Annotated in this window: 144 protein-coding genes, 1 tRNA gene, 5 pseudogenes and 1 riboswitch (2 of these 151 only partly in view); of the genes and pseudogenes, 59 read left to right on the top strand and 91 right to left on the bottom strand. The window is 64.5% G+C overall.

The genetic code is table 11. The features are described from left to right. The 4 genes and pseudogenes from HAP54_RS42540 to HAP54_RS42525 form a co-directional block, all read left to right on the top strand. Positions 1-62: pseudogene (locus HAP54_RS42540) on the top strand (flagellar hook-length control protein FliK) (it extends 1,530 nt beyond the left edge of the window). Continuing rightward, positions 59-322, top strand: coding sequence for an EscU/YscU/HrcU family type III secretion system export apparatus switch protein (locus tag HAP54_RS42535; protein WP_166297322.1), 264 nt, complete (start codon positions 59-61; stop codon positions 320-322). Before HAP54_RS42540 ends, HAP54_RS42535 begins: the two are co-directional and overlap by 4 nt. 127 nt (positions 323-449) lie before the next feature. Continuing rightward, positions 450-1,262 carry a class D beta-lactamase gene (gene blaOXA / locus HAP54_RS42530; RefSeq protein ID WP_166297320.1) on the top strand — a complete coding sequence of 271 codons (813 nt, stop codon included), beginning with the start codon at positions 450-452 and terminating at the stop codon, positions 1,260-1,262. An 86-nt stretch (positions 1,263-1,348) separates the two neighbouring features. Next, complete coding sequence (locus HAP54_RS42525; protein ID WP_166297318.1) at positions 1,349-2,005, top strand: carboxymuconolactone decarboxylase family protein; 657 nt, start codon at positions 1,349-1,351, stop codon at positions 2,003-2,005. A gap of 202 nt (positions 2,006-2,207) precedes the next feature. On the opposite strand, the pseudogene HAP54_RS42520 reads toward HAP54_RS42525, so the two are convergent. Continuing rightward, positions 2,208-3,562 (bottom strand): annotated as a pseudogene (locus HAP54_RS42520) (PLP-dependent aminotransferase family protein). A gap of 612 nt (positions 3,563-4,174) precedes the next feature. Then, positions 4,175-5,518 (bottom strand): IS1380-like element ISBdi2 family transposase, encoded by a 1,344-nt coding sequence (locus HAP54_RS42515; protein ID WP_166296351.1) that lies wholly within the window; start codon positions 5,516-5,518, stop codon positions 4,175-4,177. A 112-nt stretch (positions 5,519-5,630) separates the two neighbouring features. Here HAP54_RS42515 and HAP54_RS42510 point away from each other — a divergent pair. Next, positions 5,631-6,737 (top strand): annotated as a pseudogene (locus HAP54_RS42510) (IS4 family transposase); the annotation flags it as partial. Positions 6,738-6,782: 45 nt separating this feature from the next. Here HAP54_RS42510 and HAP54_RS42505 read toward each other — a convergent pair. Then, complete coding sequence (locus tag HAP54_RS42505; protein WP_166297316.1) at positions 6,783-8,117, bottom strand: IS1182 family transposase; 1,335 nt, start codon at positions 8,115-8,117, stop codon at positions 6,783-6,785. 205 nt (positions 8,118-8,322) lie between these two features. On the opposite strand from HAP54_RS42505, the gene HAP54_RS42500 reads away from it, so the two are divergent. Beyond that, the gene (locus HAP54_RS42500; protein ID WP_166297314.1) at positions 8,323-9,186 is read left to right on the top strand and encodes a DMT family transporter; all 864 of its coding nucleotides are present in this window, start codon (positions 8,323-8,325) and stop codon (positions 9,184-9,186) included. A gap of 15 nt (positions 9,187-9,201) precedes the next feature. Here HAP54_RS42500 and HAP54_RS42495 read toward each other — a convergent pair whose 3' ends face one another. Next, complete coding sequence (locus HAP54_RS42495; RefSeq protein ID WP_166297312.1) at positions 9,202-10,203, bottom strand: dienelactone hydrolase family protein; 1,002 nt, start codon at positions 10,201-10,203, stop codon at positions 9,202-9,204. Positions 10,204-10,526: 323 nt separating this feature from the next. Further along, on the bottom strand, positions 10,527-10,928 hold the full coding sequence (locus tag HAP54_RS42490) for a DUF4260 domain-containing protein (RefSeq protein ID WP_166297310.1): 402 nt from the start codon (positions 10,926-10,928) through the stop codon (positions 10,527-10,529). Between the two features lie 162 nt (positions 10,929-11,090). On the opposite strand from HAP54_RS42490, the gene HAP54_RS42485 reads away from it, so the two are divergent. From HAP54_RS42485 to HAP54_RS42475, 3 genes are all read left to right on the top strand, one after another. Further along, on the top strand, positions 11,091-12,623 hold the full coding sequence (locus HAP54_RS42485) for an acyl-CoA carboxylase subunit beta (protein WP_166297308.1): 1,533 nt from the start codon (positions 11,091-11,093) through the stop codon (positions 12,621-12,623). A 104-nt stretch (positions 12,624-12,727) separates the two neighbouring features. Then, complete coding sequence (locus tag HAP54_RS42480; protein WP_166297306.1) at positions 12,728-13,075, top strand: hypothetical protein; 348 nt, start codon at positions 12,728-12,730, stop codon at positions 13,073-13,075. A 125-nt stretch (positions 13,076-13,200) separates the two neighbouring features. Further along, complete coding sequence (locus HAP54_RS42475) at positions 13,201-13,644, top strand: hypothetical protein (protein ID WP_166297304.1); 444 nt, start codon at positions 13,201-13,203, stop codon at positions 13,642-13,644. Between the two features lie 101 nt (positions 13,645-13,745). Here HAP54_RS42475 and HAP54_RS42470 read toward each other — a convergent pair whose 3' ends face one another. Beyond that, positions 13,746-14,096 carry a cupin domain-containing protein gene (locus HAP54_RS42470; RefSeq protein WP_166297302.1) on the bottom strand — a complete coding sequence of 117 codons (351 nt, stop codon included), beginning with the start codon at positions 14,094-14,096 and terminating at the stop codon, positions 13,746-13,748. Positions 14,097-14,320: 224 nt separating this feature from the next. Between HAP54_RS42470 and HAP54_RS42465 the strand changes: the two genes are divergently transcribed. Both HAP54_RS42465 and HAP54_RS42460 read left to right on the top strand, forming a co-directional pair. Next, complete coding sequence (locus tag HAP54_RS42465; protein ID WP_166297300.1) at positions 14,321-14,635, top strand: hypothetical protein; 315 nt, start codon at positions 14,321-14,323, stop codon at positions 14,633-14,635. A 147-nt stretch (positions 14,636-14,782) separates the two neighbouring features. Next, positions 14,783-15,085, top strand: a complete 303-nt coding sequence (locus tag HAP54_RS42460) for a twin-arginine translocation signal domain-containing protein (protein WP_166297298.1) — start codon at positions 14,783-14,785, stop codon at positions 15,083-15,085. Positions 15,086-15,151: 66 nt separating this feature from the next. Here the strand turns inward: HAP54_RS42460 and HAP54_RS42455 are convergent, their stop codons facing one another. Together HAP54_RS42455 and HAP54_RS42450 are read right to left on the bottom strand one after the other, a co-directional pair. Further along, on the bottom strand, positions 15,152-15,418 hold the full coding sequence (locus tag HAP54_RS42455; RefSeq protein ID WP_166297296.1) for a GCG_CRPN prefix-to-repeats domain-containing protein: 267 nt from the start codon (positions 15,416-15,418) through the stop codon (positions 15,152-15,154). A gap of 276 nt (positions 15,419-15,694) precedes the next feature. Further along, positions 15,695-16,390 carry an ArsR/SmtB family transcription factor gene (locus HAP54_RS42450; RefSeq protein WP_050402286.1) on the bottom strand — a complete coding sequence of 232 codons (696 nt, stop codon included), beginning with the start codon at positions 16,388-16,390 and terminating at the stop codon, positions 15,695-15,697. Between the two features lie 105 nt (positions 16,391-16,495). On the opposite strand from HAP54_RS42450, the gene HAP54_RS42445 reads away from it, so the two are divergent. After that, on the top strand, positions 16,496-16,804 hold the full coding sequence (locus tag HAP54_RS42445) for an NIPSNAP family protein (RefSeq protein ID WP_166297294.1): 309 nt from the start codon (positions 16,496-16,498) through the stop codon (positions 16,802-16,804). Between the two features lie 82 nt (positions 16,805-16,886). Further along, positions 16,887-17,705, top strand: a complete 819-nt coding sequence (locus HAP54_RS42440) for an isocitrate lyase/PEP mutase family protein (protein ID WP_166297292.1) — start codon at positions 16,887-16,889, stop codon at positions 17,703-17,705. A gap of 64 nt (positions 17,706-17,769) precedes the next feature. Here HAP54_RS42440 and HAP54_RS42435 read toward each other — a convergent pair whose 3' ends face one another. Then, complete coding sequence (locus HAP54_RS42435; protein ID WP_166297290.1) at positions 17,770-18,207, bottom strand: hypothetical protein; 438 nt, start codon at positions 18,205-18,207, stop codon at positions 17,770-17,772. Between the two features lie 169 nt (positions 18,208-18,376). Between HAP54_RS42435 and HAP54_RS42430 the strand changes: the two are divergent. Beyond that, positions 18,377-19,017 (top strand): annotated as a pseudogene (locus HAP54_RS42430) (trimeric intracellular cation channel family protein). Positions 19,018-19,156: 139 nt separating this feature from the next. Here HAP54_RS42430 and HAP54_RS42425 read toward each other — a convergent pair. Next, a complete protein-coding gene (locus tag HAP54_RS42425) occupies positions 19,157-20,380 on the bottom strand; it encodes a cytochrome c (protein WP_166297288.1) in 1,224 nt (407 codons plus the stop codon). Between the two features lie 234 nt (positions 20,381-20,614). Here HAP54_RS42425 and HAP54_RS42420 point away from each other — a divergent pair, with 234 nt between their 5' ends. From HAP54_RS42420 to HAP54_RS42365, 11 genes and pseudogenes are all read left to right on the top strand, one after another. Beyond that, positions 20,615-24,106 carry an indolepyruvate ferredoxin oxidoreductase family protein gene (locus tag HAP54_RS42420; RefSeq protein WP_166297286.1) on the top strand — a complete coding sequence of 1,164 codons (3,492 nt, stop codon included), beginning with the start codon at positions 20,615-20,617 and terminating at the stop codon, positions 24,104-24,106. Positions 24,107-24,383: 277 nt separating this feature from the next. Next, entirely contained in the window at positions 24,384-25,541 is a 1,158-nt protein-coding gene (locus HAP54_RS42415; protein ID WP_166297284.1) for a thiolase domain-containing protein, read from the top strand. Beyond that, the gene (locus tag HAP54_RS42410; RefSeq protein WP_092114941.1) at positions 25,541-25,930 is read left to right on the top strand and encodes a Zn-ribbon domain-containing OB-fold protein; all 390 of its coding nucleotides are present in this window, start codon (positions 25,541-25,543) and stop codon (positions 25,928-25,930) included. The genes HAP54_RS42415 and HAP54_RS42410 overlap by 1 nt, the downstream gene beginning before the upstream one ends. A 207-nt stretch (positions 25,931-26,137) precedes the next feature. After that, complete coding sequence (locus HAP54_RS42405) at positions 26,138-26,998, top strand: MaoC family dehydratase (protein ID WP_166297282.1); 861 nt, start codon at positions 26,138-26,140, stop codon at positions 26,996-26,998. 193 nt (positions 26,999-27,191) lie between these two features. Continuing rightward, a complete protein-coding gene (locus HAP54_RS42400) occupies positions 27,192-28,070 on the top strand; it encodes an SDR family oxidoreductase (protein WP_166297280.1) in 879 nt (292 codons plus the stop codon). A 108-nt stretch (positions 28,071-28,178) separates the two neighbouring features. Then, complete coding sequence (locus HAP54_RS42395) at positions 28,179-29,135, top strand: dihydrodipicolinate synthase family protein (protein ID WP_166297278.1); 957 nt, start codon at positions 28,179-28,181, stop codon at positions 29,133-29,135. A 2-nt stretch (positions 29,136-29,137) separates the two neighbouring features. Further along, positions 29,138-29,938, top strand: a complete 801-nt coding sequence (locus HAP54_RS42390) for an NUDIX hydrolase (RefSeq protein WP_166297276.1) — start codon at positions 29,138-29,140, stop codon at positions 29,936-29,938. A gap of 420 nt (positions 29,939-30,358) precedes the next feature. After that, entirely contained in the window at positions 30,359-31,270 is a 912-nt protein-coding gene (locus HAP54_RS42385; RefSeq protein WP_166297274.1) for a DMT family transporter, read from the top strand. A 139-nt stretch (positions 31,271-31,409) separates the two neighbouring features. Beyond that, a pseudogene (locus tag HAP54_RS42375) lies at positions 31,410-32,380 on the top strand (Bug family tripartite tricarboxylate transporter substrate binding protein). A gap of 151 nt (positions 32,381-32,531) precedes the next feature. After that, positions 32,532-35,219 carry a PAS domain-containing sensor histidine kinase gene (locus tag HAP54_RS42370; RefSeq protein ID WP_166297270.1) on the top strand — a complete coding sequence of 896 codons (2,688 nt, stop codon included), beginning with the start codon at positions 32,532-32,534 and terminating at the stop codon, positions 35,217-35,219. A gap of 264 nt (positions 35,220-35,483) precedes the next feature. Further along, a protein-coding gene (locus HAP54_RS42365) for an IS630 family transposase (protein ID WP_166293531.1) occupies positions 35,484-36,430 on the top strand; the annotation gives its coding sequence in 2 pieces (ribosomal slippage) (positions 35,484-35,823 and positions 35,823-36,430; 948 coding nt in all). 37 nt (positions 36,431-36,467) lie between these two features. Here the strand turns inward: HAP54_RS42365 and HAP54_RS42360 are convergent. After that, positions 36,468-36,818: a GrlR family regulatory protein gene (locus HAP54_RS42360; RefSeq protein ID WP_026192881.1), complete on the bottom strand. Its 351-nt coding sequence runs from the start codon at positions 36,816-36,818 to the stop codon at positions 36,468-36,470. A 233-nt stretch (positions 36,819-37,051) separates the two neighbouring features. Here HAP54_RS42360 and HAP54_RS42355 point away from each other — a divergent pair, with 233 nt between their 5' ends. After that, positions 37,052-37,483 (top strand): hypothetical protein, encoded by a 432-nt coding sequence (locus tag HAP54_RS42355; RefSeq protein WP_414645839.1) that lies wholly within the window; start codon positions 37,052-37,054, stop codon positions 37,481-37,483. A gap of 16 nt (positions 37,484-37,499) precedes the next feature. Here HAP54_RS42355 and HAP54_RS42350 read toward each other — a convergent pair whose 3' ends face one another. Continuing rightward, positions 37,500-37,883, bottom strand: a complete 384-nt coding sequence (locus tag HAP54_RS42350; RefSeq protein WP_166215683.1) for a VOC family protein — start codon at positions 37,881-37,883, stop codon at positions 37,500-37,502. A gap of 268 nt (positions 37,884-38,151) precedes the next feature. Here HAP54_RS42350 and HAP54_RS42345 point away from each other — a divergent pair, with 268 nt between their 5' ends. Together HAP54_RS42345 and HAP54_RS42340 are read left to right on the top strand one after the other, a co-directional pair. Further along, positions 38,152-38,775 (top strand): hypothetical protein, encoded by a 624-nt coding sequence (locus HAP54_RS42345; protein ID WP_175619306.1) that lies wholly within the window; start codon positions 38,152-38,154, stop codon positions 38,773-38,775. Positions 38,776-38,988: 213 nt separating this feature from the next. Next, complete coding sequence (locus tag HAP54_RS42340; RefSeq protein WP_175619305.1) at positions 38,989-39,516, top strand: hypothetical protein; 528 nt, start codon at positions 38,989-38,991, stop codon at positions 39,514-39,516. A 117-nt stretch (positions 39,517-39,633) separates the two neighbouring features. Here the strand turns inward: HAP54_RS42340 and HAP54_RS42335 are convergent, their stop codons facing one another. Both HAP54_RS42335 and HAP54_RS42330 read right to left on the bottom strand, forming a co-directional pair. Next, positions 39,634-40,038: a hypothetical protein gene (locus tag HAP54_RS42335; protein WP_166205860.1), complete on the bottom strand. Its 405-nt coding sequence runs from the start codon at positions 40,036-40,038 to the stop codon at positions 39,634-39,636. A gap of 147 nt (positions 40,039-40,185) precedes the next feature. Next, positions 40,186-41,391, bottom strand: coding sequence for a hypothetical protein (locus HAP54_RS42330; RefSeq protein ID WP_176422106.1), 1,206 nt, complete (start codon positions 41,389-41,391; stop codon positions 40,186-40,188). A gap of 132 nt (positions 41,392-41,523) precedes the next feature. After that, a riboswitch (ZMP/ZTP riboswitch) is annotated at positions 41,524-41,603 on the top strand. Between the two features lie 15 nt (positions 41,604-41,618). Between HAP54_RS42330 and HAP54_RS42325 the strand changes: the two genes are divergently transcribed. The 9 genes from HAP54_RS42325 to HAP54_RS42285 all read left to right on the top strand — a co-directional run bounded on the left by HAP54_RS42325 (position 41,619) and on the right by HAP54_RS42285 (position 47,068). Beyond that, positions 41,619-42,482, top strand: a complete 864-nt coding sequence (locus HAP54_RS42325; protein WP_166297266.1) for a bifunctional 5,10-methylenetetrahydrofolate dehydrogenase/5,10-methenyltetrahydrofolate cyclohydrolase — start codon at positions 41,619-41,621, stop codon at positions 42,480-42,482. 150 nt (positions 42,483-42,632) lie between these two features. Then, the gene (locus HAP54_RS42320) at positions 42,633-43,085 is read left to right on the top strand and encodes a MaoC/PaaZ C-terminal domain-containing protein (protein WP_166297264.1); all 453 of its coding nucleotides are present in this window, start codon (positions 42,633-42,635) and stop codon (positions 43,083-43,085) included. Positions 43,086-43,213: 128 nt separating this feature from the next. Further along, a complete protein-coding gene (locus HAP54_RS42315) occupies positions 43,214-43,543 on the top strand; it encodes a PadR family transcriptional regulator (protein WP_029081693.1) in 330 nt (109 codons plus the stop codon). Next, positions 43,540-44,106 (top strand): serine hydrolase, encoded by a 567-nt coding sequence (locus tag HAP54_RS42310; RefSeq protein WP_210297464.1) that lies wholly within the window; start codon positions 43,540-43,542, stop codon positions 44,104-44,106. Before HAP54_RS42315 ends, HAP54_RS42310 begins: the two co-directional genes overlap by 4 nt. After that, positions 44,016-44,591 carry a serine hydrolase domain-containing protein gene (locus HAP54_RS42305; protein ID WP_339156926.1) on the top strand — a complete coding sequence of 192 codons (576 nt, stop codon included), beginning with the start codon at positions 44,016-44,018 and terminating at the stop codon, positions 44,589-44,591. The genes HAP54_RS42310 and HAP54_RS42305 overlap by 91 nt, the downstream gene beginning before the upstream one ends. 40 nt (positions 44,592-44,631) lie before the next feature. Then, the gene (locus HAP54_RS42300) at positions 44,632-45,054 is read left to right on the top strand and encodes a zinc-ribbon domain containing protein (RefSeq protein ID WP_166297262.1); all 423 of its coding nucleotides are present in this window, start codon (positions 44,632-44,634) and stop codon (positions 45,052-45,054) included. Positions 45,055-45,283: 229 nt separating this feature from the next. After that, positions 45,284-45,577, top strand: coding sequence for a hypothetical protein (locus HAP54_RS42295; protein ID WP_166306974.1), 294 nt, complete (start codon positions 45,284-45,286; stop codon positions 45,575-45,577). A gap of 146 nt (positions 45,578-45,723) precedes the next feature. After that, the gene (locus tag HAP54_RS42290; RefSeq protein WP_166297260.1) at positions 45,724-46,095 is read left to right on the top strand and encodes a hypothetical protein; all 372 of its coding nucleotides are present in this window, start codon (positions 45,724-45,726) and stop codon (positions 46,093-46,095) included. Positions 46,096-46,291: 196 nt separating this feature from the next. Further along, positions 46,292-47,068, top strand: coding sequence for a hypothetical protein (locus HAP54_RS42285; protein ID WP_166297258.1), 777 nt, complete (start codon positions 46,292-46,294; stop codon positions 47,066-47,068). A gap of 12 nt (positions 47,069-47,080) precedes the next feature. On the opposite strand, the gene HAP54_RS42280 is transcribed toward HAP54_RS42285, so the two are convergent. Both HAP54_RS42280 and HAP54_RS42275 read right to left on the bottom strand, forming a co-directional pair. Further along, entirely contained in the window at positions 47,081-47,743 is a 663-nt protein-coding gene (locus tag HAP54_RS42280; RefSeq protein ID WP_166297256.1) for a hypothetical protein, read from the bottom strand. Between the two features lie 13 nt (positions 47,744-47,756). Then, the gene (locus HAP54_RS42275; RefSeq protein WP_166306971.1) at positions 47,757-48,083 is read right to left on the bottom strand and encodes a winged helix-turn-helix transcriptional regulator; all 327 of its coding nucleotides are present in this window, start codon (positions 48,081-48,083) and stop codon (positions 47,757-47,759) included. Positions 48,084-48,299: 216 nt separating this feature from the next. Here HAP54_RS42275 and HAP54_RS42270 point away from each other — a divergent pair, with 216 nt between their 5' ends. Next, the gene (locus HAP54_RS42270) at positions 48,300-49,421 is read left to right on the top strand and encodes an L-dopachrome tautomerase-related protein (protein WP_210297466.1); all 1,122 of its coding nucleotides are present in this window, start codon (positions 48,300-48,302) and stop codon (positions 49,419-49,421) included. A 63-nt stretch (positions 49,422-49,484) separates the two neighbouring features. On the opposite strand, the gene HAP54_RS42265 is transcribed toward HAP54_RS42270, so the two are convergent. After that, positions 49,485-50,630 (bottom strand): alkane 1-monooxygenase, encoded by a 1,146-nt coding sequence (locus HAP54_RS42265; protein ID WP_166297254.1) that lies wholly within the window; start codon positions 50,628-50,630, stop codon positions 49,485-49,487. Positions 50,631-50,780: 150 nt separating this feature from the next. Between HAP54_RS42265 and HAP54_RS42260 the strand changes: the two genes are divergently transcribed. The 4 genes from HAP54_RS42260 to HAP54_RS42245 all read left to right on the top strand — a co-directional run bounded on the left by HAP54_RS42260 (position 50,781) and on the right by HAP54_RS42245 (position 53,926). After that, positions 50,781-51,791 (top strand): helix-turn-helix domain-containing protein, encoded by a 1,011-nt coding sequence (locus HAP54_RS42260; RefSeq protein ID WP_166297252.1) that lies wholly within the window; start codon positions 50,781-50,783, stop codon positions 51,789-51,791. A gap of 182 nt (positions 51,792-51,973) precedes the next feature. After that, positions 51,974-52,792, top strand: coding sequence for a pentapeptide repeat-containing protein (locus tag HAP54_RS42255; protein WP_166297250.1), 819 nt, complete (start codon positions 51,974-51,976; stop codon positions 52,790-52,792). A 120-nt stretch (positions 52,793-52,912) separates the two neighbouring features. Beyond that, positions 52,913-53,383 carry an aminoacyl-tRNA deacylase gene (locus tag HAP54_RS42250; RefSeq protein ID WP_029081679.1) on the top strand — a complete coding sequence of 157 codons (471 nt, stop codon included), beginning with the start codon at positions 52,913-52,915 and terminating at the stop codon, positions 53,381-53,383. Between the two features lie 123 nt (positions 53,384-53,506). After that, the gene (locus HAP54_RS42245; protein ID WP_166297248.1) at positions 53,507-53,926 is read left to right on the top strand and encodes a CBS domain-containing protein; all 420 of its coding nucleotides are present in this window, start codon (positions 53,507-53,509) and stop codon (positions 53,924-53,926) included. Positions 53,927-54,634: 708 nt separating this feature from the next. Here HAP54_RS42245 and HAP54_RS42240 read toward each other — a convergent pair. Together HAP54_RS42240 and HAP54_RS42235 are read right to left on the bottom strand one after the other, a co-directional pair. Next, positions 54,635-54,790 (bottom strand): hypothetical protein, encoded by a 156-nt coding sequence (locus HAP54_RS42240; protein WP_166297246.1) that lies wholly within the window; start codon positions 54,788-54,790, stop codon positions 54,635-54,637. A gap of 39 nt (positions 54,791-54,829) precedes the next feature. Then, positions 54,830-55,024 (bottom strand): hypothetical protein, encoded by a 195-nt coding sequence (locus tag HAP54_RS42235; RefSeq protein ID WP_166297244.1) that lies wholly within the window; start codon positions 55,022-55,024, stop codon positions 54,830-54,832. Positions 55,025-55,361: 337 nt separating this feature from the next. Here HAP54_RS42235 and HAP54_RS42230 point away from each other — a divergent pair, with 337 nt between their 5' ends. Beyond that, entirely contained in the window at positions 55,362-55,646 is a 285-nt protein-coding gene (locus HAP54_RS42230) for a hypothetical protein (protein WP_166297242.1), read from the top strand. Positions 55,647-55,830: 184 nt separating this feature from the next. Here HAP54_RS42230 and HAP54_RS42225 read toward each other — a convergent pair whose 3' ends face one another. The 17 genes from HAP54_RS42225 to HAP54_RS42145 form a co-directional block, all read right to left on the bottom strand. Beyond that, positions 55,831-56,010, bottom strand: a complete 180-nt coding sequence (locus HAP54_RS42225) for a hypothetical protein (protein ID WP_166297240.1) — start codon at positions 56,008-56,010, stop codon at positions 55,831-55,833. A 171-nt stretch (positions 56,011-56,181) separates the two neighbouring features. After that, positions 56,182-56,463, bottom strand: a complete 282-nt coding sequence (locus tag HAP54_RS42220) for a hypothetical protein (protein ID WP_166297238.1) — start codon at positions 56,461-56,463, stop codon at positions 56,182-56,184. A 277-nt stretch (positions 56,464-56,740) separates the two neighbouring features. Continuing rightward, a complete protein-coding gene (locus HAP54_RS42215; RefSeq protein WP_166297236.1) occupies positions 56,741-58,072 on the bottom strand; it encodes an IS1182 family transposase in 1,332 nt (443 codons plus the stop codon). Further along, a complete protein-coding gene (locus HAP54_RS42210; RefSeq protein WP_224741547.1) occupies positions 57,969-58,670 on the bottom strand; it encodes a hypothetical protein in 702 nt (233 codons plus the stop codon). The genes HAP54_RS42215 and HAP54_RS42210 overlap by 104 nt, the downstream gene beginning before the upstream one ends. A gap of 387 nt (positions 58,671-59,057) precedes the next feature. Continuing rightward, positions 59,058-59,131 (bottom strand) — tRNA-Arg (locus tag HAP54_RS42205). Between the two features lie 58 nt (positions 59,132-59,189). Further along, on the bottom strand, positions 59,190-60,473 hold the full coding sequence (locus HAP54_RS42200; RefSeq protein ID WP_166297234.1) for a hypothetical protein: 1,284 nt from the start codon (positions 60,471-60,473) through the stop codon (positions 59,190-59,192). A 2-nt stretch (positions 60,474-60,475) separates the two neighbouring features. Beyond that, positions 60,476-60,709 (bottom strand): hypothetical protein, encoded by a 234-nt coding sequence (locus HAP54_RS42195; protein WP_166297232.1) that lies wholly within the window; start codon positions 60,707-60,709, stop codon positions 60,476-60,478. Between the two features lie 80 nt (positions 60,710-60,789). Further along, on the bottom strand, positions 60,790-61,176 hold the full coding sequence (locus tag HAP54_RS42190; protein ID WP_166293452.1) for a hypothetical protein: 387 nt from the start codon (positions 61,174-61,176) through the stop codon (positions 60,790-60,792). Positions 61,177-61,249: 73 nt separating this feature from the next. Continuing rightward, the gene (locus HAP54_RS42185; RefSeq protein ID WP_166297230.1) at positions 61,250-61,564 is read right to left on the bottom strand and encodes a hypothetical protein; all 315 of its coding nucleotides are present in this window, start codon (positions 61,562-61,564) and stop codon (positions 61,250-61,252) included. After that, positions 61,561-61,950, bottom strand: a complete 390-nt coding sequence (locus HAP54_RS42180) for a recombination protein NinB (protein WP_166297228.1) — start codon at positions 61,948-61,950, stop codon at positions 61,561-61,563. Before HAP54_RS42180 ends, HAP54_RS42185 begins: the two co-directional genes overlap by 4 nt. After that, positions 61,947-62,138, bottom strand: coding sequence for a hypothetical protein (locus HAP54_RS42175; RefSeq protein ID WP_166297226.1), 192 nt, complete (start codon positions 62,136-62,138; stop codon positions 61,947-61,949). Before HAP54_RS42175 ends, HAP54_RS42180 begins: the two co-directional genes overlap by 4 nt. A gap of 17 nt (positions 62,139-62,155) precedes the next feature. Then, positions 62,156-62,323 (bottom strand): hypothetical protein, encoded by a 168-nt coding sequence (locus tag HAP54_RS42170; RefSeq protein ID WP_166297224.1) that lies wholly within the window; start codon positions 62,321-62,323, stop codon positions 62,156-62,158. An 11-nt stretch (positions 62,324-62,334) separates the two neighbouring features. Then, positions 62,335-62,829 (bottom strand): single-stranded DNA-binding protein, encoded by a 495-nt coding sequence (locus HAP54_RS42165; protein ID WP_166297222.1) that lies wholly within the window; start codon positions 62,827-62,829, stop codon positions 62,335-62,337. A 61-nt stretch (positions 62,830-62,890) separates the two neighbouring features. Continuing rightward, the gene (locus tag HAP54_RS42160; RefSeq protein WP_166297220.1) at positions 62,891-63,865 is read right to left on the bottom strand and encodes a hypothetical protein; all 975 of its coding nucleotides are present in this window, start codon (positions 63,863-63,865) and stop codon (positions 62,891-62,893) included. Between the two features lie 222 nt (positions 63,866-64,087). Beyond that, positions 64,088-65,329, bottom strand: coding sequence for a hypothetical protein (locus tag HAP54_RS42155; RefSeq protein ID WP_166297218.1), 1,242 nt, complete (start codon positions 65,327-65,329; stop codon positions 64,088-64,090). Positions 65,330-65,376: 47 nt separating this feature from the next. Continuing rightward, positions 65,377-66,390, bottom strand: coding sequence for a YqaJ viral recombinase family protein (locus HAP54_RS42150; protein ID WP_166205802.1), 1,014 nt, complete (start codon positions 66,388-66,390; stop codon positions 65,377-65,379). Positions 66,391-66,864: 474 nt separating this feature from the next. After that, complete coding sequence (locus HAP54_RS42145) at positions 66,865-67,533, bottom strand: helix-turn-helix domain-containing protein (protein WP_166297216.1); 669 nt, start codon at positions 67,531-67,533, stop codon at positions 66,865-66,867. 210 nt (positions 67,534-67,743) lie between these two features. Here HAP54_RS42145 and HAP54_RS42140 point away from each other — a divergent pair, with 210 nt between their 5' ends. Further along, positions 67,744-68,076, top strand: a complete 333-nt coding sequence (locus tag HAP54_RS42140) for a hypothetical protein (protein WP_166297214.1) — start codon at positions 67,744-67,746, stop codon at positions 68,074-68,076. An 8-nt stretch (positions 68,077-68,084) separates the two neighbouring features. Here HAP54_RS42140 and HAP54_RS42135 read toward each other — a convergent pair whose 3' ends face one another. Further along, positions 68,085-68,348 (bottom strand): hypothetical protein, encoded by a 264-nt coding sequence (locus HAP54_RS42135; RefSeq protein WP_176422109.1) that lies wholly within the window; start codon positions 68,346-68,348, stop codon positions 68,085-68,087. A 179-nt stretch (positions 68,349-68,527) separates the two neighbouring features. On the opposite strand from HAP54_RS42135, the gene HAP54_RS42130 reads away from it, so the two are divergent. The 14 genes from HAP54_RS42130 to HAP54_RS42065 all read left to right on the top strand — a co-directional run bounded on the left by HAP54_RS42130 (position 68,528) and on the right by HAP54_RS42065 (position 77,194). After that, entirely contained in the window at positions 68,528-68,965 is a 438-nt protein-coding gene (locus HAP54_RS42130; protein ID WP_166297210.1) for a hypothetical protein, read from the top strand. A gap of 11 nt (positions 68,966-68,976) precedes the next feature. Beyond that, positions 68,977-69,537 (top strand): GcrA family cell cycle regulator, encoded by a 561-nt coding sequence (locus tag HAP54_RS42125; RefSeq protein WP_312022778.1) that lies wholly within the window; start codon positions 68,977-68,979, stop codon positions 69,535-69,537. Between the two features lie 39 nt (positions 69,538-69,576). Continuing rightward, the gene (locus HAP54_RS42120; RefSeq protein ID WP_166297206.1) at positions 69,577-70,113 is read left to right on the top strand and encodes a crossover junction endodeoxyribonuclease RuvC; all 537 of its coding nucleotides are present in this window, start codon (positions 69,577-69,579) and stop codon (positions 70,111-70,113) included. Continuing rightward, positions 70,107-70,391, top strand: a complete 285-nt coding sequence (locus tag HAP54_RS42115) for a hypothetical protein (protein ID WP_166297204.1) — start codon at positions 70,107-70,109, stop codon at positions 70,389-70,391. The genes HAP54_RS42120 and HAP54_RS42115 overlap by 7 nt, the downstream gene beginning before the upstream one ends. Next, a complete protein-coding gene (locus HAP54_RS42110) occupies positions 70,388-70,726 on the top strand; it encodes a hypothetical protein (protein ID WP_166297202.1) in 339 nt (112 codons plus the stop codon). The genes HAP54_RS42115 and HAP54_RS42110 overlap by 4 nt, the downstream gene beginning before the upstream one ends. 30 nt (positions 70,727-70,756) lie before the next feature. Next, positions 70,757-70,942 carry a hypothetical protein gene (locus HAP54_RS42105; RefSeq protein WP_166297200.1) on the top strand — a complete coding sequence of 62 codons (186 nt, stop codon included), beginning with the start codon at positions 70,757-70,759 and terminating at the stop codon, positions 70,940-70,942. 3 nt (positions 70,943-70,945) lie between these two features. Next, positions 70,946-73,276, top strand: a complete 2,331-nt coding sequence (locus HAP54_RS42100; protein ID WP_166297199.1) for an AAA family ATPase — start codon at positions 70,946-70,948, stop codon at positions 73,274-73,276. Between the two features lie 70 nt (positions 73,277-73,346). Further along, a complete protein-coding gene (locus HAP54_RS42095; RefSeq protein ID WP_166297197.1) occupies positions 73,347-73,805 on the top strand; it encodes a hypothetical protein in 459 nt (152 codons plus the stop codon). Beyond that, on the top strand, positions 73,802-74,488 hold the full coding sequence (locus HAP54_RS42090; protein ID WP_166297195.1) for a metallophosphoesterase family protein: 687 nt from the start codon (positions 73,802-73,804) through the stop codon (positions 74,486-74,488). The genes HAP54_RS42095 and HAP54_RS42090 overlap by 4 nt, the downstream gene beginning before the upstream one ends. A gap of 322 nt (positions 74,489-74,810) precedes the next feature. Continuing rightward, the gene (locus tag HAP54_RS42085; protein ID WP_210297467.1) at positions 74,811-75,164 is read left to right on the top strand and encodes a hypothetical protein; all 354 of its coding nucleotides are present in this window, start codon (positions 74,811-74,813) and stop codon (positions 75,162-75,164) included. Between the two features lie 421 nt (positions 75,165-75,585). Next, entirely contained in the window at positions 75,586-75,798 is a 213-nt protein-coding gene (locus HAP54_RS42080; RefSeq protein ID WP_166297193.1) for a hypothetical protein, read from the top strand. An 8-nt stretch (positions 75,799-75,806) separates the two neighbouring features. Continuing rightward, the gene (locus tag HAP54_RS42075) at positions 75,807-76,052 is read left to right on the top strand and encodes a hypothetical protein (protein ID WP_166297191.1); all 246 of its coding nucleotides are present in this window, start codon (positions 75,807-75,809) and stop codon (positions 76,050-76,052) included. Continuing rightward, positions 76,049-76,306: a hypothetical protein gene (locus HAP54_RS42070; RefSeq protein ID WP_166297189.1), complete on the top strand. Its 258-nt coding sequence runs from the start codon at positions 76,049-76,051 to the stop codon at positions 76,304-76,306. Before HAP54_RS42075 ends, HAP54_RS42070 begins: the two co-directional genes overlap by 4 nt. 609 nt (positions 76,307-76,915) lie before the next feature. Next, positions 76,916-77,194, top strand: coding sequence for a hypothetical protein (locus tag HAP54_RS42065; protein ID WP_166297187.1), 279 nt, complete (start codon positions 76,916-76,918; stop codon positions 77,192-77,194). Between the two features lie 47 nt (positions 77,195-77,241). On the opposite strand, the gene HAP54_RS42060 is transcribed toward HAP54_RS42065, so the two are convergent. The 54 genes from HAP54_RS42060 to HAP54_RS41795 all read right to left on the bottom strand — a co-directional run bounded on the left by HAP54_RS42060 (position 77,242) and on the right by HAP54_RS41795 (position 101,689). After that, on the bottom strand, positions 77,242-77,559 hold the full coding sequence (locus HAP54_RS42060; RefSeq protein WP_210297468.1) for a hypothetical protein: 318 nt from the start codon (positions 77,557-77,559) through the stop codon (positions 77,242-77,244). Between the two features lie 236 nt (positions 77,560-77,795). Then, on the bottom strand, positions 77,796-78,065 hold the full coding sequence (locus HAP54_RS42055; RefSeq protein ID WP_166297183.1) for a hypothetical protein: 270 nt from the start codon (positions 78,063-78,065) through the stop codon (positions 77,796-77,798). Between the two features lie 129 nt (positions 78,066-78,194). After that, complete coding sequence (locus HAP54_RS42050; protein ID WP_166205783.1) at positions 78,195-78,740, bottom strand: hypothetical protein; 546 nt, start codon at positions 78,738-78,740, stop codon at positions 78,195-78,197. A gap of 44 nt (positions 78,741-78,784) precedes the next feature. Continuing rightward, positions 78,785-79,000 carry a hypothetical protein gene (locus HAP54_RS42045; protein ID WP_166205782.1) on the bottom strand — a complete coding sequence of 72 codons (216 nt, stop codon included), beginning with the start codon at positions 78,998-79,000 and terminating at the stop codon, positions 78,785-78,787. 14 nt (positions 79,001-79,014) lie between these two features. Next, entirely contained in the window at positions 79,015-79,239 is a 225-nt protein-coding gene (locus HAP54_RS42040; RefSeq protein WP_166297181.1) for a hypothetical protein, read from the bottom strand. Further along, positions 79,236-79,409 carry a hypothetical protein gene (locus HAP54_RS42035; RefSeq protein ID WP_166297179.1) on the bottom strand — a complete coding sequence of 58 codons (174 nt, stop codon included), beginning with the start codon at positions 79,407-79,409 and terminating at the stop codon, positions 79,236-79,238. The genes HAP54_RS42040 and HAP54_RS42035 overlap by 4 nt, the downstream gene beginning before the upstream one ends. Next, positions 79,409-79,606, bottom strand: a complete 198-nt coding sequence (locus tag HAP54_RS42030; protein WP_166297177.1) for a hypothetical protein — start codon at positions 79,604-79,606, stop codon at positions 79,409-79,411. Before HAP54_RS42030 ends, HAP54_RS42035 begins: the two co-directional genes overlap by 1 nt. Further along, complete coding sequence (locus tag HAP54_RS42025) at positions 79,603-79,803, bottom strand: hypothetical protein (protein WP_166297175.1); 201 nt, start codon at positions 79,801-79,803, stop codon at positions 79,603-79,605. Before HAP54_RS42025 ends, HAP54_RS42030 begins: the two co-directional genes overlap by 4 nt. Position 79,804: 1 nt before the next feature. Continuing rightward, complete coding sequence (locus HAP54_RS42020; RefSeq protein WP_166297173.1) at positions 79,805-80,185, bottom strand: hypothetical protein; 381 nt, start codon at positions 80,183-80,185, stop codon at positions 79,805-79,807. Between the two features lie 75 nt (positions 80,186-80,260). After that, complete coding sequence (locus HAP54_RS42015) at positions 80,261-80,707, bottom strand: hypothetical protein (protein ID WP_166297172.1); 447 nt, start codon at positions 80,705-80,707, stop codon at positions 80,261-80,263. Between the two features lie 81 nt (positions 80,708-80,788). After that, the gene (locus tag HAP54_RS42010; RefSeq protein ID WP_166297170.1) at positions 80,789-81,133 is read right to left on the bottom strand and encodes a hypothetical protein; all 345 of its coding nucleotides are present in this window, start codon (positions 81,131-81,133) and stop codon (positions 80,789-80,791) included. Positions 81,134-81,204: 71 nt separating this feature from the next. Continuing rightward, positions 81,205-82,044 (bottom strand): hypothetical protein, encoded by an 840-nt coding sequence (locus HAP54_RS42005; protein WP_166297168.1) that lies wholly within the window; start codon positions 82,042-82,044, stop codon positions 81,205-81,207. A 111-nt stretch (positions 82,045-82,155) separates the two neighbouring features. After that, positions 82,156-84,117 (bottom strand): AAA family ATPase, encoded by a 1,962-nt coding sequence (locus HAP54_RS42000; protein ID WP_166297166.1) that lies wholly within the window; start codon positions 84,115-84,117, stop codon positions 82,156-82,158. A gap of 61 nt (positions 84,118-84,178) precedes the next feature. Further along, the gene (locus HAP54_RS41995) at positions 84,179-85,417 is read right to left on the bottom strand and encodes a zinc finger-like domain-containing protein (protein ID WP_166297164.1); all 1,239 of its coding nucleotides are present in this window, start codon (positions 85,415-85,417) and stop codon (positions 84,179-84,181) included. Positions 85,418-85,546: 129 nt separating this feature from the next. Further along, positions 85,547-85,927, bottom strand: coding sequence for a hypothetical protein (locus HAP54_RS41990; RefSeq protein ID WP_166297162.1), 381 nt, complete (start codon positions 85,925-85,927; stop codon positions 85,547-85,549). Further along, positions 85,879-86,517, bottom strand: a complete 639-nt coding sequence (locus HAP54_RS41985) for a hypothetical protein (RefSeq protein ID WP_166297160.1) — start codon at positions 86,515-86,517, stop codon at positions 85,879-85,881. The genes HAP54_RS41990 and HAP54_RS41985 overlap by 49 nt, the downstream gene beginning before the upstream one ends. A 42-nt stretch (positions 86,518-86,559) precedes the next feature. Continuing rightward, positions 86,560-86,805 (bottom strand): hypothetical protein, encoded by a 246-nt coding sequence (locus HAP54_RS41980; protein WP_166297158.1) that lies wholly within the window; start codon positions 86,803-86,805, stop codon positions 86,560-86,562. 3 nt (positions 86,806-86,808) lie between these two features. After that, the gene (locus HAP54_RS41975; protein ID WP_224741552.1) at positions 86,809-87,924 is read right to left on the bottom strand and encodes a class I SAM-dependent methyltransferase; all 1,116 of its coding nucleotides are present in this window, start codon (positions 87,922-87,924) and stop codon (positions 86,809-86,811) included. Continuing rightward, a complete protein-coding gene (locus HAP54_RS41970) occupies positions 87,875-88,165 on the bottom strand; it encodes a hypothetical protein (RefSeq protein WP_224741553.1) in 291 nt (96 codons plus the stop codon). Before HAP54_RS41970 ends, HAP54_RS41975 begins: the two co-directional genes overlap by 50 nt. Positions 88,166-88,224: 59 nt before the next feature. After that, positions 88,225-88,494 carry a hypothetical protein gene (locus tag HAP54_RS41965; protein ID WP_166297156.1) on the bottom strand — a complete coding sequence of 90 codons (270 nt, stop codon included), beginning with the start codon at positions 88,492-88,494 and terminating at the stop codon, positions 88,225-88,227. Positions 88,495-88,565: 71 nt separating this feature from the next. Next, positions 88,566-89,522, bottom strand: a complete 957-nt coding sequence (locus HAP54_RS41960; RefSeq protein WP_166297154.1) for a hypothetical protein — start codon at positions 89,520-89,522, stop codon at positions 88,566-88,568. Between the two features lie 78 nt (positions 89,523-89,600). Continuing rightward, positions 89,601-89,969 (bottom strand): hypothetical protein, encoded by a 369-nt coding sequence (locus HAP54_RS41955; protein ID WP_166297152.1) that lies wholly within the window; start codon positions 89,967-89,969, stop codon positions 89,601-89,603. Beyond that, a complete protein-coding gene (locus HAP54_RS41950) occupies positions 89,956-90,390 on the bottom strand; it encodes a hypothetical protein (RefSeq protein WP_166297150.1) in 435 nt (144 codons plus the stop codon). Before HAP54_RS41950 ends, HAP54_RS41955 begins: the two co-directional genes overlap by 14 nt. A gap of 3 nt (positions 90,391-90,393) precedes the next feature. Next, a complete protein-coding gene (locus HAP54_RS41945; RefSeq protein WP_166205760.1) occupies positions 90,394-90,642 on the bottom strand; it encodes a hypothetical protein in 249 nt (82 codons plus the stop codon). 14 nt (positions 90,643-90,656) lie between these two features. Continuing rightward, positions 90,657-90,809, bottom strand: coding sequence for a hypothetical protein (locus tag HAP54_RS41940; protein WP_166205759.1), 153 nt, complete (start codon positions 90,807-90,809; stop codon positions 90,657-90,659). Next, positions 90,806-91,030 carry a hypothetical protein gene (locus tag HAP54_RS41935; protein ID WP_166297148.1) on the bottom strand — a complete coding sequence of 75 codons (225 nt, stop codon included), beginning with the start codon at positions 91,028-91,030 and terminating at the stop codon, positions 90,806-90,808. The genes HAP54_RS41940 and HAP54_RS41935 overlap by 4 nt, the downstream gene beginning before the upstream one ends. Continuing rightward, positions 91,027-91,713 carry an antitoxin of toxin-antitoxin stability system gene (locus tag HAP54_RS41930; RefSeq protein WP_166297146.1) on the bottom strand — a complete coding sequence of 229 codons (687 nt, stop codon included), beginning with the start codon at positions 91,711-91,713 and terminating at the stop codon, positions 91,027-91,029. The genes HAP54_RS41935 and HAP54_RS41930 overlap by 4 nt, the downstream gene beginning before the upstream one ends. A 78-nt stretch (positions 91,714-91,791) precedes the next feature. Beyond that, a complete protein-coding gene (locus HAP54_RS41925) occupies positions 91,792-92,097 on the bottom strand; it encodes a hypothetical protein (protein WP_166297144.1) in 306 nt (101 codons plus the stop codon). Beyond that, positions 92,094-92,351, bottom strand: a complete 258-nt coding sequence (locus tag HAP54_RS41920) for a hypothetical protein (RefSeq protein ID WP_166297142.1) — start codon at positions 92,349-92,351, stop codon at positions 92,094-92,096. The genes HAP54_RS41925 and HAP54_RS41920 overlap by 4 nt, the downstream gene beginning before the upstream one ends. A gap of 133 nt (positions 92,352-92,484) precedes the next feature. Then, a complete protein-coding gene (locus HAP54_RS41915; protein ID WP_166297140.1) occupies positions 92,485-92,829 on the bottom strand; it encodes a hypothetical protein in 345 nt (114 codons plus the stop codon). Between the two features lie 42 nt (positions 92,830-92,871). After that, positions 92,872-93,111, bottom strand: a complete 240-nt coding sequence (locus tag HAP54_RS41910; RefSeq protein WP_166297138.1) for a hypothetical protein — start codon at positions 93,109-93,111, stop codon at positions 92,872-92,874. Positions 93,112-93,117: 6 nt separating this feature from the next. Next, complete coding sequence (locus HAP54_RS41905; protein WP_312022779.1) at positions 93,118-93,807, bottom strand: hypothetical protein; 690 nt, start codon at positions 93,805-93,807, stop codon at positions 93,118-93,120. Next, on the bottom strand, positions 93,804-94,466 hold the full coding sequence (locus tag HAP54_RS41900; RefSeq protein WP_166297136.1) for a hypothetical protein: 663 nt from the start codon (positions 94,464-94,466) through the stop codon (positions 93,804-93,806). The genes HAP54_RS41905 and HAP54_RS41900 overlap by 4 nt, the downstream gene beginning before the upstream one ends. Before the next feature lie 4 nt (positions 94,467-94,470). Continuing rightward, positions 94,471-94,824 carry a hypothetical protein gene (locus tag HAP54_RS41895; protein WP_166297134.1) on the bottom strand — a complete coding sequence of 118 codons (354 nt, stop codon included), beginning with the start codon at positions 94,822-94,824 and terminating at the stop codon, positions 94,471-94,473. A gap of 44 nt (positions 94,825-94,868) precedes the next feature. Next, positions 94,869-95,180 (bottom strand): hypothetical protein, encoded by a 312-nt coding sequence (locus HAP54_RS41890; RefSeq protein ID WP_166297132.1) that lies wholly within the window; start codon positions 95,178-95,180, stop codon positions 94,869-94,871. A gap of 10 nt (positions 95,181-95,190) precedes the next feature. Then, positions 95,191-95,367 carry a hypothetical protein gene (locus HAP54_RS41885; protein WP_166297130.1) on the bottom strand — a complete coding sequence of 59 codons (177 nt, stop codon included), beginning with the start codon at positions 95,365-95,367 and terminating at the stop codon, positions 95,191-95,193. A gap of 44 nt (positions 95,368-95,411) precedes the next feature. After that, on the bottom strand, positions 95,412-95,567 hold the full coding sequence (locus HAP54_RS41880) for a hypothetical protein (protein WP_166297128.1): 156 nt from the start codon (positions 95,565-95,567) through the stop codon (positions 95,412-95,414). After that, positions 95,564-96,070, bottom strand: coding sequence for a hypothetical protein (locus HAP54_RS41875; RefSeq protein ID WP_166297126.1), 507 nt, complete (start codon positions 96,068-96,070; stop codon positions 95,564-95,566). The genes HAP54_RS41880 and HAP54_RS41875 overlap by 4 nt, the downstream gene beginning before the upstream one ends. Before the next feature lie 41 nt (positions 96,071-96,111). Next, a complete protein-coding gene (locus tag HAP54_RS41870; RefSeq protein WP_166297124.1) occupies positions 96,112-96,483 on the bottom strand; it encodes a hypothetical protein in 372 nt (123 codons plus the stop codon). Positions 96,484-96,522: 39 nt separating this feature from the next. Further along, positions 96,523-96,828 carry a hypothetical protein gene (locus tag HAP54_RS41865; RefSeq protein ID WP_166297122.1) on the bottom strand — a complete coding sequence of 102 codons (306 nt, stop codon included), beginning with the start codon at positions 96,826-96,828 and terminating at the stop codon, positions 96,523-96,525. A 2-nt stretch (positions 96,829-96,830) separates the two neighbouring features. Continuing rightward, positions 96,831-97,298 (bottom strand): hypothetical protein, encoded by a 468-nt coding sequence (locus tag HAP54_RS41860; protein WP_166297120.1) that lies wholly within the window; start codon positions 97,296-97,298, stop codon positions 96,831-96,833. Positions 97,299-97,334: 36 nt separating this feature from the next. Further along, positions 97,335-97,610, bottom strand: a complete 276-nt coding sequence (locus HAP54_RS41855) for a hypothetical protein (protein WP_166297118.1) — start codon at positions 97,608-97,610, stop codon at positions 97,335-97,337. A 177-nt stretch (positions 97,611-97,787) separates the two neighbouring features. After that, positions 97,788-97,994 (bottom strand): hypothetical protein, encoded by a 207-nt coding sequence (locus tag HAP54_RS41850; RefSeq protein WP_166297116.1) that lies wholly within the window; start codon positions 97,992-97,994, stop codon positions 97,788-97,790. Between the two features lie 3 nt (positions 97,995-97,997). Next, positions 97,998-98,474: a hypothetical protein gene (locus HAP54_RS41845; RefSeq protein WP_166297114.1), complete on the bottom strand. Its 477-nt coding sequence runs from the start codon at positions 98,472-98,474 to the stop codon at positions 97,998-98,000. A 95-nt stretch (positions 98,475-98,569) separates the two neighbouring features. Beyond that, positions 98,570-99,022, bottom strand: a complete 453-nt coding sequence (locus HAP54_RS41840) for a hypothetical protein (protein ID WP_166297112.1) — start codon at positions 99,020-99,022, stop codon at positions 98,570-98,572. Positions 99,023-99,097: 75 nt separating this feature from the next. After that, positions 99,098-99,322: a hypothetical protein gene (locus HAP54_RS41835; RefSeq protein WP_166297110.1), complete on the bottom strand. Its 225-nt coding sequence runs from the start codon at positions 99,320-99,322 to the stop codon at positions 99,098-99,100. Positions 99,323-99,325: 3 nt separating this feature from the next. Beyond that, positions 99,326-99,859 carry a hypothetical protein gene (locus tag HAP54_RS41830; RefSeq protein ID WP_166297108.1) on the bottom strand — a complete coding sequence of 178 codons (534 nt, stop codon included), beginning with the start codon at positions 99,857-99,859 and terminating at the stop codon, positions 99,326-99,328. 14 nt (positions 99,860-99,873) lie between these two features. Further along, entirely contained in the window at positions 99,874-100,059 is a 186-nt protein-coding gene (locus HAP54_RS41825; protein WP_166297106.1) for a hypothetical protein, read from the bottom strand. Between the two features lie 98 nt (positions 100,060-100,157). Beyond that, entirely contained in the window at positions 100,158-100,331 is a 174-nt protein-coding gene (locus HAP54_RS41820; RefSeq protein WP_166205740.1) for a hypothetical protein, read from the bottom strand. 12 nt (positions 100,332-100,343) lie between these two features. Beyond that, positions 100,344-100,562, bottom strand: a complete 219-nt coding sequence (locus HAP54_RS41815; protein ID WP_166297104.1) for a hypothetical protein — start codon at positions 100,560-100,562, stop codon at positions 100,344-100,346. Positions 100,563-100,592: 30 nt separating this feature from the next. Then, a complete protein-coding gene (locus HAP54_RS41810; RefSeq protein WP_166297102.1) occupies positions 100,593-100,787 on the bottom strand; it encodes a hypothetical protein in 195 nt (64 codons plus the stop codon). Between the two features lie 10 nt (positions 100,788-100,797). After that, positions 100,798-101,046 (bottom strand): hypothetical protein, encoded by a 249-nt coding sequence (locus tag HAP54_RS41805; RefSeq protein WP_166297100.1) that lies wholly within the window; start codon positions 101,044-101,046, stop codon positions 100,798-100,800. A gap of 35 nt (positions 101,047-101,081) precedes the next feature. After that, positions 101,082-101,324: a hypothetical protein gene (locus HAP54_RS41800; RefSeq protein WP_166297098.1), complete on the bottom strand. Its 243-nt coding sequence runs from the start codon at positions 101,322-101,324 to the stop codon at positions 101,082-101,084. Positions 101,325-101,395: 71 nt separating this feature from the next. Beyond that, positions 101,396-101,689 carry a hypothetical protein gene (locus tag HAP54_RS41795; RefSeq protein WP_166297096.1) on the bottom strand — a complete coding sequence of 98 codons (294 nt, stop codon included), beginning with the start codon at positions 101,687-101,689 and terminating at the stop codon, positions 101,396-101,398. 1,673 nt (positions 101,690-103,362) lie between these two features. Here HAP54_RS41795 and HAP54_RS41790 point away from each other — a divergent pair. Beyond that, on the top strand, positions 103,363-103,772 hold the 5' portion of the coding sequence (locus HAP54_RS41790) for a hypothetical protein (protein WP_176422110.1). Its footprint extends 424 nt past the window's final position; 410 of the gene's 834 nt are visible here — the first part of the coding sequence; it begins with the start codon at positions 103,363-103,365; its stop codon lies beyond the right edge, outside the window.

Genomic DNA, 103,772 nt, shown 5'->3' with positions numbered 1-103,772 from the left:
ACGGCAGCCCGCCGCAACCCGCGCCCGCGCGCGCCGGCCATTTCCTGGACCGCGCATCATGAGCGACGCCAACAACCAGCTCGCGGTCGCCCTGCATTACGACCACGCCGGCGCACCGCGCGTGGTGGCAAAAGGCAAGGGCGCGATCGGCGCCAAGATCATCGAGGTCGCCAAAGCCAACGATATCCCGATCGAGGAGAACGAGGTCCTGGCCGGTGCGCTTTCCAATGTCGAGTTCGGCGACGAGATTCCGGCCGAGCTCTACAAGGCCGTCGCCGAAGTGCTGGTGTTCGTGCTGCGGCTGTCGGGCCGGGTGCGCTAGCTGCTTTCGAGCGAAGTGGGCCCCGGCCCGCGTGAAGAAAACGCGTCAAACAAGCAAGCCTTATTGCCATCGTTTCACCACGATGGCATCAGCATCGTCGTCAACCCGAACCGGTCCAGGTCCCCTCGTGATCCATCGCCGCCATGCGCTCGGTCTGCTTGCTGCCGCTAGCATCCTGCCGTCGCGCAGTCTCGCCAACGTCTCCTACCAGCGCAGCGAGTTTCGCGAGGATCTGGCAAAGCGCTTCTTCGATCTCGGCACCGAAGGCACCTTCGTCGGCTACAAGATCGACGACTATCTGATCATCGCGAGCGACAAGGTTCGCTCGGGCGAGGGCAAGTTACCGGCCTCGACCTTCAAGATCCCGAACGCGCTGATCGCGCTCGAGACCGGCGTGGTGCAGGACCCTGACAATGACGTCTTCAAGTGGGACGGCACAACGCGCAGCATCGAGGCCTGGAACAGGGACCACACGCTGCGCTCGGCGCTCGCGGTGTCGGCCTTCCCGGTGTTTCAGGAGATCGCCCGCCGGATCGGCGAGGAGCGGATGAAGAAATATCTCGACATTATCGACTACGGCAACCGCGACATCGGCGGCGGCATCGATCAGTTCTGGGTGTCGGGTAATTTGCGGATCGATCCGGTGCAGCAGATCGATTTCCTCGACCGGCTGCGCCGCGGCGTGCTGCCGGTCGGCAAGCGCAGCCAGCAACTGGTGTGCGACGTCCTTCCGGTGACGAAAGTCGGTGACGCCGTCATTCGCGCCAAGACCGGATTGACCGACAAGGAGCACGGCTCGCTCGGCTGGCTGGTCGGCTGGGCCGAGAAGGGCGGTGACGTCACGGTGTTCGCGATGAACATGGACTGCAAGACCCAGGCGCAGATCGACGCGCGGATGAGCGTCACGCAGCAATGCCTCACCGATATCGTCGCGTTGTGACGGGCTGATCTGCGTGCGTCGCGGCTGGCAGGCGCATCACTGCTCGACTAGCATGCCTCCGTCAAAAGCAAGAACCGGAGGAAATCATGCAATCAGCAACCGTCTGGCTGTCGTCGCTCACGCTGGCCGCGGCCGGCGGCTGGCTCGCGGCCACGATGTTCTCGGCACCCGCCACCAGCAAGGAGCCGCGCTTCCCGCAGCTCACCATGGAGCAGCTCAACGACCTGCAAAAGCCGCTCGGCGAGCAGATCATGAAGGTGTCGAGCGTCGGCATCGGCGGCCCCTACAATCCGATCATCCGCAGCCCGGTGCTCGGCCAGCGCCTCTACGATCTCTTTTATTACCCGCGCTGGCAGACCTCGGTGCCGACCAGGCTGAACGAGTTCGCGATCCTGATCATCGGCCGCCAGTGGCGCTCGCAGGTCGAATGGTTCGCGCATGCGCCGCTCGCGGCCAAGGCAGGTCTGTCGGCGGACGTGATAGCCGACCTGAAGGCCGGCAACCGGCCGTCGAAAATGGCCGAGGACGAGGCCGTCGTGTACGATTTCGTCACCGAGCTGACCACGACCAAGAAGGTCTCCGACGAGACCTATGCGCGGGCAAAGAAGCTGTTCAACGACCAGCAGATCGTCGATCTCACCGCGCTCGCCGGCAACTACGTGATGGTCGCGATGATCCTGGCGATGGCCGAGGAGACCGTGCCCCCGGACAAGGAGGAGCCGTTCAAGGTCGGCGAGAAGTAGGGCGCGGCGCTGCTTCACCTCGCCCCGCTTGCGGGGAGAGGTCGGAACGCATCGTGAGATGCGTTCCGGGTGAGGGGGAGTCTCCGCGAACGCAGCTGTCACCGTATACGCGGATACGGCCCCTCACCCTAACCCTCTCCCCGTAAGCACGGGGCGAGGGAACGCAGTGCCGTCGCGGTATTCAACCTAATCTCATCGCGCTCTACCGCCCGATCGCCCGCTGCAAGGCCGGCATCAGCCTGGGGTCGCGGCATTGCGCGACGTTGAAGCGCATGAAGGCGGCAGCTGTCTGCGAGGCGCTGAACACGTTGCCGGGCGCCAGCACGACATTGTCGTCGGCGAGCGCTGCGCGCGCCACGTCGGCGGAGTCGCGGCCGTCGGGCAACTCGCACCACAGATAGAAGCCGCCGCGCGGCATCAGCCAGGGCTCGATGCCGATGCGCTGCAGCTTGTCGCCGACGTCGCGGCGGGTGCGGGCGAGGCGCCTTCGCAGCTCCTCGACATGCTTGCGGTAGAAGCCGCTCGACAGCACGCTCGCGATGATTTCGGTTGCGACCGCGCTCGGGCCGCCAAAACCGGTCGCGACCTGGAGGTCGACGAGATCCTCGATCCAGTCCGGCCGAGCGGCGATGAAGCCGCAGCGCACCGAGGCCGACAGCGTCTTGGAGAAGCTGCCGATCCGGATCACGCGGTTGAGCCCGTCGAGTGCAGCGAGCCGCGCCGACGGCTCCGGCTCGAAATCGGCGAAGATATCGTCCTCGACGATCGTGAGATCATGGGCCGCCGCGGCGTTCAGCACGCGATGCGCGGTTTGCGGCGACAGCGTCGCGCCGGATTGTGCAGCGCCGAGTTGGTGACATAGAGCCGCGGCCGCTCGGCGGCCAGCACCGCCTCGAAGCTTGCGACGTCGGGCCCTGACGCGGTGTAGGGCACGCTGACGATTTTCACCTGATGCGCGCGCAGCAGCGCGCGGAAATTGAAGTAGCAGGGATCGTCGACCAGCACGGTGTCGCCGGGCCGGAGCAGGAAGCGGCACACCAAATCGATTGCCTGGGTGCCGGACGCGGTGAGCAGGAGCTGCTCGGGCGGCACCTCGAGGCCCTCATCGGCGAACCGTGCCATCAGGAGACGGCGCAGCGCGAGTGAGCCGCGGGTCGCGCCATAATCGGCAAGCACGGCGTCGTCGGCGCGTGCCAGGCCGCGCAGCGCGCGTCGCAGCGCTTCGGTCGGCATCCACTCGGCTGGCAGCCAGCCGCAGCCCGGCTTCAGCGCGCCGTCTTCGGCATCGAGCGATTGCCGCGACACCCAGAACGGATCGACGGCGCGGTCGCGCTGCGGCTGGTCTTTTGCGAGAGCGAGCGGGGGCAGTGCGGTTGAGGAGACATAGAAGCCGGAGCCGGGCCGCGGGCGGATCAGGCCCTCGGCCACCAGCCGGTCATAGGCCTCGACGACGGTGGAGGGCGAGACGCCCATGGTGGCGGCAAGGCCGCGGACCGAGGGCAGGCGGTCGTCTGCCACCAGCGCCCGGCTCGCCACCCTGGCGCGGATCGCGTTCATCACCTCGGTGGTCCGCGTCGCCTTCGGCGGATCGGATTGCGGCGCATCGGATGGCTGTTGCAAGTGTATGCCTACCTTCATCCCTACAGTTTTGCGATATTGTACTGATCTGTAGCTGCCTTGGCGAGCCCCCGACCGCTATGGTCGCGGTGAAGTACAAATGAGAGTCGGTTGGATCGATGCAGCACCAGCCTCGCTGCACCTCTCCCGCTTGCGGGGGAGGTCGCATCGCATCGAAGATGCGATGCGGGTGGGGGCTCTCTCCACACGAAGAGTCTTCCCGTGGAGATACCCCCACCCCAACCCTCCCCCCTTGCGGGCAGGGCTGTCCGGGGAATGATTCACTGTGTCGCGGTGCATGCTCGGCAAAACCGAGGCAAATCGGTCTTTTCTGGTTGTCGAGACACAGAAGGCCGAGCATGCGATTTCGCGATAGCATTTTTAGCCCGTCCTATTCGTGAGAGTGCGTTTTTTTAGTCCGATTGATGTGGCCGCACATCTGCTCTGACGAGGCGCGCGGGATTGCCTTCGGCTTTTCACCGCCTGACGACCCGTACTTTGCAACGCGCTTGAGGGATGGGGTGGGCGAACGGGGGGCGGACGCCCCGCCGGTCAAGGACCGAGCGGCAGCAGCGCGCCTGGCAAGCCGCGGATCAGGTCGGCTTCGGGACATGCCGCGGCAAACGCAAGGCGAATGCGGCTCGTGGTCTCGACGACACGGGCAGCGAGTTTCAAGAGACGAAGACGCAGCGTCGCGAACTCGGCTGTGGCCAATTCCCGGGCTTTGGGAATCGCGTCGCGCACGGTCAGCATCAGCCAATAAGCGGCGGTGTGGAGAACGAGGCGGACTTGATTGGCGAGCGCCGAACGGCAGCTGGTGCGATCGGAGGCGAGCTGTGTCTTATGCAGCTTGATCAGATTCTCGGCTTGGCCGCGCGCGCAATACAGGCTGTCGTAGATCCACTCGGCCGAGCCGACATCGAGGCTGGTGACGACGAAACGGATGTCGAGGCCGAGCATCGTCGCCTCAATACGGGCGACGGTACGCCGTTCGCGATCCCAGGACTTGGCCTTGTGGCGCGTCTCGGTATAGCCACGCAGAACCGGCAGGTTCTCGATGGCGCGTCGCGTGCGGATGTCGTCGGCGGCCTCGTCGACTTTTCTGGCGAGCGGCTTGGTGCCGGACAGACCGAAGATGTAGTCGATGCCGTTGGTCTCGCACCACGTCATGGCCTCCGGCCGAGCATAGTGCCCGTCGCCACGGAACGTAATTCGCGTGTTGTGCCACCGCGTCCGGATATGCCGTATCAGGCGGCGCAGATGGGCACGCACCTCGACGCCGCCCGGCGTCTTGCCGGGCCGCAGCACGACCGCCACGGGCCGGCTCTTCTCCGTGTCGTAGACGTGGATCGGCAGGAAGCAGCGTTCGTCATAATGAGCGTTGAACAGCGAGAGCTGCTGATGGCCGTGGACGACATCGCAGGTATCATCGATGTCGAGCGTGACGGATGCCGGCTCGCGCGGGTAGCTATCCATCCATGCGTCGACCAAAGTGTAGGTCAGTCGGATCACGTCGCGCAGGCGCGGAGCATTCTCCAGCCGCGACAGCGTCGGTTGGGAACACAGATCGCGACCCGTGTCCGGCAGCCGTCCGCAGGCCAGCTTGAATGCGGGATCGGACCGCAGATGATCGAGGTCGTCGGCGTCCTCGTAGCCGCAGCAGATCGCGAACATGCGCGCGCGGAACATATCGACAAGGCTGTGCACGACCCGCGTCGGATCGCGCCGATCCGGGAACACCCGGGCCAAATTGTCGGCCAAGCCGAGACGCCGCTCGGCCATCGCCAGAAGCATCACGCCCCCGTTCGAGGTCAGCCGACCGCCATCGAAGGCAGCTGTGACTTTCTTGGCGTGAACGGCTGGAAACGAGAAGGGCAGAATCGTATCATCGGTCATGGCGGGCCTGGTGTTCGCGGCTGAAGGTGATGGGGTTGGCTTTGCAACCGAATCCTACGCCGCATCAGCGCTTTACACCACGCTCGCCAGCCTCTCAGGCGCACTCTGACGAATAAGACGGGTTAGTAGGCTGCTTGAACCGATCAATCGGCGGCAGTTTCAGACGGCTGTGGATCGTCTGGACGGGGATGCCTACGACAAGTCGTTCAAGAGCTGGGATCACCTGGTAGCGCTGATCTATGCGCAGTTGAGCGGGAACAACAGCCTGCGCGCCGTGGTGACCGGCTTCAACGCCAATCCTCAGCATCACTATCATCTGGGCACCGGCAGGTTGTCCCGCTCGACGCTGTCGGATGCCAATACCCGCCGCCCGTCCAGCATTTTTGCGCAAACCTTTGCACGATTGTCGGCGATGGCAAGCCGGCAGTTGCGGGGCGAAGGCAAGGAGATGGTGCGCCTGATCGACGCCAGTCCGATCCCGCTTGGCAAAGTTTGCACCTGGGCGGTGTGGAACGGCCGCATCCGCGGCATGAAGCTGCACGTGGTCTACGATCCCAAGGGCGATATCCCGAAGTGCGTCGAGGTGACGGCTGCCAACGTCAACGATATCGAGATCGGTCGCCAGACTCCGATCCAGGCCGGCACAACCTACGTGTTCGACAAGGGATATTGCCGTTTCGACTGGTGGCAGAAGATCAATGATAGCAAGGCTTTCTTCGTGACCCGGCCGAAGACGAGCATCCGGCTACGCGCGGTCAGGCATCGCACCATCCGCAACAGCAAGGGGGACGGCTTCAGGATCATCGTCGACGACGAGGTGAAGCTCACCAGTAAGGGCGACTCGCGTTTGCCGATACCGCTGCGGCGCATCAAGGTCAGGCGGGAGAACGGCGGCGTGATCACGCTTCTCACCAACGATACGACCCGAACGGCCGTCGAGATCGCCGCCCTCTACAAGAGCCGGTGGCAGATCGAACTGCTGTTCCGCTGGATCAAGCAGCACCTCGACATCCGCAAGTTCCTCGGCACCAACGACAATGCAATCCGCCTGCAAGTGCTTGCTGCGATGATTGCCTACCTACTGTTGCGCATTGCCGCGCGGACCAACTGCATCAAAATGCTGCCGCTCAGGCTCGCCGAACTCGTCAGCCAGTTCCTGTTCACCCGGCGAGCCTTCGCCAGCATCGACAAGCCTCCGCCAATCAACCCTAGGAGCCCGTCCAGATATGTTTTCGTGACGGGCATTTGTTGTAGAGTAGCAGGCTCAGGCTGCGTTTGCGAGGTTGAACAGCTTGAGGAGGTTATGGACGGTGCAGATCATTGTCCACTCGGCGCGCACTTTCTCGATGCCCAGCAACAGGAACTGGCGGAAGCCTCTTGCCTGTTTGATCTGCCCGAACACCGGCTCCACCACTTGCTTTCGCAATCGGTAGGGTGTTTCGAAGCCGCCATCGTCGATCTTCTTTCGCATGGCCTGTGTCAGCGGGCCGCCGACTTTTCCGTTCGCTACTGTCGGGTGCTTGGCGCGTCCGGGCGCGACATAGCCATCGATGCTGCGTGTGTCGAGCGCTTCGAGATTGGCTTCGCTGCAGTAGCCGGAATCCGCTGAGGCCTGCCGCGGCTTGCGGCCAAGATTGCTCTCGATGGCCTCGATCAGGGGCACCAACTGGCCCTGATCGCTGCCGTGCTGGGTCAGTTCTTGCGCGACAATGATCTGGGCATGTGCATCGACGGCCGCCTGGGCATTATAGGCCTGAACGAAGCCATCCTTCGACTTCATGATGCGGCTTTCCGGATCGGTGAAGTTGCGTTGCGCCTTGGGATTGGGTTCCTCCGATGGCAGCGCCGCCGGTTTGCCCGGCTTCTTGCGGCCTTCGGCCTGGCGCTGCTGTTCCTTTTCGGCCTCGATGCGGCGCTCTTCCTCCGCCGCCAGTTTGGCGTCCGCTTCCAGCGCCGCCATCGCTTGCTGGATCTTCGCCAGCCGTTTCTGCTTGTCGACGGTCCAGTCCGGCAGTTCGTCGCTGTTGCCGAAAGTCTCATCCTCCGAGGCATCCGCCGCCTCGGCGGCCGCCAGCATGCGAGCGACCTCGGCCTTCAATTCCGCCTCGCGCTTCTTCATGCGCTCATAACTCATCGCCTTGTGTTTCGACGCGTTCGCCTTGATCTTCGTACCATCCAGCGCGACATGACCGAGCTTGACCAGCCCGGCCGTCTCGCACAACTTCAGAACCTGCACGAATAGCGCGCCGAGCGCCTTCAAATGTCGCTTGCGAAAGTCGCTGATCGTCCGAAAATCCGGCGCATCCAGCGCCACGATCATCACAAAATCGTTCCGCTCCCGGCAGGCCTTGGCAATCCGACGCGACGAATACAGCCCACTCGCATAGCTATGCAGCAGCAGCGCCACCATCATCCGCGGATCAAACGGCGGCTGCCCAAGCCCGCTCACATAGCTGCCCATGATCTCCCTGAGATCGAGGCTCTCCCGCACCAGATCAACCATAAACCGCGAGACATGGCCTTTCGGCACGAAGTCCTGCACATTCGGCGGCAGAAGCAGCGTCTGATCGATGTTCCAAGGCCGAAAATACTTGCTCATCGCCCAATGTTGAATCAGACCCGACCAGATTTGAACAGCGACTATCCAGACAAGCTCCTAGCCGCCGCAAATGCAGAACGCCCCTCAACCAGATGGAACTCTGCTATGGTTGAATTTCCCCGGACAGCCCTGCCGCAAGCGGGAGAGGGGGCGCACTGATGCTCGCGGTTCGACCCTATCTCGCAATGCGCGAAAGCAAGGTGCGATGGACAAGGCTTCGATCGATGGCTGGGGCAGCGGCTTGCTCGGCGTGATTATCTTCAGCGGCTCGCTGCCGGCCACCCGCGTCGCCGTGGCCGGGTTCTCGCCGCTGTTCCTGACTTCGGCGCGGGCGGCGATTGCGGCGCTGCTCGGCGCCGCGCTGCTCGCGGTGCTGCGGCAGCCCTGGCCGCAACGCAAGGACCTGGTGTCGCTCGTGATCGTCGCGCTCGGCGTCGTGATCGGCTTTCCGCTGCTGACCGCGCTGGCGCTCCAGCACATCACCTCGGCGCATTCGATCGTGTTCATCGGACTGTTGCCGCTGTCGACCGCCGTATTCGCTGTGCTGCGCGGCGGCGAGCGGCCGAAGCCGCTGTTCTGGCTGTTCTCCTGCATCGGCAGCGCGACGGTCGCCGCCTTCGCCTTGTCGGGCGACGGAGCGGCGTCACTGACCGGCGATCTCCTGATGGTCGCGGCGATCGTCGTCTGCGGCCTCGGCTATGCCGAAGGCGCGGCGCTGTCGCGCCGGCTCGGCGGCTGGCAGGTGATCTCCTGGGCGCTGGTGCTATCCGCGCCGGTGGTGCTGCTGATGACGATCATGACGCTGCCGCCGAATTGGGACGGCATCGGCGCGGCGGCCTGGCTCGGGCTCGCCTATGTCTCGATCTTCAGCATGCTGGTCGGCTTCGTGTTCTGGTATCGCGGGCTCGCGATCGGTGGCATCGCCAGCGTCGGCCAGTTGCAATTGCTGCAGCCGTTCTTCGGCCTCGCGCTGGCCGGGCTGTTGCTGCACGAGCCGGTCGCCTGGTCGATGATAACAGCAACCATGCTCGTCGTGGTCTGCGTGGTGTTCGCGCGCCGGTTCGCGTGAGTGCGGCCAGACACGCTAGCTCAGCTTGAACAGCGCCTGCAGGAAATCGCTGACCGCCTTGCGCGCTTGAAGCGCGGTGGTTGGGTTGCCGCCGACATGCGGACCTAGCTCGACGCAGGAATCCTCGTAGCTGAACGGCGCCGCTGTCGCCGCGTTGATCAGCACGCCGCCTTCGCCTTCCTTGATGGTGCAGTGGCGCACGGTCTGCGAACCCGTCGACTCCACCACGGTGTTGCTGCCGATCAGGCCGGCGTCGAAGCCATGCGCGGAGTCAGGATATTCGGTCAGCACCACATCGTGCTCGGCCTCCTTGAGCCGCGCGACGTAGGCCTTGCAGCTCGCAACCGGGTTATAGTCGTCGGGCGTGCCGTGAAAAATCCGGATCGGCCGCGCGGCGACCGCGGTGTCGGTCAGAAAGCTCGTCGAGCAATCCGGATAGAACGGAATATAGGCCGCGAACTGCACGCCGGACTTGTTCCAGAGCTTGTTGAAGCGATCGAGGCTTGCGTAGAGCGTGGCCTGGCCGCCGCGCGAAAATCCCATCAGCACGATGCGCTCGGGATCGACCCGCGGATGCCTGGTGAGGATATCCAGCGAATGATAGATGTCGACGATCAGATTGAGCCGGCCGAGCAGGGCCTGGTTCGGCCCGGTGGCGGTGAGGCCGCGGCCGGAGAAGCCGTCGATCACGAAGGTCGAGATGCCCATGGCGTTGAAGTGGCGCACCCAGGCGTCCATCCCGGCGCCGACGCCGCTCGAACCATGCATCAGCACCACGACCGGCAGCCGGCCACTTCCCTGCGCGATCCGGAATTCGCCGCCGACGGTAACCGGCTTGCCGTTGCTGTCGCCGGTCAGGAATTGCTGGTCGGAGATGGTCAGCGAGGGGATGCTGTAGATCTCGGTGCGCGCCGCGATCTCCTTCGAGATTTGCTGGGCGCTGGTCTCGATGCAGGTGAACAGCACGGCGCAGCAAAACAGGATCGCGGTCGCGGCCAAGCGCCAGTCTGTCAGCATCTGATCACCCGATATGGTCGTGGATGACGGCAAATAGACCGATCGGGAGGCAGGCTGTCAAATGACACGGGATGGCGCCTGACGGACGGCGTGGCTTCCGCTCGCCCAGGCCCGGCGATGACGACGCAGGCGCAAGCATCCGGCCCGGAGGCCTCACAACACAACGCCGTCCGCTTGAAATATCCGCGGGCGGCGTTGGTCCTAGCCCCAGGAAGGGAGGTGCAAAATCCCTGGCAGTTATAGGTCTGCCTGCCCCGGCAAAGGTTCAGGCAAAATCGCTTGCCGGGGACGTCATCGCTTCAGCTCCCCCCGGATATACCGCCCTATTGCGCTTTGCCGATCCGTCCGAGGTGGGTGGTGCCAAACCCGACAGAATATTTCAGCCCGTAGCCGAGCGCGCGGTCGATCCCGATATGGGCGAGCCAGATCATGGCGATCGACAGCACCAGCGGCCCTTCGCCGGCAAAGCCCAGTGTCATCAGCGCAACCGGCGCCAGATAGGTGTGGGCGGCGTTGTAGACGATGGCGCCGACGCGAGGGCCGGCGAGATAGGCGGCGAAGCTCAAGTCCGGCACCAGGAACAGCAGGACATAGACCAGCCAGGACCCTTCCCATTTGTAATAGAGCACGGTCATCCCGACGAACAGCACCAGGCCCTCCAGCCGGAGCAGGGTGCGCACCCCGCCGGTTGCCGCACCGGTCTCGGCCGCGGTCGTATCAGTCATCGCCATCTCCCCAGACATCGGAAAATCCTACCGTTTTTGCGCCCGATACCGCCCACAAGCGGCTTTCCGGTTCCGAAATTGCCGTGCTAAAGCCATTTCCGAACGAAGCGGGACCCCGGCTGGCGCCGGGACGCGGACTGTAGCTAACACGGGCGGAAACAAATGAAAGACATCCTCGACACCCTCGAAGAGCGGCGCGCCGGCGCCAAATTGGGCGGCGGCGAAAAGCGCATCGAGGCGCAGCACGCCCGCGGCAAGCTGACCGCCCGCGAGCGGATCGAGCTTCTGCTCGACAAGGGCTCGTTCGAGGAATTTGACATGTTCGTCGAGCACCGCTCGACCGAGTTCGGCATGGAGAAGACCAAGGTTCCCGGCGACGGCGTCGTCACCGGCTGGGGCACGGTCAACGGCCGCAAGACTTTTGTGTTCGCCAAGGATTTTACGGTGTTCGGCGGCTCGCTGTCGGAAACCCATGCGCTGAAGATCACCAAGCTCCAGGACATGGCGATGAAGGCGAGGGCGTCGATCATCGGCCTCTATGACGCCGGCGGCGCCCGCATCCAGGAGGGCGTCGCTGCCCTGGCGGGCTATTCGTATGTGTTCCGCCGCAACGTCATCGCCTCGGGCGTGATCCCGCAGATCTCCGTCATCATGGGGCCCTGCGCCGGCGGCGACGTCTATTCGCCAGCGATGACCGACTTCATCTTCATGGTGAAGAACACCAGCTACATGTTCGTCACCGGCCCCGACGTGGTGAAGACCGTCACCAACGAGGTGGTCACGGCCGAGGAGCTCGGCGGCGCCTCGGTGCACGCCACGCGCTCCTCGATCGCCGACGGCGCGTTCGAGAACGACGTCGATGCGCTCTTGCAGATGCGCCGGCTGATCGACTTCCTGCCGTCGAACAACAGTGACGGCGTGCCGGAATGGCCGAGTTTTGACGATATCGGCCGGGTCGACATGTCCCTGGACACGCTGATCCCCGACAATCCGAACAAGCCCTACGACATGAAGGAATTGATCCTCAAGGTCGTCGATGAGGGGGATTTCTTCGAGATCTCGGAGACCTTCGCCCGGAACATCGTCACCGGCTTCGGCCGCATCGCCGGCCGCACCGTGGGCTTCGTCGCCAACCAGCCGATGGTGCTGGCGGGTGTGCTCGACAGCGATGCCTCACGCAAGGCCGCGCGCTTCGTGCGGTTCTGCGATGCCTTCAACATCCCGATCGTCACCTTCGTCGACGTGCCGGGCTTCCTGCCCGGAACCGCGCAGGAATATGGCGGCCTGATCAAGCACGGCGCCAAGCTGCTGTTCGCCTATTCGCAGTGCACGGTGCCGCTCGTCACCATCATCACCCGCAAGGCCTATGGCGGCGCCTTCGACGTCATGGCCTCGAAGGAGATCGGCGCCGACATGAACTACGCGTGGCCGACCGCGCAGATCGCGGTGATGGGCGCCAAGGGCGCGGTGGAGATCATCTTCCGCAGTGACATCGGCGACCCCGACAAGATCGCAGCCCGAACGAAGGAATACGAAGACCGTTTCCTGTCGCCCTTCATCGCCGCCGAGCGCGGCTACATCGACGACGTCATCATGCCGCATTCGACCCGCCGCCGGATCGCCCGCGCACTGGCGATGCTCAGGGATAAGAAGGTCGAGATCCCCGCGAAGAAGCACGACAATCTGCCGTTGTGACAAGAGCGTAGGGTGGGTTAGCGAAGCGTAACCCACCATCTTCGCTCCGCACGATCCGCGGCGGGTTACGGCTTCGCCTAACCCGCCCTACAGGTTTCAGTCTGATGACCGAAGACGATCCGACCGACGAGATTTCAGAGATCGAGGCGCGGATCGAGGAGCTTGCCGAGAGCGCCGAACGATCGCGGCGGATCATTCTTGGCTCGAAGATTGCGATATCAGGCGGGTTTGCGTTGCTGCTCATCGCGCTGCTTGGCCTGTTCGGAGCCGGACAGACCGCAGCGCTCGGATCGATTGCGCTGGTGCTCGGCGGCATCGTGTCGCTTGGATCGAATGTCAGCACGTTGCGGCAGACCGAGGCCGCGATCAGTACCGCCGAGGCGCGCCGCGCGCGTCTGATCGGCGGGATCGACCTGCGCCTGGTTCACGACGCGCCGCTGAAGCTGATGTGATTCATCGAGCCCGCATATTGCTGGTTGTTTCTGTTCTGCTCTCGCCAAAGCTGAATGTCAGCGGGGTCGAACCATTTCTCCTCTCGCCGCGACAAAGGGGATCGATGGCGTGGCGAGGGATTTTCATGACAAGATGGTTTGGTGCGGCGGCGATGTTGCTCATCGCCGGGCCGGCGTGCGCGGCTGACGTTGCGACATGCACGCTCGGTGCCGACAAGAGGACGGTCACGGTGACCGCCAGCAATCCCTATTCGAAGGTGATGGCCTGTGAGGTGAATTGCGATATGGCAATCCCCGGCGGCATCGCCACCGTGGTCTGCGTCAAGCCGGTGCCGGTGGGTGCGAAGGATTTCGTGATGTGCAGCGAGGTCGCCAAAGGCGACCGGGTCTACACGCGGGTGAAGGAGACCGAGGCGAATTGTCCGGATCCTTCGGCGCCGCCTGCCGGCAGCAAGGCCGAGAGCAAGGAAAAGGACGATGACGACGATGATGACGCCAAGGCCGATGAGAGGATGCAGAAGCTGATCAAGCAGGGCCAGGATTTCATCCAGCAGCAGAAGCGGAAATAGCAGGCGTAGCAGGGATGAGCCAGCGGGTCGCACGAATGCGCGCCCGATGACTCATGCGGGCTACTCGGATAAGCCGGGGTGTCCGTCGCGCGCGCCTCTTCCTAATGCGACGTCAGCGGCACGTAGTCGTACTCGCCGACGCCTTGCAGGATCAAGAACGTCAGCGACGTCGTGCCGCCGTTGGTGACGAGGTGAGGGCGGGTCGGCTTCACGGCGTAGACCTCGCCTACCTTCAGGTTCACCTCCTCCTTCGGCTCCTGCAGGAACAGCCGCATCTTTCCCGCCAGCACGTAGAACGTGTCGGAGATGTTGCTGTGGGTGTGCCACGGCACCTTCTGGGTCGGCGAGAGCTGCAGCTCGGTGATGCGGAAGCCGGGGCGGGCGGCGTGCTGGGCGCGGCGCTCGACTTCGTAGAGGTGGCTGGCATCCGTGATCGGTTGTCCTGACTTCATGGCGGCCTCCCGGAGATGGTCTTGTGCCGCGATGCTAGTCCCGTTCGGCGGAGCGCGAAACCGGCGGAATGGGCATGACGGGCAGGACGCGATAGCGTGCGTCGATGCGCAGCAGGGATGCGTAGGGCTGGTTAGCGCAAGCGTAACCCGCCGTCTTCATTCCGCGCGAGCAGTGGCGGGTTACGGCTTCGCCTAACCCGCACTACAAAAATCTGGAGGAACCAATGCCCGCAGCCTATTTCGTCGTTCGCGCCACCGTCACCGATGCGGCCAGGCGTCCGGCCTTCGACGCCTGGTATTCGCGCGAGCATCTGCCCGATGCGATGAAATCGTTCGGCGCAGAGCGGGCGTGGCGATGCTGGAGTCTCAGCGATCCATCGCTGCATCAGGCGACCTATCAGTTCGCCGACCAGGCGGCGCTGGAGCGCGCGATCAACAGCGATGACATGAAGCGGCTGGTCGCCGACTTCAACCGCGACTGGCCGGAGGTGACGCGCACGCGCGATCTCCTCGTGCTCGCGGAGGAGACGACGGCGTGATGATTGTGTGACGTCACAACGTCGCGAACACAGCTGCGATGCATCGGGTTCCGTGAAAGCTGAACGCGCGGTTCAGCGAGCGTTCAGGCCGCGGCGAAAAAACTGGCTGACGCAGTTGGTCCAACGCAGCAACAAAGGGAAACTCTCATGGAACGCCGGGATTTTCTGAAGATGGCCTTCGGTGTCGCCGCCGGTGCGGTGACGTTCGCAGCGACCGCGCAGGCCGCGCCGCTTCCGCTCAATCACGACGCACGCGCGCCGGCCGCTGGTGATGCGCATCCGGCCGTCACCACGGGCGACGAGGTCAGCCGCATGAAGCCCGAGCAAGTGCGCTGGCATCACCGCCACTGGGGTTGGCGTCACCGGCACTGGCACCACAGGCATTGGGGCTGGCGCCGCCGCCATTGGCGCAGGCATCACTGGCGTCATCATCACTGGCGCCGCTGGTGACATTGACTTGATGTCAAAGAAAAACCCCGCGCGAGGCGGGGTTTTGTTTGCGCAGGTGTGCCGCGATCAGATCGGGCGGCAGCGGCCGTAGCGCCAGGCAAAGCCGTAGGGGCAGGCGCGGACGCGCGGCGCGACCACGACCGGGCCAGGCGCGACGACGACGGGGCGCTCAACCACGACCGCGCCCGGAACGACGACAACGCCACGATTTCTGACGCAGCCGCCATAGGGGCCGCGGTGCCAGCCCGGGCCGCAACCACCGGCAGCATCAGCGGCGCTGATGCCGGCGAATGCGGTCGTCACCAAAACTGCTGCTGCAAAAAGATACTTCATGTCTTCTCCTTTTTAATTGGGCCGCGCTGCGGCACCGCAACAAACTTTTACTTACCGATTCGCCCGGCCGGATCATTGCAGAAGCCGTGCCCGATGTCGCCGACCTTAATGTTGCGGACTGAATGCGACATGAATGTTGCAGCTCACGGCTGCGTCAGCGCGCCGCAAGCACGTTCAGCATCAATTTGAAATATTTCGCAGGCGCGAAGGCGATGCGCGTAAGCGGCGAGGGCGCGAGATTGCCGCGGGGCGCGCATGCCGCTCGAATGCGCGATGCTACTCGCCCGCGCCGAACAGCGCGGCGAACCGCTTCTCGCCGTTTCGCGAAAAATTGACCACGCGGCTGCCCGGCGCGGCATCCCGCGCGGCCCATTTCAGCTCCGTGAAGCGGTCCATCATCGCGGCGCCCAGCGTACCGGCGAGGTGGTGCCGCCGCTCGCTCCAGTCGAGGCAGGCCTTGCACACCGGACGGCGCGGATGCGTCAGCGCATCGGCGTCGATCTGTAGCTCCTCCGCCATGAAGCGCTTGCCTTCGCCGGTGAGCTCGATTGCCTGCTTGCTCTGGCGCACCAGCTTCTGCCGTCTCATGCTGTCGAGCATCTGCACGCCGAGATCGCCGGCGAGATGGTCGTAGCAGATGCGGGCGCGGCGCAGCGCCGGATCCTTCGGCCCGGTGCGCACCCGCATATGGCCGGCGCGGGCGGCGATGCCCTGTAGGCCTTCGAGCACGTCGGCGACGTCGGGATCAGAGAGCCGATAGTAGCGGTGGCGCCCTTGCTTCTCCGGCTCGATCAGCCCGCCAGCCTCGAGCTTGGCGAGATGCGAGCTCGCGGTCTGCGGCGTGATGCCGGCTTCCTGCGCGAGCTCGCTCGCGGTCAGCGCGCGGCCGGTCATCAGCGCGGTCAGCATGTTGCAGCGTGCGGGATCGCCGACCAAAGCGGCGATCCGGGAGATGTCGGGTCCTGCTTTCATAGTTCGATGATAGCCGAAGCATTAGTGTCGGGCAAGCGGGTAGTGTCGGCGTCGGAAGCAGGCTCGTCTTGCGCTCGCAATGACGGACAAATCAGGAGGCCGCCAATGACCATCACCGTCTTCATCCGCTACCAGCTCGATCCGTTCAAGCGCGCGATGTTCGAGGAATATTCGAAGAACTGGCTCTCGATCATTCCGCGCTGCGGCGGCGACCTGCTCGGCTATTGGATGCCGCAGGAGGGCACCAACAACATCGGCTTCGCGCTGATCTCGTTCGAAAGCCTCGCCGCCTACGAGGCCTATCGCGCGCGGCTGCGCCAGGACAGCGAGGGCATGGCGAACTTCCGCTTCGCGGAGGAAAATCGCTTCATCCTCGCGGAGGAGCGGACATTTCTGCGCAAGGTCGAGGCTTAGCCATTGCGCTTCACCGAGCACACTGGCGTGTTGCCATGCGCGTGCCTATCTCTGCGCGGCCAACGATATCAGGGAGCGACCCATGCCACTGCCAACTGCTGACAAACGCGCCGCCTTCAGGAAGCTGCACGAGAGCGGATGCTTCATCATCCCGAACCCGTTCGATGTCGGCAGCGCCCGCGCATTGCAACATCTCGGCTTCAAGGCGCTGGCGTCGACCAGCGCGGGTTTTGCCTGGACCATCGCCAAGGCCGACAACCGCGTCACCGTCGACGACGTCTGCGATCATCTGACCGCGGTGTGCGCGGCGGTCGATATTCCGGTCAACGCGAATTTCGAGGGCGGCTTTGCGGTCGAGCCCGACAAGGTCGCCGTCAACGTCGCGCGCGGCGTCAAGACCGGCGTCGCCGGGCTGTCGATCGAGGATTCCACGGGAGACGCCGCCAACCCGCTGTTCGCGCACAAGCTCGCGGTCGAGCGCATCAGAGCGGCGCGCAAGGCCATCGATGCCGACAACAGTGGCGTGCTGCTCACCGGCCGCTGCGAGGCGTTCCTGTGGGGCAAGCAGGACCTCAATCTGGTGATCGAGCGGCTGCAGGCCTATTCCGATGCCGGCGCCGACGTGCTCTATGCGCCGGGCATCAAGACCAGAGAGGAGATCTCCGCGGTCGTGAAGGCCGTAGCGCCGAAGCCGGTCAATCTCCTGATCGGCGGCCCATCCGAGCTGACGCTGCAAGCGGTCGCCGACCTCGGCGTGCGCCGGATCAGCGTCGGCGGCGCGCTGGCGCGGATGGCCTGGACCGGCGTCATGAAGGCGGCGAAGGAAATGGCCGAGAAGGGCACCTTCACCGAATTCGCCAACGGCTATCCCGGCGGCGAGCTCAACAAGATGTTCAAGTAGCCGTCACAAAAAAGCAGCGGGCCGTTTCGGCCCGCTGCTCGCGCCTGGTCAGTGTCGTCACTCGTTACTTCGCATTCTCGGCCGGCGGGGCGGCCGGCTTGTTCATGTCAGACTTGTTCATGTCAGATGGCGGGTTGGCTGGTGCCGCAGGGCTGGCCGGCGCCGCGCCCGTGGTCATGCCGGGCTGGCTGTTCGACTTCGGCGTCACGTCGCGCATACCCGGAGGCGGCGCGGCCGGATTGACCGACTGGGTCTGCGCGGTCTGCGTCGACGGCGTCGTGCCGGCCTCGTGCACCGACGTGTTGTTCAACCCGTAGAACAGCGCGCCGAGCACCACGGCCACCGCAACTGCGAACATCGCGACCTTGGTGCTGCTGGCCGGTCCGTCCTGGAGTTCCGGATCCGGCTGCAGCTCGTTGTCCAGGCTGTTGAGGCGCGCCTGACGGCGGATTTCGTCATCGGTCAGGTTGGCGCGATACGGATCGTCAGGTTGGTAAGCCATTTCAAGGTTCCTCCGTTTGCCCCCCAAGGCTAAACGCAAAGGCTGGACGCTAAGACTAAACGCACGGGACAATCGCTGGCGCGTGAGGATGTTCCGCGCCAATGTTGCAACCCGTTCATGATGGAACCGCCGATTCCAGGTTCCGAACCTGTTCCATGAGGCCTTTTCAATGTGGACCATGCCGCCCACCGATTCGGTGCTGCACATCCTCTCGTTCATTGCGGTAGCGGCGCAGTCGATGACGGCGGCGCTAGCGGCCGGCAGACGCAGCATGGATTGGGCCGGCGTCTGCATGCTCGGCGCGATCACCGCACTCGGCGGCGGCACATCCGCGACGTGCTGCTCGGGCATTATCCGCTGCTCTGGGTCGCGCATCCGATCTACCTCGCGATCGCGGCGGCGGGCGCTTTCGCCACCATCCTGCTGGCGCGGCTGGTGCATAGGCTCAATCTCGCCTTCCTCGTGCTCGATGCGATCGGGCTCGTGGTGTTCACCATGGCCGGCTGCGACATCGCCTGGCAGGTCGAGGCTTCGCTGCCGATCGTGATCGTCTCCGGCATGATCACCGGCTGCGCCGGCGGCGTGCTGCGCGACATCCTCTGCAACGAGGTGCCGCTGCTGTTCCGCAGCGAGCTCTACGCCAGCGTATCCGTGGTGACGGGGCTGTTCTATGCGACGGCCTTCGGCCTGCATCTCAACGACCAGATCTGGACCGTGCTGACCTTCGCCCTCGGCCTGACCTTCCGGATGCTGGCGATCCGCTACAAATGGGAGATGCCGAAATTCGTGTTTCGCGGCGAGGAGCGGTGAGGGGATTCTCGCGCCCCGGATGCAGCGCAGCGCGCTCGCGGTGCGCTGCTGAGCCGGGGCCCATGTCAGCCGCGGAGCCAGGTGGGTCCCGGTTCTGCGGAGCAGTGCTTCGCGCCGCACCGCGCCCGGGACACGACACCTATTTCGTCCGCGCCTTGGCGACTTCGTCGGCCGTCACAGACGGCGCCGCGTTGCCCCAGGCATTGCGGATATAGGTCGCAACGTCGGCGACCTCCTGGTCGGTCAGCTTCGGATAGGCCGGCATCGAGCCTGCGTTCGGCGCGCGCGGCGTCGTCACGGTCTGGGCGCCATCGAGGATGATGCGCAGCGTGCTCGCCGGATTGGCCGATTGCAGATTGGCGTTGCCGGGCAGCGGCGGATAAATCCGCGGCGCGCCCGAGCCGTCAAGCTCATGGCAGGCGATGCAGGCGCCGCGATAGATCCGCTCGCCATTGCTCATCTGCGCAGGCGAGGGCGGGGTGACCGCAGGCTCCGGTGCGCCGGCCGGCAGGCTCTTCAGATAGACAGCGATCGCGCGCACATCGGCGTCACTCATCTTCGAGGTCGAATTGACCACCACCTCGGACATCAGGGGGCCGGCATGGCTGTGTCCGTTGCGGCCGCTCTGCAGATATTCGGCGATGTCACAAGCGTTCCAGGATTTCAGCCCGCTGCGTTCAGCGCCATCGAGCCGTGGCGCGAACATGCCCTGAACCATGCTGCCGCCGAACGCCTGGTCGCGTCGGTCGGCGCCGAACGCATTCTTCGGCGTATGGCAGGCGCCGCAATGCGCGAGGGCCTCGACAAGATAACGGCCGCGATTCCATTCCGTGCCCTTGCTCTGGTCCGGCTGGATGATGCCGGACGTGAAGAACAGGGCATTCCACGCCCGCATCAGCCCGCGATAGTTCAGCGGCCAGCGCAGCTCCGGCGGCGGCGCCTTGTTGCTGACCGGCGCCAGCGTCGCGAGATAGGCGCGGATCGCCAGAATGTCGTCGCGGATCAGCTTTGTGAAAGAGGGGTAGGGGAAGGCGGGATAATAATGCGTCCCGCCCGGCGAGACGCCGCTGCGCAGCGCGCGGAGGAAATCGTCGTCGCTCCAGCCGCCGATACCGGTATCGCGGTCGGGGGTCAAGTTCGGCGAGAACACCGCGCCGAATGGCGTGTCGATCCGCTTGCCGCCGGCAAAGGGCTTGGCCGGATCGGTAGTGTGGCAACTCGCGCAATCGCCGGCGATCGTGAGCGCCTTGCCGCGGGCGATGATGTCGTCGGTGGCTTGAGCGGCGCATTCGCGGGCCGCGAACGCACCGCACAACAGCACAACGGCCAGAATCGCACCCGTCGCTCGATGTCGTCGCCGCATCCAATCACCTTCCGGTCCACAAGACGCGTTACGCCATTTCGCCACGGGCCTGTCCTGCGACAGAAACCGAAACGGCGCTCCGATATTCCCGGCACTAAGTTGCGATTTTTGGGCGACCGGCTTGCTCGCCCAGAATTGTGCTGCGCAGGCGAGAAAATCCGACATAGACTGGTTCTAACAAGTTCGGATGACTAGCTAAAATGCAGTCGTCGCGACCAGCGCAAAGAGGGCTAAATGGGAATCAACCAAGGGCCTATCAGCCTCGACCAGAAATACACCCAGGGCACCGGCCACGTCTTCATGACCGGCATCCAGGCGCTGGTTCGCCTGCCCATGGCGCAGATCAGACGCGACCGCGCCGCAGGCCTCAACACGGCAGGCTTCATCTCCGGCTATCGCGGTTCCCCCCTCGGCGGCTACGACCAGCAGCTGTTCGCCGCCCGCAAGCATCTCGAGCAGTACAACATCAAATTCCAACCCGGCGTGAACGAGGATCTCGCGGCCACCGCGATCTGGGGCTCGCAGCAGCTCGCGCTGTCGCCGGGCGCCAAATATGATGGCGCGGTCGGCATCTGGTACGGCAAGGGCCCCGGCGTCGACCGCTGCGGCGACGTGTTCCGCCACGGCAATGCGGCCGGCTCCGCCAAGCATGGCGGCGTACTTTGTCTCGCCGGCGACGACCACGGCGCAAAATCCTCCACCGTCCCGCATCAGTCCGACCACGCCTTCATCTCCGCGCTGATGCCCTACCTCTATCCATCCAGCATCCATGAGATGATCGAGATGGGCCTCCTGGGTATCGCGATGTCGCGTTACTCCGGCTGCTGGGTCGGCATGAAGGTGATCACCGAGACGGTCGAGACCACCGCCGAGATCGACCTGACCGACGAGATGACGCCGTTCATCATTCCGGCCGATTTCGAGCTGCCGCCCGGCGGCCTCAACATCCGCTGGCCCGACGACCGTTTCGAGCAGGACCGCAGGCTGCAGGACTACAAGGGCTTTGCCGCGATCGCCTTTGCCCGCGCCAACAAGGTCAACCGCATCACCATGGATTCGCCGAACGCGCGCTACGGCATCATGGCCTCGGGCAAGAGCTATGAGGACATCCGCCAGGCGCTGCGCGAGCTTGGCATCACGCCTGACATCGCCGCCAAGATCGGCCTCCGCCTCTACAAGATCGGCATGCCGTGGCCGCTGGAGCCGGAAGGCGTGCGCAACTTCGCCGTCGGCCTCGAGGAGATCTTCATCGTCGAGGAGCGCCGCGAGATCGTCGAGAACCAGGTCAAGCAGGAGCTGTTCAACTGGCGCGACGACGTGCGCCCGCGCATCGTCGGCAAGATGGACGATCACGACAAGCGCTTCCTGACCTTCGCCGCCGAGCTCAGCGTGGCCTCGCTTGCGAGCTCGCTCACCGAACGGCTGCTTCGACTTAATCTCAATCCTGAAATCGCCGAGATGCTGCGCGCCAAGGCCGACTGGTTCAACGGCCGCCAGTCGACGCAGATGCAGGCAACCGCACCCGTCACCCGCACACCGTATTTCTGTTCGGGCTGCCCGCACAACACGTCGACCAAAGTGCCGGAAGGCAGCCGCGCGCTGGCCGGCATCGGCTGCCACTTCATGGCGCTGTGGATGAACCGCTCGACCGAGACCTTCACCCATATGGGCGGCGAGGGCGTGCCGTGGGTCGGCATCGCGCCGTTCACCAACGAGAACCACATCTTCGCCAATCTCGGCGACGGCACCTATTTCCACTCCGGCATCCTCGCGATCCGCCAGGCGATCGCCTCCAAGGCCAACATCACCTACAAGATCCTCTACAACGACGCGGTCGCGATGACCGGCGGCCAGCACCATGACGGCGATCTCTCGCCGCAAAAGATCACCTTCCAGCTCCACGCCGAAGGCATCCGCGAGATCTATCTGGTCTCGGAAACTCCCGACGCTTATCCGGCCGATACGATCGCGCCCGGCGTCAAGCTCTACCACCGCGACGAGCTCGAGAACGTCCAGAAGATGTGCCGCGATACCAAGGGCACCTCGGCGATCGTGTTCGTGCAGACCTGCGCCGCCGAAAAGCGCCGCCGCCGCAAGCGCGGCCTGATGGAGGATCCGCAGCGCCGCGTGCTGATCAATCCGGCGGTCTGCGAGGGATGCGGCGATTGCTCGGTGCAGTCGAACTGCATCTCGGTCGAGCCGCTGGAGACCGAGCTCGGGCGCAAGCGCACCATCAACCAGTCGACCTGCAACAAGGACTATTCCTGTGTGAAGGGATTCTGTCCGTCCTTCGTCACGGTCGACGGCGGCAAGCTCAGGCGGCGCGCGCCGCCGGATCTCGGCAGCATCGACAATCTGCCGGAGCCGGCCTCGAAGCCCGCGCTCGACCGGCCCTACAACATCGCGGTCGGCGGCGTCGGCGGCACCGGCGTGCTGACCATCGGCGCGCTGCTCGGCATGGCCGCTCATATCGAGGGCAAGGCCTCGATGATCCTCGACATGTCCGGCCTCGCGCAGAAGGGCGGCGCGGTGCTGAGCCACGTCCGGCTCTCCGAGCACACCGCCGACGTGACTTGTTCGCGCATCGTGACCGGCACGGCCGATCTGGTGCTCGCCGCCGACGAGGTCGTGGCGGCCTCGAAGGACACCATCACGCTGTGCGATGCCAGCCGCACCGTCGGCATCATCAACAGCCACGTGATCCCGACCGCGGATTTCATCCTCAACCGTGACTTCAACTTCCAGAGCCGCAAGGTCAACAGTGTGCTGGAGACCGAGCTGCGCAAGGACTCCGCCTTCTTCGACTTCACTAAGCCGGCCGAGGCGCTGCTCGGTGACTCCATCGCCACCAACATCATGATGATGGGCTTTGCCTATCAGCGCGGGCTGCTGCCGTTGTCGGCAGAAGCAATCCAGCAGGCGATCGAGGTTAACGGCGTCTCGATCAAGATGAACACGCAGGCGTTCCAGCTCGGCCGCCTGGCCGCGGCCGACCCGGCGCGGCTCGCCGCGATGATGAAGGCCGACGACGAGGTCGCGCCGCCGAAGACGCTGGATGCGATGTCGCTCGACGAGATCATCACCCATCGCATGGCGCTCCTGACCAATTACCAGAACGCGCGCTTGGCAAAGCGCTATCGCAAGCTGGTCGATCAGGTGCGTGACGCCGCCACCAAGGGCGGCTATGGCGAGGCGTTGCCGCGCGCGGTCGCGATCAACTACGCCAAATTGCTCGCCTACAAGGACGAGTATGAGGTGGCGCGGCTGTTCACCGATGGTCGCTTCGAGAAGCAGCTGCGCGACCAGTTCGAGGGCGAGTTCAAGTTCAACTTCAATCTCGCGCCGCCGATCCTCGGCGGCGGCCTCGATGCGCAGGGCCGTCCGAAGAAGCGCGCCTTCGGTTCGTGGATGATGTCGGCCTTCAGGGTGATGGCGCGGTTCCGCTTCCTGCGCGGCACGCCGCTCGACATCTTCGGCTACAACGCCGACCGCAAGCTCGAGCGCGATCTGATCGCGGGCTACGAGAAGGATGTCGCGACGGTGCTGGGTCTGCTGTCGCCGCTCAATCACGACATCGCGGTCGAATTGCTGTCGCTGCCCGAGCGCATCCGCGGCTACGGCCCGGTGAAGGAGAAGGCGATCAACGAGGCGAAGGTTCGCTACGCGCAACTCGCCGCCGACCTCGCGAGCCCGCCGCCCGCGCCGCGGCAGCTGGCGGCGGAGTAATGTAGCCACATAACGGATGTCGTCCCGGGCAAGCGCAGCGCGACCCGGGACCCATAACCACCGCAGTTCATTGTTGCGCGATGCTGGGGCCACAGCTTCATCTCGCAACGGAGCCCTGTGGTTATGGGTCCCGGCTTTCGCCGGGACGACACCTGTTGTGTCGGCCGCACGGTGCATACGCTGACAGTCTCGCCTGACGGAATATTTCCGCGCTTGCCAAGGCCGCTACGGCGGTTCAGAAAAACGCTGGAGCCAGGAAACGCCAGCGGAGAGCGATTTGACCATCAAGGGCAAGGCCTACATTGCCGGGATCTACGAACATCCCACCCGGCACGCACCGGATAAATCAACAGCACAGCTGCACGCCGAGGTCGCCAAGGGTGCGATCGAGGACGCCGGGCTCACCAAGGATGACATCGACGGCTATTTCTGCGCCGGCGACGCGCCGGGCGGGCTGTGGCCGATGGTCGATTATCTCGGGCTCAACACCAAGAAGCTGCGTCACATCGACTCCACCGAGACCGGCGGCTGTTCCTATCTGATCCATCTCGGCCACGCCGCCGAGGCGATCGCCGCCGGCAAATGCTCGGTCGCGCTGGTCACGCTGGCGGGCAAGCCGCGCACCGGCCCGATGCCGCCGCGTGCGTCGGGTGCCGAGGCCGATTTCGAATCCGCCTACGGGGCTACCACGCACAATGCCTACGGCATGTGTGCCATGCGCCATATGCACGACTACGGCACCACCTCCGAACAGCTCGCCTGGATCAAGGTCGCGGCCTCGCATCACGCGCAATACAATCCGCATGCGATGCTGAAGGAGGTCGTGACCGTCGAGGACGTGCTGAACTCGCCGATGATCTCCGATCCGCTGCACCGGATGGATTGCTGCGTCGTCACCGACGGCGGCGGCGCGATGATCGTCACCACGCCGGAGATCGCCAAGAGCCTGAAGAAGCCGCTGGTGCGGCTGATCGGCCATGGCGAGGCGGCGAAGGGCCCGCGCGGCGGCAAGGATCTCGACCTGACGTATTCCGCCGGCGTGTGGTCCGGCCCGCGCGCCTTCGAGGAAGCGGGCGTGACGCCGAAGGACATCAAATACGCCTCGATCTATGACAGCTTCACCATCACTGTGCTGATGCAGCTCGAGGATCTCGGCTTCTGCAAGAAGGGCGAGGGCGGCAAGTTCGTCGCCGACGGCAATCTGATCTCGGGCGTCGGCAAGTTGCCGTTCAACACCGACGGCGGCGGGCTGTGCAGCAACCATCCCGTCAATCGTGGCGGCATGACGAAAATCCTCGAGGCTGTGCGCCAGTTGCGCGGCGAGGCGCATCCGAAGGTGCAGGTGAAGAACTGCGACCTCGCGATCGCCCACGGCACCGGCGGTCTGCTCGGCGTTCGCCACGCCGCCTCAACCTGCATTCTGGAGCGTGCGTGATGTCTGAAGCGAAGAAGTACAATGCCCCCGTGACCAACCCGGAGACCGCGCCGTTCTGGGAAGCGGCGAAGGCGGGCAAGTTCATGATCAAGCGCTGCACCACCTGCGGCGAAGCGCATTACTTCCCGCGCGCGATCTGCCCGTTCTGCTTCTCCGACAAGACGGTGTGGGAGGAATCAAGCGGCGAGGCCACGGTCTACACCTACAGCCTGATGCGGAAGTCGCCGACCGGTCCCTATGCGATCGCCTATGTGACGCTGAAGGAAGGCCCGTCGCTGCAGACCAACATCGTCGATTGCGATCTGGAGAAGGTGAAGATCGGCCAGAAGGTGAAGGTGGTGTGGAAGCCGACCGACGGCGCCCCGCTGCCGTTCTTCACGCCGGCCTAGCCTCAAAAGTACCTTCCCCCCTTGCGGGGGAAGGTGGCAGCGCAGCTGCCGGAAGAGGGGTTTCTCTCCGCGAGAGATGTGTTTGTGGAGATACCCCTCTCCCAAGCGAGTTCGTGTTTGACATCGGTGCAGCCCTCTCCCGCAAGGGGAGAGGGCGCAATAACGGGTAGCGCCGAAGAGAGACAACAATTCGGGGAGGAAACAACAATGCCGATCGTGTACGAACAGCTGATGGCCCTGAAGAATCTCGGCCAGAAATACAGCTACAGCGACCGCGAGGTGATGCTGTACGCCTATGGCATCGGGCTCGGCGCCGATCCGATGGACGAGAGGGAGCTCGCCTTCGTCAACGAGGGCGTGCTGACGCCGCGCCCGCTCAAGGTGGTGCCGACATTTGCCTCGGTCGCCGCCTGGGGCGCCGGTCCCGGCGAGATGAATCTGAACCGCGTGATGGTGGTCGACGGCGAGCGCGACATCACCTTCCACAAGCCGTTCGCGATCGCGGCCCATATCACCGCCGACTCGACCGTGCTCGACGTGTTCGACAAGGGCAAGGACAAGGGCGCGGTGATCCGCCACCAGACCGTGCTGAAGGACGAGAAAGGCGACAAGCTCGCAACGCTGGTCGCTTCGCGCTTCGCCCGTGGCGATGGCGGCTTCGGCGGACCGTCCGACGGCCAGCCCGAGCCGCACAAGGTGCCGGAGCGCGCGCCGGACAAGGTCGTCGACATCACGACGCGGCCCGACCAGGCGCTGGTCTACCGGCTCTGCGGCGATCGCAACCCGCTGCACTCCGATCCGGAGTTCGCTAGGAAGGCCGGCTTCCCGCGGCCGATCCTGCACGGCATGTGCACCTACGGCATCACCTGCCGCGGCGTGCTGCAGACCTATGCGGACTACGATCCATCCGCCTTCAAGCAGCACGTGGCGCGGTTCTCCTCGCCGGTGTTTCCCGGCGAGACCGTGACCATGGAGTTGTGGAAGGACGGCAACGTCGTATCGTTCGAAGCCAAGGTGAAATCGCGCGGCGTCACCGTGATCAAGAGCGGCAAGACGGTGCTGGCGTAGCCACATCCGACGGCCGTTGACTCCCTCGCCCCGCTCTTGCGGGGAGAGGGTGGGGTGAGGGGCCTTCTCCGCAGCGATGGTCTTGCGGTTAGACCTGTACCCCCTCAACCGGATCGCATCTTGCGATGCGATCCGACCTCTCCTCGCAAGCGGGGCGAGGTTAAGGAAGAAAACAATAAACGGAGAAACAACCATGGGATTGCTCGACGGCAAGGTGGCGCTGATCACGGGCGCCGGCGGCGGATTGGGTGAAGCCTACGCAAAGCTGTTCGCGCGCGAGGGTGCGGCTGTCGTGGTCAACGATCTCGGCGGGCCGCGCGACGGCTCGGGCTCCGACAAGTCGATGGCCGACAAGGTGGTCGACGCGATCAAGGCCGAGGGCGGCCGCGCGGTTGCCAATGGCGCCGACATTTCGACCTTGGCGGGCGGCCAGTCGGTGTTCGACGACGCCATCAAGCATTTCGGCCGCGCCGACATCCTGGTCAACAACGCCGGCATCCTGCTCGACGAGACCTTCCACAAGGCCAAGGAAGCCAACTGGGACAGGGTGATGAAGGTGCATCTGAAGGGCACCTTCTGCTGCACCCAGCCGGTGTTCAAATGGATGCGCGACAATGGCGGCGGCGTCATCGTCAACACGTCGTCGACCTCGGGCCTGATCGGCAATTTCGGCCAGACCAATTACGGCGCGGCCAAGGGCGGCATCTGGGGCCTCTCCAACGTGCTGGCGATCGAGGGCCGCAAGTACAACATCCGAATCTGGACCCTGGCGCCGGGCGCGCTGACCCGAATGACCGCAGACCTGCCCCGCTACAAGGAGAACCCGGGCACGGCGCTCGGGCCGGATGGCATCGCGCCGGCCGTGCTCTACATGGTCAGCGACTTGTCGGGCGACCAGACCGGCAAGGTTCTCGGCGTTTCGGGCCCGCGCGGCGTCCGCGAGATGCGGATGATGGAGACGGACGGCTGGAAGCCGCCATTTACCGGCTGGAAGGCCGAGGATATCGCCACGCACGCCAAGGAGATCTTCTTCTCCGAGGAGCAGATCAGGATGGGCGCGCGGCGGTTCTAGGCTAAAACGTCATTCCGGGATGGTCCGAAGGACCAGACCCGGAATCTCGAGATTCCGGGTTCGCCCTCACGGGCGCCCCGGAATGACGAAAGAGGATAGAGGCAGATAATGACAAAACTCACCGCCCAGGCCGCAGGAACCTTTGCGATCGCGCCGACCCCGTTCCACGACGAGGGCCGTATCGACGAGGCATCGATCGACCGGCTGACCGATTTCTACACCGAGGTCGGCTGCGACGGCGTCACCGTGCTGGGCATTTTGGGCGAGGCGCCGAAGCTCGATGCCGCCGAGGCCGAGCAGGTCGCGCTGCGCTTCGTCAAGCGCGCCAAGAAGCTGCAGGTGATCGTCGGCGTCTCGGCGCCGGGCTTTGCCACGATGCGCTCGCTGGCGAAGAAGTCGATGGATGCGGGCGCCGGCGGCGTGATGATCGCGCCGCCGCCGCATCTGCGCACCGACGACCAGATCATCGGTTACTTCAAGCAGGCCCAGGAGGCGATCGGCGACGATATTCCCTGGGTGCTGCAGGATTATCCGCTGACGCTGACCGTCGTGTTCACGCCCGCGGTGGTCCGCAAGATCGTGATGGATTCGCCGTCCTGCGTGATGCTCAAGCACGAGGACTGGCCGGGCCTGGAGAAGATCTCGACGCTGCGCAACTTCCAGAAGGACGGTTCGCTGCGGCCGCTGTCCATTTTGGTGGGCAATGGCGGCCTGTTCCTCGATTTCGAGATGGAGCGCGGCGCCGACGGTGCGATGACCGGCTATGCTTTCCCGGAGTTGCTGATCGACGTCGTCAACCTGTCGAAGGCCGGCAAACGCGATGCCGCGCACGACCTGTTCGACGCGCATCTGCCGCTGATCCGCTACGAGCAGCAGCCCGGCGTCGGGCTGACGGTGCGCAAATACGTGCTGCAGAAGCGCGGCATCATCTCGTCCAGCGCCCAGCGCAAGCCGGGGGCGGTGATCACGCCGCAGGCGAGGGCGGAAGTCGACTATCTGCTCTCCCGCGTGGCGCGGGTCGATCGCCGCGCCAATCTGCAACCGCAATCCAGTGCAGCAGGCTAATCATGACCGAGATCGTTGCTCCGCGCCTTGCCTCGACCGTGCTGTTGCTGCGTGACGGCACGTCAGCGCGCGAAATTGAAATTTTCATGATGGTCCGCCATCACCAGATCGAGTTCAATTCGGGCGCGCTGGTGTTTCCGGGCGGCAGCGTCGACAAGAACGACAAGGAGATCGCGGCCGATCCGGCGCTCTATTCGGGCGGGGAAGGCCTCGACGCCGACGCACTCGGCTTCCGCATCGCGGGGATCCGCGAGACTTTTGAAGAAAGCGGCATCCTGCTGGCGCGGCCGCAGGGCTTGAAGGATCTGGTCGATGCCAGGCGCGCGAGCGAGATCGCGACCGCGCATCGCGCGGCCCTGAACGAAGGCAAGATCACCTTCCACAAGGTGCTGACCGACAACGGCATGGTGTTGGCGCTCGACGCGCTCGTGCCTTACGCGCACTGGATCACGCCGGAGGGCATGCCGAAGCGGTTCGATACCTGGTTCTTCCTCGCCGCCGCACCGCCCGAGCAGCTCGGCGCCCATGACGGTAAGGAATCCACCGACTCGATCTGGGTATCGCCGCGCGAGGCGCTGGAGGGCGGCGAGACCGGCCGCTTCAAGCTGCCGTTCCCGACCACGCGCAACCTGATCAAGCTCGGCAAGCAGCCGAATGTCGGCGCCGCGCTCGCCGACAGCAAGGGCAAGCCGATCGTCGCGGTGATGCCCGTGATGACCAAGACCGCCACCGGCCGCCAGCTCCGCATCCCCAAGGAAGCGGGCTATGACGGCGAGGTGTTCGAGGTCGGGGCGCTGGGGTAGTTCCGTCCTCGCACAGACCCGTCATCCTGAGGTGCGCCCCGTTGGGCGCCTCGAAGGATCGACGGCCACCAGCCGGGCCGCGCATCCTTCGAGGCTCGCTCCGCTCGCACCTCAGGATGACGGTTCGGCATCTTCACGCTTCTTCTGTAACGAAGTCGCGGCGCAGTACATTCGGTGTCGTCCCGGCCTAGTGCGCAATTGCGCACGGGAGCCGGGACCCATAGCCACCGATGTCCATTGTTGCGCGACGCTGGGGCCACACCTTTTTCCAACAATACAACCCTGTGGTAATGGGTCCCGGCTTTCGCCGGGACGACGATGGGAAAGAGAATCGCTTTCTCCACACTTCGGCCTGTAGCGAAGTATCATTCCTTCCCGCCGACGTAGGCTCCGTCTCAACATCGAGGCGGAATCTGCAACATGACCACCACCACATCGCGACAACCCGGCATGGCCTCCGAACTGGCCCTGCTGCTCGCGCTCGCCACCCTGTGGGGCGGCTCCTACACCTTCATCAAGCTTGGCGTTGCGACCATCCCGCCGATCACGCTGATCGCGGCGCGCACCGCGATCGCGGGGCTGCTGCTGCTCGTCATCATGCAGATGCGCGGCGTGACGATGCCGACGGATGGCGCGAGCTGGCGCCGCTTCATCTTCCAGGCCTGCCTCAACAGTGTCATCCCGTGGACGCTGATCGCCTGGGGCGAGCGCTACGTCGATGCCGGGCTCGCCACCATCCTCAATTCGGCCTCGCCGATCTTCACCTTCCTGTTCACCGCCGCGATCACCCGCCATGAGGCGGCGAGCCCGCGCAAACTGTTCGGGGTGATCGCCGGCATGGCCGGCATCTGCCTGATCGTCGGCGTCGATGCATTCCGCGATCTCGGCGAGGGGATCGTGGCCGAGGTCGCGATCGTCGCCGCCACCATCTGCTACGCCTGCGCCGCGATCTTCAGCCGCGGCTTCAAGGGGCTCGATCCGATGGCGCCTGCCGCCGGCTCGCTGATCGCGGGCGCCGCGATCCTCACGCCGCTCAGCCTCGCCGTCGAGCGGCCGTGGACGCTGACGCCCTCGACGAGCTCGCTTCTCGCTCTGCTGGCGCTTGCGGTGTTCTCGACCGCGATCGCCTTCGTGATCTACTTCCGCCTGATCCAGACCCTCGGCTCGGTCGGCACCACGGCGCAGGCCTATCTGCGGGTGCCGATCGGGGTTGCGCTCAGCGTCGCATTTCTGGGCGAGCGGTTGAGCCCGACGGCGTGGATCGGGCTCGCCTGCGTCGTGATCGGCGTCGCCGCGATGACGATTCCGGTGCGAAGGATCGCAACGGCCTGAGGTCATCGCCGCGATGACGATTCCGGCGCGAAAGATCGCCACGGCCTGAAGTTTCGCCAGCCGAAACCGGCGCCTTGCTGCCGCCGGCCAGTCCCTGCATCCTGCCCGCAACGAGATCACAGGGTAGGGAAAAGGGACGATGCTGCGGCGGATCAGCCTCATTGCCGGTGCGTGCCTGGCGTGGCTGGCGACGGCGGATGTGGTGCGCGCGCAGGATTTTCCGAGCCGGCCGATCCGCATCGTGATTCCCTATGCGCCGGGGAGCGTCGCCGACGTGTTCGCGCGCATCGTCGCACAGGACATGCAGGAGCAGTGGAAGGGCACGATCGTCGTCGAGGCCAAATCCGGCGCCAACGGCTCGATCGCGGCCGAGGAGGTCGTGCGCGCCGCGCCCGACGGCTACACGTGGCTGTTGGAACGACCTTCTTCACCGCAAGCCCGGCGCTCAGCACGCAGCTGCGCTGGGATCCGGTCAAGGACTTCGCGCCGGTCGGCCAGATTTGCCTCGCGCCGAACTTCTTCATCGTGCCGGCCTCGCTGCCGGTGAAAACCGTCGCCGACTACGTCGTGCTCGCCAAGGCCAAGCCGGGCACGCTGAACTACAGCCATCCCGGCAAGGGCTCGACCGGCCATCTCGGCTTCGAGCTGTTCAAGCGGCTGGCCGGGATCGACGTCACCGCGATCGGCTATCGCGGCTATCCGCAGATGGTGCCCGACATCGCAAGCGGCCTGATCACCTCGAGCTTCCTGTCGGCCAACCAGGCGCTGGCCCAGGTGCAGTCCGGCAGCATCCGGATCATCGGCGCGATCAGCGACGGCCGCTCGAAGTATTTCCCCGATGTGCCGACCTTGGCCGAGCAGGGCTATGCCGAGGCGCAGGTGACGCCCTGGTTCGGCTTCGTGGTGCCGTCGGCCACGCCGCGGCCGGTGGTCGAACGTATCAGCGCGGCGCTGGAAACGGCGCTGACCTCCGCCGCGGTGCGGCAAAAGCTCGATGTCGCCGGCTGCGACGCCAGGAGCGCGCCGCTTGGGCGCTTCGCCGACATCATCAAGGCGGATGTCGCCCTCTGGGCCAGGGTGGTCAAGGAAGCCGGCATCCCGCCCGACTAGGCCCGGCGTCGCCCTGTGCCGGAATCAGCCACCGGCTGCTATCATCGGGGTGACACAGATCACACCGCCGGCCGGCTCAGCCGCCTAGCATGTTTACCCAAAGCCCGTATTTTCCCGTATATTGGGCGTATTGGACCCCGGCCTTGATGACATGACCGCTGAATTGCCGCCGAATTCGCAAGCGCCGCGTGCGTTCTCCCTCTCAATTGGCCAGCTCACATTCGGCAGCTTCCTGCTGGTGCTGGCTGTGATCATCATCACATCCACGGCCAGCGTCATCGCGATCCGCCACATCGATACGACCTTTGCCGAGCTGCAGCGCCTGCAAAGCGTCGGCGACATCGCGGAGGACATCGACCGGCGCACCAACGAGCTGCGGCTGGCGGCGCGGGACTTCGTCACCGAGCCCGGCAGCCAGTCGCAGTCGGCCCAGGTCGCGCAGGCGGCCCAGTCGCTGAGCGAAATCCTGAAAAAGACCCGGATCGAGCTGGCGCCCGAGCAGCAGGACATGATCGACGGCGTCACCCAGCGGCTCGCGACCTATCGCGGCGGGATCGAGCGCATCTCGGCGCTGCTCAGCCGCCGCGCCGAGATCGTCGCCGGGCTACCGGCGCTGCGCGACGCCTTCGACAAGGCGGTCGACTCGAGCGGCGATGCGGCGCTGGCCAACGCGCTGTCACAGGACCAGAGCCGGATTGCCACCGCGCTCCTGGCGCACAACACTTCCGCCGCCGAGCAGGCCGCGCAAAGCATGCGGGCGATGACCGTCACCGACCCCGCCTTGCGCCGCGCCGTCGACAATTATGCCGAGGCGATCATCGCGGTCTCGGTCCGCGAGGGCCAGATCGCCGATATCGACCGGGAGGTGCTCGGCGCCGAAGGCCGGCTGATTCAGAAGGTGACCGAGCTGTTGCGCGAGCTCTCCAGCCGTCGCGGCCATGTGCTGGCGCGCGATTTTGCGCGGACGCTGGCGGAAGCGAAATGGCAGAGCATCGTGCTCGGCACGGCGGGCGTGCTGATCGGCCTGTTCGCCTCGGTGCTGGTGGTTCGCCGCACCGTCCGCCCGCTCGCCAGGATCGCCGGATCGATCCGCAAGGTCGCGGGCGGCGAGAAAAGCGCGTTCATTCCCGGCGCCGATCTCGACAACGAGATCGGCGACATCGCGCGCGCCGCCGAAGTGTTCCGCCAGACCCTGGTCGACGCCGACAACGCCCGCGAGGCGGCGCTGCGCGCGCTCGCCGAGCAGCGGCTCGCCGAGGAGAGCTACCACAAGCTGTTCGAGGCGTCGGTCGAGGGCATCTACGTCACGACGCCGGGCGGCACGCTGCTCAACGCCAATCCGGCGCTGGCACGGATGATGGGCTATGCCACGCCGCAGGACCTGATCAACGGCATCGACGACATCGCAACCACCGTCTATGTCGATCCGGCGGCGCGGGAGCAGTATCAGAAGCTGATGCAGCGCGACGGCACGGTGCGCGACTACGAATACCAGGTGCGCGCGAGCGACGGCACCATATTGTGGCTGTCGGATTCCGCGACCGTCGTACGCAACGACGAGGGCGAGGTGACCCGCTACGAGGGCACGGTGCGCGACATCACCGACCAGAAGCGCGCCGAAGACGCCATCGCCGAAGGCCGCCGCATGCTGCAGATGGTCATCGACACGGTGCCCGCCGTCATCAACGTCAAGAACAGCGAGCTGCGCTATGTGATGATGAACCGCTACATGGCGGGAATCTTCGGCATCGACCCGCAGGACGCGCTCGGCCAGACCACCGCCGAGCTGATGTCGCGCTACGGCGCGGCCAAGACCGACGAGAACGACAAGCGTGTGCTGTCGGTGCGGCGCGAGCTCGGCTTCTATGAAGAGGAGTACAAGGACTCGGCGGGCAACATGCGGCAATGGCTGGTCAACAAGCTGCCGATCCTGGACTCGCAGGGTGACATCGAGAACATCGTCACTGTCGCGCTCGACATCGGCGATCGCAAGCGCTCCGAGCAGGAGATGCGCAAGGCAAAGGACTCCGCCGAGGCCGCGCTGCGCAATCTGCGCGAGACCCAGAATTCGCTGATCGAGGCCGAGAAGCTCGCAGCGCTCGGCCGTCTGGTGGCCGGCGTCGCCCACGAGGTCAACAATCCCGTCGGCATCAGCCTGACGGTGGCGTCCGCACTGGAGCGCAAGACCGCGATCTTCGCGACCCAGGTCGAGCGCGGCGATTTGCGCCGCTCCAGCCTCAACGATTTCCTCAACACGGCGCGCGACGCGTCCTCGCAGCTCGTCGCCAACCTCAATCGCGCCGCGGAACTGATCCAGTCGTTCAAGCAGGTCGCCGCCGACCGCAACTATTCGGACCAGCGCACCTTCGATCTCGGCGACCTCACCGAGCAGGTGGTGATGAGTCTGCGGCCCGGTCTGCGCAAGCACAATCTGACGCTCAACGTCGATTGCGAGCCGAACCTGATCATGAATTCCTATCCGGGGCCGTACGGCCAGGTGCTGACCAACCTGTTCCTCAACGCGGTCGCGCATGCGTTCCCAGACGGCAAGGCCGGCGAGGTCGAGATCCAGGTGCATGCGTCCGGCGGCGACAATGTCGAGGTGATCTTCGCCGACAATGGTTGCGGCATGAGCCTCGATGTCCGCCGCCGCGCCTTCGATCCGTTCTTCACGACGCGGCGCGACCAGGGCGGCACCGGCCTCGGCCTCCACATCGTCTACAGCATCGTCACCACACGGCTCGGCGGACGGCTCTCGCTCGACTCCGCGCCGGGCAACGGCACGCGCATCCAGATGATCCTGCCGCGCGTCGCGCCGCTGGAGCAGGCCGCGGAGTAGGTGGGACTCGCGGTGGCCGGAACGTCATTCGCTTTTGCTCCGTCATCCTGAGGTGCGAGCGGAGCGAGCCTCGAAGGATGCACGGCCCCGCTGGTGGCCGTCGATCCTTCGAGACGCGCGCAAGAGCGCGCTCCTCAGGATGGCGGGTCCAACAAGCGCTCAAACACGACTAGAGCATTTTCCGACCGGAATGAATCGGGTGGGGATTCCCAAAACGGCGCGAGTCAGATTCAAGCTGCATGCTGGCGAGGGAGGCCAGCATGTATGGCCAGGGCGCTTTCGGTTGATCTTCGTCAAAGGGTGATAGCCGCGATTGACGGTGGCATGTCCTGTCGACAGGCTGCTGAGCGCTTTGGTGTCAGCGCGGCCAGTGCGATCCGCTGGCGCGGTCGCCTCAAGGAAGTTGGCGACATCGTTCCTAAACGCCAGGGCGGTGACCGCAAATCGCAGCGCATCGAAGCGCATTCGCAATTGATTCTGGAGGCAGTGACAGCGAAGCCGGATATCACGCTCGCCGAGTTGCGAGAACTGTTGAAACGTCGTGGAATATCGACTGGCATCGCGTCGCTCTGGCGTTTTTTCCAGCGCAGAAAGATCACACTTAAAAAAAGACAGCGCACGCCGCCGAGCAACGGCGCGGCGATATAAATGCCGCGCGTGAGGAGTGGTTCGAAGGGCAAATCGATCTTGACCCTGAGCGTCTCGTCTTCATCGACGAAACCAGCGCCAACACCAAAATGGCGCGGCTTTACGGCCGCTCGCCACGCGGCGAGCGATGTCGTGCAGCTATCCCACACGGACATTGGAAGACGACGACATTCACCGCTGGATTGCGCTCCGACGGTCTGATCGCGCCGCTTGTTCTGGACGGTCCAATGGATGGCGACGCTTTCCTGGCCTACGTCGAGCAATTGCTCGCCCCATCGCTGCGGCCGGGCGATACCGTTATCATGGACAACTTGCCCGCTCACAAGGTCCATGGCGTTCGAGAGGCCATCCGGGCGGTCGGAGCAAGCCTGCTCTATCTTCCGCCCTACAGTCCAGACTTCAACCCGATCGAAATGGCCTTCTCTAAACTGAAAGCCCTGTTGCGGGCCGCCGCAGCGCGCACCATGCCCGATCTCTGGCAAGCAATCGCCAACGCTCTCAAGCGCTTCTCACCCGAGGAATGCCAAAATTATCTCGTCGCGGCTGGTTACGACGCAACGTGATCGGAAAATGCTCTAGTCGAACGCAATCTCGTCGCGCCTAATTGATATCCGCGAGCTTGTGCAGCGTGGCGCCGAAGATCAGGCTGGCCTTGCCGACCAGCGCGGTGCCGCTCATGGTGCCGCGGGTGTCGGTGAAGGTGCCGGAGACACCGATGCCGACCGGCGCGGGCCCGCCGAACAGCGGGTTGTCGGTGTCGCGCGGCGTGGTGTGGCGTTGCACAAGGACCTCGCCCTTGAAGGCGTCACCTTTCACGGTGTAGCTGCCGGTGTAATATAGGTAGGCGTCGCCGCCCAGAATCTGGCCGTCGCGGAAGAGAATGACGCCGCTGCCCTTGCCGACGCGACCGTCCAGCAGGGTGACGTGAATTGAATAGAGCCCGTTCTTCATGACGTCCCGTTTGCTGGCCGCCGCCCACGGCAAGCCAGTTGGTTTTTTATGCCAAAGCGAGCAACCTCGTGCAATGCGGCAGGTTGATTCCCGGGTCTCCCCCGTTCGGGTAACCCTCGGTTCCTGCCAGGCAGTGTGACGGCGCGATGACAGCGGACCGTGCGCGCGAATCAAAGTGGCCCGCGAAATGCATAGCTCTGGTTGCACTGGCCGGTGAGTGCTGGAGCGAACACATGACAGACTGGATTGAGTCCGGCGGCCGTTTGGCGCGCCCTCGCAGTGCCAATGGAACTTCGGCCCGTCGTGCGGGCCTCATGATGGTGGTCCTCGGGTTGACGATGTCGGTGTTGGTGGCCGCCGTGCAAATCGCGCAGGCGCGCGATCCCGACGGCCGCTACGCCAATTCGCCGCTCAAGGAATGGTTCGACCGTCTGCGCAGCGGCAAGGGGCCGTGCTGCTCGGATGCCGACGGCAGCGCGGTCAGCGATGTCGATTGGGAATCCAAGGACGGGCACTATCGCGTGCGGCTCGATGGTGCATGGATCGACGTCCCCGACGAGGCCGTGGTCACCGAGCCCAACCGGGTCGGCCGCGCCATGGTCTGGCCGATCAAGAGCTACATGGGCGTGACGATCCGCTGTTTCATGCCGGGCAGCATGACGTAGCGAAGCGGTTCGTCGCTCACACGTATTTCTTGTCGCGCTCGAGCAGTTCGATCGAGATGCCCTGCGGGCCGCGGATGAAGCAGATCCGCACGCCGGGGCGGATCGTGGTCGGCTCCTTGGTGAACTCGACACCCTTGGCCTTGATCTCTGCCGCGACCGCGTCGATGTCCTTCACGGTCAGTCCGAAATGATCGAGCCCCTGATAGGGCGTCACCGGCGCGGCGTTGACGCCGTCGCCTTGCGTCACCTCGGCGATGAACACCTTGGCGCCGCCGAGCTGGACGTCGATCCGGCCGGGGCCGCGGATGATCTCGCCGCCGAGAATGTCGCGCAGCCAGGTTGCGGTGGCCTCGGGATCGGGGCTGCGCAGATGGACGTGGTCCCAGGTGACGACAGGCATTGCGATCTCCTTGTTGTTCTTGCGCCGCTGGAGGGCACGGCACGCGCTCTCGCGCGCGAACGTAGCGAGCGGCCCGCCGTGACGCCATCCCTCCGTCACCGCAGTCGCAAGATTGTCGTCCCGGAATGAAACCATTCCGCCCCTCAGAGATTGTTTCTCGCGTGGCCGCTCGACCTGCGGCCGTCCGGAAGCCGCTTGGCGCGATGCCTGCGTGGCTTCCTCGGTGTGCGGCGGCTCGATCGGGCGTCCAGGGGGTGAGGGCACCACGATGCAGATCGGCTTGTCGTTTCAAAGGACTGCCGCCGGACGTCTCGGTCAGGGCGGCTTCTATGCCAGCCTGCTGCTGTCGGTCATCGCCATTGCCGGGATCGCCGCGTGGTTCATGCTCCCCGAGCCGAGCGATGCCGGGGACCAGGAGCTGTGGCCGATCTCGCCCGCCGTCATCCGCACTGCGCAGTACACATCGACCGAGGCCGAGCCCGCTCAGCCCGCAAAGGCCGCCCCCACCGCGCTGGCAGATGAGCCGGCCACAGTCGGCATGGCGACCGCCCCGCAGGCGGTCGAGGCGGCGAAGCCGCCCGAGCAAGGCGCCGAACGGTCGCCGCTGGAGAAGCTGCGGATCGCCTCGCAATCATGGCGGCGCGGCGGGCTGGGCTCGAAGGCGCTGGTGACCCTGACGCTGCGCAACGCCAATGATTTCGCGGTCAAGGACATCGAGATCGCCTGCGCCTTCATCCGCCGCGACGGCAGCCCCCTGACCGAGCGCAAGCGGCTGATATCAGACACCATTGCCATGAAAAGCCGCAAGACCTACTCGCGGATGCTGATCGGGTTCGTCAACGTTAACGCAAGCAAGGCGAAATGCTCTGTCGTGACCGCCAGCCGTGTTTAATCCCCATTCCCGAAAAAGTGACCGGGAATTGACTTGCCGGGTGAACCGTAACGGCCAGGCAGGAACTAACTAATAAGCCGACCGTTAGAGAACGACCCGGGAGCGCGATGGCGTCTGTCCGGGTGATCATGCGCAGACGATGAGTTCGTTGCGCGATGACTGATGTCGTCGCGTCGAGATGAACCGCGCCCGAGGCGCGGGGGGAGCTTCCAAATGCCTGTGGCGCGTTATTTCCTGTACATGGGTGGTGTGCTGCTTGCGCTGCTCTTCGTCGTCAACCTCGTGGTGCCGCAAGAGGCCGTCGTCACCAGCCAGGGCCTGTCGTCGCCCGGCGTCGACAAGACCATGGTGCGCATCAAGTCGACCCAGAAATTGCCGGAGCGGGTGGTGTACGACACCAGTGTGCCGGCCATCGTTCCGCCGCAGGTGAACGCCGTCGCCGCTGCAGCCCCGCCGGCTGACCGCGATGCGTCGGCGCAGTCCCGCGTCCGCAATACGTTCGCCCAGTTCATTCCGCCGGAGAAGGCTGACGCGGGCAAGGGGCCGGTCGTGGCCGAAGCCAAGCCGGCCGAGCAGCCGGCGCAGGCCCAGCCGCAGGCACCGAAGAAGCGCAAGGTCGCGCGGTACCACCCCCATCCCCAGCAGCCGATGCGGCTGGCGCAGCCCGGGATGTACCAGCCCTACCGTATCGCGCAGCAGCAGCCGCGCATGGGCTTCTTTGGCGGCTTCGGGACCTGGTAAGCGGGATTTCCGTAGCCCACATCGATACGCCGCCGCGAATGCTCGCGGCGGCATTTTCATGTCCGCGATATCAGGCCGGTCGCCGGGCGCCGATTGCGCAGGTGGCGCGCTACGCGGTTACCGCGGCAGGCGCGGAATCTTGTCGGCAAAACCGTTGTAGCAGGTCAGCCGCTCGTCCTCTTCCTTGACGAAGCGGCATTCATTGACGCCCTTGGCAGGCGCCGCCTTCGGCTTGGGCTGCGGCTTGAAGATCTCGTCGTAGCAGAGCAGCCGCTCCTTGGTGGCGTCGTCGATGTCGCCGCAGGCCTGGAGCTTCTGCGCGACCGATTGCGGCTTGCCGGGCGCGGGCGGCTTCTCGCCCTTCTTGGCCGCCGGCTTCTTGCCGACCTGGACCAGCGGCTTGTCGCCGATCATGGGCTGGGCGGCCGCCGCCGGCTTGTCGGCCGCGGCAGGTGGGGTGGTGCCTTGGGCAAGCGCGGCAGCCGGATACAGGAGCGCCAGCGCGAGAATGATCTGTCTCATGTCGAAATGTCCGAAATGGCGTGATGACCGAAGGAGGGCGCCAGGGTCGGAAAGGCCGCGGCGTGGAACCGTGACTAACGCAAATTTTGGCTAAATCCTATCCCGGACTTGGCCTTTGGGGTATCAATCCACCGGCTCAGGCGGTGCCTATTTCGGCATGGCCTGCGCGACCAGGAACAGCGCGGCGGCACGTATTTTCGGGGCGTGGATCTGGCCGACAATCTGCAGCGCTCCAGCCACGTCGCCGGCCCTCGCGGTCGCTGCGGCAAGGCTACGCAGCGCGGTCTGCTGAGGCGGCGTTTCGGCCGGATCCGTCAGCAGCGACAGCGTCGTGCGGGCATCATCGGGCCAGCCGTTCGTGGCCTGCCAACTGGCGATGCTGGCGAGCATCATGTCCTTGTCGGTCACCGGCGTCAGCGATTTGGCGATGTCGAGGGCAAGCAGAAATTGCTTGGTCTCCAGCAGTGGAACGATGACCTGCGTATAGCCGACGAGGCGCTGGAGCTCGAATTGCGCGTCGGCAGTCTCCGCCTGCATCTGTTGCAGCGCCTGCTTGACCGGCTCGCCGTCGCCGCGCAGCGCCATCACTTTGATGATGGAGAAGCGAAGCGGGATTTCTCCGCCGCGTACCCTCAATTTGTCCAGGGCGGTGCGCAGATTCTTCTCGGCCTGGTCATAGAACTCCTTCGCGGATTTCGCATCGCTGCGCTTGGCGTAGGCACGCCCCAGGGCGACCTGCATGTCGGCCAGTTGCGATTCCGTGATGAAGCGCTGCTCCATCATCAGTGCACGGGCTTTCTCGATCTTGCCGACGTCTGCCAGCTCCTTCACCGCCTCGATCGCGATGACGCTGCGCGTGCCGTAGATGTTTTTTGGGTCGGGCGGCGGTTGCAGCCGATCGTCCAACGCCAGCGCCGTATCGAGATCGTCGGCCTTGACGAGGCTGCGCGCGAGCTCGGCGATTCCGATGAGCTGCGTCGACCCGCCGAAGGAGCCGACCAGATCAAGCGCCTGCTGTTTCTGGTTGGCGGCAACCAGTCCCTTGATGGCAATCAGGGCGTAGCTCGTCACGTTGGCGTTTTGCGCGGATTGCGACAGCTGTTGTGCCTCGGCGATGTCGGCGGCGGTGGCGTACTCGATATGAAGCAGCACGCTGGCCTGGATCAACACGTCCAGCCGCTCCTTGCCGGCGAGCGGCCTGCCGTTGCTGCTGAACGCCTCTTCGAGAACGCAGGCGCGCGTCGGCTTGCTCCGGCACGTCGCCCAGTCCGCATGGACCGGCAACGCGCCGCTCATTGCACACGCCAGTGACGCAAGCGCCGTCAACCAAAAGCGATGCCTGAAAACCGTCATTGTGCCCTCAATCTAGGCGTGCAGTCCGCCATGCTCGATAAGTTCCACACCTTGCAGAAGACCGCAAGTTGTCGCGCACGCTGCGCTTGCGCGGTCTGCCATTGCCTTTGGCAGGCCGGGCGGCTATGACCACGCCATCTGCGCGACTGGCGCTTGGATGGACCACCATCGGGGAGCGCAGAGACTGAACGCCGCGCGCCTGGGCACCGCTTCGAACCGGAGGTCCCATGACGGCGAATATTCTCGATGGGCATGCACATGCCCAAATTGTCATCGATCAGGTTGCAAGCGAACTGGACCGGCTGCCTCGCGCACCGGGGCTGGCGGTCGTGCTGGTTGGCTGTGACCCGGCGAGCCAGGTCTACGTGCAGAGCAAGGTCAGGATGGCCGAACGGCTCGGCCTGCGCGGCGAGGTCGAACGCCTGCCTGATGACGCCAGCGAGTCCGATCTGCTGGCCAGGATCGAGGCGCTCAACGCGCGTGACGATATCGACGGCATCCTCGTCCAGCTGCCGCTGCCGGCCCATGTCGACGCCTTGCGCGTGATGGCGGCGGTCGATCCCGCCAAGGATGTCGACGGCCTGCATGCCCTGAACGCAGGCCGGCTGTTTCACGGCGACGATGCGCTGGTGCCATGCACGCCGCTCGGCTGTCTCCGCCTGATCAAATCGATCCGGCCTGATCTCACCGGTGCGCATGCCGTGGTGATCGGCAGCTCCAACATCGTCGGCAAGCCGATGGCCGCGCTGCTGCTGCAGGAGCAGGCGACCGTGACGCAGACCCACATCCACACCCGCGGCATCAGCCAGATCTGCCGACAGGCCGATATCCTGGTCAGTGCGGTGGGGAAGGCTGGCCTCGTGCGCGGCGACTGGATCAAGCCGCAGGCCATCGTCATCGACGTCGGCACCACGCGCGTCGAGAAGCCGGACGGCGGCTACACGGTGTGCGGCGATGTCTCCTTCGACGAGGCGGTGCAGGTCGCCGGTGCGATCACGCCGGTGCCGCGCGGCGTCGGCCCGATGACGATCGCCTGCCTGATGGAGAACACCCTGAAGGCCGCCAAGGCGAGGGCGGCACGGCTGCAATAGCGCGGCATATGCGCCGCGTTGCGCGAGCGGCCGATACCGCTCGCGTCACGTCTTCGCATCCGGCGTCGCGTGCGCGAAGTTCATGACGTCAGAGGTCATGGAATGCCCGCAGCGATCGTCTATCGTCGTGCCGGAAAGCGGAGGTGCGCGATGCTGTATGCGGAAGATCTCACCGAAGGCCAGACGTTTGAGCTCGGCAGCTACACGATCGGCGAGGCCGAGATATTGGCGTTCGCCGGCAAGTATGACCCCGTGCCGATCCACACCGATCCCGCTGCGGCTGCGGCGGGTCCGTTCGGCGGCTTGATCGCCAGCGGCTTCAACACCATTGCGATCTATCAGCGCCTCGTGGTCGAGGCGATCTGGGGCAAGGTGGCGGGCATAGTCGGGCGGAGCCTGGAGATTCGATTGCCCAGTCCGGTCCGCCCGGGAGCCACGCTGACCGGCCAGTCGCAGATCCAGAGGATCACCATCAGGGCGGAGCGGCGCGACGCCGTCGTGATCTTCAGGACGGAGCTGGTCAACGACGAGCAGCGCCCTGTTCTTGTCGTCGTGCTCGACGCGCTGATTCACATGCGGCCGGCCGCGAAGGAGCGGGCGTAACGTCCGAGTTGATCGCCGATCGGGGGCCGTAGCCGGGATCATCGGGCTTGAAGCGATGTTGCTGGGACAAGTACCTTGCATTACATGGTACCTTGCTATATGTAGCTCCCAACACCCGCAGGAGTTCGATGGCGGAATCGACGATCCAGGTTCAGCTCAAGAAGGGAGCGCTCGAGATGTGCGTGCTGGCGCTGCTGGCCCGTGGCGAAAGCTATGCCTATGAGATCGCGAGCACGCTCGCTTCACGCATCGGCATGGGCGAGGGCACGATCTACCCCCTGATGCGCCGCATGCAGGATGACGGGCTGGTCGATACGCGCCTCGTCGAGTCGAGCAGCGGTCCGCCGCGGAAATATTACCGGCTGACGCCGGCGGGACGCGCGGCACTCACCGCCCAGAAGCGCGAATGGCAGGCGTTCACGGACGCGGTCGATCAGCTGCTCGGAGAGCGCAAATGAACCGGACGGCCTTCCTGCGACGTCTCTCCGACGGATTGGCCGGCCTTCCGGCGCGCGAGGCCGAGAGCGCCGGCAGGATCAGCGGCCTGCATGCGCTGCTGGTAAGCCGGGGCGGCAGGCTGGTGTTCGAGCACTACGGCAGGGGTGACGATGAGGCCGAAGGCCGCGGGCCGCTCGCCAACGTCGTGTTCGGCCCTGACGTGCCACACGACCTGCGTTCGGTCTCGAAGAGCGTGATCGGTCTTGCCTATGGCATTGCGCTTGCCGCCGGCAAGGTGCCGCCGCCGGAGGCGAAGCTGTACGACCAGTTTCCGCAATATGCCGATCTCGCGCGCGAGGCGGGCCGCGACCGCATCGCCATCCATCACGTGCTGTCGATGACGCTCGGGCTCGAATGGGACGAGCTCACCGTTCCCTATGGCGACGACCTGCGCAACTCGGAGATCGCGATGGAGGCGGCGCCCGATCGCTTCTGCTTCATCCTGGAGCGGCCGATTGTTGTGCCGAGCCCGGCACCAAATGGACCTATTGCGGCGGCGCGACCGCGATCCTGGGGCGCCTGATCTCGAACGGCACTGGCGAGGACTTGCTCGCCTATTGCCGCCGCGTCCTGTTCGATCCGTTGGGATTTGGCCCTGTGGACTGGGCGAAGGGAGTGGGCGACGGCCAGTATCGCGCGGCCTCGGGCCTGCGCCTGTTGCCGCGCGACCTCCTGAAGATCGGCGAACTCGTGCGCGCAGGCGGCGCGTGGGGCGGCCGGCAGATCGTGCCGCGCGACTGGCTGACGCGCGTGCTGGCGCCGGCGGTCGTGATGGAGAATGGCGGCCGCTACGGCTACCAATGGTATCTCGGCGCGTCCTTCGCTGCAGTATTGCCGCATCCCGAACGCTGGGCCGCCGGCATCGGCTGGGGCGGTCAGCGCCTCTATGTATTCCCCGCACTCGACCTTGTCGTCGCGCAATACTGCGGCAATTATGACAAGCCGGCGGCCGAACAGCGGCGCATCAATGATGCCATCATCGATGAGGTGGTGCTGCCCGGCATTTAGGCCGGCACTGCGCCGCAAGGCATTGGCTTGGACGGTGGCCGTGAAGAGCAGCAAGCAGAAGCGCGGGGAGATCGACGCCAAGCAGCGCAAGGCAGAGGAATGGCGCCGCTTGCAGGCGCAACGCGCCGCCGAGCAGCGCCGTCTCCGCGAATACAAGATTGCGCTGGCGCGCGGCGAAGTTCCGGTGGTGACGAGCGAGCTGGCGCCGTCGAACAGCTATTCGATCCCAGATTTCGTCGAGCGCGGTACCTATCGACCGGAGCCGTTCGTCTGCAAGGACTGCGGCGTTGCCGAGGTGTGGACTCCGTTGCAGCAGAAATGGTGGTACGAGACCGCCAAGGGCGACGTGTTCACCACGGCCGTGCGCTGCCGGGCCTGCCGCACCAGGGAGCGCGCACGCAAGACCGCCGCGCGCCGCGTGCATCTCGAAGGGCTCGCGAGGAAGAAGTCTCCCGCCTCGTAAGGGGCACGCTGCGCGCGGACAAGTTGCAACTCTCGCATCGATGGACATGGAACCAGCACGCCCGCGGTCAATGCGTCGCGCGCGCGGAACGTTTCGTTGCCTGATCGGTTCGAGACTTCGAAGCCCCCGAACGAGGGGCGTGAGCGGGGAGGAAGCCAGCCAAGGAAACTACCAAGGAAGCCAGCCAGGGAAGCCGGTCAAGGCCGGAACCAACACGAAGGAGCAGCGGATGAAGCTTAATGCCACGCAAGTCAAGCAGACCATGACGCAACTGAATGCCCAGGTGCTGCCGGATGATCATCCGGCGGTGGCGCAACTGAACAGCGTTTTCGGCGAGCACACATTCTTCGTCGATACCAGCGGACTCAAGGTGCTCGAGCCGGCGCAGACCTCGGACATGCCGGGGCAGACGGGCGAGGTCGTGAGTCTCGCCGAGTGGAGCGATCCGGAGCTGACGTCGCTTCGGCCTCACGAGCCCGAGCCGACCGGCGTGCTCATCACGCTCGAACCCAGCAAGCATTGAGCGCCGCAGCGCGCGGCACGGCGATCGGGCCTCTTGATGGTGACAGTCACCAACGTCACTGCAAGAGGTGCCGAAAGTCACATGGCAAATCAGCGCCGCCTGCGTATGCATCTGCGTGAGGTGGGTATCCAGGCGGTGAGGGGCAGATGGGGATCGTGCGGCGCTGGAGCTCGGACGAGGACGAGAAGCTCCGTGAGCTCGCCGGGGCCGGCAAGAATGCTCTCGAGATCAGCAACGAACTAACCCGCAGCGCGTCGGCGGTGCGCCGGCGCGCCGAGGTCCTGTCGGTTCTCATCATCGCCAAGGCGTTTCGCGCCCGCCCGTCTCATGTCGCCACCCATCTCGAGCGGGTCGCGATCGACGCGATCAAACATCGCCGGCCGTTTCCCGCGGGCGTCGGCCCGAGCACGCTAGCCGGAATGATCGACAAGGGCTGGATTATCCCGGAGGTGGGGCGGAGATATCGCGTCACCGACGCCGGCGTGGAGGCGGTGCGGCGCAAGATCCCGAGCAGTTGAAGGCGCTGCGTGGCTGCGCGCCCGGCGCGACCCGAATGTGGGTTGGCGGGTTTCCCGTAGATGCACGGGACGCCAGGCGGAATATTTGCGCCGAGCACAAGATTTTGCGCCCGAGACGGACGCGCTCGCCGTTCAACCATCGGGGGCGCATCAGCTGCGGTCTCCTCTTGCCCTTCCGTCCGAGTTGATGGTGCCGATGCTCAACGTCCCGCAGGCTCAAGCCGACCGATATCGGCGTTTTGCCGATCTCTCCGATTCCGTCGGTGAGGCAGTCGATGCGATCGCCGGACTGAGCGCAGCAGAGCGTACCGACGTGGCATTCCTCGAGCGGGAGTTCATCCCCGCGCTCGGCCTCAACGACGAGCTGCTGCGCGAACAGCCGCCGGAATTGTCGGCGAGCTTCGGCAAGGGCCTGCACCTCTGGCAGTATCCGAGCCAGCTCGCGCCGTATCTGGCCTGGCTCGCACGCAATGCGTCCGGCGTCTCATCGTATATGGAGATCGGCTGCCGATGGGGCGGCATGTTCATCCTGGTTGCGGAGTGGCTCCGGAACAGCGGTGCCGACCTCAAGACCGTGATCGCGCTCGATCCGATCGATCCGACGCCGTTCATCACGACCTATTTCGAGCTGCTGCGCGAGCGCGCGGAGATCGAGCCGGTCTATCTTCAGGCCTTCTCCACCGCGCCGGTCGTCAGCGCCTATGTCGATCGGGTGAAGCCGGACTTCGTCTTTATCGACGGCGATCACAGCCTGCGCGGCGCGATGCTGGACCATCTGCTGGTCCGCGCCCATGCCAGGATCATCGTGCATCACGACGTCCACTCCCAGGCCTGTCCGGATACGACGCTGCTCTGGACGGCGCTCAAGGAGTTCGAGGCGCCGATCTTCGATACGTTCGAATTCACCAGCCAATATCCGTCCGTCGGCGGTTCATTCCTCGGCATCGGCGCGATGAAGCGGCGGTCAGCGTAGACTGCACAGGACTCACGGTGTTGGCGGCGTCTCGAAGGCGCGCCAGTTGATCGCTCGGAGGTCGCCGCGCTGATAGGGCTGCGGGACGCGCTGCCGGGCCGGCATCGATAGCTGTCGATGTAACACCGGAAAGTTCTGCGCCAGTGTTCCGTTGGTGGGCGGATCCTGCGTATCGGTCGCGGTCAGGCTCACCAGACGATAGCCCGATCCGAACGCCCGCTCGAATGCGCCGGGCTCGAGCTTCCGGATCGTGTTCGGATCCTCGATATCGCCAAAGGTCACGATCATCGGCGTCCTGTTCGGTTGAAAGCTGCCATCGGCCTGTATCGATTCCGGCAGCAGGCTTCCCGAGATCGGCCTTTCGTCGAGCTGGTTGTTGATGGTGACGAACACATAGCGCCTGCCGCCAAGATCGGCGTAGGGCGCTTCGCCCCGCTCGGAGGCCGCGCCCTTCACCGCGGCCGGGTACCACCATGGTGCATGCGAGTGGACCATCTCGATCACGGAGGCGCCGCGTGCCGTGCCGGATGGTGTCGCCACCTCGATCGAAATCTTCTTGCGGATCGGTTTTGACGTCGACGATCCGCCGAACACCAAGAGATAGCCGCCGCCGAGCACGAGCAGCCAGATCACCAGGCGCCGGACCGCCCAGTTGAGCAGGTTCGTCCGCGGCATGCGCTGCTCCGCTCTACCCGGCGCGTTGTGCCGAGGCTGACGCCCCGTTGAGCGCGCGCGGCGCAGCGCGTCGCTCCTCGAGATAGGCGTTGCCCCAGCTCCACAGCGAGCGGATCACGGGTTCGAGCGAACGCCCGCGCGCCGTCAGCGAATACTCGACGCGCGGCGGCACCTCCGGATAGATCTCGCGGTGAATCAGGTCAGCGGTCTCCAGCTCGCGAAGCTGCCGCGTCAGCATGCGCTGTGAAATCCGCGACAGCCGCCGCCCGAGTTCGTTGAAGCGGATGGTATCGCCGAGCAGGTGATAGAGGATCACGGCCTTCCACTTGCCGTCGATCAGATCGAGCGTCGCCTAGACGGGGCAGCCGGCCGCACAATCATAGCTCTTCGCATCGCGCCCCTTCATGGTTCACTCCCTGATACTACCGGACATTCCTGTGCGTAATTGTCAGCGCCTAACTTAGCGCGCAACGTTGGTCCCGCAAAGCCGAACCTTGCCGATCAAGGCCGGGCCGGCGCGCAACGACACATCAACGGCAACAGGGAGGGGACCCGCGTGAAGCGAGGGATTTTGTTGATCGCCGCGATGACGGCGAACGTATTGCTATCAGCTGCGCGTGCGGACGAGCCGGCGGTCCGTGCCGAGATCGTGGCGCGGTTGCCCGAGTCGGTCGGCAACATCGCCATCACGCCGGACAACCAGCTGATCTTCAGCCATCACCCGTTCTTCAGTCCGGAGATCAGGGTCGCGAAGCTGACGTCGCCGACGACATTCCAGCCGTTTCCAAGCGCGGAGTGGAATACGCCGCGGAAGGGCACCGACCAGTATCTCGACAACGTGCTCGGGCTCCGCTCGGACGAGAATGGCGTGGTCTGGATCATCGACATGGGATTCCGCACCAACATCACGCCGAAGCTGGTCGGATGGAATACGCGCAGCGACCGGCTCGAGCGCATCTATTACATGCCGGATCCCGTGACGCGGACGGGGTCGCAGCCGCAGGACATCGTGATCGACCAGAAGCATCGCAAATTCTACATCGCCGACGAGAATATCGGCCCGGGCGGCGATGGATCGCATGCCGCGATCATCATCATCGACATGGACACCGGGCGCGCCAGGCGCGTGCTTGACGGAGACCGTTCCACGATCCCTGAAGACCTGCCGATCACGGTGGACGGCAAGGATCTCACGGTGTCGGGCAAGGACGGCAAGCCATCCATCATCAAGGTCGGCTGCGACGGCATCACCATGGATGTCAGGTCGGAATGGGTCTACTTCGCGCCGCTCAGCGGGCGCTCGATCTACCGCGTACGGGTCGCCGATCTCAACGACGAGAAGCTGACACCATCCGAGCTGAGCGCCAGGGTCGAGCGCTATTCAGACAAGCCGAACAATGGCGGGCTCTCGATCGACTATGCCGGCAATCTCTATCTCACCGCAGTCGAGAGCAAGTCGGTCGGCGTCATCGGGGCCGATCGCAAATATCGCACCTATCTGAGCGACGCCGAGATGGTCTGGCCCGACGGAATCACGGCGTCCGCGGACGGCTACATGTACGTATCGGCGTCGCAAATCTCCGCGGCCGCGATGTTTCACGGCGGCAAGGGCGAGAACAAGGCGCCGTATCTGATTTATCGCTTCAAGCCGCTCGCGGCCGGGTACGTCTCGCGATGAGTGCGGGCGCAGCGTGTTGACGACGACGCCCGGCCTGTTTTGCAGGCCGGGCGACAATTGCAATCACGAACTCGCCGGCCGGTCGCGCAGATTGAGCTTGCTCTTGTCGCCGCCGGCCCAGGCCAGCGTCTTCGGGTCCATCACGCGGAACCAGAGCGGCGGGATCGCAGCGAGCCCGAACATGCCGGTGTAGCCGTTCGGCAGCCGCGGGATGTCGTCGAAATCGCGCAGCGACTGGTAGGGGCGCATCGGGTTGGCGTGGTGGTCGGAATGACGTTGCAGATGGAACGTCATCAGGTTCGAGACGATGTGGTTGGTGTTCCAGGAGTGGCGCGGCTCGACCGCCTGGTAGCGGCCGTTCGGCAGTTTTTCGCGCAACAGCCCGTAATGCTCGACATAATTGGCCTGGGTCAGCGCATACCAGCCGAGGAAATGATGCGCGACGATGAACGGCGCCACCTTCCAGCCGAACAGCGCAATCAGAATAGCCGCGACCACGAATGTCAGCGCAAAGCCCTGCAGGATCTCATTGTTGACCGACCAGACCGGCTCGCCGCGCCTGGTCAGCCGCTCGGCTTCATTGCGCCAGCCGCGCTTGAAGGCGCCGGGCAATTCGCGCAGCGCGAACGCATAGATCGATTCACCGAACCGCGCGCTGGCGGGGTCTTCGGGGGTCGCAACCCAGGTGTGGTGGCCGCGATTGTGCTCGACGCGGAAGTGGGCGTATCCCACCGCACAGTTGGCGAGCGTGCCGAACAGGATGTTGAGCCTGTCCGGCTTGTGGCCGAGCTCATGCCCGATCAGCAGTGCACCGCCATTGATGGTGCCGACGCCGAGCAGCAGCGCGACGTAGGACCACCATGGCAGCTCTTGGGTGCCGAAGAAGGCGATCAGGGCGACGTAGTTGACCCAGGGAAATACCACGGTGAAGCGCGCGAGCCGCAGATAATACGGATCGGCCTCCATCGCGGTGACCACTTCCGCCGGCGGATTGTGGCTGTCTTCGCCGAACAGGACATCGAGCAGCGGGATCAGGATGAAGATGAAGACGAAGGGGATCAGCGTCACCAGCGGATTGTGCGTCCGCAGGAACAGCCAGTAGGACAATAGCGGGATCAGCGGCGGGATGAACGACAGCATCCACAGATAGCGTTTGCCGTCCCAATAAAAGATCGGGTCGCCAGCATCATTCTTGCCTTCGAAGATCATCGCATTCCCTCCAGCATCTCTCGTCGCGTCGGCATTCGCCGTTGTTAGCCTGAGCATGCCGCGAGGCGGGCCTGCGCCGCCAGTTCACAACAGGCCAAATTTGTGGCATTTTGCGCCAAACGTCAGACAGCCGGGGAGGCCGCCGACACCATGCAGCGATCGGATTCGGATGCCCTCCGCGCGCCGGTCACCGTGAGCTATGCGCGGGCGCTGGTCCGCGCCTTTGGCAAGACGCGCGGCGAGCGCGACGAACTGCTGAAGGGCACGGGGATCCAGCTTGAGGCGCTCGACCAGCCGGGCGCGCACATGCCGGTGTCCGCGCTGGTGGTGCTGGCCGCCAACATCACCCGCCGGCATGGCGAGCTGTGGCCGTTGTCGGCTGCTTCGGTCTGGTCGACATCGCTGCAGGGCGCGCTCGACGTCGCGACCCGGACGGCACCGACCATCGAGGATGCCTTGATCACCGGCGCCCGCTTCGGATCGACCCGCGCGCCCTTCATCCGCAACCGGCTGCGCCGCACCGCGCGCGCGATCCAGATCGAAATTTCTCCCGCGGTGGCGATGGATGACGCGCTGTGGCACGCCGTGGCGCTGGCGGTCAGCCTCAACGTGCACGCGGTGTACACGCAGCTGCTCGAGGATGCGATCGGGCAGGCGACGCTGCAATTTCCCTGGGCCCCGCCTGCGGACGCCGAGCGGCTCGTGCCGCATTATTCCTGCGCGGTGAAGTTCAACGCGGCCGCCTTCCTGTTCGATGTGCCGAAAGAGTTGTGCGCGCGACCGTCGCCGTTTGCCGATCCGGAATTGCACGCCAAGGCGATCGAAGCCTTGGAGGCGATCGAGAAGCCGCGCTCGGACAGTGAGGCGCTGACGCGGATCGTGGAGAACCTGATCGCGTCGCGCCTGCCGCAGCGGCTCGGCGAGGAGGAGGCCGCGCGCCTCGTCGGCACCTCGCGGCGGACGCTGGTGCGGCGACTGGCGGAAGGTGGCGGCGCCTTCCGCCCGCTGCTCGACGCCGTGCTGCGCGAGCGCGCGAGGGTGATGCTCGCGGCAGGCACCCAATCCCGCGACGAGATGGCCGCCGCGCTCGGCTACACCGATGCGACGAGCTTTAGCCGGGCGTGCCGGCGCTGGTTTGGGGAGAGGGGCGTGCGGGATTAGCGGATCACGGCGTGTTGCGCGGTTCGCGTTAGCCCAATACATCTGAGGCTGGCGCGCCTCGGTCGATGAAGAGGGTCAGTATTGCTTCAGCCGTGGCACATTGACGCGGCGGTCGCGGTCACGAGCATTGCCAGGATCATGATCCGGTTTCATACTCTGAAGGCCGGAAAGCGGAGACAGCGATGCTGTTTCGTCTCGCATTTGCTTTTATAGCGATGGCGGCGCTGCTGGTTGATCCGATTGACGCCATCGCGCAGGACATGCTGCGCGATGTCGACCTCAACAGTCCCGACATGACGACGTCGGAGATGACGCGCGCCGAGGTCGACGCGCTTCTCGAGACGGCACGTCAACAGCCGGCGAACCGACGCACGGCAGATTTGGAGGGAAAGCGGCTGTCGCACCTCGATCTCTCGGGGCTCGACTTCTCCGGTGGCAATCTTCGCCTCGTCAAACTCAACCGCGCCAGCCTGAAGGGCGCGCGCTTCGACGGGGCCATCCTGAACCAGGCCTGGCTGATCGACGCAGATTTGACCGGGGCGTCCCTCGTCAGAGCATCGCTGCTCGGCACCCAGATGCAACGCGCCAGGCTTGGCGGCGCCGATCTGAGCGGCGCTCGCATCACCGCCGATCTTTCCGGCGCCAGCCTGATCGGGGCCAAACTTGCGGGCGCCGATTTGAGCGCTGATATGCGCAACCAATCGATGGGCCTGATGCGCGGTGTGCTCAATTCCGCCGATCTCCGCAATGCGGATCTGAGCGGCGCCAATCTCTCGCGGGCCGATCTCGAATTCGCGAAACTGCAGAACGCCAATCTGGCAAATTGCAATCTCAGCCGCGCCAACCTCGTGGGAGCCGACTTGTCCGACGCCAATCTCGCCGGCGCCGATTTCACCGAGACCGACCTTGCGTCGGCCCTCCTGCCGGGCGCGGCGGCGCTGGCCGATACCCGCAATCTGGACAAGGCCCGGAACTTGAACCTGGCGCGGCGCCCAAACTAGCAGGCGAATTGCAGTGCCCGGCAACTGGACTTATGCTCTGCGTTGAGAACCACGCTACCGCTCATCGTGCGGCGGGCAGGACCACGGTGGATGGTTGCATGTCGCACCGGAGGTGACGTCATGACCATTTCTCCCACACTGCACAAATATCTTGCTGCCGAAAACATCGCGTACGACGAAATCCCGCACGTGCTCACGATGTCGTCCACCCATAGCGCCCAGGCATGTCACGTGTCAGGCGATCGCCTGGCCAAGGCGATCGTGTTGCGTCGCGACGGCGGCTACATGCTCGCCGTGCTGCCGGCCTCACATCACCTCAGGCTTGAGGATCTGAGGGCGAGATTCGGCGACGATATCGCCATGGCCGCTGAAAGCGAGATCGATCGTCTGTTCGCGGACTGCGCGCACGGGGCGGTTCCCGCCGCCGGCATCTGTTACGGGCTTGACGTGATCGTCGATGACAGCATCGAGATGCAGCCCGACGTCTACATTGAAGCCGGCGATCATGAGACGCTGCTGCATCTCGGTCGTGCGCAATTCGCACGCCTGACCGCCAACGCACTGCGCGGCCGCATCAGCGCGCACGACTGACGCGCTAGATGGCGGGACCATCCGTCGGTGCGCCCTGATCAAGGCGCGGCCCACATGCGGTCACGCCCGATCTGCTGTATAGTTGCAGGCGAGGGGGCTGCTGCCTTGCAAGGGAGGTCCTCCATGAAGGTCAAGGACGTGATGCACAAGGGCGTCGATTGGGTGAGCCCTGATACTCCGATCGCCGAAATCGCAAAATTGATGCAAGGGCACGACGTCGGCTGTATTCCGATTGGACGAGACGATCGCCTGATCGGGATGGTGACGGATCGCGATATCGTCTGCAAAGGTGTTGCGAGCAAGGACTTCAACCCGGCACGCGCCACCGCGCGGGATGTGATGACCGAAGGCATCCACTGCTGCCGGGAAGACGATGATCTGGCAAAGGCGGTGCACCACATGGAGACCCTGAAGGTCCGCCGGCTGCCCGTCATCAACAAGAGCAAACGGATGGTCGGCATGATCAGCCTGGGCGACGTCGGCCACTTCGCCGGTGCCGATCTCGTGTCCCAATGCATGAAGGGCGTGTCGGCTCATCATTGAGGCGAGGCCGGTCTGCCGGAAACGACCGGCAGATCGGCCGGCACCGTGGTCGCACGACAGAACGTCACGATGAATCTAGAGCGTGCTCAATACTTCCGGTTGCTGCGGGAGAAGCCGATCCCTGTTGCACCGACGCATCAACTGTCGAGCGATACATTCATGCCGATGGAATTTCTTTTGACTGATCGCGGACGGCCCGTTTTGCTGTGCCCATTATGTTTGACGCAGCGATTTCCATACTTTTCATTGTGAGTGTTGGCATCCTCCTCGCTCACGCGATCGATGCGTTCAGATCGTGACATCAGGCAGCAGTCTGCGTGAGTTAAGCGGACTATCAACCAGTGACGCCTTTGGCGAAATCAACCACTTCGCCCGATGCCAGACGGGTATCAACCCAGCCGACCTTGCCGCACGCGGCCAATCGCATGGACGGCTATTTGCCGTTCAAAACCCTTGCACAAACCGGGACGTCCTGACGGCGCGGCGTCTAATGATGCCCGAGTATCGAGAGGACGCGCTGGGCGGTGCTGCGGTTGGCCGAGCAGCTTGTGACCGGCTTCCTGTCTGGGGCCTGACCCGTCGAGGCAGGGTGTTTCAGGAAAAGACGCCGCCGGTTTCAAAAATACACGCCCGGCGGCGTTTCCTTCCTGAACTGGGACACTGAAATCCCCAGCATGGTCTCCATTGCAGCGCCCATGCCAGAGCGGTTCAGACTGGCGGGACCTGACGGCAGGTCGTGAGGATGAACCCTGCCTTGCTGCATTGCCACTCACTGCCGAGCGCAGCGCTCGATACCGGGTGAGGAGCGGCCATCGCCATCAAGATGACAGCCGCACCGGCCAGCAGACTTACGACCACCAGCATGCGTACTTTGTGGGTCCACATCGTCGTCGCTCCCTTGGGTCAGTGGGCCAGAAGCTTTGTGTCGGACTGCGTTGCAATCGCGTGCTTTCTGTCGGTCGCTCTCTGTTGGCGAGCGAGACGGAGATTCTGGATGTACTGCCGTATCCAGAGACCGAGGTCGGCCGAACGCCTGATCTGTGCGGTACGCAAAACCTGGTCGAGATCCTGGAATTTGATGCCGTTGTCTTGCTGCATGGCTTTATCCCGGAAATGTACAGGTGATGAAAAACACCGGGGATGCTGAGCGCCGTTTGTTTCGGGCTCGCTTCGAGGGGCAGGAAATGATGTTTCGTTCACGCGGAGGTTATTAGGCGGGTGGGCAAGGGGGCCCAAGGCACTCGCGCCCGTGGTTCACCGGCGCGCTCGGAGAGCCGGCAAGATCTTGATAAGATGAGTATTTATATTGTCATCGTCGCGAACCGCCCATTCTGGGCGCGACGCCTATCCTCCCGTGGCCCCGATGGCGATAAGCGAAAAACCCGCTGCCGTATGTCGAGTCCAGTGTCGGACCGGTTGCATAGGCGAGCGCGGCTTGGTCGCGCTCGAACCTCAGTCGCTCTTTCTCTGCCTCGATTTGCCGCATCTCGATCGCGCGCTGTTTATCAAGCTGCATTCTTTCAAAGGCGCGCTCGTTTCGTGCGCGCAGATCGGCGTCGTCGAGGACCTCACCGCCAGGCCCGTAGATATGCTCGATATCTCCCGTGATGACCCGCACCTGCTGAGCTCGCGATGGCGACGTTACAGCGAGACAGGTGGCGACGAAGATTGCTGCTCGGAACACGCCAAATCTCCCAAGCGTGGTGGTGTGCGAACCTGATGTAAGTCCCGACCTGGCGCCGTTTCAACATGACGGCATTCACGACGTCTCACGTTCGCGTTCGGCGCGCGGGAGCAGGCTCGTGACGAGCATCGTTGCCGTGACTTGAACCGTTCACAACCGCCGGGTGGGACTTGAATATGCTGGCGTCCACCGGAGGCCGGAAATGAGCTCTTTGCTGCGGCTACGCAGCTTCGTTGACGCTCGCGATCACGGTCCGCATATCGGTCGCCAGGTCGCGATAGCGCGCACCCAACCGCAGATATAGTTCGCGACTGCTCCCATCCTGCACACGGCTAGCGATCATCTCGCATTCGGCGGCAAGAACCTCAAATCGTTCCAGCTTTGCATGGAGAGCAGACATGGGGCGCGTCCCTGACTGATACTGAGGGACTTGCGACGCTACTCCTCTGATTGCGTCTGATTAAGCATTATTATCCGGTAGAACTAAAAATTCTTACCCGCCGCCGTTTCGGTCATTGTCGCTGTCGCTCTTCCGGGCACTGCTGACGAAAGGGGGCGCATGGCGGGGGGCTCATGGAAATGGTTTCATGCCTGCGCCGAGTTCTCTTTCTGAGAGACGTCTTTCAAGGGTGGCAATGGTTCCCTTGAGATTATAGTACCGCTCGTTCAGCGACCTCGCCAAAATCGGATACCTTCTGTCCGATCGGTCGGAAATCCCCGCGCGCACTTCCTCGGCCGTGATGTCGTCCTGGATCGTCTGACAGGCGAGGATCAGATCGGCCAGTATTTTGCTGATCGTCAACTCTCGTGGAGTGCTTTCGCGGGCTGTCTCAAAACGAGGATGCATGTTCATCTTGGTGCTCCGAATGTTTGAGTTCGGCACACCGGGAATGGTTGGCGCCGAACTGTTCACGCATGCGTCGCAAGTTGCTTGCCAGTGTCGGGCCCGTAAGAGCACGGTCGGAGCGGTCGCACGCGGGCTCGGCGCCGGCGGCGAGCTCGCTCCGGATTTTTACGGTGGAGAACACTGCCCCGGCAGAACCTATTCTCGGCGCCATGTTGGAATGCAGGCGCCTAGGAGCCCGTCCAGATATGTTTTCGTGACGGGCATTTGTTGTAGAGTAGCAGGCTCAGGCTGCGTTTGCGAGGTTGAACAGCTTGAGGAGGTTATGGACGGTGCAGATCATTGTCCACTCGGCGCGCACTTTCTCGATGCCCCGCAACAGGAACTGGCGGAAGCCTCTTGCCTGTTTGATCTGCCCGAACACCGGCTCCACCACTTGCTTTCGCAATCGGTAGGGTGTTTCGAAGCCGCCATCGTCGATCTTCTTTCGCATGGCCTGTGTCAGCGGGCCGCCGACTTTTCCGTTCGCTACTGTCGGGTGCTTGGCGCGTCCGGGCGCGACATAGCCATCGATGCTGCGTGTGTCGAGCGCTTCGAGATTGGCTTCGCTGCAGTAGCCGGAATCCGCTGAGGCCTGCCGCGGCTTGCGGCCAAGATTGCTCTCGATGGCCTCGATCAGGGGCACCAACTGGCCCTGATCGCTGCCGTGCTGGGTCAGTTCTTGCGCGACAATGATCTGGGCATGTGCATCGACGGCCGCCTGGGCATTATAGGCCTGAACGAAGCCATCCTTCGACTTCATGATGCGGCTTTCCGGATCGGTGAAGTTGCGTTGCGCCTTGGGATTGGGTTCCTCCGATGGCAGCGCCGCCGGTTTGCCCGGCTTCTTGCGGCCTTCGGCCTGGCGCTGCTGTTCCTTTTCGGCCTCGATGCGGCGCTCTTCCTCCGCCGCCAGTTTGGCGTCCGCTTCCAGCGCCGCCATCGCTTGCTGGATCTTCGCCAGCCGTTTCTGCTTGTCGACGGTCCAGTCCGGCAGTTCGTCGCTGTTGCCGAAAGTCTCATCCTCCGAGGCATCCGCCGCCTCGGCGGCCGCCAGCATGCGAGCGACCTCGGCCTTCAATTCCGCCTCGCGCTTCTTCATGCGCTCATAACTCATCGCCTTGTGTTTCGACGCGTTCGCCTTGATCTTCGTACCATCCAGCGCGACATGACCGAGCTTGACCAGCCCGGCCGTCTCGCACAACTTCAGAACCTGCACGAATAGCGCGCCGAGCGCCTTCAAATGTCGCTTGCGAAAGTCGCTGATCGTCCGAAAATCCGGCGCATCCAGCGCCACGATCATCACAAAATCGTTCCGCTCCCGGCAGGCCTTGGCAATCCGACGCGACGAATACAGCCCACTCGCATAGCTATGCAGCAGCGCCACCATCATCCGCGGATCAAACGGCGGCTGCCCAAGCCCGCTCACATAGCTGCCCATGATCTCCCTGAGATCGAGGCTCTCCCGCACCAGATCAACCATAAACCGCGAGACATGGCCTTTCGGCACGAAGTCCTGCACATTCGGCGGCAGAAGCAGCGTCTGATCGATGTTCCAAGGCCGAAAATACTTGCTCATCGCCCAATGTTGAATCAGACCCGACCAGATTTGAACAGCGACTATCCAGACAAGCTCCTAGCGTGGCGCGCTTGTAGTCTCGAGCTGCATTCTGATCTCCAGCTGTCTCGGCAAACCTGACCGCGGCCTCCAGGTCTTGAGCCGCAGACGCGCTATCACAGAACAGGCTGCGAACTTCAGCCCGGTATCGATATGTCCTGTAGTTCATCGGGTTGTACTGAAGCGCCAGGTTGTAATTGTTCTGCTCCTCGGTGGCACCTCGGCGCGCTTCATCAGACTGACTGTTGAAGTTGGCCAGGCGATTGAGCGCCTGGAGTGTCCCGAGCTCCGTGTAACGTAGAGACATCGCGCCAAAGGTCACTGGGAGCGCTTCGCCCGACGAAGGGAGTTGCTTCACCGGGGCAAGCGCGCGTTCAATTTCAATCTTCTTGTATTTGATGGCGTTGTTGTAGTCCCGCAGGCTTTGGAACACGCTCGATACTTCGCCATTGATCGGAGCGACATAGGCGGCCGGGAGTCGTCGATCCCCGAGCAAGCTGAGGCATGCCCGTATCTTTGCCTGAGGAGGCAAGACATCGCGACATTCCTTGTCGATCACACGCCACTCGTCCCGTGAATGCGCCGTCGGCCGCGTCTGCGCAGCGGAAGGCAGCACAATAACCAGTGCAAAGAAGATCGCTAATGTGCGACCGCGACTTAGGCCATCCATTTTATCTCCTCGCCGTTAGCCCGATCTCGACCCGCCGCCGGATAGCCTCGAAGCGGGTAGGAGCGTCGTCCTGGGCGTTGTCGCGGCGCTCACCGGGCGCAGCCCAGAGGACGTCGAGCGCATCTTGCAGGCGCACGATCTCGGCGGCAAATTCGAGTTGGCAGAGCAGGCCATGGTGGAGCTTGAGCAGCAGGTTAGCGGAACGTAAATTGCAAACCGGTCTGCAAGCCGGAAATACCGTTCCGGTTCTGTCTCAAGCCAATTGATGGACTTTATTGGCGCGCTCGGAGAGATTCGAACTCCCGACCCTCGGAATCGAAATCCGATCCTCGCCCCAGCAAAATCAACGCTCATTCTGAATTTTCCCGGTCCGTTCCCTCTTTGAATCCATTATTGTTTTCGGCGCGTTCAGAATGCCGACGCGGATATGCCAGCCTCCGCCGGCGCCTCGATCGCGTCCGGCTCCTGCGCCGTCTCGGCCTCGGCGAGGCGGTGTGCGTGCCGCTTCCGGGTGGCCGAGAGCATCCGCTTGGCGGTGCGCTTGGCATAGCCCTCATAGGCCTTCTGGGTCTTGTGGGTGGACAGCGCCCGACCCTGGCCGTCGGTCAGCTCAGCTTCCTCGAGTTCGGTCAGGCCGCCGTGCCGGCAGGCGTCCAGCGTGAAATGCGCTGGCACGCCGTCGATCTTCTTTCGCAGCCGGGCCACGACGTGATTGAGTGAGCTGTAAATCCACGGCTTCGACTTGCCCTTTCCGAGGTCCCTCAAGATCATCGGGATGCCAAGTTTCGGCAGCTTTGCCAGAATCTCCTCGGCCTCGGCATAGAACTGCACGAGGCCGTCCGGCATGACTTCTTCGAGCGGGTGTGGTGCCATGGTGCCGGTTTTGTGGTGCACCACCCGGATGATTGATGGAGCGCTCGGCGCCCGGTAGTCGGACCACTTCATGTGACCCGCCACGACGTTCTCCGGGCGCTGCAGCCATTCGAAGCAGATGACCGCGGTCGCGGCTGCCTCCGGATAGCCGGCATCCACAGCGCCCCACGCGAACGCATAAACCTCGTCCCGGGTGACTGCGGGCTTCTCGACCTTTGTCCGCACCTTCAGGGTCACGCCGGTCCAAGGATTGGGGACCTCCTTGTCGAACTCGGCGGGGAACAGGCGGTGCACGACGCGCCAAGCCTTGCGGCAGAGCCCGATCAGCTTCTCTCCGGTGCGCAGGCGCTGCGTGTTTTTCAGCTTCTTCTTGCCGGTGCCTTCAAGGAACTTGTCGTAGAGCTTGTCGGCCGCTCGCGGCGAGATTGTCTTGACCAGCCGGCCGCCGATGCGATCGCCGCTCTTCGTCTTGATATCGCAGATTTGGTCCATAGCCCACTCGTAGTCGCTGCGCGAGCGAGGGGCGACCTTCTCAAGATAGGCTTTGCTGATCTTGTATTCGCGGAAGAGCCAGTCGACCGTGCCGTATTTCGGCATCGCGGCGCCACCGGAGACGGGTAGCCCCTTGCGCGCCTGATCCCATTCGTCGAACTGATCGTTGAGCGTCTTGGCCCGGTCGATCATCTTCGCGAAGTCTTTGCCGAGCGGCTCGTTCGATACCGGGCATTTGAGGGCCCGGTACTTGGTCGGGACATTGTAATAGAAGGCCGTCGCACCCTTCGCGAGACGCTTTGGGATGACGTGACGCGGAAGATCCATGCTCACAGTTCCTCGGCGAGGTCGCCTTGGACGCCCTCCGGGGCTATCGCCCGATCCAGATCGTCGATCAGCCATAGTCGTCGTCGCCCCTCCGATACACGGGGCTGAGGATAGTCCTTCCCGACACGTTTGAGGAAGTCCTCGACGAACTTCTCCCCGACGTACCCAGCCGCAAGGTCAGCGCGCATCCGGCGCGGCCAGGAGCCAAGGGGAATGGTTGACGGGCGGGCGGTCATAAGTGGTCTCCTTGCCAGCACGGGGCCCGCCTGCGAAGCGGGCCCCGGCCGGGGTCTATTTTACACTTACTGCAAGCTGCTCACGCAGCTTCTCGGTCTCTTGGTAGGTAGCGGCGATCGCACTCCTCTTCGAGGTCCGCGACCTGGCTGGCGTAGCGGGCGATCTCGGCCTTCGCCGCGCTCAAAGCCTCACCCGGCGTCAACACGTAGTCGACGAGCTGATGCGCCTCGCTCGCCGTGCAGCCGAGCGACTGGACGAGCTCCAGCGACTCTTCGAGGAAGCGGTGATTGCGCTCGATGCCGTCACGGCAGACGTCGATGGAGAAGCACGCCTTCATCCATTCCGCGACGCGACCCTGAAAGGTCACGGGCAGGGCCTCCAGCGCCTCGCGCGCGAGAAAGGCGGCGCGGGCCTCAGCGTCCAGCAGGATGATCTGTTGCAGTCTCTCAGTCGCAATGGTGCTCATTTGCCAAACCCCAAGTAGAAAAAGACGCTGACGACCGAGAGGGCCATCAGGACAACGACGATCTGTTCAACGCTCACTTCGATCTCCTCTCTTCCCTGACCTGCAGGCCGCCGGAGACGAACGCCATGAAGCCGCCCTCGTAGAGGTACTGGCCCATGCTCCGCGCAAACCTGAATGCGATGTACTTCGCCGCCGACGGCGAGGCCGCCTGCACGCGGAAGCAGTCGCCGCCGCTCCTGACCTCGTACTGGCGGACCGCGAGCGATGGCTGCCGGTTGCGCTGGCCCGCGCGCTTAGGCGCGGCGGGCGGCTTCTCGGCGGGCACGTCGATGACGCGCTCCTCGACATCCGGCAGGTCGAACATCTTCAGTTGGTCGGGCTTGGTCATCGGCTGAACTCCACCCCGTTCTGGACGCCCCACGCCTCGATGAAGGCGAGCAATTCCCCCATATCGACGGCCTTCATCTTCGATGACCGGCCCTCGTAGGGCAGGAAGGTCGAGCCATCGAGGGAGGGCATCATCTCCACCTCCTGGCCGCAGGCGTGCATCATCAGCAGCTTCCACTGCTCGGGCGCGTAGAACTTGGTGTTGCCGTTCATGTCGACGTGCGGCACCTGCTTGGACACCTCGCCGAGCATCGCCCACATCTTCTTGCGCTGAGCCTCGGAGGCGAGATCGACGTGCATCTCGATCAGGGTGCCGGGCTTGGCGTCCATCACCATGCGGCACAGGAAGATGCGATCCTCCTCGTTGGCGATCACGATCCCGCTCATGCTCTCACCGGTGTCCTTCCAATCACTTCGAGCAGCTGGTCAATTCGGTAGAGCAGGGCCACGTCCTTCGCGTCTCGAGAGCGCAGCAAACCATCGCGCGTGCAGACCAGACTGATCCGCAATGCCGCAGACTGGCGCTCCGTGAGCGCCAGTCCGTTGATCGTGACCTCGGCTTCCGCGACCGCCACTTCTCGAACCTCCGCAGTTACGCGTCCAACGCCTCGTCGAGCATCTCGGCGGTGACACCGGTGACGCGCTCGACAAAGCCGAGCGGATCGAACTTGCCAGTGGCGGCTTCCAGCAGCTCGAGGAAGCCGCCTCGCAGGCGGTCGATTTCTTCGTAGGCAGCGATCAGCTCTTCATCGCGGGCCATGCTGGCGCTCCTCAAAATGGAATGTCGTCGTCCATGTCGTTGTCGAACCGCGACTGCTGGCCGCCGTTGTCCTGGCCGCCGCGGCGTGGCGCGGCTCCGCCGCTGCTGTATCCGCCGCTGGGGCGATCATCGCCGCCGCCACCACGGCCGCCGCCACCATCCGAGAGCATGGTCATCGTGGAGTTGAAGCCCTGCAGCACGACCTCGGTGGAATACTTCTCGACGCCGCTCTGGTCGGTCCACTTGCGCGTTTGCAGCTGGCCCTCGATGTAGACCTTGGCGCCCTTCTTGAGATACTGCTCGGCGACCTTGGCGAGGCCCTCGTTAAAAATTACAACGCGGTGCCACTCGGTCTTTTCGCGACGCTCGCCGGTGCCCTTGTCGCGCCAACTCTCGCTCGTCGCGATCGACAGGTTCGCAATCGGCCTGCCATCCTGGGTGCGGCGCACCTCGGGGTCCTTCCCGAGATTGCCGACCAAAATTACCTTATTCACTGATCCAGCCACGTAGATGGTCTCCTTGATGGTGCTGGGCAGGGCCTGCGAAGCCCCGCCATAGGGTAGATTGTCAGCGCGACGACCACGCCGGAGCTGGCAGCGCCGACTTGGTCTGGGTGATCTCTTGCAGGCGCTTCTGGAAGATGGCCTTGAGGCGCATGTATGCGGGGCTGCGATCCCGTTCGGTCATGTTGCGGCCGACGAGCCACTGCAGGTAATCGCCGCTCGCCGAGACCGACATCAAACACTGCTTGAACTCGTTCTGGTTCAGCACCACGATGCGCTTGTTGCCCATCCGGTCGCGGTCGATAACGAGGCGACGGTAGAGCCACATGCAAAGCGAAAGGTTCAGGGCGCCCCACAGTCGATAGTATTCAGGGTCTCGTCCCCATGCCTGATGGGCGTTGCCGAGGAATTGGATCAACTGCCGAGCGCTGGTTTCGTCCGTGGTCTTGGCGAGCGACGAGACTGACTGACCAGCCATCGTTGATGTCGGCGTCTCACCGGCCGACCCGGCCCAACAGCGGAGGATGACGGACATGCCCACAATCGGCGCCCCGGTCGAGGCGCGCCGGATCTGGTCATAGCCGACGAAAGGACAATGCTTGCGGATAAGCTGCAGCGAGATGGTCGAGTCCTCCATGCCGCGCAGCAGGTCGTCGGGTCGCATCCGAACCAATGACGAGTTCAGCTTAACGAACTCGTTCGCCATCTCGGCGAAGTCCTCGAAGGTGACGACGCGAACATCGACCAACGCCTCCTCGATGCCGGAGATTTTAAAGCCCTCTATGCGGTGCTGGCCGTCAACGATGTAGTAGGCGAGGTCTCCCCTGACCTGGCCCAGCGTGATGACGCCCTCGATGGCTTCGTTTTCCCGTGTCGACTGCGCGGCCTCCTGCACCTTCGCATTGACCCGCACCGGACGCTGGAACGGCGGGACCTTCCACTGCTGGACACCGGAGATGGAGATGATCCGTGTCTCCATGCTGGAGCGAGAGTTTTTCGGGGCCTCTTTGGTCCCCTTCAAGTTGATGATCGTCGCCATGCTGGTTTCCCGACTAAAGTGTGTTCGGGCTACGAAGCCCGGCGATAAATGTCCCGTGGGGCGAGAAGGGCGGCTTCCCGCCCCACGGTAGATGCGCGCGTTGGTCGCCTTGTCCGGACCGTGGTCCACACCACGCGAGAGAGACTTACGAACCCCGGAGGCGCCTTTCGTCGTCAGAGCCGCGCGCGGTACCCCGTCAGGAGATTGGCTCTGCTCTCCGCGCTATCCCTTGTTGGTGTCCTTCTTGATGCGCGCGATGGTGTCCTTCATCAGCGCTTCCAGCTTCGTCAGCGTCGCCGTCTTGACGTTGACGCGCATCGACTTCTCGCGAGCCCAGCGGGCGCGCGCCTCCTCGACGACGGCGGCCTCGGCAAACCACGCGATGGCGTAGGCTTCGTATTCGGCCTCCGTCATCTGCGGCTCGTCAGGCTCGGATTTAGCGGAGGACGACGCGGCGGACGCTTCCGCGCCGTCCTCCGTCGCAGCTGCCAATGGCTGGGGGCCATCCTCGGCGGTCTGCGAACCCTGCGCGGGCTGATCGCCCTGCGCGCTGTTGTTGGTGCTGGCGACCCCGTCGGTGACCTCGCCGGTCTTGGGGTCGACGGTCTCCGTGTTGCCGTCCGCTTTGTTGGCGTCGCTCGCGAACTGCGACAGCTTGCCGTCGCCATCGGCCTTCTGGTCACCCTTCTTCGGCCAGGTTTCGTCCGCCGTCGCCATGCCGTCGTTGACGGCCTGAATTTCGGCGATGGTGCGCGCGACATCGGTGGCGAGCCAATCCTTCAACGGTCGACCGCGTACAGCCTCGACGCGATGGAGGTCGACCTCCATCTCGTCCAATCGGATCTGGACCCGGGTCTTGTACTTCTCGATCTGCTTGCCGACGGTCTCGACGACCGACATCTTCGCCTCTTGCCACGCGAAGGTGGTGAAGGTGTCGAGCGCGTTGGTCACGACGTTGCGGATCGCCTTCGATGTGCCGATCTGGTACGCGATGTCCTCGGCGCGCCCCGCATCGCCGCGCACGGTGGCCTGGGTCTTGCGTTGCTGCAGCGGCCGCGTCAGCGAGTAGCCGGTCTCCAAGTCCATGAAGCGCGCGTGGAACACCCAGTGGGTGCCGATGTCGACCGAGCGGCAATCGACATCGCAGTTGCCGAACAAACGCGCGACCGCGTTGGCGCACTTGATCGTCGGGCCTTCGATGTATTCCGTCTTGCCCTTATTTTTCACGGGAAAGCGGTAGTAGAAATATTCACCCGCAGCCGCCGCCAGCTCCTTGATCTTGCGCAGCACGTCCGGCTCGTGGCGCCGGACGGCCACCTGTTGGGCGCCGTGAACGCGATCCACCGGGGGCAGGAAGCTCTGCGGCTGGGTCGCAGGAAGGTTGGACGGGGCAGGGCCGGCAACACCGGCAAACGCCTCCAGCGTGCGCACCCGGCTATCGTCATTGTCGATGATCGTCGTCATGTGGATGGTCTCCGAATAGTGGGAATGGGAGGGGAGGAAGGCGCTCGTCAGAGCGCCTTGACTTCGCGCAGGCTGCGGAAGGAGTAGGGTGCGACGACCTTCTCCTTGACGTTGGTGACCTTGGCCGAGAGCCTGCGTCCGCCTGCGATGACTGCGAACGACGCATCGCCAATCTTGTGCATGATCGTCGTGGTGATCTCGTCGCGACGATCCTCGCGTTCCTTGATCTGGCGGCCGAGCTCGAGGCGCTCGTCAACCATCTCGGGAATCTCGTTGTCGCCGGAGAGGTCGATCGTGGTGCCGTCCGCGACAGGGTACAGCTTGCGCACCACGTCGTGGTCGCGGCTCGGGTCCAGCGCCGGCTGCTGGCCGTTGGCGATCATCTCCCAGAAGCTCTTGACGGTGGCGAGCGCCCGCTGTTCAGCGCCTTCGTGGCGCTGCACCGGGATCATGTGCAGGTCGGCGGTGAAGTCGCCGACCACAAGCGCGGCCAGGACCGGATGGATTTCGATCTGGAAGCGCGCCTCGGCGAGCATGGTCTCGGTCAACGTCTGCAGCTGATAGCCGAGCGGCACCTCGGGGGTGCCGCGATGCTTGTCGCCGCCGAGCCAGTCGTTGATGAACGTCGGCCGGGCAACGACCTTGCCCTGAATGAGCACAAGGCCCTTGCGTTCGGGGTCCACTGCCAGTGCATCCGGTGTCGCTCCAACGCGCAGCGACGGCGAGCGCAGATAGACCTTGGCAGGACGCAGCTGCCAGCTGGGCTCGCGGTCCTCGATGGCGCGCCAGATCGCGGGCTCGAGCCAGCGGCCGCGCTGCAGGATGGGGCTATCCGCCTGCGGCTGGGTCTTGCCGGTCTTTTCGGCCCAGACTGCGAGCGCCGAGCGGTAGCCGACGCCGCAGATCGACGCGATGTCGGAGGCGGTGATGTCGCGGGTCCGCATGGCGAGCCACGACGCGCGGTCGGTGACGGGGTGGCTGTCGACGGCGCCGAGCTGGATCTTGTCGACGACGGCTTGGGCGAACGCGCCCACGGGTTGGAACGTGTCGGTGTCGGTCACGGTTTGGTGCTCCCTCCCGGTCCCGCGAGCGTCAGTCCGTGTGCACCTGCGAAGTGCGGCGCGGCCTGACAGTCACCCTCGGAACCGGGCTTGCTGACGATGGATGGTGGGTTGGTCTCCCGGTGTGCATCCGATATTGCACCGGAAAGGTGCATCGTCAAGGGTGCAAATGCACCGAATCGAAAAAATCTGGTGCATTCCGTCTACGCGCGCTGGCACGGATTGCACAACATTAAATTCTGAAGTTCTTAGAAAATCTCTCAAAACAGAAAACAAACGGGGGCCCTATAGGGGCCCCCTTGTTCTGAGTTCTTGGAGATAGTTGATCTAAGAATCTTAGTTATTGGATATATTGCAAGCCGCGTGCCAGTTGAGCGATGTCCCCTTTGTCCCCGACCATGACGAAGCCCTGACTGCATCGCGCGCGGGGCGTCATCCGTAGTAATCCGGAATTGTGAGGCGAATCGCCGCGGCCTATCTCGGGGGTAGGTCCTGCCCCGGTCTCTCGAAGCCCAGCACCAACGCAACCGATTCGACGTGCGCGTCGTAGATCGGCGGCGCGTGATCGGTTTCGAGGTGGTGCAGACCGTTCGCAGCAGGCACGATTCGGCGCACCCAGACGGTGCCGTCGGTCAGGCGGCAGACGAATCGTTCGTTGTTGGCCTGCCTCGCGATGATGTCATCGGTGATCGGCTCGGCCTGGGTGTCGTCGTAGAGGAGGAGCCAGCCATCGAGCAGCATGGTCCTGTCGCGCACTTCGATCGCAACCGTGCCGGTCGGCCTGTTGGTCAGGCCTACGCGGTAAAGCGGCTCCTGCTGGAGCTCGATTTGCCGGCGCTCGTCGATCACCCCCATCACCGGGATGGGCCTCGCGGCCCACGGGTAGGCGTCCTCGTCGTCTGAATAGGCGATCAGGGCGCCGGGAATACCGCCAAGCACCGAACCGATTCGCATCGCCCAGTCGGGGGTAAGAACCTGATTGAGCTCTTCGAGTCGCTGGATGGTCTGGTGGGTGGTGCCGAGGAGAGTCGCAACCTCCTTCAGCGTCAAGCCCTTGCGCTGTCTGTAGTAGCGAATCGAGTTTTCCGGGGGCGGGTTCTTCAGGCGGCTATTGCCTGTCCGCCTGCGGCCGTCCGCGATCATATCCATCTCTGTGCTAGTCAAAGTTTCGCTCAACCGGGAGTGAAGAACCGTCGTAGCAGAGTCGCCCGGGCAGGGGACTATTCCGTGCGCTTGAAGTATTTTTTGAGTCACGCTGTTCGGTACCAAACGTGCTGCCATGTGTCATTTCACCGAAAAGGTGTAGGGGGCCGCGTGTGACATCTTGACCAGTGCACCTATCTGGTGCATTTGTTGGTGACGGACGCGCCCACCTCCATCACCGGAAAGCCAATGACGCTCGCAGAATACTACGCGGTTGCGTATCCCGACGTTTCGCCGTCGGGCGCCGACCAGCAGTTCGCCGACAAGATCGGCGTCGCGCGCTGGTCCGTCACCAGATACCGAAAATTCCTGCACTACCCGACGCCCACCGTCTGGGCGCGCATCAAGCACGCCACCAAGGGTCTCGTGACCGCGGACGATCATCTGCCCGCGATCGCCAAGACCCAGCCCGCCATGGCCGCACGCTCCAAGCCCGCGCAAAAGCGCGGCAAGGCTGCGGCGAAAAAACGGGCGAAGCGCTGATGGGCAGGCTACAGCGACAGCAGATCGTGCAGTGCCTGCGTGGGGTACTCGTTGAGTGCCTTCATCGCGAGGTTGATGCAGTGGACCATGCCCACTGCGTTCAACACGCTCGTCACGACCGCGCCGTTCCGGGTGCGGAACGTGAACTCGAAGCGGTCGGCGTCGATGTATTTCACCTCGATCGGTTGAAGCAGATCCTTGTCGAGGGTACGCACTTCCAAAGCATCTGTAACCATTATCGGCTCTTTCGGCCTTATCGCCAGTTGCGGCAATTCTATGACTGGTTGCGCCGTTCCAGCGCAAGCATTTCCTTACGACTTGGGTCATGCAAAAACTCTCGTACTCAAAAAAAGGTTCGGGCGTCACAGGGCTATAGTTTTAGTCTTAATGGTCTCAACGACGGCGATCTAAACGATCGTGGTGGCGCGTACTCGCTTCAGCAGGTGCGCGCATGAGCAACCTAACCATTGCGCTGGTTGATTCGAGCGCCGTCAAGTCCTTACGCGCAGAAAAGCCGTCCTCCCGCTCGGAAAAAACGTCCGAGATCGCCGCGCATCTCGCGAAGCGCGCAAGCGAGCCATGCCCTGCGGGGGACTACGTCAAGGCAGCAATCACTAGAACGTCAGAACGCACGGGCATCGCTTACGGGCGAGCGAGGGACATTTGGTATGGGGAAGCACGAAGAATTGATGCATGGGAAATGGACGTGCTGCGGGAAGCGGCCGACGCCGCCGAGTGGCGCATCGCCCTCGACGGGGTCGCGATGGCACGCCGGAAGCTGGAGGGCTCTACCGCGCCGCATTGCCGTGAAGCTCTTGCTTCGCTTGACGAAGTGCTTCGCATCCTGGGCGGCGACGCTGGCGGCGCGCAGCCGACCAGCGAAGTCTGAGGAGACCAATCGTGGGTGATTGGTCCGACACCATGATCGAGAAGCTCCGCCACTACGTGATGGTGGAGAAGATGTCCGCCGGCGAGGCGGAGGCTGCGATGAAGGCGGACGGCTACCAGCTGTCGCGCAACGCCGTCATCGGCAAGGTGCACAGGCTTGGGCTTTCGTTCTGGCGTAAGCCCTCCAACGTCGCCAAGGCGCGCAGGCCGAGTCCGGCTACACCGGGTGCGGTCAATACCGCGCCAAGGGTCGCCAAGGTCATCGCCGCACGCAAGGGCTCCACGCCGGAGCCTGCGATTATGGTCAATAAGAAAGCCGTCGTGCCCATCATGGAGCGCGCCGCCGACGCCGAAAGCGGCGAGCCGCGCTCGCCGACGCTGCTCGAGCTGCGCAACGACCAATGTCATTGGCCGCTCGGCAATTTTCACGACACGCCCCCGTACTTCTACTGCGGCGCGCCGGTAATTGGAGAAGGCTGTTCGTGGTGTTCGCAGCACCATCGGATCGCCCACGACAGAACGATCAGATTTTCCAAGGGGACCAGTCATGCCGCCGTTGGTGTTGAAGCGTGAGTATCAGTCGCATACCGCACTTCGTTCCGACGGTGTGCGATGACGACCAAGCCGTCCATCCTGACATTCGATCCGTCGCGTAAGCTCGGCTACGGCGCGGGCCCCATTGGGGGCACGCCCGAACTCGGCACGGTCACGCTCGGCAACGACAACACCCCGGACATCGAGGTGTACGGCCGGTGCGCGCGTACGGTCGACGATCTGATAGTGAAGCATCAGCCTGCGCTGATCGTGGTCGAGCAGCCCTTCTACATCAAGGGCGAGAGCAACTACGGCACCACTCAGCTCTTGCATGGATTGTATGGATGCATCTGCGGCATGGCACGCAGTCGCAACGTGCAATGCTGGTCGGTCGCGGTCCAGACGTGGCGCGCGGTGGCGCTCGGCACCGCCAAGTTTCACGGCCGCAACGGGGCCAAGCAGGCGATGCTGGCCTACTGCAAGAACGTCGGCTGGGTCGCCATCGACGACAACGCCGCCGATGCCGGCGGCATGTGGATCTGGGGCTGCTCGACCTTCGCGCCATACGGCCAGGTCCCGCGCGATGCGTTCACCGCGGGGGTGCTTGCATGGTGAGTACCCACTCAGTGAACTTCGACAGCGCGACCCGGCAGAAGGTCGTCCCGCATACCTCGCAGGGTCTCTGGGAGATTGCCTACAACGATTTCGTCTACGCGGAGACCATGCTGCAGGCGACGCGCACCAATCCCGACGCAACGCCGGCCGACATCGCGCGGCGCGAGAGCGACGTGCGCGCGCGCAAGGCGATCTGCAACGCGCTGAATTTCCTGATCACCAACAAGGAGGACGTGGACGCCGTCATCGACGCGAAAACGCGGAAGAAAGCGCCATGACATCGGAGGCGCCAATCAAGTGGGGTGACGCAGGCTGGGTCATCCATATCGAGCCGGGACAGGAACTCGTTTGCGGCCGCGTGTTCAATGAACTTCGCGGTTACTGCGTGGTCCTAAAATTCTCGACCTCGCGGAAGTGGAATGCCCTGACGACAGACGCGGCGCGCTCCATCGCCAAGGCATTCCGCACAGATGGCAAGGGCAGCGACGACGCCCTCGCCATGGCGGGGCTGATCGAGGAGCAGATCGAGTTCTGCGAACGACTGAACGCCGGGTGGGAGGCCTTGGGGCGTCCATCCGGTGGATACGACGGCCAGGTGTCCGGACACGCCTGATCGAGCATCACAAGGAGCGGGGGCTTGGGAATGTGCAGGAAGGTCGCGCCGGACGAGGCGCGGAAATCGACGTTGACGGTGCGAGTTACGCCGAACGTCTCGGTTGATTTGAGGGCAGAGGCAAAGAGGCGCGGTGTCGAATACGACGAGTTCGCGGCCTCCATCCTCGACGCTGTTGCGAACCACGGCCTTTACGCTGCCGTACTGGATATTTGAGAGATGGACCACTGGGGTAAGAATATCGAAGCGGTGGCCGACGCTCTGTTCGGCAAGCCGACGTCCAGCAAGAAGGACGAGCTGCGCTATGGCAAGCGCGGCTCGCTCCGCGTCAACACCGACACCGGCTTCTGGGATGACTTCGAATCCGGCGAGGGCGGTGGCACGCTCGCGCTGATCAAGCGCGAGATGGGACTCGAGGGCAAGGAGGCCATCGAGTGGATGCGGACCGAGCTGAAGCTGGAGATCGAGGATCGCGCACCCGAGCAGCGGTCTGAGCGACGCGATCAGCGCGATCAGCGCGATCAGCGCGAGCGTCCGGCTCCGGCACCGGCGAAGCCAAAGCAGGACGGTCCGAAGCCCAAGATCGTCAAGACCTACGACTATGTCGACGCCAGCGGCGAGTTCCTGTTTCAGGTCGTCCGTATGGAGCCGAAGAATTTCCTGCAGCGCCGCAAGCCGCGCAAGGATGACGACCCGAACGACATCAAGAACGGATGGGTCTGGAAGCAGGACGTCAAGCCGCAGGTCCCCTACCGGTTGCCCGAGCTGCTGGAGGCGATCGCCGACGAGCGCACCATCTTCGTCGTCGAGGGCGAGAAGGACGTCGACAATCTGTGGGCCATGGGCGTTCCCGCGACCTGCAACGCAGGCGGCGCCGGGAAGTGGCCCGAGGAGCTGACGCAGTATTTCAGGGGCGCCAACGTCGTCATCCCGCCCGACAACGATCCGCAGGCCAAGAACCCGCGCACCGGTGAGCCGCGCTTCCATCCCGATGGACGCCCGGTGTTGCCCGGCCAGGATCACGCCAAGCTGGTCGCCTCCAAGCTGGAGGGCGCCGCCGAGAGCATTCGCATCGTGTCGCTGCCCGACCTGCCGGAGAAGGGCGACACCTCGGACTGGATCGCCGCCGGCGGCACCTCGGAGGCGCTCTACCGGCTGGTCGACGAGAAGTCGTACACGGCGACCGAATACACCGCCGCGCTCGACCTCGCGTGGCTCAGCAAGAACTTCAAGTCGAAGTTCGGCGCCGTGGTGTGGGGCGAGCCGCGCACCGCGCAGCAGAAGTATGAATACATCATCAAGGGCCTGATCCCCCGCCGGGAGACCGTGCTGATCTACGGCGCGTCGCAGTCGGGCAAAAGCTTCTTCACCCAGGATATGGCGATGGCGGTCTCGCAGGGCGGGGAATACCTCGGCCGCAAGGTGCGTCGCGGGCTCGTGATCTATTGCGCGGCGGAGGCGGGCTCCGGCTTCGTCTATAAGCGGTTCGCGGGCTACGCGGCGGGCAAGGGCCTGCCTGACGATGTGTACCTGCCGTTCATCTGCCTGACCAAGAAGTTCGACCTGTTCGGCAACGACCAGCAGGTCACCGAGCTGATCGCCGAGTGCAAATACTGGGTCGCGTGGTGGAATGCGACCTATCCGAACGATCAGGTCGAGCTCGAAGCGGTCGTGATCGACACGCTGAACAAGGTCACGCCCGCGATGGACGAGATCAACGGCAAGGAGGTCGGCCTCGTGATGTCACGGCTCGACCGCATCCGCGAGGAGCTGAACACCGGACTGTGGCTCGTCCATCACATGAACGCATCCGGCACCGGACCGCGCGGCCACACCTCGCTCTACGCCGCCTTCGAGACCGCCATTCATGTCGGCCGCTACGACCACACCGAGAAGGATGCGCCGCCGAAGATCAAGGACGGCGACAAGCTGCGCGACCGTCGCTTCACCCGGATGTCCAAGCAGCGCGAGGGCGAGGATGGCGAAGTCACGGACTTCTACCTGCGCGGCGTGATCTGCGGCTACGACGAGGACAACGAGATCATCCCGGGCGCCGTGGTCGAATGGATCGACACGCCGAAGAGCCGCGAGGCCGACAAGACCGTGCAGGAGAGCGGTGTGCAGCTCACCGACCAGCGTGCCAACGTCTATCGCGCGCTGCTCCGGGCGATGGAGGAGAGCGGCATCGCGGCGCCGCCGAGCCTGCGGCTGCCGAAGGCGATCACCCGCGTCGTCAACCGCAGCTATTGGTTCGCGGCCTACCGAAAATACTATGCCGAGGATGACAGCGAGGACGCCGTCAAGAAGGCGCTGCAGCGCGCCAACGACTTCCTGATCCGCTCCGGCGTGATCGGTCGCGACAATCCGTGGGTCTGGATCACCGGCAAGCGGGTTCGCGGCGAGGCGCGCATGATCGCGGCACCCGAGCAGGAGACCGCGTCGCAGGCGGCGCCGGTCGACGAGGGCGATCCGGTCGATCAGAAAACGAAACCAATTGGGAGCAGTTCGACGGCGACGATGCGTCGCTGGTCGAGCCGGAAATGGAGCTGATGGAGCCCGTGCCCGGGCAGGAGACCGGGCAGAGCGTCGGCGAGCCGGAGCTGGAGGGAGCGAGCGAGTGATGGTGAACCTGAACCTTCATGAGCGGGTCTGGCATTATGGTCTGGTTGGCAGCCGGTTGATCGAGGCCGCCTCGGTCGTGCGCCGCACGCCGATGCGGATCTGGCCGAAGCAATTCGGCACGGCCTGGCCGCGCTTCGAGGCGATGACGGCGGCGGAGCTGTTCGCGTTCAAGCGCGAGCTGCAGGAGGCCGGGCAGCTGGAGGCATGGGAGCGCGAGCAGAACCGCCAGCGCATCCCGCCGTCCGGCATCGAGATCGAGTTGTGCGAGGAAGCGCTCGGCTGGATGCCGCGCTACTTCAAGCACGAGCCGGACGACGTGGCCCAGTCCGTCGGCTTCTGGGCCGCCAAGACCTATTCGATCGACGAGGCTGAAATCCCGCAATGGGGTGCTGTACGGCCTCAAGACCATCTCGCGCGGCCTGCGCCGCGATCGTGTTCGGGTGAGGGGTTGAAATGACGTCAAGGACCTATGCAATCGCGGACCTGCACGGCCGCTACGATCTTCTCGAGCGCGCCCTGTGGTCCATCAAGGCCCACGCCAAGGGCGTGAAGCACAAGATCATCACGCTCGGCGACTACATCGACCGTGGCCCGCAGAGCAAGGGCATCATCGAGACGCTGATGGAGGCGCAAGCACGCGGCCTGCCATTCATCTGCCTCAAGGGCAACCACGAGGACATGATGGTCCAGACCCTGCGCAAGCCGCTGGATCACAACTGGTGGATCGCCAATGGCGGCGGCACCACGCTGATGTCGTACGGTCATGTGAGGTACGGCGACTACGACCCGACGGTCGTGCCGGAGGCGCACATCGACTGGATGGACCAGCTGCCGCTGTATCACGTCGACGCGCACCGGGTGTTCGTGCACGCCTACGTCAAGCAGGGCGTGCCGCTGGAGCAGCAGGGCACCGAGTTGCTGCTCTGGTCGCGCTATCCGGTTGGCGCCGAGGACGGCTATCGCGACCTCCACGTGGTGCACGGCCACGACTGGTTCGAGGATGGGCCGAAGATTTTCAAGGGCCGCACCAACCTCGACACCCGCGCCTATCACACCGGACGGCTGGTCGTCGGCGTATTCGATGACGACCAGCCAGGTGGGCCGATTGGCGCCATCGAGATCAAGGGAGATCCCCGCTAACACCTCACCCGCCCCTGTTCGCAGCAGGGCAGAACAAGGAGACCGATCATGGTCCAGACCGGACACAATCGACGCCGCAAGGTCTCGCGCTCAAGCGCGAGCTCGAGCTCGTCGCGATCCACATGGAGCAGGGGCCAGCGGCCTCCGCTGAAGCATGCAGGGCGGAGGGATTACACCCCCGCTATGCCGCCACCTCCGCCTCCGTCCTCGGGCTTCGCAGGCCCGAGAAGCGCGGGCGGCCCAGCTGTCGCGACACCGACCCGAGATGGGCCCGGGCGATCGCGAACGGCCCGATCAACGTCTAACCCCAAGGAGACCAGAAGTGAGAGGCAATACCCAATTGTTCAACAGCGCGGACCTAGTCATCGAGAATGGCCGCGTCATCAAGGATCGTGGCGACCAGATTACCGTCGTCGTCGACGGCGTGCTGGTGCGCGACGAGAATGGCAAGGTGGAGGCGCGGCGCGACAGCATCATCGACGCGGTCCGCACCGACCTGCTGCAGCGCTCCCAGCTCGGCATCGCCAAGTACGGCAAGACGCTCGGCGAGCAGGCGAACTTCTCGCTCCGCGGCCGGCTGCAGCACGCCTACGAGGAGGCGCTCGACCTCGCCAACTATCTCAAGTGGGCGATCACTCGGCTCGATGCCGAGGAGGCGGAGCAGAGCGACTTCTGATGTCGACCTCCTGTCCTTACTGCCTCTCGCGGCGAGCGGAGGGTGACGCCAGTCAACCTCCGGACTCGAAGGTCGTCGATACGCGCGTGATGCCGTTTCCGACCAGCTTCAAGGGGGCACCTGTGGATGCGCAGACGGTGAGGCGCCGGCGTCAATGCGGGTGTGGTTATCGCTGGACCACCATCGAATGCGTGTTTGTTGAGGGAGCGGGGCCGACGACTTTCGGCATCACGCGCGCACCGCGCCGCAAGTCACAATGCGCGCGCGGCCACGCCTTCACTCCCGAGAACACCGTGTGGGAGACGGGCACGTCAGGGAAGCCGGTCCGCAAGTGCAAGGCCTGCATGAAGGTGCGTCGGGCGCGAAGGCGCAGAGAGATCGCAGACGAGAGAAAGCAACGTGAGACGAGGGTGGTTCAATCATGGTGACCGCAGCCGATCAGATCAAGGCGCTCAACAGCGGCGAGCGCGCCGTGACCTACGAGATGCGGTCGGTCGACATGGGGCGCGTCCCGGTGCTCGGCGAGTGGCGCTACGTCATCGGGTGGGGGCCAATCCCCGGCGATCCCGGAGCGATGTTGCCGACCGAGATGGTCCGCATCATCTGGACCGGCGGCGAGTGGGTGGTGAGCTGATGCCAGCGATGTGCCGACACGGTCACGAGCTGACCGGCGACAACGTGCGCGAGGAGCGCAACAGCGAAAGCCGCGGCGGCATCCGCCTCCGCTGCAAGACCTGCGTCAAGGAGCAGAAGCGGCGCTGGTACGGCGTCCGCGCCAACCGGGAGCTGCAGCTCTCCTACGCGAACAGGCACCGGCGCGGCCATCCGCAGGGTTGGTCCTGGCCGCAGGTGCGCGAGCAGCTGATCGCGGAAGGGATCGGGTCATGACGGATCGGGTGCGATGCCTTGTGCCGTTCTGCCGGCGCATAACGAAGCCGGGTCGGAACGGTGTCAATGTGCAGTGGATCTGCGGCAATCACTGGAAGGCGGTCCCGCTGGCCCAGCGCCGCGTCTGGGGCCGGCTGCGTCGTCAGTGGCGGCGCTACGGTCCGGAGGCCGGGGTCCACTTCGACGCACGCTGGTGGCGCGTCTGGGATCGTCTCAAGCGGAGTGCAATCGAAGCGGCGGGAGGGATCGGATGACCCTCACACCGCGCGAGCGTCGCTTCCTCACGCTGTTGCTGCCGGAAGGTGCCACCATCGCGATGGGCCTTCGCGTCGGCTCGGACCTGTGTCGTCGGGGATTGGTGCACATCGCCAAATATCGGCGGTATGGAATCACGGTACAGGGCCGGGAAGCATTGGCCGAACCGGACCGGCCCCGGGCCCCCGTAGGGGCCCCGGGCAGGGCCCGGAAACGGGCAGGGAACCGGGCCCCGGGGCCCTATGGAACCGGGCAGGAACCGGCCCCGGGAGCCGGGGCCCCGGAATGGCAGCTAACCTTACTTTAGGGCCCCGGAACCGGGGCCGGGAGGGCAGACAAGGGCGCGTTAAAACGGGCCCGGTGCTACCAAGGGCCGGGCCCGGCCCCGGGGCCCTGTACGGCCCTTAAAACGGTGGCATAGGTAAGCAATGCTTACCTATACCAAGATACCTATTTTTTGGAATACCTAAATACCTACGGAGGGGCAAAAAAACATGGCGCGGGAGACGGTCGTTTGCGGGGTCTACTTGCTGCGGTTCGGGGGAGGGGCGCGGTACATCGGATGTTCTACGAACGTCGGGACGAGATTCTCACTGCATCGTAAGGACATGCGCGAAGGTCGGCATACGCGCGACGTTCAGCGGGCCTTCGATGAATGGGGGTATCCGACGTTGGAAATCCTGCTCGAATGCGATCCGTCAGAGCTGAGGGAGCGCGAGGCGGAACTGATCCGCGAGATCGTTCCGGAGCTAAACGCGAAGCCGAGCGGGCGGCGTCCGCGGGGTCTGATGGTGAGGAGGCGAAAGACGGCGGACCCAGCCGCCTCAAGGAAGGTGGTTCCGTGTCGCGACTGGCACTGGCTGGACGCCGTCACCGGTCGGGAGTGACCCCGGCAGGGACTAACCCGCCGGGGCCCTTGGCCTTTTTCGGAATGCTATCGGAACAGTAGTTTGGTCAGCCCTTCCCATGGATGGCGCTCGCGGGCGATCTTGGCTTCGGTCTGGGCGCGATTGTTGCCCTTCGCGAATATCTCCCGGATCGTCTGCCGGATCGCGGCCGGATCGGCGCCGGCCGCCTCGTTGAGATAGACGATCATGTAGGCGTTGCAGAGGCGCGCGTAGACCGACCTCGCGTCAACATCCCAGCTGTTCCGGCCGTATCCACCGGGACCGTCGTACTCGCTTAGCCATGTGACCCAGTGCTGCTGGTGGGTCTGATAACCGCCGGTCGGAAGGGTGTCCGACTCGGGCATCTGCGCTGGTAGCCGTCGCACGGCGCCCAGCATTTCCAGGATCGTGTAGGACCGAACTGTCATCGTTTCGCGTATAGCAATCTCAATTGCTCCTCCTTATGTTGCATTTGAAAGCGACGCCGGTCGTGGGGATGGTCTCCTTGGGATCGGCAGGCGCTTATGATTGGGCGTGGCGACCTGCGAAGTCGCCGCGCCCAATTCCTTTGCGAGGTCCTACTCGGCAACCTCGAGGCTCTTCACTTTACATTCCTCCAGCACGTACCACTGTCGCCCTCGTCGCTCATGCGATTCCAGTAGGCTTCGACCAGATTGTCGTCCGATGGCCGGCTGGCGGCGCCGAACTCGCGATCCCACCACTCGTCGCAATAGTCGTAGAGGTGCTTGTCCGCAGCCTCCCTTGTCTTGAAGGTCTCCACGTCGGTTCCGTGCTGGCTGTCGATCACGAGGACCCAGACAGTATCCCCAGCTGAGACGAGATGTTCTTGCACCGTTTCGGTGTTGGTCACTTGAAGGTCTCCTTGTTTGTGTTAGGTGATGTGGATGCTCTTGGTTGATGGACCCCGTGGATGGTCTCCTTGGCGGTTTACCTCCCTTGAGCCGGGGCTGGAGCTGCGAACTCCAGCCCCACCTTTATTTCAGCGAGCGGGATTGACCGCGATCTCGACGATGCCGTCGATCTTCGAGCGGATGTGCTCGGCGATCTCGTTCGGGTGGTACGGGCAGGACCACCGTTGACTGTCCGGCATGTTGGCGGCGTAGACGCCGGGCTCATGGGGCAGGTCGCTCTCACGCGGTGCGCGGTGGTAGAGCTTCTCCACCTCGTCGACGAGGCCGGTGAGGGCCTCGTGCACGGCGTCGGCGCGCGTCTCGTCGCCCGGCCGCTCGATCTTCCATCCGAACTGCTTGAGGAACGCCTCGGCCGCCACGATGGCGCATTGCGGCGAGAAGCCCTCCAGCGTGTCGAACAGCGCCTGCGGCATCGTCCGGGTCCACAGGTCGGCGCCGTCGACCTTGAAGATGCGAGCCCACTCCTTGGCGCAGGCGTTGATGGCGTCGTTGCGCTTCTCCTCCTGCTCGTAGAGCCGCTTCTGCTCCGCCCCGATGAACTGCTCCTGCGGAGGGGTGATCCCGTCGAGGGTGGTCGCGAGATCGCGACCGAGCATCTGCTTACGTGTCGTCATGGTCTTTGGTCTCCTTGTTGAAGCCCGCTGCGAACGGGCCGGGGTCAGCCGTTGTCGGCGTGGTTGGCGTAGGTATTGAGGGCCAGCAGGATGCCGGCCCTCGTCGGCGTGATGTCGATCGGCTCAACGTTGGCGATCTGTTCGAGATCGTCGTCCCTCCAATCCGAGACGGCCCGATCGGCGGCCCGCTTACTGGTGAAGTATTCGTAGCCGGCGCTCTGGCCGCCTTCGGCGAGACGGTGGACTTGATAGAAGCGCACGATGATCTCCTCTGTTACTTCACGCTTCGCTTGAGGGCGTCAGCGATGCCGATGACGCCCTCCGTCTTGGGAGCCTGCGCGGCGCGCTCGCGACTGAGCTGGGCGCGCTCCTGCAGGCCGGCGGCAATCGACTGGGCTTGCCGCCGCTCTTCGCCGCTGAGACGCGCGGCGCTGAGGAAGTTGGCCGCCAGCGCCAACACCTTGGCGCGGGCGAGCCACTGCTCGGGGGACTTGGTCATTCGTCCTCCGGGAAGTCGCGGTCGTAGGCCTCGGCGAACTCGCCGAGCGTGCCTTGATGGCCGCAGACCTGGCACGTCACCGTGTCGTTCGAGTTGGCGGGGATCGGCGGCTTCACGATCATGTAGCGCCGGCACTTCGGGCACTTGTCGCCGTTGTACTGGAAGGCCATCAATTGCCTCCCCACTCTTTGAGCAGCTCTGTCGTCGTGTCGTGGTTCCAGAACCGGATGCGCTGCTGCGGCTCCATGATCTTCCACGCCACCCGCAGCAGGTCCTGCAGGTCGCCCACCTCATGGTCGGGTTCGCTCTCGCGGCCGTGCTTGGCCGCTGCGCTGATGATGTCCTCGATGATGCTCTTCTCGCTCATGACGCGGCATCCCTCAGCATCTCGCGGGTGTTCTGCACGGCGAGGTCGAAGTCGACCTTGTTCTCGTCGCACCACTCGATGATGTCGCCGAGAAGATGGGTCAGGATGATCTCGGAGTCGCCCTCCAGACCGGCGCGCGCCTGATGACGCGCCAGTATGGCGGCGACCCGGGCAGGGCCGTTTGTGATGTTGGACATCTCAGCTCTCCTCCGTCATGACCATGCCGTGCAGGCCGAGGGCGATCTGGTGGAAGGTCGATCCGCGCTCGGCGCGGCTCGCGACGTAGTCGTAGGGATCGAGACGCTCGATAGTGGCGTCGCGATCATGGTCGATCACGATCATGCCGTCGCCGCAGACGAAGAGGGCCCAGCCTTCGCCGCTGCACTCGGTGTTGATGCGGTCGATCAGCGCCCACTGCCGGGGCGCTTTATCGGGCCACGACACAAGGGCGTTGGCGATTGCCGTGATCACGGCGTGCAGCCTGATCCCGTGCTTAGCGCTGAGGGCGCCGTTGGCGATGTGGAACGTGACGCCTTGCTCGTTGAGCTCGGCCTTCACTGCTTGGACGGCGCGCAGCATCTGCGCGTCGGATAGGGGTCTTGATGGCATTGATGGTCTCCTTGAATGTGCCTGCTGCGAACAGGCGGTGGGGTGTCAGTCTTTGAGAGTGTCGTCGCGGACGAACCGCACGAAGCCAAGCCGCTGGGCGATCTGCCCCATGGCGAACTTGTCCTTGTGCCGGTTCCAGAAGCCGCGGCAGCACGCATCGTTCGAGTGGTGGCACACGCGATAGCCCTTGAAGCCGCCGTGCTTGTCGGCGACGTCGGCTTCGAGTTTTTTTAGATCGAGCGGGCTATCCTTGCGATAGATGCAAGTGGAGCACGCGCGGTCCTGGACGAGAAAGCCGCTACGGTCGGTCATCAAATACACTAACCCGTTGATCTCGTCGGCGACCTCCAGATTGTTCGACTGGATATGGGCGAACAATTCCTTGACGGTGCCGAATTTCTTCAGCGCTTTTTCGCGCCTCTCGCCGCCGTCGATGACCCATTGCAGCGGGTCTGAGGCGTTCGACATCCCGTTGAACTGGCGCTTGGTCAAAAGGAAGCATTCGGTGTCGCCTTCGCTGCCGACGCACACCGATATGTAGACCTGCTTTGATTTCGTCACTTGCCTCTCCTCCTAGTGCGTGTGCCAGGTCTTGCCGCCATCGTGGGAATGATGACCGCCAGCGAGCGCCTTCGCATCGACGCGGCGCCCGGCCAGTTGCTCGGCGCGGGCGAGCTGCTGCTTCGCCATTGCCGATCCGGTCGACATGATCCGGCGGTAGACGCAGGCGTCGGTGACGCCGCGCCGGTCGGTGACCGCGTCCAGTCCCTCGAAGGTGATCGCGCCCTGCGCGCCCACCTTGGGCTTGACGCGGCCCTTGACGATCTCCTGCGCGACGAGGTCGATCACGCGCTTGATCTCTTCCTTGCGTTCGGTGAGCGTCTGCCTCTCGTTGGCGCGCCATGTGTCACAAGCCATGTTGGTCTCCTTGAAATGTTGGGGTTTGAAGCGAAGCCGGCGGGCCTGCGAAGCCCGCCGGGTCGTTGTCGTTAGTCCATCTCGAGCTGGGGCACCTTGACGGCCGGAGCGGCCGGTGCGATCGGCGCAGCCTCCTCGTCGACCTCGGGCGCGGACGCGGGCGCCTGGCCCTCGGTCGGCTCGAAGTCGAGCGCGCGAGCGCCGTGCACGGGAGCCGCGATCTCGACGTTGTCGCCAGTGATGTCGAGGAACGCGGTGCGGCTCTCCGTGATCTTGCGGATCGCCTGCAGGTCGATCTCGGCCGAGCTCGTCTCAGCGGCCTTGACCATGTCGTTGGCCGCCTTGCGGGCGGTCTCGATGGCCTGCTTGACCCGCTCCGATGCGTCGTCGGAGAGCATCGAGCCGAGCAGCCGCGCTTTCTTGGCGGCATCGCGCACCGCCTTCGCATCGAGGTTCTGCAGGCCGGTCTCCATGTCCTGCATCAGCTCGCGGACCTCCGAGTTGATCGCCCGCATCGCCTCCACGTCATCGGCTGCCACCCGGCCCGCGATCACGAACACGTTGATCTGGGTCGTGGAGGCGCGGCCGTTGAACTCGTCGGCGAGCCGGCGCGCCTCGGTGAACGCCGCCTCGAGCTTCTCGACCTTCTCCTCCGAGCAGAGCAGGCCGAAGGTGGTCTTGATGCACAGGCCGGCGATGGTCTGCCGGACCTTGTCGCGCAGCGTGGTGGCCTCCTCGTATTCGTCCGGGTTGATGACGACGCGCTCGGTCTCCCATTTGGCGCGCTTGGCGCCGTCCGCCTCGACGCGCTCGGCCTCGATGACCGACTTGGTGTAGTTGACGTTCCCGGTGATCGTGGTCCGAAGTACAACGATGCGGCCCGGACGGATGGTGGTGTTGATGATCGACATAGTGTGGGTCTCCTTGCTGGAATGTGCGGTCTGCGAAACCGCGGTTTGATAGTACACGGGATGGACACTTCCCGCACTGTCGTAACAGTGCGGGTCTCATGCGGTTGTGGATCAGATGTCGAGGGCGCGGCCGGTTGAGCGAACCTTTGCCGTCTCCGCGGTCCACTCGTCGGTGGCGCGACGGGCCTTGCCAGCAGCCCAGTTGCGCAGCTCCGCGATCTTGTCCTTCGCGGTGACCGAGAGCGGGGTCACGGCCTTCGCCGCCTTCTCCAGATCGACACAGGTGATCTGACGGCCGCCGTCTGCGAACGCTGCGAACAGGGCGTCCGGGACGATGGCTGCGATCTCCGAGCCGGTGAAGCCGTCGGTCGCGGCGACCACGTTGGCGATCTCCTCGGCCTTGATGTCCGAGAAGCTGCGGCCGTGCGCCTTGAGCCCTGCGTTGAGGATCTCAACCCGCTCGTTCGGGTTCGGCAGGTCGACGAACCAGAACTCGTCGAACCGGCCCTTGCGGAGCAGCTCCGGCGGCAGGGTCGCCACCGAGTTGGCGGTGGCGATCACGAAAGACTCGCTGGTGCGCTCCTGCATCCACTGCAGCAGCGCGCCGAGCTGGTCCGACGAGACGCCGCCGTCCGAGCCGCCGGCGGTGGCCCCGGTCAGGGCCTTCTCGATCTCGTCGATCCAGACCACACAGCGGCCGATCGCTTCGATGGTCCGAAGCGCCTTGCGCATGTTGGCCTCGCTCTCGCCGACGAACTTGCCCTTGAGCGCGCCCAGGTCGAGCTTGAGCAGCGGCGCATCGAAGGCGGTGGCGGTCGCCTTCGAGATCAGCGACTTGCCGCAGCCCGGGATGCCGACGAGGAAGCAGCCCTTCGGCGCCGGCAGGCCGTAGGCGCGCGCGGCCGGGGAGTAGGCGAGCTTACGCTGCATCAGCCAGTCCTTGAGGTTGCCGAGACCGCCGACGGCCGCAAGGCCGCCGGGGATCGGGTCGAACCATTCGAGGACCTTCTCGCGAGCGATGACGCGCTTTTTCTCCCTCGACACGGCGGTCGGGTCGATCTTGCGCAGCTGCACAAGCGACTTCGAGTAGCAGGCCTGCGCTTCCTCGCCGGTGAGCCCGATCGCGGAGTCGATCGCCGCCTCCCGGGTGCCGTTGGGCGCGGCCGACTCCCGCATCTCGTCGGGCAGGCCGTTGATCGTGTCGTCCAGCAGGCTGGCGATCTCGGCGCGATCCGGCATCGGCCACTCGATCACCGTGGCGTGGTTGGCGAGCTCCGGCGGGACATCGCCCGACGGAGACAGCACGATCAGCGCCTGCGCGCCATCGCGCTCTACGCCCGGCAGGAAGCGGGCCAGGTTGCGCACCTGTCGGCACGTCACCATGCCGGCGGGGCCAACCAGCCACGGCGGCAGATCGCGCATGACCCACGCGCCGCGGTCGGACTTGGCGTCGGCCCGGGCGCGGATCGCGCCGAGCGTCTCACCGATGTCGTTGGAGCCGATGCTCTCGACCTTGGCCGCGACATCGGTGACGCCCTGACCGCAATCCCACATGCGCGGGACGAAGCCAGCAGCGGCGGCGGCGCTCACGAGGTAGCGCTCCGCCCGGGCCTCCTCCCGGGTCACGATCCACAACAGCGGATTGCGAGCGCGGAGCAGCGCCGCCACGTCGGCGGCGATCTCTTGGCTCCGGGTCAGGCTCGGTTTCTTGGCGGGAGCCGGGACCGCTGCGGGCTCCGGGTCGGGCGCCGTGGCGGGCAGCTCGGCCGCGACCTCGGCCTTGGCTTCGGCCTTGGCCTTGGTCCTGCGGCCCTTCGGGGCCGCGGCCTCGGCATCGGCGGCCGCCTCCGCGACCATCGCCTTGATCTCCGGCGTATCCATGGTCGTCGCCGGGGTCGGCCGGGTCAACATTCCGGCGTTGCTCCACGGCATCGGGCCGAACTGGGTCATGAAGCCGTCGTCGCCGACGGCGCGCACCTCGATACTCTGGATGCTGCCGCCCATGCGGAACTCGTAGCTCTCGCCCGCCTTGATGTCGGCGCGGGTCAGGCCGTTGATGGTGATGTCAGTCATAGTTGGTCTCCTTGTGGAATGATGGGGCCGCCTGCGAAGCGGCCCCGGTTGGGGTTTCAGATCAGATGTGGCAGTCGACGACGGCGAGCCAGGTCTCGGGCGGCAGGCCGTCGAGCAGGGCCGCGAACTCGCGCGACCATTGTTCGGAGTCCTTCTCGTCAGCGACGCAGCCGAACCAGCCCATCTCGCCGCGCTCGTACCACTGACCGTCCTTGACGACGGCGAAGGTGCGAAGCGCGTTGTTGCGAGCGCGGGTGGCCCGATCTGCGCGTGACATCCAGAACAGTCCGATGATCTCGTCGTCATCGAAGAAGCTGACCAGCTTGGCTTCCTCGAGGTCCTTGAGCACTTGCTGGCCGCGGTAGGCCTCGCGGGTCTTGTCGATGTCGCCGCCATTGTCGGCCTTGACCTCGTCCCACCGTTTGAAGCCCCGGCCGGCGATCACCTCCTGCGCCTTGTCGTGGAGCTTGAGCGCCTCGATCTCGGCGTGGTTGCGGATCGCCTCCAGCGGGATGTCCTTGAGCTGGGCGCGGTTGCCGATGTCGACCCAGCTGCTCGGCCACTTGACCGCAGTGCCCTTGCCATCGCACTTGTTGCAGACGATCTCCTCCGCCCGAAACGTACGCTGGCCGGAACCGCCACACAGGGTGCAGGTCTCCTGATTGGCCGGGTCCTTCTCGGGATCGTAGCCGGGAGCGGCGAACATGCCCGACCAGCGGCCGCCGACCGTCCAACCATCCCACTTCCGGTTCGGGTTGGTGCGGTCGATCATCCGGATCAGGTCGCCGTTCTCGGCAACGAGCGCGTGGCCGTATTTGTGCTCGCCCTTCCGGTCGATCTCGGCCTCGCTGCGAACGATCTTGCCGCTGTGCCACCAGTCGATAAACTCGGCGATGGTCATGACCTCACTGCACGGCACTTCCACCTTGCTATATCCGTCAGGCACGAAGTGCACCTTGCCGCGATAGCCCCGGCCGTCACCCCAGTCCTTGCTCGTCCACGACAAATCGCCGCGACTTCCCGTGCCCGGGACTTTGCCCATGATCTGCTGCTCCTGCTCGGTCGGGTTGCGGTAGAACCGATCGTCGTGGGCCGCGACCTGAATGCCGTCAGGGGAACGGATCATCGAGCGAGTCTGCTCGCGATATTCGGCGAGGACCTCCTCGGTCTTGTCGACATCGACGACATACTGATCGTCGACGCCGGTGCTCTCGAACTCATGCCACGGGGCCAGGATCGGCTCGAGGGCGTCGTCGGTAAGCTCGCTCGGCGAGATCACGAGAACGGTGAAATGACTCATAGTCTGGTCTCCTTGATGATGGGCCTGCGAAGCCCGTTGGGATTGGTTAGTGAAGCTGCCACCCGATCGCCATGAGGGCGCCGACAGCGGCGCCGATCATGAAGAACGTGAGGTCTCGGTCGAATGTGCTCAGAGGCTTTCGCAAGCGCATGCTGCGATCACCTCCGAGGTTTCCGGGCTGATGGCGGTCCCGCACTCCGGGCACTCGTCATCGCACCCGCAGGAGTGCTGGTCCTCCCACGACACGTCACACGCGTCGCAGTGGTAGCTGTTGAGGAAGGCGGGCTGACAGTGCGGCTCGCCTTCATGCTGATGCTCGCAGCCCGGCGACTTGAGGCGGCGGTGGGTCCATTCGTCTTGGGTGAAAGGGCCGCGGTCGTCGCGCAGGTGATCGGGGTCAGCGTCCTGCACGTCGTAGTCCTTGACGATGACGCGGACGCCGTCCGGGACGAGGGCGTCGATCACGCACCCGTCCTTGACGATGATGGTGACGACGAGTTCATCAGACATTGGACTTTCTCCTCCACCTTCGGCACCATGCGGTAGATCAGGGTGCAGTCGGCGGCGCGCAGCCGCTCGTCCCAGTGATCGAGGCGATCACCCGACGGCGTGATGGCGCCGATCGGCTCGCCCGTCTCAACCATCTCTGTGATGGTCAGCGGCGGGACGCGCTCGCTCTCGAACCGCTCGACATCCCTTATGAGCATCAGGATGCCGTTGCCGGCCCACGTTCGCAGGGTCGATAGATCGACCTGCGGTGTGTAGCCCTGCCCGGAGGCCGGGCACTCTTCCTCCTTCGCCATGCCGGGCGCCCAGATCGAGATGAAGGCGTCCCACTCGTAGCCAGCCTCGCAGTGCATCCAGAACGGCAGGCCGTTCTCCTTGCAGAAGGCGACGACCCTATCCGGGTTGCCGTAGACGTGCGCCTGCAGCTTGACGCTCTCGCCCTTGGCGACGATCGCACGAAGATCCTCTTCGTCGTCGGGCGCCTCCTGACATTCGTAGGAGAAGTCGTTCTCGATTGCTTCGAGGAACGCTTCGATCTTGTCGGACGGCAGCGCGCCGCCGACGTGCATCGTGGTCCATGTGGTATCAGGCATAGTCTTGGTCTCCTTGTGATGGGCCTGCGAAAGCCCGGGGCTCTAGGTGGTGACGGCCTTGATCTCGTCGAGCACGGCGTCCCACAGCTCATTGTAGGTGTCGCCGGTCGGCGGTTCGTCCTGTTCATCGGGGCCGAGGTCCCGGTAGTGGCTCTTGGTGACGCTCCGTCTCTCGATCTCCGCCATCCGTTTCAGGATGTTGACGAGGGCGACCGCGTAGGTTGCTGCGGGCTGGTCGACGTCGACCAGCGCATCACGGTAGCGCTGCAGTGGTCCGAGATTTGTCATGGCTCACCTCTTTCCCGGTTTGTGGATGCTGACGCACACCGTGTTGATGTTGGTGCCGCTCTCGGAGAACGACCCGACCGGGAGGTCGTGCCACGGATCGTTGTAGCGGTCCTTGCCGACCAGATCGTCGATCAGGCCGCTGTCACGCGCCGTCACTGGCAGGATCGCCGTGAGCGTGCCGCCGGGCTTGAGGAAGTCGTAGGCATGGCGGACGTGCTTGGCCCAGTGTGTGCCGTAGAAGGGCGGGTTCATCACCACCCGGTCGTAGATCGGGTTTGCCGCGCACTCGAGGAAGTTGGCGATCAGCACCGAGTGCCCCTTGGCGCGGGACTGCACGGCGCGCATCGGATCGACCTCGATGCCGTAGACGATGGCCTTGCGCTTGACGAGGGCGTCCAGAATGCGGCCGTCGCCGCACGACGGCTCCAGTACCCGCTCGCCCTCGAAGTTGCGGTACATGCGATCGAAGATCGTCTCGATCACCTTCACCGGCGTCGGGTAATACTGCAGGTCCTTGGAGACCGCCGTCGACTTCGCGTTGACCGGGTTCTCGTCCGGGGTGTCGGGCAGCACGTCGCCGTAGAACTCGGCGAGCGCCTTGTTGACATCCTTGAGCGTGTCCGGCTCGAAGAACAGGTGGCCGTTGCCATTATCGAACGTGCGCAGGCGGACGCCCCGGGCAGGGTGCTCGATCGTGGTCTTGTCGTACTTCGTCAGCGTGCCGGCCTTGAGCAGCGCGTCCTCGTTGTCAAAGATGGCGCTCAGCTCGACGTGATCGACCAATGGCTTGCCCTGATAGGCGGCCAGCGCGTTGAGGACCGTCTCCAGCTTTTCCCGGCCGTAGGTCGAATACTTGGAGAAGCCCGACATGATGATGCGCTTCGGCAGACCCTTGACGCCGATCTTCACGACGTCGTGGCTCTTGAAGGCGCGGTCCAGGCCGCAGAACACCTCGGCGAGGCCGCGGAGCATGTTGGCGCGGGGGTCGATCAGGAACCTGCCGAACAACTCGCGGATGTTCTCCAGCGTGAAGGGTGGCAGCTTCTCCAGTTGCTGCTTCCACAGACTCTTATCGGTCGGCGACGAGAGGATGGCGATGTTGCACCCCGGCATAGGCATGCAGCCAAGCCGACTTGAGGAGGTGAGCGTGCAGCTCGCGCTCCGACGGCAGCTTGAAGTCGAGGTGGGTGTCGCCGTAGACTCCGGCGAGGGTGGCCGTGGTCTGCAGGTCGAGATTGGCCTTGCCGCAGGCGCGCAGGCCGTCGGAGATTGCCTGCGCCTTCGCCTCGTATTCGGCGACGATCTCGGGCAGGCTGCGTTGGCGGGCGATCTCTTGCCCGATCTTGACATGAGCGTTCATTGATCTGGTCTCCTTGTGATGGGGAAGGGGCGCCGCCTGCGAAGCGGCGCCGTTGATCGTCAGATGTTGACGGGGTGGAAGGTCTTGGCGCCGGGCAGCTTGTGGAAGCCGTTCGGTGCGCGCTCGCCGCGACCGAGCGACATCGAGACGGCCGCGCCCTTGCCGGTGGCCTCGACCTCCGCGCAGTAGTCCTTGAAGGCAGCCTCGGCATCGGCGGTGCGGAGGATCTCAACCGTCCGCTGCGGAACGGGGCCTTCGGAGGTGATCGCGATGCCGACGGCACCGTTCTCGCGGGAGGCGGGGTAGCACTTGAGGATAAGTCGGGTCATGTTGGTCTCCTTGATGATGATGGGATGGGCCGCGCGGCGGCTCTGCGAAAGCCGTCGCGCGGTATCGGGTATCAGGCCGCCTTCACCGACAGGCGGTCGAGCAGCTCGGTGACGCTGTAGCAGAACTCGCGTCCGCCGTTCTCCGGCATCTGGCCGGGGCGAACGAATGCCGGCGGCTGATGCGCGTTGGCAGCGGGCGCCGGGAACAGCGTGGACAGAAGCCCCTCCTGCGTTTTGCCGATCCGCTCACTGCGCGCCTTGTCGAACGAGCCGTGCGCGTTCCAGATGTCCGGCTCGATGCGGTAGTTCTCGCGCCTCATGCTGCCCCAGCTCACCCAGTGGTCGCGTCGGAAGTCGACGCGCTTGCAGCCGTCCAGCCATTTCGCCAGCGCCTCGTGCGTGTCGAAGCGGTAGCTCTGCTTGCCCTTGAGCACGTAGCCGTGGCCGTCGATGCAGAAGTTGACCTCGTACTTCGGCTTGTCGCTTCGCAGGTTGATCCACGGCGCGCACCAGCGATCGTTCTCCATCAGCGTGAGCGGCAGGTCGAGGACGTTGCCATACTGCGGCAACGCCACCCTCGCCATGTCGAGGCCGGCGAGGAAGTCGGAGGTGTCGCCATCCGACGACACCGAGAACCCCTCGCTGCCGATGATCGGCTCGTGGGTCGTCGGCTCCTCCTTCCGTGTCACGGTCGCGAGATAGCACAGGCAGGCGACGACGACGCGGTCGTAAGGCTTGCGAGCCGTCTTGCAGAACGACCAGCCGAGTCGATCCTTGCTCTGCCACTCCTCCAGCGTCCGCTTCCGCTGAATGTAGAAGCTCTCGTGGCTGTCGTCGCCGAGCCCGTTGAAGGCGATCAGATCGTCGGTGAACTCCGGCGAGGTCTTGCCTTCGCCCATGGAGCCGGCGAGCACGATGCCCTCGACGTGCTGGGCGTGGGCCAGGATCGCCTTGAGGTCGACGATGATCTGCTGCCACTGAGCGATGGTGAAGTTGCGCTTCTGCGTCCAATAGTGGGTGTAACCCATGGTGATGGTCTCCTTGTGTGAAGTGATCCGGGTGGGGCCCGCGCGGCGATCTGCGAAATCGGTCGCGCGGGGTCGTCGTTATCCGGGCAGGTGACGCGGCCAGAGCTCTCTGGCTGCCTCCGCCCACTCCTTGGCCTCGGCAAGGGTCTTGCCGAAGCCGTATTGCTTGCCGTGCTGCCAGAGGTAGCCCTGCGGCGTCGGCTCGGTCCGCACGAGGCAGACCGGCTTTCCCGGGACGTGCTCCCATTTGCCCTTGGTCGCGCAGCCGTCGGGAGCGGGGAGCGGCTGCCAGTCGTGGGTCATGCGGGCGACCGCCGCCGCCAAGCCGCGATCCTTTTTGCGTTGATCGTGAGACAGGCGAGCCGCGCGTCGACGTTGAACCCGCTTCTCGTGTTCGATCCGGTGAGCCTCGATCGCCGCCGCCTGCTTCTCGTCAGGCGAGGGCATGGGTGACCTCCCAGACGTTCTCGCCGAACCGGTAGTCGCCGCCGCGCGCCATGAGCGGCAGTCGCCGGAACTCGTCGTCAGGACCGATGACGCCGTAGCGTTCCGGCTGCGCCTCCAGCTGGGCGAGCCACATGAAGTGCTGCTCCATGCGCCACTCGTTGAAGGCGTCGACGACCTCGGGGCGGACCTCGAAGGTCCACGAGCCGTCGGCGCGGCGGATGCAGCTGCACCGGCGCAGGATACCGACCCGGGACTTGACCTCGGAGCGGACGTCATCGCCGTTGCAGACCGACAGGTGGTAGCTGTTGGGACTGCGCATCGCGATCTCGACCAGATAGCTGCCGGTCTCGTCGTGAACCTCGTACTCGACGCCGCCCATGTAGGAGAGCTTCCAGCGGAAGGTGGGGGTGTTGCACTGCATCGCTCACTCCCTCGCCGCCGGAGTGTCCCAGCCGAACATCGAGCCGGACTTCATGCGCATCGCCTCCTCGGCGGTGACGCCGAGGCGATCGTTCAGCTCGTCGACAGCTTCCTCGACCGCCGACATCGGCACCTCGTCATTGTCGAAGTCGGTGAGGTAGTAGCCGGCCTCGCCGCGCTTGACGATGCCGATGCGGTTGCCCGGCTCATTGCCGGGCACCACGACGTAACAGAGTTCGGGTTTCTCACTCACGGTTGGTCTCCTTGTCAGATCATCAGGATGATGGGGTTGCAGGAAACAGCGAGGCTCTGGGTGAACAGGGCGGCCTCGCTGTAGCGATAGAACTTGCGATGGGTCGCAAGCACGTAGTGTGTGCCGGGCTCCGCCCGGCGCAGCACCATGTAGACGGGCTTGCTCATTGGTCGTGGTAGCTGTCGTGACAGCCCTTCGAGCAGAACAGGCCGCGATGATCGTGCGTGCGGCCGCCGTCGGTCTCAGTGCTGTAGCGGAACAGGGCCTGCAGCTTGCGGCCGCTGCGATAGCGGAAGCCGCCGCACCAATCGCAGTCCTGCGAGGTTGCGACGACCTCGCGGCACAGGTCCTGACGGGCGAAGGAATCGCGGGCGATCTGGATGCTCATGTGCGATCCCTCCGGCCGTCGGCGTGGAACTCGTACTCGTTAACGCGGATGGTGTCGTCCACGTACTCGTCCGTGTTCCGGTAGGTGTTCTCCTCCTCAAGCTCGCGGTAAATCCAGTTGGCGAAGGCAACGAAGCATTCGCGCAGCTCCTTCTCGTCATCGTCCGGAATGTCGATCGCCTCGCTGTCAGCGTCGAGCAGCTCGGCGTCCACGTCCATCGTATAGGCGTGGTAGTAGTTGCCCCGGTGGGTGATGATGGCGGTGAGGCGCTGCGAGCACTTCGCCTGCAAGGCGTCCAGCCTGCCGGCGATGCCGTGCAGCACCTCGTCGGTCGGGGCGTACTCCTTCACGCGATCCAGCGCGCTCAACGATGCCCACGCTTCCTTGCCTTCTCTGACCTCCGGTGCGCCGTAGCTGCCCTCGAAGCAGGCGCCATCGCCCTGAGACGAGAAGCCGCTCCACCAGATGCAGGGCTGCGTGAAGGTTCGGCCGCCGACCGTCTGGCAGGTCCGGAGCTTGAACGTGACGCCGAGCCGCGTGGCGATCTCGCTCGCGTCCTCGTAGATGCTGTCGGCGAAGTCGATGTCGCCGGCGCTCGCCTCGCGATACCAGTCGCGCGCCTTCACCTTGGCGGCGTCGCTCAATTCGTCGAACTGGAACAGCTCGATCGTTACGGTTCTCATGGGATGGTCTCCTTGTTTGAGGTTGCAGGTCTCCGGCCCGGGCCCTGCGAAGGCCCGGCGCCGGGTCGTGGAAGGCGACTAGTCGTCGCCCTCGGTGGTCACGTCGATCGCGTTGCGCCCCTTGACGGTGAGGCTCGTGGTCGGCGTGTATTTGGTGTGGGCGCGGATGAACTGCGGGGAGAGCTTCTGCTTCACCGCCTTCATGTTGAGGTTCTTGCGGTCGTATTCGGAGACGACCGCGCGGAACAGCTCGCCCTCGTAGGCTCCGGCGCCCATCGCCTTGATCTGGTCGCGGAGCGGCTGGGCCATGATCTCGATGTCGGCGATCCTGGCCTCCAGCAAGCCCAGCTCGTCGACCAGCGGTCCGACGTTGCTCTTTCTCATGGCAGGAACACCACCTGATTGCGCATCATCACGTCGCCGAACATCTCGCACGTGTTGATGAAGGCGCCGGCGGCATACTCGACGTCGTCGTACTTCTCGAACGTGGTGTACTCGCCGGGGATGTCCAGCGTGACGGCGAAGGCCTTGCGCTGGGTCGCCGGCTGGAACGGCGTGGCGGGCACGAGCGTGGTCCGTTCGACCAGCTTGATCTTCGCGCCGACCTTCGAGTCGGTGTATTGGTAGAGTGTTCTCATGTTGGTGGTCTCCTTGTGTTGCCGCGCTGCGAACGCGGGATGGGGTCAGAACTCGGTGGCGTCGTCGTGGGGCAGCTGCGGGACGATCAGGTCCCGCAGCCAGTGGATCATGCGCTTGACCATCGCGCGCTCCTCACCACCAGCCGACGAGGCAGCAGCCGGCGTCGGCGTAGGTCCGGAACATGGTGCGCAGGTCCTCGAACTCCTGCAGGCTGATGTCGTAGGGCCTGCGGACGATCTCCGTTTTCTCCAGCCGCTCCGCCATCACCTTCACGACGTCGTTGTCGATGACGTCCTGATAGATGTCGACGTTGGTCGCGGCCTTGATGAACGGCGCGTAGACCTTGCCGCGGAACGATCCGTCGCCGTGATCGGAGAACATGCCTCCGACCAGCTGCAGCTCGCGCGGCAGCTTCACGTCGTTGGCCTCTACGATCTGGTTGCCGGAACGGCGGCGCCAATAGCTATCAAGTCCCATAGTCAGTCTTCTTGTGTTGTCCGTCTGCGAAACGGGGCGGGGTTACAGGTAGGGGGTGAGCTCTTGCTCGGTCGTGCCCCGGTGCGTTGGCGCACTGGGGAAACATTCGATGCCGGCGACCTCGACGGGCAGGAACAGCTCCCACGCTCCGTCCTTCATGACGCTGAGGTAGGCGTTTTTGCCCTCGTGATAGTATTGGTCGAACTTGCGCATCCGAGGGTGCGCCTGCTTGATCCAGCCGCCGGCGCGGCCGATCGCCTCGCTGTAGATGAACGCTGTCATGGCGTCCTATCCTGCGTATTGAATGGCGAGTTGCTCCGCCACCTTCGGGAAGAACTTGCTGCGCTCGGCCCATCGCTTCGGGCCGGGTGCTGCCTTGTGGACGCGGTCGACGGGCTTCGCACCTCTCGGCAGGTCGAGCGCCTTGCGGCACTCTTCCATCGTCCGGTAGGTGGGCTTGAGCGGCGGCGCGTCCTCGCCCTCGAAGTCGGTCCAGAAGCACGTCCGCTTGGTCTCGAAGTCGCCGAACATCCACGGCTGGATCGACTGCGAAAACTCGCGGTAGCGGCGGATGCGTTTCTTGGCGTGCTTGTGCATCACCGGGTTCTCCAGCACCTTGCGCGGGATCTTCGCATTCCAGAGCGTGGAGAACAGCTTGGCGCCTTCCTCGAGCTTGAACCACATGAAGTCCAGACGCTCGCGCCGGTTCATCGTGGCGTAGGCTGCGATCTCCTTCGCCGAGTAGTGCTCGGCCGTCAGTCGGCCGGGCGGCTCGTCGAGCCAGCGCACGCCGCTGTTGGCGAGCCGGGTGCACGGCGGGTGCGCCACCATGAGGAAGTCCCAGTCCTCGTCGAGCACGTTGCGGACGTCGTCGACAATGTGGCGGTTGCTACCATCGAGCGAGGGCAGCAGATCGCAGGACCAGACATCATGGCCCCGTGCGGCGAACGCGCGCCGCACGGTGCCGGTAAATTTCACACGCGACTAAGACGCGCAGACTCGATTTCTTTCTCATGGTGGTCTCCTTGTTGCCCTCGCTGCGAACGGGGGGTGGTGAGTCTTTCGATTTCTAAATCCCACATCAGGTCGACGTCGAACCTGTTCTGTTTCGACCTGTTGCGGTAACGGGTGGTGATCCGAAGGTTGCCCTCAACATGAAGGCCGGACACCAGCTCGCCTTGAAGGGGATAGAAGTGGTCCACTTCGTGCGGCGTGCCGGTTTCGGCGGTCAGACGTGCCGCCTCGACATAGAATGCTTGAATGGCGGCAAGGTCTGCCCACGATGGCGTTCGCTGCAGCAACACGGCGGCGCGCTTTCGGGTGATCGCATTCCGCTTCCCCTTGTTGGTGGTCGACCACTTAGCGCCAGCCTTGGCGTTCATGGCCTTCACCTTTTCTGGGTTCCTGCGTCGCCAGTCCTTCTCGATCTCGCGTCGCTGCTTCGTGTTGTTGGCGACCCACTTCTGGCTGTATGCGCGGACCCGATCTGAGTTCTCCTTGCGCCAGGCCTCCCTGTATCCGGCTCGCTCCACGTTGCGGAGCCGCCACTGCGCTCGATTGAACTCGTTGCAGGCATCGCAGCGGCAGATGCCGTGTTTATCGCGGGGGCCGAAGCCCCCGCGCTTGCAGGGACGCACGGGGTCAGACCCTCCCGACCTTGATCGCGGTCCCCAGCTCGATCCGGATCGAGCCGACGTTGTAGGTGACGACGACGTTCTCGTAGAGGCCGAACGCCGCCTGCACCTTGGCGCCGGTGATGTCGATAATCGGCTTCTCGCCCTTGCCGGACACCTTGCCGTAGGTCTCGCGCTTCATCATCTCGGTGGTGCGCGGATGGATCTTCGACAGCACCAGCTCGCGATGCTTCTCGTTCCAATGCTTGGCGAACAGGTCGCCGACCTTGAAGCCGTGCTCGGTGAGGCGCTTGCCCTCGATCCAGATGCGCGTGCGGTCTCCGGCCCGGGTCTTGCCGAGCTTCGTCACGAATTGTTCCATGATGGTCTCCTTGTGATGCCGCCCTGCGAAGGCGGCGGGTGGGGTCAGTCGAACCAGCAGGTTTGCGGGTCGAAGTGGTGCGGGTAGCAGGGGCAGGGTCGCGTCTCGAACCGGGGGTTGTCGCCCCAGACCTGACGGACGGTGTCAGCGCTGTTGTTGGCGGTGACGGCGTCGATCCACGCTTGCGCTTCGGCTTCGGTAGCGAAGGTGTGGCGCCCCTGCGAGGGTGTCATCAGCGTGCGCTGGCCGTCACGGTTGATGTAGGTCCCGACGTAGCGGGTCACCGACGGCGGGTCGAGGAAGGCCTCGCAGTCGATGCAGCGGCCGCGGCCGTCGTCTCGGTGTTGGCAGGGCATGTGATCCTCCTCAGACCGCAAGGCCGATGATGAAGCCGAGCGCGACGTGCGCGGCCAGGATCATGCCGACCTCGATCCACGACACGGTGGCTTCGGAGGTGGCCCAGATGCGGACGCGAAGGTCCGTCTCGTCGGGGACGAGGATCGACTGCGAGGGCATCGGGTAGTTCGGGACGATGGACTTCATGGGATGGTCTCCTTGTTGCCGTCTGCGAAACGGCGGGTTGACGGTCAGAACAGGTCGGCGGGCTCGGCGCGCTTGGCGCCGAGCCGTGCCATCTCCTCGCGGAGATGGTGGTTGTCGAAGATGGTGACGGTCTGCTTGCTGCCGTCGGGCAGCGTCAACACCCAGTCGGTGGGACGCGCGTCCCGCTCATGGAAGTTCACGGGCGGGCCGCCTCGCCATCGAGCATCTCCTGAGCGGCAGCAATGCCGCAGCTCAGCCGGTCGGCCCTGATCGCCTCCTCCAGCCACTCAGAGGTGTGCATCCACTTCACACCGCTGCGGCAGATCAGGCAGGCGCCGCCACCGAACTCGCCGATGCGCGGCCGGCTGCAGGTCTCGGCCCACGTGAAGCCCTGACGGTCGGGGACTTCGGACATGGTGAGCATGGCGAAGCCGAGGATCAGCGCCGTCATCTCGATGTCGCCGCTCTCGTCGAAGCGAAGCCACACCTTGTGCGGCTCACCCTCGACGCGGTCGGCATCTGCGATGGTGAAGGCGAGATCGTCGCCGTCGAATATCTCCTCGCACAGCCCGACCATCATGTCGCGGAGGGCGTCCGGGTAGGGGTGCGTGGCATCGCCATTGATCCAGCAGGCGATCTTGGTGACGTTCTCGGGCGAGCCGCAGTCGAACTCGAACGAGGTCTGCGTGTAGTTGTTAGCCATTGTGGTCTCCTTGTGATGACCGCTGCGAACGGTCGGGGGTTTCAGCTGTTGATGACTTCGGCGGCGTCGAGCACCGCGAGGATCTTCTCGGGGCCGAGCAGCGCGAGCTTCTCGGCGATCAGCTTCTCGGCCGCCTCGCGATCGGTGAGGATCGCGTTGTGACCGGCGGCGCACATATGGCGGATCTTCAAGTCGTTGATCTTCCCGAAGATCATGCCGGAGGCGTGGTGGGTGAGATAGACCGCATCCGCCTTCGGGTTGGCGCCGGCGACCGCGCGGTGGTCGCCCTGCAGGACGAACTTGACCTTGCGCTCGCCGATCGTGAGCCAAGCGACCTTGCCGGATCGCTCATAGTGGTGGACCTTGCGGCCGCGCGGCTTGGTGCCCGGGACCTTGAACGTGATGGTAGTCATGGGGGTCTCCTTGAGTTGTGAGGTCTGCGAAACCTCGGTTCAGTTGCGAACAGGCCAGCCGCGCTCGGCTGCGAGTTCCTTGGCCTTGGCGATGGCGTCGGGGAATATGCCGCTCCGACCGATCAGGCAGCTCTCCAGCGAGTATCCGCTCGCCGGGGTGTGGAAGTGTCCGCGCTCAATGGTCACGGCGACGGGCCAGGTGTCGGCGATGCCGATGACCTTCTCCTTCGGGATCACGAGGATGTCGCCGGTCTTGACTTCGTACTCGCCATCATGGGCGAAGTGAATGCCGGTCTGGCAGGCGTCGTAGGCGTCGCCTGACGTGTGGAAGGTGTGGGTGCTCATGGTCACCTCCTCAGTAGAACAGGCCAGCGAACGGCGAGGAGGCGCGGCTGCGCACGGCGGGTGGAGATGCGGTCGCGGATCGAGCCGGCGTCGGCGAGGCCGCGCTCATGCAGGTCGACCAGCTTCTGCAGCGCCTCGGCGCGAGCCCGTGTCACGTAGACGGTCAGCGTCCGCTTGACGTGCGGACCGAGGCCGACCCTCACGACCTGGCCCTCGGCCGTCACGCCGTAGGTCCGGGCCTGCGCATCGGAACGATGCCGCGATCCCGGGTTGCGAATGTGCAGCGTGGTGATGATCCAGCCGAGGCGCTCGGTCTCGTAGAGCGTGAAGGTGTGCAGCACGTCGAACGGCTGCGGCTTGCGCCAGTCGTATTTCTTCGGCCGCTTCGGATAGGCGAGGTCAGCGGCCTTGAGGCCGAGCGGCAGGTTGGCGGGAGCGGCGGTCGGCTTGCGGGTCTTGGTGATAGCCATGGTCGTGGTCTCCTTGTTTGGTTCGGGGTTGGTGGATCAGGCGAAGCAGGCGCTGCGAACGATCTGCTTCGACTGGCGTTCGACGCGGCGAGCGAAGCCGCGGTCGGTCTTGGCGAACGGCGCGGGGTGCCGGTTCGGGTTGAGCGTCGCGGGCCCCACGTAGGGGCCCGAGACATGAAGCTGGATCGCCCAGCCGAGGCCGTAGCCGATGATGCGGCCGGTCGGCAGCGAGCGGGCGGTCGCGAAGTCGCGAGCCGCCTCGAACGTCGGCCAGTAGAAGATGCCCTTGCGGGTGATCGGCTTGTTGGTCATCGTGATGCTCTCCCTGATGTGCCGCGACGGCGGCGGAGGTACTCTTCCTTGCTGATCGAGCGACACCGGCGGCACACGCGGGCGCCGTCGGGTTGGACGTAGAGGTTCTTGCCGTGCAGGCGGTGACCTCGGATGCAGTGCGACTTCGGAGGATCGCGGCCCTTGTGCCGCCCCATCTCAGTCGTCAGCCAGCAGCAGCTGCGGCCGGACGTAGTAGGACGTCCGCGTCGAGGGCCGCATCACCCAATGCTTGCGGCCGTTGATCCGGGCGGTGCGCAACATGCGAGCGATCCACTTGCGCGCCGCCTCCGGGCTGTCGAAGGTCTCGCCGGTCCAGCCGATGTAGGGCAGCTTGACGTTGGCGTAGTAGGACATCGGGATCATGGGTCAGCTCCACGACGCCTGCTGGTGGGCCTCGGCGGGCGTCTTGCCCGCCGCGATCAGTTCGGCGTAGCTGCGCTGGAATTTGATCCAGCGGCGCAGATCGCTCACCTGCTCCGGTTGGCACTCGGCGCGGGCGATGAAGCCCTCGTCGTCGCCGATCTGCGGCCGCCAGTCGCGCTGCGCGGCGTACAGGCGAACCCGAGAGATCGCCTGACGCATGGTGAGGTTTCCGCCGAGGCCGTTCTGATAGAGCACCTTGCCGTCCTTCTCACCGGCGGGATCTACGATCTGATAGCTCCACTCGGCCGTCGGGCCGGAGCAGACGATCAGCACGAGGCCGAAGCGCACCTCGATGTGCGCTCCCTCGGCGTGGCAGAGGAAGTCGATCTTGCTCGCGAGGTCGGCATTGGCGAGCGTCTTGGGTGCGCCTTCGCCGACGACGCGGCCGCGCTGCACGGTGATGGTCTTGGTCTTGCGCATTGGTTGGTCTCCTTTGGTTTGCGGGATTGAACGGCGATGGGCCCGGGTCCGATGGGGCCGGGCAGGATTGACGGGCAGGGGCGGGGCCCCATGGCCTAGTACCCCGCCCAATCGCGCAACTCGTTGAAGGTGCCGCCCCAGACGAAATACTCGGCGTATGCCGATCCGTTGTAGGTGAAGCGGTCGATCACGACGACGGCGCCCATCAGCGAGCGCACCGCCCAGTCGTGGTCCATGATCCACTGGACCTGCGACTTGGAGAACTTGGTGCCGTGCTCGATCGACGAGGCGGTCTTGCGCATCGGGTCGACCGGCACCGCTTTCTGGCGCAGCAGCGGGATCATCTCGTTGCGCTCGATGCGGCAAATCTCCGCCCACTGCGCGCCGGTCTCGGCCTTGAGCACCATGGCGTCCAACCTGGCCTCGAGGTCCGCGATCTGCTCTTCGAGCGGGATCAGCGGCGCGTCGGCGAAGGCGTTGATGAATGCCTTCTGCGCAGCCGGGCTGCGGGTGTCGGCGAGGACGGTGGAAATGGCTTTGGTCGTCATTGGGATGGTCTCCTTGTGCAAAGGGCCGCCCTGCGAAGGCGGCCCGGGTTGAAGATCAGGGTGAGGGGTTGCGGATCAGGCGGTGAACACGACGGTCTCGCCCTCGACCGTGAAGGGCACGGTCTGGGTGACGAGCTTGATCGCTGCGGCCATCGGGACGCTCCACGTCTGAGCGTTGACGTTGGCGACGGTCTTGCGATCTCGCGGAAACTTGGCGCCGGCGATCGCCCATCGCACCATGCCGGGCGCGGACACCATTGGGGACGAGCCGAGGCGGAAGGTCTTGGTTTTGGTGGACATGGATCAGGCTCCAATGGAGTTGCGGGAGGGAAGGACGGTGAGCCAGCCGGAGAAGCGCGAGTAGCGATCCGGCCGGAGCGCGATCAGGCGAGTGAGATCCTCGCGGGTCATGGGGTTGGTCGGGTGGGTGACCATCTCCATGAAGGCCATGTTGGCGTCGGCGAGACGGCGGCGCGCCATCTCGTAGGTGCGGAGCTGGGTGCTGGTCATGTGCTCAGCTCCCGTCAGGCGCATTCGATGGCGACGATGGCGCCGGTGGTCAGGAAGATTTCGGCGGCGTGAGCGCAGGCGGTCTCCATGTCGGAGACGACCTCGCCGGCGACGACGAGCTTGATCGCCGCGCGCTCGGGCCATGTCGATGCCGGTGCCGATCGCGTCCAGCAGGTTGGTGGCGTAGTAGGCGGACGCCTCGGTCTTGGCCTCGGGGCCCTTGAAGGCGACGCGGTACTCGCCGTCGACCGATTTGATCGTCATGCCGTGCTGGGCCAGGATCGCCTTGGCTTCGCGGATGGTGTAGTGCGTGTTGGTGCCAGCCATGATGGTCGCTCCCCTCACTTCGCGTTGACGGTGACGACGCGGCCAGCGGCAACGTCGCGAGCGATGGAGGCGACGGCCGATCCGGCCCAGTAGGCATCGAGCGCCGTCTTGGCGCTGTCGCGGGCGGTGGCGTACTCGGTGTTGCGATAGCGAGCGAGTTCGTCACGGCGGATCAGGTCGAGGGCTTGGTGCTTGGTCATTGGGGTGGTCTCCTTGAGTTTGAGGAACCGTCTGCGAAACGGTCGTGCAGGAAGCGCACGCTGGAGCGCCGCACAGCGGCGGCGCTCGGACGTGAGTTTCAGCAACCAAATTCCTTGGCGTAGCGGTCGAGATCGGCGAGCAGTTCGGCCTTGGTCCTGTAGTGCGGGCCAACCGCCTGATCGGTGTCGGTGGCGATGATCCGCCACAGGTCCTTCGCGTGCTGGGCGTAGGCGAGTTCGGGAAAGCGCGTCCGCCGGTTGTTCGTGTTCATGTTCGCCGCCCCTCAGTTGATGGTCTTGAAGCCGTGGTTGGCAGCGGCCATCACGTTGCCGCTGCTCGCCATGCCCGAGAGGTGGAGGCCGAAGATCGCGGTGAAGCGCCCCTCCCGGTTGCGCACGATGACCGGTCGCATCTGGTCGAGGCCCAGGGTCGCGAGGGCCTTCATCAGGTTCGCTTCGGTGGCGTAGCTCTTGGCATTGTCGATGTTGCAGAAGTCGATCACGGGTGGTCTCCTTGTGTCGGGGGTTGCGGTTCAGATGTCTTGGACGACGTCTTGGCAGAACATCGTCGCGTGCTTGAACGTGGCGAAGCGCCACGACTTGGTCTTGTAGCCGCCGCGCTTCGGCGCCCTCTTCGGATCGAGATGGACGAAGAACCCGATCGGCGTGTCGGCGATGCGGAGGTTCCAGCGCTTGCCGTGATAGGTGAGCTTGCGTCGCTTGGTCATCGTGGCCTCCTCAGAAATCGCACTTGGCGAGCTTGAGCACGCGGCGATCGCTCGCCGTCGGGCGGATGGACAGGACGCGGCGGATGTCGGCGAGGAAGTCGATCGCCTTCATCCCGGCGCCGCACTCGGCGACGATCTGCTGACGGGACAGGCCACCGGCCTGCATCTCGCGGCGGATGAACCTGTTGGCGTTCTCGGCGGCGATCGCCGCGAGCTGGTGGGCGCGGCGCGACAGGTCGGTGTTGAGCGTGGTGGACATCGGGTGGTCTCCTTGGTTGAGGTTGGTGGTGGGGATCAGACGAGTGCGGACGCGGTGAAGTGTCCGATGTGGTAGATGCTGGTTTGTTTGAGGGAGCCATCGGCCTCGAGGTCGCGGATGGTCCAGAGGATCGCCTTGCGCGCCTCGGCCGAGTTGTGCGGCCGATGCTTGAGGCGGAAATCCTGATAGAACTTGTTCTTGAGCAGCGATCGCTCGACCTTGAGGACGAGTTCGCGCTTCTGCGTCGGGGTCAGCTTTGCGTTGGACTTTTTCGCCATGGTGGTCTCCTTGGGTCAGGCATGAAAAAGGCCCCGCTGCGAACGGGGCCGGGTGAAGTGGGTCGGGTGGATCAGGCGGCGCGGCGACGCAAGGCGCCGGGTCCGCCCTTGCCCTTGGGTGCATCGCGCCACACGCCGGGGTGCGCGGCCTGGATCGCTTTCTTGTTCGCCCAGAAGTCCTTGCCGGGGACGCGGAAGAACTCGACGCCATCGCACTGGAACACGATGAAGGCGATGCCGGGGATCGTGGTGAACTGGCCGGCGGTCCGGTAGCAGGCGGCCTCGCCTTCCATCGGGATCGCGTCCTTCGAGAGGGCCAGTTTCTTTCCGTTCCAGATTTCGCACTTCGCAACGTAGCGGGACATGGTGGTCTCCTTGGTTTTGCAGGCAACAAAAAACCCGCGCTTTTGGCGCGGGCGGTGAAAGATGGGGCTTTGATTGGTGCGGCGGACATGCGCCGCACTAAGCAAAGCCCCGGGGGCGGTATATGACGGCCCCCGGGGGCTTTAGCTGATTACCTTGCGCGCGGCTGGATGCAGCGCGCTTGGCTACCTAACACGGCCAAATGAATGGAACCGGGCGGGATACGTACAGCGCTGGAAACCAATGCCACGGTGCGGGGGCTAATGCGCTGATGAGGCGCGGCCTAAATGCGGGGGCACTACCAGACAGACCTAGACCACGCTGAAATTGCTTGCCCTGTGTTGCGTGCGCAAACGGAAGGGATTTTGCCGCTATGCATTTTGGACACCCGGCCCCGGGTGCCTGTATGAGGCATTGACCGGGACCGCGACCCTAAAGCGAAGCCCAATGAGAGGGCGGGGCACTACAAACAAAACAGCGCTAGTTGCTGTAAGGGCCATTGCCGAAACGTGGGGGCTGCTAACCTAGGCCGTAGGTATAGAGGGCCCCGGGAGGGCCCCCACGGAGATAATGCACCGAATGGGTGCATATAGTAAAGGGTAAAATGCACCGGAAAGGCGAATTTGTGCACCGGTTAACCCGTTGAAAATGCGCATTAATTTGCTGTTAAGGGCCGGAACCGGGATGCTGCGGGCCCCGGGCAGGGCCCCAAAGGGCCCGGGCGGGGCCGGTAATGCACCGGAACGGTGCAAAATGGCCCCTACGGGTGCACCGGAAACGCGAATGTACGGCCCCCCAAAGCCCGGGAATCGGGCCCCTAGAAACGCCGCTGATTAGGGAACCGGCCCCCGGCCGGACCTTGGAGGCCCGGAAACGGAAGGGCCCTAGCAGGGCCCCGGAAGCCCGGGAAACGGCATAGGGCCCGGAACCGGCCCCGGGAGGGCCCCCGAATCGGGCCCCGGGCAGGGAAAGCCCGGGAGAGGGCCCCGGCAACGGGCCCCGGGCAGGCAGGAAGCCCGGCCCCGGCCCCGGGAGAGATGGACGGGCCCCGGGCCCCCGAATCACGGGCATGGAAGCCCGGCCGGGCCCCCAAAACGGGCCCCAAAGGGCCGAAAACGGCCAAAAATGTCTGAAAAGCCGAAAAAAAAGCGGCCCCGGCCCGTCCCATCGCAGCCTGATGACGGCGAAGCCGTCGCCTTCACGTGAAGGGCTGAGATCGGGAGGGCGTCGAACCTGGCCGTCGCGTGAGCGGGGGCTATCGGACCGGCTGCTGGGATCGGCGGATCGCGCCGGTCTCCGGGTCAAACTCGTAGGTCGCGCCCGGCTGGAGATCGGATGCCAGCACGCGGGAGCCGTCGGTCATCGTCACCGGGAGGGAGCGCGATCGGCCCTCGCTGCGGGTCACGCTTACGGTCACGGCGCCATCTGGCTTGCGGGGTCTGGGCATGTCGCAACAATACCCGCGTGAGCGTTCGCGCGTCAAACGCCGTGCCACCTCTGCACCAGAGTGTTGCACGTGAAACAAGGGGCATCCATCAATGTCCACTGTCCACCCAATGTCCCCTAAGCATGTCCCCTCGGGTGTGCCGGCATCCCGCGCGGCTTTACGGTTCCGTACAATTACGGTGATAGACGAAAGGTCGTTGTCGAGGATTCTGCGAAGCAGATAAGCGAGATGTCCATGCTTCACAGCGTGTCGATCTCCTCTCCCAAAGGTCCCGCCCTCCGTCTCGCCGAGGATTTCCTGGAGCGGCTGGGTCTGACCTGCATCCTGATCGACCGGCTGCCGGGCGCGTCCAAGACGCGCATGGTCAGCCGCCGCATCGCCGCCATGAAGGCGCGCGGCACCAAGGTCTGGTTCCGGACCGAGCGTGAGGCCGCCGCCGTCCTGAAGCAGCTGTTCGAGGCCAACCGCCAGATCCAGCAGTCGAGGGACGGCCTGATGGTCGCGGCCGAGGTCGAGGCGGTGGTGGAGCTGGTCCGGGGCACGGCGTTCTGCGCCGGCATCACCCCGATCGAGGACTGCGACGTCACCACGACCTTCGCCAGCGTTGCCCGGAGGGTGGAGGAGGCGCTCGCCCGCTG

Source organism: Bradyrhizobium sp. 2S1 (assembly GCF_011516625.5).
Taxonomy (GTDB): domain Bacteria; phylum Pseudomonadota; class Alphaproteobacteria; order Rhizobiales; family Xanthobacteraceae; genus Bradyrhizobium; species Bradyrhizobium septentrionale.
This window is presented reverse-complemented; position numbering and strand designations above follow the sequence as displayed.

What these genes read in the sequence shown, in the direction of transcription:
- HAP54_RS41835 (WP_166297110.1), bottom strand. Translation starts at nt 99,322, where the DNA reads ATGTCCACCAAAACCAAGACCTTCCGCCTCGGCTCGTCCCCAATGGTG.
- HAP54_RS42470 (WP_166297302.1), bottom strand. Translation starts at nt 14,096, where the DNA reads ATGAAGTCAGGACAACCGATCACGGATGCCAGCCACCTCTACGAAGTC.
- HAP54_RS42440 (WP_166297292.1), top strand. Translation starts at nt 16,887, where the DNA reads ATGCCACTGCCAACTGCTGACAAACGCGCCGCCTTCAGGAAGCTGCAC.
- HAP54_RS42285 (WP_166297258.1), top strand. Translation starts at nt 46,292, where the DNA reads ATGCTCAACGTCCCGCAGGCTCAAGCCGACCGATATCGGCGTTTTGCC.
- HAP54_RS41825 (WP_166297106.1), bottom strand. Translation starts at nt 100,059, where the DNA reads ATGACCAAGCACCAAGCCCTCGACCTGATCCGCCGTGACGAACTCGCT.
- HAP54_RS42465 (WP_166297300.1), top strand. Translation starts at nt 14,321, where the DNA reads ATGCCCGCAGCCTATTTCGTCGTTCGCGCCACCGTCACCGATGCGGCC.
- HAP54_RS42105 (WP_166297200.1), top strand. Translation starts at nt 70,757, where the DNA reads ATGTGCAGGAAGGTCGCGCCGGACGAGGCGCGGAAATCGACGTTGACG.
- HAP54_RS42010 (WP_166297170.1), bottom strand. Translation starts at nt 81,133, where the DNA reads ATGGCTTGTGACACATGGCGCGCCAACGAGAGGCAGACGCTCACCGAA.
- HAP54_RS41865 (WP_166297122.1), bottom strand. Translation starts at nt 96,828, where the DNA reads ATGAGCACCCACACCTTCCACACGTCAGGCGACGCCTACGACGCCTGC.
- HAP54_RS42265 (WP_166297254.1), bottom strand. Translation starts at nt 50,630, where the DNA reads ATGATCTTCGAAGGCAAGAATGATGCTGGCGACCCGATCTTTTATTGG.
- HAP54_RS42070 (WP_166297189.1), top strand. Translation starts at nt 76,049, where the DNA reads ATGACGGATCGGGTGCGATGCCTTGTGCCGTTCTGCCGGCGCATAACG.
- HAP54_RS41885 (WP_166297130.1), bottom strand. Translation starts at nt 95,367, where the DNA reads ATGAAGTCCATCGTCCCGAACTACCCGATGCCCTCGCAGTCGATCCTC.
- HAP54_RS42145 (WP_166297216.1), bottom strand. Translation starts at nt 67,533, where the DNA reads ATGATCGCGGACGGCCGCAGGCGGACAGGCAATAGCCGCCTGAAGAAC.
- HAP54_RS41980 (WP_166297158.1), bottom strand. Translation starts at nt 86,805, where the DNA reads ATGACAAATCTCGGACCACTGCAGCGCTACCGTGATGCGCTGGTCGAC.
- HAP54_RS42220 (WP_166297238.1), bottom strand. Translation starts at nt 56,463, where the DNA reads ATGAACATGCATCCTCGTTTTGAGACAGCCCGCGAAAGCACTCCACGA.
- HAP54_RS42370 (WP_166297270.1), top strand. Translation starts at nt 32,532, where the DNA reads ATGACCGCTGAATTGCCGCCGAATTCGCAAGCGCCGCGTGCGTTCTCC.
- HAP54_RS42120 (WP_166297206.1), top strand. Translation starts at nt 69,577, where the DNA reads ATGACGACCAAGCCGTCCATCCTGACATTCGATCCGTCGCGTAAGCTC.
- HAP54_RS42110 (WP_166297202.1), top strand. Translation starts at nt 70,388, where the DNA reads ATGACATCGGAGGCGCCAATCAAGTGGGGTGACGCAGGCTGGGTCATC.
- HAP54_RS41860 (WP_166297120.1), bottom strand. Translation starts at nt 97,298, where the DNA reads ATGGCTATCACCAAGACCCGCAAGCCGACCGCCGCTCCCGCCAACCTG.
- HAP54_RS41935 (WP_166297148.1), bottom strand. Translation starts at nt 91,030, where the DNA reads ATGAGCATCCAGATCGCCCGCGATTCCTTCGCCCGTCAGGACCTGTGC.
- HAP54_RS42410 (WP_092114941.1), top strand. Translation starts at nt 25,541, where the DNA reads ATGTCTGAAGCGAAGAAGTACAATGCCCCCGTGACCAACCCGGAGACC.
- HAP54_RS41810 (WP_166297102.1), bottom strand. Translation starts at nt 100,787, where the DNA reads ATGACCAAGCGACGCAAGCTCACCTATCACGGCAAGCGCTGGAACCTC.
- HAP54_RS42185 (WP_166297230.1), bottom strand. Translation starts at nt 61,564, where the DNA reads ATGACCAAGCCCGACCAACTGAAGATGTTCGACCTGCCGGATGTCGAG.
- HAP54_RS41940 (WP_166205759.1), bottom strand. Translation starts at nt 90,809, where the DNA reads ATGAGCAAGCCCGTCTACATGGTGCTGCGCCGGGCGGAGCCCGGCACA.
- HAP54_RS42420 (WP_166297286.1), top strand. Translation starts at nt 20,615, where the DNA reads ATGGGAATCAACCAAGGGCCTATCAGCCTCGACCAGAAATACACCCAG.
- HAP54_RS42395 (WP_166297278.1), top strand. Translation starts at nt 28,179, where the DNA reads ATGACAAAACTCACCGCCCAGGCCGCAGGAACCTTTGCGATCGCGCCG.
- HAP54_RS42245 (WP_166297248.1), top strand. Translation starts at nt 53,507, where the DNA reads ATGAAGGTCAAGGACGTGATGCACAAGGGCGTCGATTGGGTGAGCCCT.
- HAP54_RS42100 (WP_166297199.1), top strand. Translation starts at nt 70,946, where the DNA reads ATGGACCACTGGGGTAAGAATATCGAAGCGGTGGCCGACGCTCTGTTC.
- HAP54_RS42115 (WP_166297204.1), top strand. Translation starts at nt 70,107, where the DNA reads ATGGTGAGTACCCACTCAGTGAACTTCGACAGCGCGACCCGGCAGAAG.
- HAP54_RS42035 (WP_166297179.1), bottom strand. Translation starts at nt 79,409, where the DNA reads ATGGCCTTCCAGTACAACGGCGACAAGTGCCCGAAGTGCCGGCGCTAC.
- HAP54_RS42080 (WP_166297193.1), top strand. Translation starts at nt 75,586, where the DNA reads ATGGTGACCGCAGCCGATCAGATCAAGGCGCTCAACAGCGGCGAGCGC.
- HAP54_RS42090 (WP_166297195.1), top strand. Translation starts at nt 73,802, where the DNA reads ATGACGTCAAGGACCTATGCAATCGCGGACCTGCACGGCCGCTACGAT.
- HAP54_RS41840 (WP_166297112.1), bottom strand. Translation starts at nt 99,022, where the DNA reads ATGACGACCAAAGCCATTTCCACCGTCCTCGCCGACACCCGCAGCCCG.
- HAP54_RS41800 (WP_166297098.1), bottom strand. Translation starts at nt 101,324, where the DNA reads ATGGCGAAAAAGTCCAACGCAAAGCTGACCCCGACGCAGAAGCGCGAA.
- HAP54_RS41975 (WP_224741552.1), bottom strand. Translation starts at nt 87,924, where the DNA reads ATGCCTATGCCGGGGTGCAACATCGCCATCCTCTCGTCGCCGACCGAT.
- HAP54_RS42250 (WP_029081679.1), top strand. Translation starts at nt 52,913, where the DNA reads ATGACCATTTCTCCCACACTGCACAAATATCTTGCTGCCGAAAACATC.
- HAP54_RS42050 (WP_166205783.1), bottom strand. Translation starts at nt 78,740, where the DNA reads ATGACGACACGTAAGCAGATGCTCGGTCGCGATCTCGCGACCACCCTC.
- HAP54_RS41950 (WP_166297150.1), bottom strand. Translation starts at nt 90,390, where the DNA reads ATGCAGTGCAACACCCCCACCTTCCGCTGGAAGCTCTCCTACATGGGC.
- HAP54_RS42450 (WP_050402286.1), bottom strand. Translation starts at nt 16,390, where the DNA reads ATGAAAGCAGGACCCGACATCTCCCGGATCGCCGCTTTGGTCGGCGAT.
- HAP54_RS42495 (WP_166297312.1), bottom strand. Translation starts at nt 10,203, where the DNA reads ATGCTGACAGACTGGCGCTTGGCCGCGACCGCGATCCTGTTTTGCTGC.
- HAP54_RS42455 (WP_166297296.1), bottom strand. Translation starts at nt 15,418, where the DNA reads ATGAAGTATCTTTTTGCAGCAGCAGTTTTGGTGACGACCGCATTCGCC.
- HAP54_RS42005 (WP_166297168.1), bottom strand. Translation starts at nt 82,044, where the DNA reads ATGTCGATCATCAACACCACCATCCGTCCGGGCCGCATCGTTGTACTT.
- HAP54_RS42480 (WP_166297306.1), top strand. Translation starts at nt 12,728, where the DNA reads ATGACCGAAGACGATCCGACCGACGAGATTTCAGAGATCGAGGCGCGG.
- HAP54_RS42200 (WP_166297234.1), bottom strand. Translation starts at nt 60,473, where the DNA reads ATGGATCTTCCGCGTCACGTCATCCCAAAGCGTCTCGCGAAGGGTGCG.
- HAP54_RS42490 (WP_166297310.1), bottom strand. Translation starts at nt 10,928, where the DNA reads ATGACTGATACGACCGCGGCCGAGACCGGTGCGGCAACCGGCGGGGTG.
- HAP54_RS42435 (WP_166297290.1), bottom strand. Translation starts at nt 18,207, where the DNA reads ATGGCTTACCAACCTGACGATCCGTATCGCGCCAACCTGACCGATGAC.
- HAP54_RS42315 (WP_029081693.1), top strand. Translation starts at nt 43,214, where the DNA reads ATGGCGGAATCGACGATCCAGGTTCAGCTCAAGAAGGGAGCGCTCGAG.
- HAP54_RS41805 (WP_166297100.1), bottom strand. Translation starts at nt 101,046, where the DNA reads ATGTCCACCACGCTCAACACCGACCTGTCGCGCCGCGCCCACCAGCTC.
- HAP54_RS42505 (WP_166297316.1), bottom strand. Translation starts at nt 8,117, where the DNA reads ATGAGCAAGTATTTTCGGCCTTGGAACATCGATCAGACGCTGCTTCTG.
- HAP54_RS42255 (WP_166297250.1), top strand. Translation starts at nt 51,974, where the DNA reads ATGCTGTTTCGTCTCGCATTTGCTTTTATAGCGATGGCGGCGCTGCTG.
- HAP54_RS42535 (WP_166297322.1), top strand. Translation starts at nt 59, where the DNA reads ATGAGCGACGCCAACAACCAGCTCGCGGTCGCCCTGCATTACGACCAC.
- HAP54_RS42485 (WP_166297308.1), top strand. Translation starts at nt 11,091, where the DNA reads ATGAAAGACATCCTCGACACCCTCGAAGAGCGGCGCGCCGGCGCCAAA.
- HAP54_RS42460 (WP_166297298.1), top strand. Translation starts at nt 14,783, where the DNA reads ATGGAACGCCGGGATTTTCTGAAGATGGCCTTCGGTGTCGCCGCCGGT.
- HAP54_RS41915 (WP_166297140.1), bottom strand. Translation starts at nt 92,829, where the DNA reads ATGGGACTTGATAGCTATTGGCGCCGCCGTTCCGGCAACCAGATCGTA.
- HAP54_RS42525 (WP_166297318.1), top strand. Translation starts at nt 1,349, where the DNA reads ATGCAATCAGCAACCGTCTGGCTGTCGTCGCTCACGCTGGCCGCGGCC.
- HAP54_RS42290 (WP_166297260.1), top strand. Translation starts at nt 45,724, where the DNA reads ATGGGGATCGTGCGGCGCTGGAGCTCGGACGAGGACGAGAAGCTCCGT.
- HAP54_RS41890 (WP_166297132.1), bottom strand. Translation starts at nt 95,180, where the DNA reads ATGCCCTGCCAACACCGAGACGACGGCCGCGGCCGCTGCATCGACTGC.
- HAP54_RS42355 (WP_414645839.1), top strand. Translation starts at nt 37,052, where the DNA reads ATGACAGACTGGATTGAGTCCGGCGGCCGTTTGGCGCGCCCTCGCAGT.
- HAP54_RS42360 (WP_026192881.1), bottom strand. Translation starts at nt 36,818, where the DNA reads ATGAAGAACGGGCTCTATTCAATTCACGTCACCCTGCTGGACGGTCGC.
- HAP54_RS42195 (WP_166297232.1), bottom strand. Translation starts at nt 60,709, where the DNA reads ATGACCGCCCGCCCGTCAACCATTCCCCTTGGCTCCTGGCCGCGCCGG.
- HAP54_RS41985 (WP_166297160.1), bottom strand. Translation starts at nt 86,517, where the DNA reads ATGCCTGATACCACATGGACCACGATGCACGTCGGCGGCGCGCTGCCG.
- HAP54_RS42155 (WP_166297218.1), bottom strand. Translation starts at nt 65,329, where the DNA reads ATGACGACGATCATCGACAATGACGATAGCCGGGTGCGCACGCTGGAG.
- HAP54_RS41965 (WP_166297156.1), bottom strand. Translation starts at nt 88,494, where the DNA reads ATGACCCGACTTATCCTCAAGTGCTACCCCGCCTCCCGCGAGAACGGT.
- HAP54_RS42295 (WP_166306974.1), top strand. Translation starts at nt 45,284, where the DNA reads ATGAAGCTTAATGCCACGCAAGTCAAGCAGACCATGACGCAACTGAAT.
- HAP54_RS41895 (WP_166297134.1), bottom strand. Translation starts at nt 94,824, where the DNA reads ATGGAACAATTCGTGACGAAGCTCGGCAAGACCCGGGCCGGAGACCGC.
- HAP54_RS42350 (WP_166215683.1), bottom strand. Translation starts at nt 37,883, where the DNA reads ATGCCTGTCGTCACCTGGGACCACGTCCATCTGCGCAGCCCCGATCCC.
- HAP54_RS42515 (WP_166296351.1), bottom strand. Translation starts at nt 5,518, where the DNA reads ATGACCGATGATACGATTCTGCCCTTCTCGTTTCCAGCCGTTCACGCC.
- HAP54_RS42335 (WP_166205860.1), bottom strand. Translation starts at nt 40,038, where the DNA reads ATGAGACAGATCATTCTCGCGCTGGCGCTCCTGTATCCGGCTGCCGCG.
- HAP54_RS42310 (WP_210297464.1), top strand. Translation starts at nt 43,540, where the DNA reads ATGAACCGGACGGCCTTCCTGCGACGTCTCTCCGACGGATTGGCCGGC.
- HAP54_RS42130 (WP_166297210.1), top strand. Translation starts at nt 68,528, where the DNA reads ATGAGCAACCTAACCATTGCGCTGGTTGATTCGAGCGCCGTCAAGTCC.
- HAP54_RS42075 (WP_166297191.1), top strand. Translation starts at nt 75,807, where the DNA reads ATGTGCCGACACGGTCACGAGCTGACCGGCGACAACGTGCGCGAGGAG.
- HAP54_RS42325 (WP_166297266.1), top strand. Translation starts at nt 41,619, where the DNA reads ATGACGGCGAATATTCTCGATGGGCATGCACATGCCCAAATTGTCATC.
- HAP54_RS41820 (WP_166205740.1), bottom strand. Translation starts at nt 100,331, where the DNA reads ATGAACACGAACAACCGGCGGACGCGCTTTCCCGAACTCGCCTACGCC.
- HAP54_RS42445 (WP_166297294.1), top strand. Translation starts at nt 16,496, where the DNA reads ATGACCATCACCGTCTTCATCCGCTACCAGCTCGATCCGTTCAAGCGC.
- HAP54_RS42040 (WP_166297181.1), bottom strand. Translation starts at nt 79,239, where the DNA reads ATGACCAAGTCCCCCGAGCAGTGGCTCGCCCGCGCCAAGGTGTTGGCG.
- HAP54_RS41990 (WP_166297162.1), bottom strand. Translation starts at nt 85,927, where the DNA reads ATGTCTGATGAACTCGTCGTCACCATCATCGTCAAGGACGGGTGCGTG.
- HAP54_RS42025 (WP_166297175.1), bottom strand. Translation starts at nt 79,803, where the DNA reads ATGTCCAACATCACAAACGGCCCTGCCCGGGTCGCCGCCATACTGGCG.
- HAP54_RS42320 (WP_166297264.1), top strand. Translation starts at nt 42,633, where the DNA reads ATGCTGTATGCGGAAGATCTCACCGAAGGCCAGACGTTTGAGCTCGGC.
- HAP54_RS42065 (WP_166297187.1), top strand. Translation starts at nt 76,916, where the DNA reads ATGCGCGAAGGTCGGCATACGCGCGACGTTCAGCGGGCCTTCGATGAA.
- HAP54_RS42330 (WP_176422106.1), bottom strand. Translation starts at nt 41,391, where the DNA reads ATGACGGTTTTCAGGCATCGCTTTTGGTTGACGGCGCTTGCGTCACTG.
- HAP54_RS42400 (WP_166297280.1), top strand. Translation starts at nt 27,192, where the DNA reads ATGGGATTGCTCGACGGCAAGGTGGCGCTGATCACGGGCGCCGGCGGC.
- HAP54_RS41830 (WP_166297108.1), bottom strand. Translation starts at nt 99,859, where the DNA reads ATGGCTGGCACCAACACGCACTACACCATCCGCGAAGCCAAGGCGATC.
- HAP54_RS42260 (WP_166297252.1), top strand. Translation starts at nt 50,781, where the DNA reads ATGCAGCGATCGGATTCGGATGCCCTCCGCGCGCCGGTCACCGTGAGC.
- HAP54_RS42170 (WP_166297224.1), bottom strand. Translation starts at nt 62,323, where the DNA reads ATGGCCCGCGATGAAGAGCTGATCGCTGCCTACGAAGAAATCGACCGC.
- HAP54_RS42425 (WP_166297288.1), bottom strand. Translation starts at nt 20,380, where the DNA reads ATGCGGCGACGACATCGAGCGACGGGTGCGATTCTGGCCGTTGTGCTG.
- HAP54_RS42345 (WP_175619306.1), top strand. Translation starts at nt 38,152, where the DNA reads ATGCAGATCGGCTTGTCGTTTCAAAGGACTGCCGCCGGACGTCTCGGT.
- HAP54_RS42095 (WP_166297197.1), top strand. Translation starts at nt 73,347, where the DNA reads ATGGTGAACCTGAACCTTCATGAGCGGGTCTGGCATTATGGTCTGGTT.
- HAP54_RS41930 (WP_166297146.1), bottom strand. Translation starts at nt 91,713, where the DNA reads ATGAGAACCGTAACGATCGAGCTGTTCCAGTTCGACGAATTGAGCGAC.
- HAP54_RS41875 (WP_166297126.1), bottom strand. Translation starts at nt 96,070, where the DNA reads ATGGCTAACAACTACACGCAGACCTCGTTCGAGTTCGACTGCGGCTCG.
- HAP54_RS42280 (WP_166297256.1), bottom strand. Translation starts at nt 47,743, where the DNA reads ATGCCGCGGACGAACCTGCTCAACTGGGCGGTCCGGCGCCTGGTGATC.
- HAP54_RS42240 (WP_166297246.1), bottom strand. Translation starts at nt 54,790, where the DNA reads ATGCTGGTGGTCGTAAGTCTGCTGGCCGGTGCGGCTGTCATCTTGATG.
- HAP54_RS41850 (WP_166297116.1), bottom strand. Translation starts at nt 97,994, where the DNA reads ATGATCCCGATGTCCTACTACGCCAACGTCAAGCTGCCCTACATCGGC.
- HAP54_RS41920 (WP_166297142.1), bottom strand. Translation starts at nt 92,351, where the DNA reads ATGAGAACACTCTACCAATACACCGACTCGAAGGTCGGCGCGAAGATC.
- HAP54_RS42190 (WP_166293452.1), bottom strand. Translation starts at nt 61,176, where the DNA reads ATGAGCACCATTGCGACTGAGAGACTGCAACAGATCATCCTGCTGGAC.
- HAP54_RS42000 (WP_166297166.1), bottom strand. Translation starts at nt 84,117, where the DNA reads ATGACTGACATCACCATCAACGGCCTGACCCGCGCCGACATCAAGGCG.
- HAP54_RS41795 (WP_166297096.1), bottom strand. Translation starts at nt 101,689, where the DNA reads ATGTCCCGCTACGTTGCGAAGTGCGAAATCTGGAACGGAAAGAAACTG.
- HAP54_RS41870 (WP_166297124.1), bottom strand. Translation starts at nt 96,483, where the DNA reads ATGACTACCATCACGTTCAAGGTCCCGGGCACCAAGCCGCGCGGCCGC.
- HAP54_RS41955 (WP_166297152.1), bottom strand. Translation starts at nt 89,969, where the DNA reads ATGCCCTCGCCTGACGAGAAGCAGGCGGCGGCGATCGAGGCTCACCGG.
- HAP54_RS42235 (WP_166297244.1), bottom strand. Translation starts at nt 55,024, where the DNA reads ATGCAGCAAGACAACGGCATCAAATTCCAGGATCTCGACCAGGTTTTG.
- HAP54_RS41845 (WP_166297114.1), bottom strand. Translation starts at nt 98,474, where the DNA reads ATGCGCAAGACCAAGACCATCACCGTGCAGCGCGGCCGCGTCGTCGGC.
- HAP54_RS41995 (WP_166297164.1), bottom strand. Translation starts at nt 85,417, where the DNA reads ATGAGTCATTTCACCGTTCTCGTGATCTCGCCGAGCGAGCTTACCGAC.
- HAP54_RS41910 (WP_166297138.1), bottom strand. Translation starts at nt 93,111, where the DNA reads ATGACAGCGTTCATCTACAGCGAGGCGATCGGCCGCGCCGGCGGCTGG.
- HAP54_RS42500 (WP_166297314.1), top strand. Translation starts at nt 8,323, where the DNA reads ATGGACAAGGCTTCGATCGATGGCTGGGGCAGCGGCTTGCTCGGCGTG.
- HAP54_RS41925 (WP_166297144.1), bottom strand. Translation starts at nt 92,097, where the DNA reads ATGAGAAAGAGCAACGTCGGACCGCTGGTCGACGAGCTGGGCTTGCTG.
- HAP54_RS42405 (WP_166297282.1), top strand. Translation starts at nt 26,138, where the DNA reads ATGCCGATCGTGTACGAACAGCTGATGGCCCTGAAGAATCTCGGCCAG.
- HAP54_RS42030 (WP_166297177.1), bottom strand. Translation starts at nt 79,606, where the DNA reads ATGAGCGAGAAGAGCATCATCGAGGACATCATCAGCGCAGCGGCCAAG.
- HAP54_RS42390 (WP_166297276.1), top strand. Translation starts at nt 29,138, where the DNA reads ATGACCGAGATCGTTGCTCCGCGCCTTGCCTCGACCGTGCTGTTGCTG.
- HAP54_RS42180 (WP_166297228.1), bottom strand. Translation starts at nt 61,950, where the DNA reads ATGAGCGGGATCGTGATCGCCAACGAGGAGGATCGCATCTTCCTGTGC.
- HAP54_RS42060 (WP_210297468.1), bottom strand. Translation starts at nt 77,559, where the DNA reads ATGCCCGAGTCGGACACCCTTCCGACCGGCGGTTATCAGACCCACCAG.
- HAP54_RS42475 (WP_166297304.1), top strand. Translation starts at nt 13,201, where the DNA reads ATGACAAGATGGTTTGGTGCGGCGGCGATGTTGCTCATCGCCGGGCCG.
- HAP54_RS42340 (WP_175619305.1), top strand. Translation starts at nt 38,989, where the DNA reads ATGCCTGTGGCGCGTTATTTCCTGTACATGGGTGGTGTGCTGCTTGCG.
- HAP54_RS42160 (WP_166297220.1), bottom strand. Translation starts at nt 63,865, where the DNA reads ATGGCGACGATCATCAACTTGAAGGGGACCAAAGAGGCCCCGAAAAAC.
- HAP54_RS42020 (WP_166297173.1), bottom strand. Translation starts at nt 80,185, where the DNA reads ATGCTGCGCGCCGTCCAAGCAGTGAAGGCCGAGCTCAACGAGCAAGGC.
- HAP54_RS42225 (WP_166297240.1), bottom strand. Translation starts at nt 56,010, where the DNA reads ATGTCTGCTCTCCATGCAAAGCTGGAACGATTTGAGGTTCTTGCCGCC.
- HAP54_RS42215 (WP_166297236.1), bottom strand. Translation starts at nt 58,072, where the DNA reads ATGAGCAAGTATTTTCGGCCTTGGAACATCGATCAGACGCTGCTTCTG.
- HAP54_RS41960 (WP_166297154.1), bottom strand. Translation starts at nt 89,522, where the DNA reads ATGGGTTACACCCACTATTGGACGCAGAAGCGCAACTTCACCATCGCT.
- HAP54_RS41855 (WP_166297118.1), bottom strand. Translation starts at nt 97,610, where the DNA reads ATGACCAACAAGCCGATCACCCGCAAGGGCATCTTCTACTGGCCGACG.
- HAP54_RS42385 (WP_166297274.1), top strand. Translation starts at nt 30,359, where the DNA reads ATGACCACCACCACATCGCGACAACCCGGCATGGCCTCCGAACTGGCC.
- HAP54_RS41970 (WP_224741553.1), bottom strand. Translation starts at nt 88,165, where the DNA reads ATGAACGCTCATGTCAAGATCGGGCAAGAGATCGCCCGCCAACGCAGC.